Annotated in this window: 110 protein-coding genes, 2 pseudogenes and 1 riboswitch (1 of these 113 only partly in view); of the genes and pseudogenes, 55 read left to right on the top strand and 57 right to left on the bottom strand. The window is 66.6% G+C overall.

Translation table 11 applies throughout. The features are described 5' to 3' along the window. The coding region (locus tag CKJ85_RS03880) for a Rib/alpha-like domain-containing protein (protein ID WP_255395995.1) at positions 1-3,019 on the top strand (3,019 nt) is incomplete at its 5' end. 77 nt (positions 3,020-3,096) lie between these two features. Here the strand turns inward: CKJ85_RS03880 and manA are convergent. Genes manA through CKJ85_RS03860 form a run of 4 tightly spaced genes read right to left on the bottom strand, consistent with a single transcriptional unit; the run spans position 3,097 to position 7,394 of the window. Further along, complete coding sequence (gene manA, locus CKJ85_RS03875; RefSeq protein WP_095553465.1) at positions 3,097-4,326, bottom strand: mannose-6-phosphate isomerase, class I; 1,230 nt, start codon at positions 4,324-4,326, stop codon at positions 3,097-3,099. Between the two features lie 39 nt (positions 4,327-4,365). Continuing rightward, positions 4,366-5,373 carry a hypothetical protein gene (locus CKJ85_RS03870; RefSeq protein ID WP_233126934.1) on the bottom strand — a complete coding sequence of 336 codons (1,008 nt, stop codon included), beginning with the start codon at positions 5,371-5,373 and terminating at the stop codon, positions 4,366-4,368. A 35-nt stretch (positions 5,374-5,408) separates the two neighbouring features. Further along, a complete protein-coding gene (locus tag CKJ85_RS03865) occupies positions 5,409-6,779 on the bottom strand; it encodes a phosphomannomutase/phosphoglucomutase (protein ID WP_095553463.1) in 1,371 nt (456 codons plus the stop codon). A 30-nt stretch (positions 6,780-6,809) separates the two neighbouring features. Further along, positions 6,810-7,394 carry a DUF3499 domain-containing protein gene (locus tag CKJ85_RS03860; RefSeq protein ID WP_095547532.1) on the bottom strand — a complete coding sequence of 195 codons (585 nt, stop codon included), beginning with the start codon at positions 7,392-7,394 and terminating at the stop codon, positions 6,810-6,812. Positions 7,395-7,488: 94 nt separating this feature from the next. Here CKJ85_RS03860 and CKJ85_RS03855 point away from each other — a divergent pair, with 94 nt between their 5' ends. Continuing rightward, entirely contained in the window at positions 7,489-7,989 is a 501-nt protein-coding gene (locus CKJ85_RS03855; protein WP_095537131.1) for a metallopeptidase family protein, read from the top strand. 27 nt (positions 7,990-8,016) lie between these two features. On the opposite strand, the gene CKJ85_RS03850 is transcribed toward CKJ85_RS03855, so the two are convergent. The 3 genes from CKJ85_RS03850 to CKJ85_RS03840 all read right to left on the bottom strand — a co-directional run bounded on the left by CKJ85_RS03850 (position 8,017) and on the right by CKJ85_RS03840 (position 10,687). After that, positions 8,017-8,265: a WhiB family transcriptional regulator gene (locus CKJ85_RS03850; protein WP_095279042.1), complete on the bottom strand. Its 249-nt coding sequence runs from the start codon at positions 8,263-8,265 to the stop codon at positions 8,017-8,019. A gap of 385 nt (positions 8,266-8,650) precedes the next feature. Further along, positions 8,651-9,745: a sugar phosphate nucleotidyltransferase gene (locus tag CKJ85_RS03845; protein WP_095546071.1), complete on the bottom strand. Its 1,095-nt coding sequence runs from the start codon at positions 9,743-9,745 to the stop codon at positions 8,651-8,653. A gap of 6 nt (positions 9,746-9,751) precedes the next feature. Beyond that, a complete protein-coding gene (locus CKJ85_RS03840) occupies positions 9,752-10,687 on the bottom strand; it encodes a glycosyltransferase family 2 protein (protein ID WP_233126932.1) in 936 nt (311 codons plus the stop codon). 99 nt (positions 10,688-10,786) lie between these two features. On the opposite strand from CKJ85_RS03840, the gene CKJ85_RS03835 reads away from it, so the two are divergent. From CKJ85_RS03835 to CKJ85_RS03810, 6 genes are all read left to right on the top strand, one after another. Further along, positions 10,787-12,385 carry an LCP family protein gene (locus CKJ85_RS03835; protein ID WP_095553461.1) on the top strand — a complete coding sequence of 533 codons (1,599 nt, stop codon included), beginning with the start codon at positions 10,787-10,789 and terminating at the stop codon, positions 12,383-12,385. A 19-nt stretch (positions 12,386-12,404) separates the two neighbouring features. Further along, positions 12,405-13,079 (top strand): TIGR03089 family protein, encoded by a 675-nt coding sequence (locus tag CKJ85_RS03830; protein ID WP_095553460.1) that lies wholly within the window; start codon positions 12,405-12,407, stop codon positions 13,077-13,079. 103 nt (positions 13,080-13,182) lie between these two features. After that, a complete protein-coding gene (locus tag CKJ85_RS03825; RefSeq protein WP_095553459.1) occupies positions 13,183-14,451 on the top strand; it encodes an ABC transporter substrate-binding protein in 1,269 nt (422 codons plus the stop codon). Positions 14,452-14,538: 87 nt separating this feature from the next. After that, a complete protein-coding gene (locus tag CKJ85_RS03820; RefSeq protein ID WP_095536412.1) occupies positions 14,539-15,522 on the top strand; it encodes a carbohydrate ABC transporter permease in 984 nt (327 codons plus the stop codon). Next, positions 15,519-16,340 (top strand): carbohydrate ABC transporter permease, encoded by an 822-nt coding sequence (locus tag CKJ85_RS03815; RefSeq protein WP_095537137.1) that lies wholly within the window; start codon positions 15,519-15,521, stop codon positions 16,338-16,340. The genes CKJ85_RS03820 and CKJ85_RS03815 overlap by 4 nt, the downstream gene beginning before the upstream one ends. Before the next feature lies 1 nt (position 16,341). Further along, on the top strand, positions 16,342-16,566 hold the full coding sequence (locus CKJ85_RS03810) for a hypothetical protein (protein WP_095547539.1): 225 nt from the start codon (positions 16,342-16,344) through the stop codon (positions 16,564-16,566). A gap of 18 nt (positions 16,567-16,584) precedes the next feature. On the opposite strand, the gene CKJ85_RS03805 is transcribed toward CKJ85_RS03810, so the two are convergent. Then, the gene (locus tag CKJ85_RS03805; RefSeq protein WP_095553458.1) at positions 16,585-17,673 is read right to left on the bottom strand and encodes an HNH endonuclease; all 1,089 of its coding nucleotides are present in this window, start codon (positions 17,671-17,673) and stop codon (positions 16,585-16,587) included. A 158-nt stretch (positions 17,674-17,831) separates the two neighbouring features. Here CKJ85_RS03805 and CKJ85_RS03800 point away from each other — a divergent pair, with 158 nt between their 5' ends. The 7 genes from CKJ85_RS03800 (at position 17,832) to CKJ85_RS03770 (ending at position 23,714) form a co-directional block, all read left to right on the top strand. Continuing rightward, positions 17,832-18,212, top strand: a complete 381-nt coding sequence (locus CKJ85_RS03800; RefSeq protein WP_095553457.1) for a hypothetical protein — start codon at positions 17,832-17,834, stop codon at positions 18,210-18,212. A 26-nt stretch (positions 18,213-18,238) separates the two neighbouring features. Beyond that, positions 18,239-18,335, top strand: a riboswitch (TPP riboswitch). Continuing rightward, positions 18,326-19,837 (top strand): bifunctional hydroxymethylpyrimidine kinase/phosphomethylpyrimidine kinase, encoded by a 1,512-nt coding sequence (locus CKJ85_RS03795; protein ID WP_095553456.1) that lies wholly within the window; start codon positions 18,326-18,328, stop codon positions 19,835-19,837. Its footprint overlaps the riboswitch before it by 10 nt. Then, positions 19,830-20,495 (top strand): thiamine phosphate synthase, encoded by a 666-nt coding sequence (locus CKJ85_RS03790; protein WP_095553455.1) that lies wholly within the window; start codon positions 19,830-19,832, stop codon positions 20,493-20,495. The genes CKJ85_RS03795 and CKJ85_RS03790 overlap by 8 nt, the downstream gene beginning before the upstream one ends. Continuing rightward, positions 20,492-21,607: a glycine oxidase ThiO gene (gene thiO / locus CKJ85_RS03785; protein ID WP_095553454.1), complete on the top strand. Its 1,116-nt coding sequence runs from the start codon at positions 20,492-20,494 to the stop codon at positions 21,605-21,607. The genes CKJ85_RS03790 and thiO overlap by 4 nt, the downstream gene beginning before the upstream one ends. A 9-nt stretch (positions 21,608-21,616) precedes the next feature. After that, on the top strand, positions 21,617-21,814 hold the full coding sequence (gene thiS, locus CKJ85_RS03780; protein WP_095553453.1) for a sulfur carrier protein ThiS: 198 nt from the start codon (positions 21,617-21,619) through the stop codon (positions 21,812-21,814). Positions 21,815-21,816: 2 nt separating this feature from the next. Further along, positions 21,817-22,611 carry a thiazole synthase gene (locus CKJ85_RS03775; protein ID WP_095553452.1) on the top strand — a complete coding sequence of 265 codons (795 nt, stop codon included), beginning with the start codon at positions 21,817-21,819 and terminating at the stop codon, positions 22,609-22,611. After that, complete coding sequence (locus tag CKJ85_RS03770) at positions 22,608-23,714, top strand: ThiF family adenylyltransferase (RefSeq protein ID WP_095553451.1); 1,107 nt, start codon at positions 22,608-22,610, stop codon at positions 23,712-23,714. The genes CKJ85_RS03775 and CKJ85_RS03770 overlap by 4 nt, the downstream gene beginning before the upstream one ends. Positions 23,715-23,731: 17 nt before the next feature. On the opposite strand, the gene CKJ85_RS03765 is transcribed toward CKJ85_RS03770, so the two are convergent. From CKJ85_RS03765 to CKJ85_RS03750, 4 genes are all read right to left on the bottom strand, one after another. Further along, positions 23,732-24,358 (bottom strand): DUF305 domain-containing protein, encoded by a 627-nt coding sequence (locus tag CKJ85_RS03765; protein ID WP_158221610.1) that lies wholly within the window; start codon positions 24,356-24,358, stop codon positions 23,732-23,734. Positions 24,359-24,466: 108 nt separating this feature from the next. Next, positions 24,467-24,958, bottom strand: coding sequence for a YdcF family protein (locus CKJ85_RS03760; protein ID WP_095553449.1), 492 nt, complete (start codon positions 24,956-24,958; stop codon positions 24,467-24,469). Next, positions 24,951-25,460 (bottom strand): 5-(carboxyamino)imidazole ribonucleotide mutase, encoded by a 510-nt coding sequence (purE, locus tag CKJ85_RS03755; protein WP_095553448.1) that lies wholly within the window; start codon positions 25,458-25,460, stop codon positions 24,951-24,953. Before purE ends, CKJ85_RS03760 begins: the two co-directional genes overlap by 8 nt. 40 nt (positions 25,461-25,500) lie before the next feature. Next, on the bottom strand, positions 25,501-26,661 hold the full coding sequence (locus tag CKJ85_RS03750; RefSeq protein WP_095553447.1) for a 5-(carboxyamino)imidazole ribonucleotide synthase: 1,161 nt from the start codon (positions 26,659-26,661) through the stop codon (positions 25,501-25,503). Positions 26,662-26,702: 41 nt separating this feature from the next. Here CKJ85_RS03750 and budA point away from each other — a divergent pair, with 41 nt between their 5' ends. The 3 genes from budA (at position 26,703) to CKJ85_RS03740 (ending at position 28,284) form a co-directional block, all read left to right on the top strand. Beyond that, entirely contained in the window at positions 26,703-27,455 is a 753-nt protein-coding gene (gene budA, locus CKJ85_RS03745) for an acetolactate decarboxylase (RefSeq protein ID WP_095553446.1), read from the top strand. A gap of 150 nt (positions 27,456-27,605) precedes the next feature. Next, positions 27,606-28,073, top strand: a complete 468-nt coding sequence (locus CKJ85_RS11775) for a hypothetical protein (protein WP_133064911.1) — start codon at positions 27,606-27,608, stop codon at positions 28,071-28,073. A gap of 1 nt (position 28,074) precedes the next feature. After that, a complete protein-coding gene (locus CKJ85_RS03740) occupies positions 28,075-28,284 on the top strand; it encodes a PLDc N-terminal domain-containing protein (protein ID WP_095553445.1) in 210 nt (69 codons plus the stop codon). On the opposite strand, the gene CKJ85_RS03735 is transcribed toward CKJ85_RS03740, so the two are convergent. Next, positions 28,281-28,745: a hypothetical protein gene (locus tag CKJ85_RS03735; RefSeq protein ID WP_095553444.1), complete on the bottom strand. Its 465-nt coding sequence runs from the start codon at positions 28,743-28,745 to the stop codon at positions 28,281-28,283. The two genes, CKJ85_RS03740 and CKJ85_RS03735, sit on opposite strands and share 4 nt — an antisense overlap. A gap of 9 nt (positions 28,746-28,754) precedes the next feature. After that, positions 28,755-29,477: a biotin--[acetyl-CoA-carboxylase] ligase gene (locus CKJ85_RS03730; RefSeq protein WP_095553443.1), complete on the bottom strand. Its 723-nt coding sequence runs from the start codon at positions 29,475-29,477 to the stop codon at positions 28,755-28,757. A 127-nt stretch (positions 29,478-29,604) separates the two neighbouring features. On the opposite strand from CKJ85_RS03730, the gene CKJ85_RS03725 reads away from it, so the two are divergent. Together CKJ85_RS03725 and CKJ85_RS03720 are read left to right on the top strand one after the other, a co-directional pair. After that, entirely contained in the window at positions 29,605-29,775 is a 171-nt protein-coding gene (locus tag CKJ85_RS03725; protein ID WP_095547553.1) for an RNA helicase, read from the top strand. A gap of 40 nt (positions 29,776-29,815) precedes the next feature. Then, positions 29,816-30,181 (top strand): hypothetical protein, encoded by a 366-nt coding sequence (locus CKJ85_RS03720; protein WP_095553441.1) that lies wholly within the window; start codon positions 29,816-29,818, stop codon positions 30,179-30,181. A 17-nt stretch (positions 30,182-30,198) separates the two neighbouring features. Here CKJ85_RS03720 and CKJ85_RS03715 read toward each other — a convergent pair whose 3' ends face one another. Next, positions 30,199-30,864 carry a Fic family protein gene (locus CKJ85_RS03715; protein ID WP_095553440.1) on the bottom strand — a complete coding sequence of 222 codons (666 nt, stop codon included), beginning with the start codon at positions 30,862-30,864 and terminating at the stop codon, positions 30,199-30,201. Between the two features lie 90 nt (positions 30,865-30,954). On the opposite strand from CKJ85_RS03715, the gene CKJ85_RS03710 reads away from it, so the two are divergent. Together CKJ85_RS03710 and CKJ85_RS03705 are read left to right on the top strand one after the other, a co-directional pair. Further along, entirely contained in the window at positions 30,955-33,819 is a 2,865-nt protein-coding gene (locus CKJ85_RS03710) for a PD-(D/E)XK nuclease family protein (RefSeq protein ID WP_095553439.1), read from the top strand. Between the two features lie 19 nt (positions 33,820-33,838). Next, positions 33,839-37,399: an exodeoxyribonuclease V subunit beta gene (locus tag CKJ85_RS03705; protein WP_158221609.1), complete on the top strand. Its 3,561-nt coding sequence runs from the start codon at positions 33,839-33,841 to the stop codon at positions 37,397-37,399. Between the two features lie 73 nt (positions 37,400-37,472). Here CKJ85_RS03705 and CKJ85_RS03700 read toward each other — a convergent pair whose 3' ends face one another. Continuing rightward, positions 37,473-37,859 carry a hypothetical protein gene (locus CKJ85_RS03700; RefSeq protein WP_095553437.1) on the bottom strand — a complete coding sequence of 129 codons (387 nt, stop codon included), beginning with the start codon at positions 37,857-37,859 and terminating at the stop codon, positions 37,473-37,475. 52 nt (positions 37,860-37,911) lie between these two features. Here CKJ85_RS03700 and CKJ85_RS03695 point away from each other — a divergent pair, with 52 nt between their 5' ends. The 3 genes from CKJ85_RS03695 to CKJ85_RS03685 are packed head-to-tail and all read left to right on the top strand — an operon-like array spanning position 37,912 to position 40,309. Then, a complete protein-coding gene (locus tag CKJ85_RS03695) occupies positions 37,912-39,450 on the top strand; it encodes an acyl-CoA carboxylase subunit beta (RefSeq protein ID WP_095536442.1) in 1,539 nt (512 codons plus the stop codon). 48 nt (positions 39,451-39,498) lie between these two features. Further along, the gene (locus CKJ85_RS03690; protein ID WP_095553436.1) at positions 39,499-39,714 is read left to right on the top strand and encodes an acyl-CoA carboxylase subunit epsilon; all 216 of its coding nucleotides are present in this window, start codon (positions 39,499-39,501) and stop codon (positions 39,712-39,714) included. Positions 39,715-39,718: 4 nt separating this feature from the next. Continuing rightward, positions 39,719-40,309 (top strand): nucleoside triphosphate pyrophosphatase, encoded by a 591-nt coding sequence (locus tag CKJ85_RS03685; protein ID WP_095553435.1) that lies wholly within the window; start codon positions 39,719-39,721, stop codon positions 40,307-40,309. Here the strand turns inward: CKJ85_RS03685 and CKJ85_RS03680 are convergent. Both CKJ85_RS03680 and CKJ85_RS03675 read right to left on the bottom strand, forming a co-directional pair. Continuing rightward, positions 40,306-40,827: an ankyrin repeat domain-containing protein gene (locus CKJ85_RS03680; RefSeq protein ID WP_095553434.1), complete on the bottom strand. Its 522-nt coding sequence runs from the start codon at positions 40,825-40,827 to the stop codon at positions 40,306-40,308. The genes CKJ85_RS03685 and CKJ85_RS03680 overlap by 4 nt on opposite strands. A 15-nt stretch (positions 40,828-40,842) precedes the next feature. Beyond that, a complete protein-coding gene (locus tag CKJ85_RS03675; protein ID WP_095546103.1) occupies positions 40,843-41,370 on the bottom strand; it encodes a hypothetical protein in 528 nt (175 codons plus the stop codon). Positions 41,371-41,460: 90 nt separating this feature from the next. Between CKJ85_RS03675 and CKJ85_RS03670 the strand changes: the two genes are divergently transcribed. Together CKJ85_RS03670 and CKJ85_RS03665 are read left to right on the top strand one after the other, a co-directional pair. Next, a complete protein-coding gene (locus CKJ85_RS03670; protein ID WP_095553433.1) occupies positions 41,461-41,856 on the top strand; it encodes a DUF3151 domain-containing protein in 396 nt (131 codons plus the stop codon). An 18-nt stretch (positions 41,857-41,874) separates the two neighbouring features. After that, entirely contained in the window at positions 41,875-42,513 is a 639-nt protein-coding gene (locus CKJ85_RS03665; RefSeq protein WP_095553432.1) for a hypothetical protein, read from the top strand. Between the two features lie 26 nt (positions 42,514-42,539). On the opposite strand, the gene CKJ85_RS03660 is transcribed toward CKJ85_RS03665, so the two are convergent. Continuing rightward, the gene (locus CKJ85_RS03660; RefSeq protein WP_095536447.1) at positions 42,540-43,691 is read right to left on the bottom strand and encodes a nuclease-related domain-containing protein; all 1,152 of its coding nucleotides are present in this window, start codon (positions 43,689-43,691) and stop codon (positions 42,540-42,542) included. 100 nt (positions 43,692-43,791) lie between these two features. After that, positions 43,792-44,853 carry a Cj0069 family protein gene (locus CKJ85_RS03655; RefSeq protein ID WP_095277630.1) on the bottom strand — a complete coding sequence of 354 codons (1,062 nt, stop codon included), beginning with the start codon at positions 44,851-44,853 and terminating at the stop codon, positions 43,792-43,794. Positions 44,854-45,134: 281 nt separating this feature from the next. On the opposite strand from CKJ85_RS03655, the gene CKJ85_RS03650 reads away from it, so the two are divergent. Then, entirely contained in the window at positions 45,135-46,022 is an 888-nt protein-coding gene (locus CKJ85_RS03650) for a sulfurtransferase (protein WP_095537167.1), read from the top strand. 115 nt (positions 46,023-46,137) lie between these two features. Further along, a complete protein-coding gene (locus tag CKJ85_RS03645; protein WP_095553431.1) occupies positions 46,138-47,916 on the top strand; it encodes an acetyl/propionyl/methylcrotonyl-CoA carboxylase subunit alpha in 1,779 nt (592 codons plus the stop codon). 4 nt (positions 47,917-47,920) lie between these two features. Here CKJ85_RS03645 and CKJ85_RS03640 read toward each other — a convergent pair whose 3' ends face one another. Further along, positions 47,921-48,814, bottom strand: a complete 894-nt coding sequence (locus tag CKJ85_RS03640) for a hypothetical protein (RefSeq protein ID WP_095553430.1) — start codon at positions 48,812-48,814, stop codon at positions 47,921-47,923. A 55-nt stretch (positions 48,815-48,869) separates the two neighbouring features. Here CKJ85_RS03640 and CKJ85_RS03635 point away from each other — a divergent pair, with 55 nt between their 5' ends. Continuing rightward, positions 48,870-49,358, top strand: a complete 489-nt coding sequence (locus CKJ85_RS03635; protein ID WP_095553429.1) for a GNAT family N-acetyltransferase — start codon at positions 48,870-48,872, stop codon at positions 49,356-49,358. Positions 49,359-49,402: 44 nt separating this feature from the next. Then, the gene (locus tag CKJ85_RS03630; protein WP_095553428.1) at positions 49,403-50,503 is read left to right on the top strand and encodes an HNH endonuclease signature motif containing protein; all 1,101 of its coding nucleotides are present in this window, start codon (positions 49,403-49,405) and stop codon (positions 50,501-50,503) included. On the opposite strand, the gene CKJ85_RS03625 is transcribed toward CKJ85_RS03630, so the two are convergent. The 6 genes from CKJ85_RS03625 to prpD form a co-directional block, all read right to left on the bottom strand. Next, entirely contained in the window at positions 50,500-50,766 is a 267-nt protein-coding gene (locus CKJ85_RS03625) for a hypothetical protein (protein ID WP_143340135.1), read from the bottom strand. The genes CKJ85_RS03630 and CKJ85_RS03625 overlap by 4 nt on opposite strands. Then, positions 50,730-51,296 carry a hypothetical protein gene (locus CKJ85_RS11770; protein ID WP_143340134.1) on the bottom strand — a complete coding sequence of 189 codons (567 nt, stop codon included), beginning with the start codon at positions 51,294-51,296 and terminating at the stop codon, positions 50,730-50,732. The genes CKJ85_RS03625 and CKJ85_RS11770 overlap by 37 nt, the downstream gene beginning before the upstream one ends. A gap of 37 nt (positions 51,297-51,333) precedes the next feature. After that, a complete protein-coding gene (locus CKJ85_RS03620) occupies positions 51,334-54,762 on the bottom strand; it encodes a pyruvate carboxylase (protein ID WP_233126930.1) in 3,429 nt (1,142 codons plus the stop codon). A 184-nt stretch (positions 54,763-54,946) separates the two neighbouring features. Further along, positions 54,947-56,086 carry a bifunctional 2-methylcitrate synthase/citrate synthase gene (locus CKJ85_RS03615; protein ID WP_095553425.1) on the bottom strand — a complete coding sequence of 380 codons (1,140 nt, stop codon included), beginning with the start codon at positions 56,084-56,086 and terminating at the stop codon, positions 54,947-54,949. A gap of 32 nt (positions 56,087-56,118) precedes the next feature. Then, the gene (gene prpB / locus CKJ85_RS03610; RefSeq protein WP_095553424.1) at positions 56,119-57,039 is read right to left on the bottom strand and encodes a methylisocitrate lyase; all 921 of its coding nucleotides are present in this window, start codon (positions 57,037-57,039) and stop codon (positions 56,119-56,121) included. Further along, positions 57,040-58,551 (bottom strand): 2-methylcitrate dehydratase PrpD, encoded by a 1,512-nt coding sequence (gene prpD, locus CKJ85_RS03605; RefSeq protein ID WP_095553423.1) that lies wholly within the window; start codon positions 58,549-58,551, stop codon positions 57,040-57,042. Positions 58,552-58,740: 189 nt separating this feature from the next. On the opposite strand from prpD, the gene CKJ85_RS03600 reads away from it, so the two are divergent. Next, complete coding sequence (locus CKJ85_RS03600) at positions 58,741-60,003, top strand: short-chain fatty acyl-CoA regulator family protein (protein ID WP_095553422.1); 1,263 nt, start codon at positions 58,741-58,743, stop codon at positions 60,001-60,003. Between the two features lies 1 nt (position 60,004). Here the strand turns inward: CKJ85_RS03600 and CKJ85_RS11765 are convergent, their stop codons facing one another. From CKJ85_RS11765 to upp, 4 genes are all read right to left on the bottom strand, one after another. Then, on the bottom strand, positions 60,005-61,081 hold the full coding sequence (locus tag CKJ85_RS11765; protein WP_143340133.1) for a hypothetical protein: 1,077 nt from the start codon (positions 61,079-61,081) through the stop codon (positions 60,005-60,007). Between the two features lie 113 nt (positions 61,082-61,194). Continuing rightward, complete coding sequence (locus CKJ85_RS03595) at positions 61,195-62,601, bottom strand: NAD(P)H-quinone dehydrogenase (RefSeq protein WP_095277660.1); 1,407 nt, start codon at positions 62,599-62,601, stop codon at positions 61,195-61,197. Between the two features lie 61 nt (positions 62,602-62,662). Then, complete coding sequence (locus tag CKJ85_RS03590) at positions 62,663-63,847, bottom strand: amidohydrolase (protein ID WP_095553421.1); 1,185 nt, start codon at positions 63,845-63,847, stop codon at positions 62,663-62,665. A gap of 70 nt (positions 63,848-63,917) precedes the next feature. Beyond that, on the bottom strand, positions 63,918-64,553 hold the full coding sequence (gene upp, locus CKJ85_RS03585) for a uracil phosphoribosyltransferase (protein WP_095537178.1): 636 nt from the start codon (positions 64,551-64,553) through the stop codon (positions 63,918-63,920). Between the two features lie 129 nt (positions 64,554-64,682). Between upp and CKJ85_RS03580 the strand changes: the two genes are divergently transcribed. From CKJ85_RS03580 to CKJ85_RS03560, 5 genes are all read left to right on the top strand, one after another. Beyond that, positions 64,683-64,964 carry a hypothetical protein gene (locus CKJ85_RS03580; RefSeq protein WP_095547576.1) on the top strand — a complete coding sequence of 94 codons (282 nt, stop codon included), beginning with the start codon at positions 64,683-64,685 and terminating at the stop codon, positions 64,962-64,964. Continuing rightward, positions 64,961-66,049 (top strand): C40 family peptidase, encoded by a 1,089-nt coding sequence (locus tag CKJ85_RS03575; RefSeq protein ID WP_095547577.1) that lies wholly within the window; start codon positions 64,961-64,963, stop codon positions 66,047-66,049. Before CKJ85_RS03580 ends, CKJ85_RS03575 begins: the two co-directional genes overlap by 4 nt. A 60-nt stretch (positions 66,050-66,109) precedes the next feature. Then, positions 66,110-67,348 carry a hypothetical protein gene (locus tag CKJ85_RS03570; RefSeq protein ID WP_095553420.1) on the top strand — a complete coding sequence of 413 codons (1,239 nt, stop codon included), beginning with the start codon at positions 66,110-66,112 and terminating at the stop codon, positions 67,346-67,348. 22 nt (positions 67,349-67,370) lie between these two features. Beyond that, the gene (locus CKJ85_RS03565) at positions 67,371-68,510 is read left to right on the top strand and encodes a trimeric intracellular cation channel family protein (RefSeq protein WP_095277673.1); all 1,140 of its coding nucleotides are present in this window, start codon (positions 67,371-67,373) and stop codon (positions 68,508-68,510) included. Between the two features lie 63 nt (positions 68,511-68,573). Continuing rightward, positions 68,574-69,869 carry a D-alanyl-D-alanine carboxypeptidase family protein gene (locus CKJ85_RS03560; RefSeq protein WP_233126929.1) on the top strand — a complete coding sequence of 432 codons (1,296 nt, stop codon included), beginning with the start codon at positions 68,574-68,576 and terminating at the stop codon, positions 69,867-69,869. On the opposite strand, the gene CKJ85_RS03555 is transcribed toward CKJ85_RS03560, so the two are convergent. Both CKJ85_RS03555 and trpS read right to left on the bottom strand, forming a co-directional pair. Further along, the gene (locus tag CKJ85_RS03555; RefSeq protein WP_095553419.1) at positions 69,820-70,905 is read right to left on the bottom strand and encodes a YhjD/YihY/BrkB family envelope integrity protein; all 1,086 of its coding nucleotides are present in this window, start codon (positions 70,903-70,905) and stop codon (positions 69,820-69,822) included. The genes CKJ85_RS03560 and CKJ85_RS03555 overlap by 50 nt on opposite strands. Positions 70,906-70,996: 91 nt before the next feature. After that, complete coding sequence (gene trpS / locus CKJ85_RS03550; protein ID WP_095547581.1) at positions 70,997-72,004, bottom strand: tryptophan--tRNA ligase; 1,008 nt, start codon at positions 72,002-72,004, stop codon at positions 70,997-70,999. 236 nt (positions 72,005-72,240) lie between these two features. On the opposite strand from trpS, the gene CKJ85_RS03545 reads away from it, so the two are divergent. The 4 genes from CKJ85_RS03545 (at position 72,241) to CKJ85_RS03530 (ending at position 74,610) form a co-directional block, all read left to right on the top strand. Beyond that, positions 72,241-72,717: a type 1 glutamine amidotransferase gene (locus tag CKJ85_RS03545; RefSeq protein WP_095553418.1), complete on the top strand. Its 477-nt coding sequence runs from the start codon at positions 72,241-72,243 to the stop codon at positions 72,715-72,717. A 179-nt stretch (positions 72,718-72,896) separates the two neighbouring features. Beyond that, positions 72,897-73,250 (top strand): GntR family transcriptional regulator, encoded by a 354-nt coding sequence (locus CKJ85_RS03540; RefSeq protein WP_095536466.1) that lies wholly within the window; start codon positions 72,897-72,899, stop codon positions 73,248-73,250. Beyond that, positions 73,247-73,930, top strand: coding sequence for a hypothetical protein (locus CKJ85_RS03535; protein ID WP_095553417.1), 684 nt, complete (start codon positions 73,247-73,249; stop codon positions 73,928-73,930). The genes CKJ85_RS03540 and CKJ85_RS03535 overlap by 4 nt, the downstream gene beginning before the upstream one ends. Then, positions 73,927-74,610: a hypothetical protein gene (locus CKJ85_RS03530; RefSeq protein ID WP_095553416.1), complete on the top strand. Its 684-nt coding sequence runs from the start codon at positions 73,927-73,929 to the stop codon at positions 74,608-74,610. The genes CKJ85_RS03535 and CKJ85_RS03530 overlap by 4 nt, the downstream gene beginning before the upstream one ends. Before the next feature lie 18 nt (positions 74,611-74,628). Here the strand turns inward: CKJ85_RS03530 and CKJ85_RS03525 are convergent, their stop codons facing one another. The 4 genes from CKJ85_RS03525 to CKJ85_RS03510 form a co-directional block, all read right to left on the bottom strand. After that, positions 74,629-74,832, bottom strand: coding sequence for a hypothetical protein (locus CKJ85_RS03525; RefSeq protein WP_095553415.1), 204 nt, complete (start codon positions 74,830-74,832; stop codon positions 74,629-74,631). Further along, a complete protein-coding gene (gene bioB, locus CKJ85_RS03520) occupies positions 74,832-75,878 on the bottom strand; it encodes a biotin synthase BioB (RefSeq protein WP_095553414.1) in 1,047 nt (348 codons plus the stop codon). The genes CKJ85_RS03525 and bioB overlap by 1 nt, the downstream gene beginning before the upstream one ends. A gap of 127 nt (positions 75,879-76,005) precedes the next feature. Continuing rightward, the gene (locus CKJ85_RS03515) at positions 76,006-76,800 is read right to left on the bottom strand and encodes a trimeric intracellular cation channel family protein (protein ID WP_095537188.1); all 795 of its coding nucleotides are present in this window, start codon (positions 76,798-76,800) and stop codon (positions 76,006-76,008) included. Next, a complete protein-coding gene (locus tag CKJ85_RS03510) occupies positions 76,797-77,732 on the bottom strand; it encodes an exodeoxyribonuclease III (protein WP_095553413.1) in 936 nt (311 codons plus the stop codon). Before CKJ85_RS03510 ends, CKJ85_RS03515 begins: the two co-directional genes overlap by 4 nt. 91 nt (positions 77,733-77,823) lie before the next feature. Between CKJ85_RS03510 and CKJ85_RS03505 the strand changes: the two genes are divergently transcribed. Further along, positions 77,824-80,001 (top strand): NADP-dependent isocitrate dehydrogenase, encoded by a 2,178-nt coding sequence (locus CKJ85_RS03505; RefSeq protein ID WP_095553412.1) that lies wholly within the window; start codon positions 77,824-77,826, stop codon positions 79,999-80,001. Positions 80,002-80,251: 250 nt separating this feature from the next. Here CKJ85_RS03505 and CKJ85_RS03500 read toward each other — a convergent pair whose 3' ends face one another. Together CKJ85_RS03500 and ppc are read right to left on the bottom strand one after the other, a co-directional pair. Next, positions 80,252-81,199, bottom strand: a complete 948-nt coding sequence (locus tag CKJ85_RS03500; RefSeq protein ID WP_095277699.1) for a hypothetical protein — start codon at positions 81,197-81,199, stop codon at positions 80,252-80,254. 51 nt (positions 81,200-81,250) lie between these two features. Further along, positions 81,251-83,908, bottom strand: a complete 2,658-nt coding sequence (gene ppc / locus CKJ85_RS03495) for a phosphoenolpyruvate carboxylase (RefSeq protein ID WP_095553411.1) — start codon at positions 83,906-83,908, stop codon at positions 81,251-81,253. Between the two features lie 201 nt (positions 83,909-84,109). Between ppc and CKJ85_RS03490 the strand changes: the two genes are divergently transcribed. Together CKJ85_RS03490 and CKJ85_RS03485 are read left to right on the top strand one after the other, a co-directional pair. Further along, a complete protein-coding gene (locus tag CKJ85_RS03490) occupies positions 84,110-85,432 on the top strand; it encodes an O-acetylhomoserine/O-acetylserine sulfhydrylase (RefSeq protein ID WP_095546126.1) in 1,323 nt (440 codons plus the stop codon). A 9-nt stretch (positions 85,433-85,441) separates the two neighbouring features. After that, the gene (locus tag CKJ85_RS03485; protein ID WP_095553410.1) at positions 85,442-86,587 is read left to right on the top strand and encodes a homoserine O-acetyltransferase; all 1,146 of its coding nucleotides are present in this window, start codon (positions 85,442-85,444) and stop codon (positions 86,585-86,587) included. A 7-nt stretch (positions 86,588-86,594) separates the two neighbouring features. On the opposite strand, the gene CKJ85_RS03480 is transcribed toward CKJ85_RS03485, so the two are convergent. The 7 genes from CKJ85_RS03480 to CKJ85_RS03450 form a co-directional block, all read right to left on the bottom strand. After that, complete coding sequence (locus CKJ85_RS03480; protein ID WP_095546128.1) at positions 86,595-87,248, bottom strand: metallophosphoesterase; 654 nt, start codon at positions 87,246-87,248, stop codon at positions 86,595-86,597. A 9-nt stretch (positions 87,249-87,257) separates the two neighbouring features. Continuing rightward, complete coding sequence (locus tag CKJ85_RS03475; protein WP_233126928.1) at positions 87,258-89,012, bottom strand: iron ABC transporter permease; 1,755 nt, start codon at positions 89,010-89,012, stop codon at positions 87,258-87,260. A gap of 51 nt (positions 89,013-89,063) precedes the next feature. Continuing rightward, a complete protein-coding gene (locus CKJ85_RS03470; RefSeq protein ID WP_095553409.1) occupies positions 89,064-90,134 on the bottom strand; it encodes an ABC transporter substrate-binding protein in 1,071 nt (356 codons plus the stop codon). A gap of 73 nt (positions 90,135-90,207) precedes the next feature. Beyond that, entirely contained in the window at positions 90,208-91,188 is a 981-nt protein-coding gene (locus CKJ85_RS03465; RefSeq protein ID WP_095277843.1) for an ABC transporter ATP-binding protein, read from the bottom strand. Next, positions 91,185-92,042: a hypothetical protein gene (locus tag CKJ85_RS03460; RefSeq protein ID WP_143340132.1), complete on the bottom strand. Its 858-nt coding sequence runs from the start codon at positions 92,040-92,042 to the stop codon at positions 91,185-91,187. The genes CKJ85_RS03465 and CKJ85_RS03460 overlap by 4 nt, the downstream gene beginning before the upstream one ends. A 69-nt stretch (positions 92,043-92,111) precedes the next feature. Then, complete coding sequence (locus CKJ85_RS03455; RefSeq protein WP_095277717.1) at positions 92,112-92,429, bottom strand: DUF3017 domain-containing protein; 318 nt, start codon at positions 92,427-92,429, stop codon at positions 92,112-92,114. A 14-nt stretch (positions 92,430-92,443) separates the two neighbouring features. Next, on the bottom strand, positions 92,444-93,313 hold the full coding sequence (locus CKJ85_RS03450) for a bifunctional methylenetetrahydrofolate dehydrogenase/methenyltetrahydrofolate cyclohydrolase (protein WP_186439346.1): 870 nt from the start codon (positions 93,311-93,313) through the stop codon (positions 92,444-92,446). Between the two features lie 23 nt (positions 93,314-93,336). Between CKJ85_RS03450 and CKJ85_RS03445 the strand changes: the two genes are divergently transcribed. After that, positions 93,337-93,807: a tRNA (cytidine(34)-2'-O)-methyltransferase gene (locus CKJ85_RS03445; RefSeq protein WP_095277722.1), complete on the top strand. Its 471-nt coding sequence runs from the start codon at positions 93,337-93,339 to the stop codon at positions 93,805-93,807. Between the two features lie 18 nt (positions 93,808-93,825). Here CKJ85_RS03445 and CKJ85_RS03440 read toward each other — a convergent pair whose 3' ends face one another. Beyond that, positions 93,826-94,494, bottom strand: a complete 669-nt coding sequence (locus CKJ85_RS03440) for an MOSC domain-containing protein (RefSeq protein ID WP_095277725.1) — start codon at positions 94,492-94,494, stop codon at positions 93,826-93,828. 80 nt (positions 94,495-94,574) lie between these two features. Here CKJ85_RS03440 and CKJ85_RS03435 point away from each other — a divergent pair, with 80 nt between their 5' ends. Next, positions 94,575-95,540, top strand: a complete 966-nt coding sequence (locus CKJ85_RS03435; RefSeq protein WP_095277728.1) for a hypothetical protein — start codon at positions 94,575-94,577, stop codon at positions 95,538-95,540. An 8-nt stretch (positions 95,541-95,548) separates the two neighbouring features. Here the strand turns inward: CKJ85_RS03435 and CKJ85_RS03430 are convergent, their stop codons facing one another. The 4 genes from CKJ85_RS03430 to CKJ85_RS03415 are packed head-to-tail and all read right to left on the bottom strand — an operon-like array spanning position 95,549 to position 101,246. After that, on the bottom strand, positions 95,549-96,976 hold the full coding sequence (locus tag CKJ85_RS03430) for a PH domain-containing protein (protein ID WP_095277730.1): 1,428 nt from the start codon (positions 96,974-96,976) through the stop codon (positions 95,549-95,551). Beyond that, complete coding sequence (locus CKJ85_RS03425; protein ID WP_233125502.1) at positions 96,973-97,485, bottom strand: PH domain-containing protein; 513 nt, start codon at positions 97,483-97,485, stop codon at positions 96,973-96,975. Before CKJ85_RS03425 ends, CKJ85_RS03430 begins: the two co-directional genes overlap by 4 nt. A gap of 32 nt (positions 97,486-97,517) precedes the next feature. Further along, on the bottom strand, positions 97,518-100,655 hold the full coding sequence (locus CKJ85_RS03420; RefSeq protein ID WP_095553407.1) for an error-prone DNA polymerase: 3,138 nt from the start codon (positions 100,653-100,655) through the stop codon (positions 97,518-97,520). Between the two features lie 33 nt (positions 100,656-100,688). Beyond that, positions 100,689-101,246 carry a DUF664 domain-containing protein gene (locus tag CKJ85_RS03415; protein WP_095277736.1) on the bottom strand — a complete coding sequence of 186 codons (558 nt, stop codon included), beginning with the start codon at positions 101,244-101,246 and terminating at the stop codon, positions 100,689-100,691. An 88-nt stretch (positions 101,247-101,334) separates the two neighbouring features. Between CKJ85_RS03415 and CKJ85_RS12350 the strand changes: the two are divergent. Beyond that, positions 101,335-101,508, top strand: a pseudogene (locus CKJ85_RS12350) (HTH domain-containing protein); the annotation flags it as partial. 30 nt (positions 101,509-101,538) lie between these two features. On the opposite strand, the gene CKJ85_RS12190 reads toward CKJ85_RS12350, so the two are convergent. Continuing rightward, positions 101,539-101,697, bottom strand: a complete 159-nt coding sequence (locus CKJ85_RS12190) for a hypothetical protein (RefSeq protein ID WP_233126927.1) — start codon at positions 101,695-101,697, stop codon at positions 101,539-101,541. On the opposite strand from CKJ85_RS12190, the pseudogene CKJ85_RS12345 reads away from it, so the two are divergent. Further along, positions 101,668-102,063, top strand: a pseudogene (locus tag CKJ85_RS12345) (WYL domain-containing protein); the annotation flags it as partial. The gene CKJ85_RS12190 and the pseudogene CKJ85_RS12345 sit on opposite strands and share 30 nt — an antisense overlap. A 54-nt stretch (positions 102,064-102,117) precedes the next feature. Here the strand turns inward: CKJ85_RS12345 and CKJ85_RS12180 are convergent. Next, positions 102,118-102,468 (bottom strand): VOC family protein, encoded by a 351-nt coding sequence (locus tag CKJ85_RS12180; RefSeq protein WP_233126926.1) that lies wholly within the window; start codon positions 102,466-102,468, stop codon positions 102,118-102,120. Positions 102,469-102,536: 68 nt separating this feature from the next. Further along, positions 102,537-103,541, bottom strand: a complete 1,005-nt coding sequence (locus CKJ85_RS03405; protein WP_231699057.1) for an ABC transporter permease — start codon at positions 103,539-103,541, stop codon at positions 102,537-102,539. Positions 103,542-103,630: 89 nt separating this feature from the next. Between CKJ85_RS03405 and CKJ85_RS03400 the strand changes: the two genes are divergently transcribed. Both CKJ85_RS03400 and CKJ85_RS11970 read left to right on the top strand, forming a co-directional pair. Beyond that, entirely contained in the window at positions 103,631-104,233 is a 603-nt protein-coding gene (locus CKJ85_RS03400; protein WP_095536510.1) for a TetR/AcrR family transcriptional regulator, read from the top strand. Positions 104,234-104,254: 21 nt separating this feature from the next. Then, the gene (locus tag CKJ85_RS11970; RefSeq protein ID WP_158221608.1) at positions 104,255-104,410 is read left to right on the top strand and encodes a hypothetical protein; all 156 of its coding nucleotides are present in this window, start codon (positions 104,255-104,257) and stop codon (positions 104,408-104,410) included. 6 nt (positions 104,411-104,416) lie between these two features. Here the strand turns inward: CKJ85_RS11970 and CKJ85_RS03395 are convergent, their stop codons facing one another. Continuing rightward, the gene (locus CKJ85_RS03395; protein ID WP_038589864.1) at positions 104,417-104,824 is read right to left on the bottom strand and encodes a low molecular weight phosphatase family protein; all 408 of its coding nucleotides are present in this window, start codon (positions 104,822-104,824) and stop codon (positions 104,417-104,419) included. A 9-nt stretch (positions 104,825-104,833) separates the two neighbouring features. Further along, the gene (gene arsB, locus CKJ85_RS03390; RefSeq protein WP_038589861.1) at positions 104,834-105,913 is read right to left on the bottom strand and encodes an ACR3 family arsenite efflux transporter; all 1,080 of its coding nucleotides are present in this window, start codon (positions 105,911-105,913) and stop codon (positions 104,834-104,836) included. Positions 105,914-105,995: 82 nt separating this feature from the next. Between arsB and CKJ85_RS03385 the strand changes: the two genes are divergently transcribed. After that, positions 105,996-106,343: a helix-turn-helix transcriptional regulator gene (locus tag CKJ85_RS03385; RefSeq protein WP_095553406.1), complete on the top strand. Its 348-nt coding sequence runs from the start codon at positions 105,996-105,998 to the stop codon at positions 106,341-106,343. Positions 106,344-106,364: 21 nt separating this feature from the next. Here the strand turns inward: CKJ85_RS03385 and CKJ85_RS11760 are convergent, their stop codons facing one another. Continuing rightward, on the bottom strand, positions 106,365-106,595 hold the full coding sequence (locus CKJ85_RS11760; protein ID WP_133064907.1) for a hypothetical protein: 231 nt from the start codon (positions 106,593-106,595) through the stop codon (positions 106,365-106,367). 495 nt (positions 106,596-107,090) lie between these two features. On the opposite strand from CKJ85_RS11760, the gene CKJ85_RS03380 reads away from it, so the two are divergent. The 4 genes in view from CKJ85_RS03380 to CKJ85_RS03365 are tightly spaced (at most 21 nt apart) and all read left to right on the top strand, a layout consistent with a single transcriptional unit that may run on beyond the window. Then, positions 107,091-107,981, top strand: coding sequence for a MetQ/NlpA family ABC transporter substrate-binding protein (locus tag CKJ85_RS03380; RefSeq protein ID WP_095536507.1), 891 nt, complete (start codon positions 107,091-107,093; stop codon positions 107,979-107,981). Between the two features lie 21 nt (positions 107,982-108,002). Continuing rightward, entirely contained in the window at positions 108,003-108,887 is an 885-nt protein-coding gene (locus tag CKJ85_RS03375; protein WP_095277744.1) for a MetQ/NlpA family ABC transporter substrate-binding protein, read from the top strand. Next, positions 108,887-109,918, top strand: a complete 1,032-nt coding sequence (locus CKJ85_RS03370) for a methionine ABC transporter ATP-binding protein (RefSeq protein WP_095553405.1) — start codon at positions 108,887-108,889, stop codon at positions 109,916-109,918. Before CKJ85_RS03375 ends, CKJ85_RS03370 begins: the two co-directional genes overlap by 1 nt. Then, positions 109,915-110,361, top strand: the 5' portion of a protein-coding gene (locus tag CKJ85_RS03365; protein ID WP_095277750.1) for a methionine ABC transporter permease. It continues 234 nt past the right edge of the window; 447 of the gene's 681 nt are visible here — the first part of the coding sequence; its start codon is at positions 109,915-109,917; the stop codon falls past the right edge of the window. Before CKJ85_RS03370 ends, CKJ85_RS03365 begins: the two co-directional genes overlap by 4 nt.

Here is a 110,361-nt window from a genome sequence, read left to right as displayed (position 1 = left end):
ACTACCGAAGGGCATCACTGCGAACTTCAAGGGCAAGGTCGACACCTCTTCCGTGGGCACCAAGAAGGTGACCGTCGAAGTCACCTACCCCGACGGCACCAGCGAAGAGGTCACTACCGACCTCACCATCAAGCGCCGCACAGACGCAGAGGTCAACGACCCGATCGTCGGCGACGGTATCGCTACCAAGGTCGGCGCGAAGGTGACCAACGACGCCGCAAAGAAGGCCATCACCAACCTGGACAAGCTCCCGGTCAAAGACGTCACCTTCAAGAACGCGGTCGATACCTCAAAGCCCGGCGATACCACCGCCACCATCGTCGTTTCCTACACCGACGGAAGCACGGACGAGGTAAAGGTCGACGTCCACGTCAACGACCTCACCGACGCCGAGAAGTACACCCCGGCTCCAACCGGTATCACCATCAAGGAAGGCGAAACCGCCGACCCGCTCGCGGCAATCTCCAACAAGGATGAACTACCGAAGGGCATCACTGCGAACTTCAAGGACAATGTCGACACCGGCTCCGTCGGCACCAAGAAGGTGACCGTCGAAGTCACCTACCCCGACGGCACCAGCGAAGAGATCCAGACCGACCTCACCGTTGAGCGCCGCACGGACGCAGAAAAGAACGAACCGACGGTCGACGAGAACTTCGAAATCATCGCTGGCTCCAAGCTGCGCCAGGAACATGCCGAGAAGATCATTGAAAACATCGGCTCCCTGCCCAGCGGCACCACCGCGGACTTCAAGGACAAGGGCGAGGGCTCGCTGAGCACAGAGAACCCGACTCCGAATGACATCGACAAGGATGTCACCATCGTGGTCACCTACCCGGACGGCTCTACCGAGGAGATCGACACCAAGATCACCATCAAGCCGCGCCCGGACAACTGGGACTTCCAGCCGCAGGTCCGCGAAAAGGTCATCACCGCCGGCGATAAGCTCGAAGCTCGCGACGTCATCGAGAACCTTCACGAGCTGCCGCAGGACATTGAGGTCGAGCTCGACGGCGACGTGGACACCTCCACCCCGGGCGCGTACAACCCGCAGGTCGTGGTCACCTACCCGGACGGTTCCCAGGACCGCGTCGGCTCGACCATCATCGTCAATCCGAAGCCGCTGACCAACAAGCAATTCGACCCCAGCTACGGCGACACCGTGCAGCTCACCGCGGGTGAGTCCAAGAGCGCCGAGAACCCATTCGGCGACGAGGCGGCGCCGGAGGGCACGAAGTACGAGGCCAAGTTCCGCTCGGACGCCACCGACTGGACCTTCGACGAGGACAAAGCCAACGAGACGGGCGTCGTCACCGCTCAGGCACCATCCGCCAGGGATCTGGCGCAGGAGTTCGCCCGCGTGACCAAGTACACGCACCTCGACTGGGACACCCTCGCAGCGGTGCTCAAGCCGATGGTCACTACCTCCGTCGAGGTAGACATCGACTATGCCGACGGCTCCTTCGACGCTGCGACCGCAGCATTCGAGCTTGTCGACGCCGACGGCCACTCCCTCCTCGACCCCGAGGCTGACGCCGACGGCGACGGTCACACCAACCGCGACGAGGTAGAGAAGCGCTCCAACCCGTTCGACGAGGAAAGCGTTCCCGTACCGCCGGCAGACTGGAACACCGCCAACGCCAACACCGTCTACCCCGGCGAGGACGTCACCGTTCCCAACAACGGCGGCCGCGTACAGGTGGGCACCACCGTGAAGGTCGACGGCCCGGGCACCGCCGAGATCAACAAGGACGGCGACCTGGTCATCACCGCCAACGAGGACGCCAAGCCTGGCGACAAGATCGTGGCCACGATGACGGACTCGGACGGCAACCAGATCGACATCGTCCAGGTCTCCGTCAAGGAGGACGAGCGCCTGCAGGGCGACAAGACCAACGCCTCCTTCGGCAGCGACCCGTACGTGCTCATCCCGGGCGAGACCAAGGACACGAACCGCCCATTCGGCCCGTTCGGTATCCCGGATGACACCGAGATCACCGTCCAGGTGCCCGCCGACGCCACCGACTGGAAGTTCGAGGGCAACGAGGACGGCACCGTCACCGCCCAGGCACCATCCGCGGCGCAGCTGGCGGCACAGTTCTCCGCGCTGGACAAGGCAACCCAGAAGGACTGGGACAAGCTCGCCGAGGCCCTCGCGCCGGTCGTCGCACCGACCGTGGGCGTGAACTTCACGTTCACCGACGGCTCCAACGACTTCGCCAACGCCCGCTTCGAGCTCACCGACGCCAACGACAAGTCCATCCTCGACCCGGACGCTGACTTCGACGACGACGGCCGCACCAACAAGCAGGAAGTCGACACCGGCACCAACCCGTTCGAGCGCAACTACTTCGAGCCCCACTGGGATGCCACCGAGGGCGAAGGCAGCGCCGAGCCGGGCGGCAAGCTCACCATCCCGAACAAGGGCGGCAAGATTCCGAAGGGCGCGATTGTCGACGTCGCCGGCCCCGGCGACGCCGTCATCGACGACCGCGGCAACCTGGTTGTCGCAGTCGAGGAGCAGGCCATCCCGGGCGACGAGATCATCGCGACCGTGAAGGACGAGCAGGGCGCTGAGATCCAGAGGATCGTCATCATCGTCAACGCGAAGGTGAACAGCAACACCCACACCGAGGTCGGCGAGCCCGGCAAGGACACGTCCCTGAGCTCCAACATTGACCAGGGCAAGTGCTCCGCAGCTGCGATCGGCTTCGGACTCCCGATGCTGGCGATCGTCCCGCTCGCCATCGCCACCCAGGCAGCCATCCCGGGCCTGGCTGGCTTCCGCGAGCAGGTTGCCGTGCAGATCGAGCAGGTGAACTCCCAGATCCAAAACGGCCTGGGCATCATGAACCCGCAGATCGCCAAGCAGGTCTCTGACATTAACGGCCAGCTCCGCCAGTACGGCACGAACGTGGCCACGATCGGCGGCGGCCTGCTGCTCTTCGCCGCAGGCATCGGCGTCACCGCCCTGATCGTTGATAGCTGCAAGCCGGGCGGCCCGACCAGCTCCAACTAGCCACCCAACGACAACGCCGGCCCCGCTCCTCACTCCAGAGGATGCGGGGCCGGCGTGCTTCGTTACTGCAGCAGACGCTACACGCTGGCGAGGAACAGCTCTGCGCCGTCAGCGCCCTCCGCCGTGAACACTACGCGCGCGTCGCTCGCCGGGACCCACGCCGCTTGGCCCGGGCGCAGGGTGAGCTCCTCCCCAGTCGCGCCGCGTCCCACGGCCTCGCCGCTCGTGCACAGCACGATCGCCGGCCCATCCGACTCCACCGCCAGCTCCGCGCCCTCACCCAGGGCGTAACGGCTCAGCCGGAAGTCTTCCATTGGCAGGACAAACTCCTCCCCCACCGCGCCGCCATCCGCCGCGCGGGTCTTCGCCCGCGGGGACTCTAGCGCCTCGAACTTGAGCACGCGCACCAGCTCCGGCACGTCCACGTGCTTCGACGTGAGCCCGCCGCGGAGCACGTTGTCCGAGTTCGCCATGATCTCCACGCCCAGACCCGACTGGTAGGCGTGCAGCTGGCCGGCGTCCAGGTACAGCGCCTCGCCCGGTTCCAGGGTGAAGTAGTTCAGCAGCAGCGCCGCGAGGGCGCCGATGTCGCCCGGGTAGGCATCCGCAAGCTCGAGGAACATGGTGAGCACCTCGACCATCCACGGCTCCACGCCGGCGCCCCCGGCCTCGTCGGGATTTTCCAGGAGGGTGCGGGCGCGGTTGACGGTTTCGTCGACAAGCAAATTGCTCGCCTTGCGCGGCAGCGAGATGAGGGTGGTAAACAGCGCGCGCAGGCTCGCCTCTTCCTCGCTGGGGTCGACCATGCTGGTGTAGCGGTTGAGCAGTGGCGAGCCCAGAGCGTCGAGCAGGCGGGCGGTGCGCGCGTACGGGCGGAACCCGGCGAGCGCCTTGAACTGCGTCAGCGCGACAATCAGCTCTGGCTTGTGGTTCGGGTCCTTGTAGTTGCGGCGCGGGTCGTGCAGGTCAATGCCCGCCGCCTCCTCGCTGCGGAACCCCTCGACGGCCTGCGCTTTCGACGGGTGCGCTTGCAGCGACAGCGGCGCGCCCGCCGCCAGCAGCTTGAGCAGGAACGGCAGGTGTTCGTCGAACTTGTCGGCCACGCGCTGCCCAAGCGCCGCGCGGGGATCGTCCGCGATGATCGCGTCCAGGCCGCGGGAGCCGATTGTCGACGGCGCAGCCGGGTGCGCACCGAACCACAGCTCCGCCTCCGGGCTGGGGGCGGGCGACGCGGTGCCGCGCAGGTCAGCGAGCATGGTGCGCGAGCCCCACGGGTAGGTGCGCAGGGCAGGTTCGAGGAGCTCCATCGGTGTCTGTGCCTCGTTTCCTTCGGTGATGGGTGTGGGCTACCCGTCGCTGGGGTCGTCGAGCGCAGTCACGGCGTACGCGCGCGCCAGTAGCCGCAGCACCGTGACGGACTCGCCCAAGTGCTGCGACGCGACCGTCTCAGCGCGGGTGTTGGGCGCGACCGGGGCGTGCGCGTCCGGTTGCGCCCAAAGAACGACCTTTAAGGGTACCAGCTCCACCGGGCCGTCAAGGAATGGATCGTGGAAGATGTCGTCGGCCGGGGCGGGCGCACCGCCGCGGGCGAGCTCGAGGGCCTGCGGGAGCCCGTCGGCGTCGACGAAGCCACTCGCCAGGCCGCGGCAGGACCACAGGGTGGCCACGAGCTCCGCAAGCGCGAGGCCGTGGCGGGTGGTGCCGGAGTGCACGACGCGCGCGTCGCGGGCAAAGGCGCGCAGCTGGCGGGCGGCGTTGACGTCCTCCGCGCGTTCCGGGGAGACGGCGGTGAGCTCGGCGTCCAGCTCGTCCGCGAGCATGCGGAACCGCTCTGCCAGCGCCTCCGCCGCCGCGCGGGGGTCGAGCGCGTCGAGCACCGCCGACAGCACCGCGATCGTGCGCGCCGGCGATGGGCCCATCGTGGTGGGCAGGGCCGGGACGACGACGGTTGATGTGGGCGCCTCGTCAACGATCGGGCCGCGGGCTGGCCCCGCCAGCACCGTTTCCGCGCCGCGCTGCGCCGCTGTGAGCAGGGCGCGCACGTCGCGCTCGCGCGCCGCGGCGTCCCCCACTATGACCACGACGTCGAGCGCGCCGACGTAGCCGGGCAGCGTGTCCGTCACCACCACCGGCAGCGGGAGCGGTGCGCGCACCTGCGCCACAGCGCGTGCGGCGGCGCGCGCGACCTGGTCGGTCGCCACCACGACCACGCTACGGGGTTGCATCCCGCGGAGGTTGGCGAGGGACGGCAAAGCGTCGATAATAGCCCTGACCTGCGCCCCCTCGTGGGCGATGTCGAAAAAGCGGACGGTCTCGCGGTCGTAATCGCCGGCGCCCTCGTAGTAGTCGCTCATGACCGCGATCATACGCAGCGCCGACGCGCGCGGGTCTAGGCGCGGATGATTCCCAGGATCTCCTCGACCAATTCCTGGACTTCCTGCTCCGTCTCCGCCTCAACGTTCAGGCGCAGCAGCGGCTCGGTGTTGGACGCGCGCACGTTGAACCACGCCTTCGTGTCCTTGAGCCACACGGTGACGCCGTCGAGGCGGTCGAGCTTCTCGGTGCGCTCCGCAAACGCGTCGAGGACGCGCTGGGTGGTCGCGTCCTGGTCGGCCACCTCGGAGTTGATCTCGCCGGAGGCGGCGTAGCGGTTGTACTCGGCCATGAGCTCGCTCAGCGGCGCGTCCTGCTCGGCCAGCGCGGCGAGCACGTGCAGCGCGGCGACCAGGCCGGAGTCGGCGTTGAAGAAGTCGGCGAAGTAGTAGTGCGCGGAGTGCTCGCCACCGAAGCGGGCGCCGGTGCGCGCCATCTCCGCCTTGATGTAGGAGTGTCCGACGCGCGTGCGCACGGCCTCGCCGCCCTGCTCAGCGATGATTTCCGGCACCGCCTGCGAGGTGATCAGGTTGTGGATGATCGTCGCACCCGGGTGCTGCGCCAGCGTGCGGTGCGCGATCAAAGCGCTAATCGACGACGCGCTCACCGGCTCCCCACGCTCGTCCACCACAAAGCAACGGTCCGCGTCGCCGTCGAAGGCCAGGCCGATGTCCGCGCCCTGCTCCACCGTGAACCTCTGCAGGTCCACCAGGTTCTTCGGGTCCAGCGGGTTCGCCTCGTGGTTGGGGAACGTGCCGTCGAGCTCGAAGTAGAGCGGGCGCACGTCCATGTCATCCAGCACGGCGGGCACGGTCAGCCCCGCCATACCGTTGGCGGCGTCGACGGCCACGACGAGAGTGCGGTCCTCCGGCACCGGCACCAGGTCGCGCAGGAACGTCGCGTAGTCGGCCAGGATGTCCTTCTCAGTCACGGTACCCGCGGCCACGTCAGCGGCGGGCACGCCCTCGAGCACCATCCGCCCGATCTCGCCCAGTCCGGTGTCGGTGGACACCGGGGTGGCGCCGGCGCGGCACAGCTTGATGCCGTTGTACTTGGCCGGGTTGTGCGAGGCGGTGAACATCGCGCCGGCGCACTTGAGCGTGCCGGCGGCGAAGTAGAGCTCGTCGGTGCTGGTCAGGCCCAGCGCAATCACGTCGAGCCCCTGGGAGGTCGCGCCCTCCGCGAAGGCGCCGGCGAGCTCCGGCGAGGAGGGACGCATGTCGTAGCCCACGGCGATGCGGGTCTCGCCCTCGCCGCGCAGGATGTGGGCGAACGCCGCGCCGACGGTGCGGACAAAGTCGGCGTCGATGGTCTCGCCGACCACGCCGCGCACGTCGTACGCCTTGATGACGTTCTTTAACGTTGCTTCAGTGTGTGCAATTGCCATGGCGCCAGTCTAGCGCCGCGCGACACCGTGCTACTCAGTGCCGGAGTCCTTGTCCGCGTCTTCGGACGGGTCCGGGACCACGCGCAGGTGCGCGCGCCGCTGCGCCTTGTGCGCCGCCAGGTGCGCCTCGATCCGCTTCGTGCGGTGTACCGGGTGGTTGGAGGTGGCGGGGTCGTTGAAGTCGTGGGAGGCCGAGTACTCGATGGGGTCGGCGGAGGTGTCCACCAGGCCGGTGGTCACGCGGCCGGCCTCCCCCGCCTCGCGCACTGCCTCCGCGAGCGCCGTCAGCTCGGACTCGTCGAGGTCGTCCAGGCTGGTGTTCAGGCTGCGAGCGAAGAACGCGGCGTGGGCGGCGTCTTCAGTCGCTTCGGGCTGTTCGGACTCCTCAAGGTCGGCGGGGTCTTCGGTGATGTCCACCTGTTCGACGCGCACCATGTCCCAGCCGACGGGGGCGGTGATGTGCGCGGAGTGCCGCTCGCAGAGGTCCCAGGAGTGCGGGTCCTGCTCTGGGGCGAGCGGGCCGACCACTGCCGTGGAATCCGCGTAGGCGTAGATCAAGGTGGCCACGGCGGGGCGGCCACAGCCCGGGCGACAGCAACGACGGAATACACTCACGGCGCACAAGTCTAAACCCCGGCTTGAGGTTTGTGAAGTGCGACGCGGCGCGCCCCGCCGGAATCGCGCGCCGCTGGGCCTAGGATGTGGCCGTATGAGAGGTTCCACTCGGATTGGCGGCACGCCAGAGGATTCGCCGCTCCAGCTGCGCAGTGCGCGCGACCGGCACGGCCGGGGCGCGCGGGGCCCGCTGCTGCCGGTCGGCGTCCCGCGCTACCGCACCCGCTCGACGGCGTTTGACCAGCTGGTGCTCGAGTCTTACGCGCCACTGCACAACGCGTACGCGGTGCAGCTGTCGGGGGTGGACCTCGCCGTTGACACGATCCCGCGGATGCGCCTGCGCGCGGACATGACCGTCCTGCCCGAAGAGATCATCGCGGACGGCCCCGTCCCCCTCGGCCGCGTCCTCCCCGCGGGCGTGGACCGCAACGGCCGTCCGACTCGGGCGCGCCTGGTGGTGTTTCGACGTCCCGTCGAAAAGCGTGCGCGCACAGCAGAAGAGCAGTCGGAGCTCCTCACCTGGATCCTGACTGCTCTGGTCGCGCAGTACCTCAACCTGGATCCGCGCGACATTGACGACACATTCCCCTGGTAGCCAGGGGCGGGTGCTTGCTTGCGCCCCTTAGCCGATCTGCTTCTTCAGACGGCGACGCTCGCGGTCCGAAAGACCGCCCCAAATGCCGAAGCGCTCGTCGTGCTCCAGCGCGTACTCGAGGCACTCGTCGCGCACGGCGCACGCCTTGCAGATCCGCTTCGCCTCACGGGTCGAGCCACCCTTGTCCGGGAAGAAGGCGTCCGGATCGGTTTGCGCGCACAGCGCTTGGTCCTGCCATTCCTTCTCGACAGCGCCAAACAACTCCTCGAGGGTCATGCCACCCGCGACCGCGCCGCGGAGGTGTGCGTTATTCGCCTGATTCGCCGAGTCTTCCACGCTTCCCCCTCCTTCCGTTGTTGTTTTTCTTCTACTCGCTTGCCACGTGAAGCCCCCGCCGCTTCGGGCACTACGGCCAGTGCCTGCGGACGGGTCTCCACTGACGACTCACGTCGATGTGATTACGAAAACGATTACACACCGAAGCCCTAAATAGCCGCAACATAAATCAGTGATTACTTCACGCGTCCGGCGCGTTTCCCACGTCATTCGCCACACAAATCACATGCGTCACACGCCCCGCCCGGAGGGGGTAAAAGGCGGGGGTACTAGATGTAGTGGGGGTGCCGAAATCTGGGAACTAGTTCGCGGTTTTGGCGTGTCGTTACGCGTCCGGCGAGAAGCGCACGCCCGAGTCCGGGATGCTCACGCCCGGCCAGATGCGCATCCCGGCCTGGAGCTCGCAGCGCGCGCCGATCTCCACGCCCTCGCCGATCACGCAGTCGGAGATCCGCGCGTTCGCGCCGATCCGCGCGCCCGACGCGATGATGGAGTTGCGCACGACCGCGCCCGGCTCGATGGTGACGCCGTCGAAGATCACGGAGGCGTCGACACGCGACCCCGCGCCGATCACGCTGCCCCGGCCGACCGCGGTGCCGCCGATAAGAATCACGCCGCCGGACACGCCCGCGGACTCGTCCACAAACGACTCACCCGTCTTGCCCGCCAGCAGCGGCGAGTACGCGATGCCGCGCACCACGTCGGAGGACCCCTCGACAAAGTCGTGCGGGCGGCCCATGTCGCGCCAGTACGAGGAATCGACGTGGCCGACCACCTTCGCCCCCGACTCCAGCAGCCCCGGGAAGGTCTCGCGCTCCACGGAGACCACGCGGCCCGCCGGGATCTGCTCGATCACACTGCGCTTGAACACGTAGCAGCCAGCGTTGATCTGGTCCGTCGGCGGATCCTCCGTCTTCTCCAGGAACGCCTGCACGTTGCCGTCTTTGTCTGTGGGCACCGAGCCGAACGCGCGCGGGTCAGGCACGCGCACCAGGTGCAGCGTCACGTCCGCGTCGTGTTCGACGTGCGTGCCCAGGATCGCGCTCAAGTCCGCGCCGGAGAGGACGTCGCCGTTGAACACCATCGCGTTGTCGTAGCGCAGCTTGTCCGCGACGTTACGGATCGCACCGCCGGTGCCAAGCGCCTCCTCCTCCACGACGTACTCGATCTCCAGACCGAAGTCCGAGCCGTCGCCGAAGTACTCCTCAAACACCTCCGCCTTGTAGGAGGTACCCAGCACCACGTGGTGCATCCCGGCCTCCTTAATGCGGGCGAGCAGGTGGCTCAGGAACGGGTGCCCCGCCGTGGGCAGCATCGGCTTCGGCGTCCCCACGGTCAGCGGGCGCAGTCGCGTGCCACGACCGCCAACGAGGATCACCGCATCCGTTCGCTCCGGATGCGCAACAACGTTTTCAACCATCTCTTCTCACTTCGCTTCCGTATGTCGTGTGGCGTGCACCTTCGCCCGGGTCTGCATCACGCTGCGCAGCTTCAGCCCCGCCCACAGCGCCCATCGCACCGGCGCCTGCCACCAGGCCGGGTGCCTGTCGCGCTGGAACCGGTACGCCGACGCGTGGTGCGCCGGCACCGTCACCAGCGAGAACTTGTCCGCAACGTGGCCTTGGTCGTGCAGGATTATCGACGACGGGCAGTACACATTCAGCCACCCAGCGCGCGTCAACCGATCGCCCAGGTCAATGTCCTCGAGGTACATGAAGTAGCGCTCGTCAAAGCCGCCGATCGCCGCGAACGCCTCCCAGCGCACAAGCAGGCACGCGCCCGAGAGCCAACCCGCTTCGCGCTGCACATCCATCGTGGAGCCCGCCTTATAGACGGTGGTGAAGGGGTTCGTTGGCCAGACGTCGTAAAGCAAGGCGTGCCCGATGCCCACGGTGAGGCCGGGCACGCGCCTGGCGCTGGGGTACGCGGAGCCGTCGGCCTCCTCGATGCGCGGACCGACCGCACCGGCGCGCGGCGCCCCATCGAGGCAGCGCAGCAGCTCGTCGAGACTGCCAGGGCGGAACTCCACGTCGGGGTTCACAATAAGAAAGGCATCGGGGTCGATCTCGCCGGAAGCGCGCAGCGGCTCCAGGTGGCGCACCGCCGCGTTGATCGCGGCGCCGTAGCCGATGTTGCCGCCGGTAGGGAAGAATTCAACGTGCTCGTGCGCGCGTGCCGCCGCCTGCGGCGCACCGTCCGTCGACCCGTTGTCGGCGCACACCAAGCGCACCCTGCGTGCGGTGGCGCGCTCGAGGGAGGCGACCAGCGCCGCCAGGTGCTCGCCCGGCGAATAGGTCACGGTGATGACCGCCAGCGCGGGCTGCGCGTCGGGGCCGCCGTTGAGTCGATCGTCGTTTCTCACAATGCGCTCAGCATACCCACTGGCGCGCCGGATTCCGCGCACGGCGCACGGCGAGGCGCACCGAAAACGCGGATCCGGCGGAGGCATGTCGTATAATGCATGGCCGTGAACGACAACCCTAGGCGCGCCCGCGACATCCAGCCGGCCCCTTCCCGCACGAGGGACCTGAAGCAATCGGGCCACCCGGTGGTGAAGGGCATCCTCGCCGCGTGCTCCGCGGCCGCGCTCGTCGTCTCCGGGGTCGGCTACTTCACCGTGGGCAAGCTGGACAGCCAGCTCAGCGCCTCTGAGCTGAACATCGGGAAGAAGCAGCGTAACGACGACAACGAGGCGCTCGACGGCGCCGTCGACATCCTGCTCGTCGGCTCCGACTCGCGCACCGACGCCCAGGGCAACCCGCTGTCCCCCGACGAGCTCGCGCGCCTCAACGCGGGCGAGGCCGACGGCGAGATTAATACGGACACGATGATGGTCATCCGCGTCCCCGAGGACGGCTCCCGCGCCACCGCCGTCTCCATCCCGCGCGACACCTACGTGCACACCGACGACTACGGCAACATGAAGATCAACGGCGTCTACGGCGCGCACGCGGGCGCGAAGCGTGAGGAGCTGCTTGACGACGGCGAGGCGGAAGGCCCCGAGCTCGAGCAGCGAGTCGCCCGCGCGGGCCAGGAGGGGCTTATCGACGCCGTCGCCGACCTCACCGGCGTCGAGGTCGACCACTTCGCGCAGGTCGGCCTGCTCGGCTTCGTCCTGCTCACCGACGCCGTGGGCGGCGTCGACGTCTGCCTCAACGCCCCCGTCAACGAGCCGCTGTCCGGCGCGAACTTCCCCGCCGGCGAGCAGACGCTCGACGGCACCCAGGCGCTCTCGTTCGTCCGCCAGCGCCACGACCTCCCGCGCGGCGACCTGGACCGCATCGTGCGCCAGCAGGCGTACATGGCGTCGCTGGTCCAGCGCATCCTGTCCGCTGGCACGCTGACCAACCCGTCGAAGCTGCGCGACCTGTCCAACGCGGCGGAGCGCTCCGTCACACTGGACCGCGGCTGGGACGTGGTCCGCTTCGCGCAGCAGATGTCCGGCCTGGGCGGCGGCAACGTCACCTTCACCACCATCCCAGTGACCTCGGTGAACGGCGTCGGCGACTACGGCGAATCCATTATCACGGTCGACCCGCCGCAGGTGCACAGGTTCATGGAGACGGTCGTGGAGCCGCAGGACGAAGCGCAGGATGATGGCACCGGAGAGGACTCGGCGGCGTCGGAAAGCGCGGGCACCGCCGAGGGCTTTGAGAACTACAGTCTTTACGTGCTCAACGCTGGCGCCGGCACCGGGCAGGCGGGCGCGGTGGGCGACTACCTCACCGACGAGGGGATGAACGTCGCCGACGTCTCCAACGCTATGGACGGCGTGTACTGGGAAAGCCAAATCGTCACCGCGGATCCGGCGGACCCGGCCGCCAACCAGCTCGCCGAGCGCCTTGGCAACGTGCCCGTGACCGCCAACGCGAACGTCGAACCGGGCAGCCTCATCGTGGTCATCGCCGCCGACTACGCAGGCCCGGCGATGCTCAGCCCCGAGGAGCGCGAGGAGGTCCCGTCCGAGGCGCCCGTCGGCACCCCGGGCGAGGACTTCGGCGCCGCCGAGACCGGCCCGGAGATCACCGCGGGCGGCAACGGCCCCCGCTGCGTGAACTAGCAACCTATGATGGGCGGGCATGAGCATGCTCACCCCCCTCTTGCGTACTGACCCTGCAAGCCCGCGGCTGACCGTCTACGACGAAGCGCGCGGCACCCGCATGGAGTTCTCCGCCCAAACGCTGGACAACTGGGCGAACAAGGTCGCCAACACGCTCGACGAGGAGTTCGAGCTCCCGCCGGCCGCCGGCGCCATCTGCATCGACCTCCCCGCCTCGTGGCAGTCCGCAGTGATCGCGCTGGGCGCCTACAACTCGTCGCGCGTCCCGCACATCGGACCGTGGGACGGCGGGGCGCCGGAGGTGGTGTTCGTGGGCGTCGATGATGCGGCACGGTGGGCGCACGTTCCGGACTGCGTCGTGGTGTCGGATGACCCCTTCGGCCGCGGCGTCGTCGAAGCGGGCGGCGAGCTCCCCACAGGCACCATCGACTTCGGCCCCACCGTGCGCTTCTACGGCGACCAGTACTTCGGCGCGTCGGCCGACCTCGCCGCGTGGTCCACCCCCGAATTGGGGCCGGAGCGGTACTGGGTCCCGGCGTGGACCTCCGCGGCGGAGTTCGAGCAGTACGTGCTCGCGCCGCTCGCCGCGGGCGGGTCCGTCGTCGCCGCGACAGGGCTCATCTCCGCAGACAGGCAGCAGGAAATTATGGAGATTGAGAAGGTGGGGCGGCGGTTGGGCGTCGATAAGCGATAGCCCGCGCGCACCCCCGTTGGTGGGCAAAAACCAGAAATTTTGTGCGGAAACGGGCACCGGCGGAATACATTGTGAGGGACCAGCGAATACGAAAGGTATTGGTATGAAGCTCACCGCCACCCGCAAGACCGGCGCAGTGCTGTGCGCGATCGCGCTCGCCGCCACCGGACTCACCGCCTGCTCCAACAGCGAATCCGACTCCGAGGCCTCCGGGGGCGCGAGCGGCGCCGCAGCCGAGGGCAACGAGCGCGGCCCCATCACCTTCGCCATGGGGCGCAATGACACGGACAAGCTGATTCCGATCATCGACAAGTGGAACGCCGGGCACCCCGACGAGCAGGTCACGCTCTCCGAGCTCGCCGGCGAGGCCGACGACCAGCGCGACACCCTCGTGCAGTCCCTCCAGGCGGGCGGCGACGACTACGACGTCATGGCGCTCGACGTCGTGTGGACCGCCGACTTCGCCGCGAACCAGTGGCTCCAGCCGCTCGAGGGCGACTTCGCCGTCGACACCTCCGGACTACTGCCGGCCACCGTCGAGTCCGCGACCTACGGCGACAAGCTCGTCGCCCTGCCGCAGAACACCAACGGCCAGCTCCTGTTCCGCAACGCTGACGTGATCGAGGAAGCGCCGGACACTTTCGAGGACATCCGAAGCGCCTGCGCCGCCCTCGAGGGCGACACCGACTGCCTGACCACCCAGCTCAAGCAGTACGAGGGCCTCACCGTCAACTCCCTCGGCTTCATCAACGGCTGGGGCGGCGAGGTCCTCGATGATTCCGGCCAGCCCGCCGTCGAGTCCGACGAGGCCAAGGCGGGGCTCCAGGCGCTTGTCGACGCCTACGCGGACGGCACCATCTCTCAGTCCTCCACCGCCGCAACGGAGGAGGAAACCAACCTGGCGTTCACCGAGGGCAAGACCGCCTTTGCCATCAACTGGCCGTACATGTACACCAACGCCGAGGAAGCCGGTCTGACCTTCGAGGTCCAGCCGCTGGTGGGCAAGGACGGCGTCGGCGTGTCCACACTCGGCGGCTACAACAACGGCATCAACGTGAACTCGAAGCACAAGGCGACCGCGCTGGACTTCATCAAGTTCGTGATCAACGAGGAAAACCAGCTCTCGCTCGCCGAGAACTCCTTCCCGCCGGTGCTCGCCTCGATTTACGACGACCCCGAGCTGGTCAAGGAGCACCCGTACCTGCCGGCACTCAAGGAGTCCCTGGAGAACGCGAAGCCGCGCCCGGTCTCCCCGTTCTACCCGGCGATCTCCAAGGCCATCCAGGACAACGCGTACGCCGCGCTGACCTCCGGAAAGAGCGTTGACGACGCGACGAAGGACATGGCCAGCGCCATCCAGCAGGCCTCCTAGTAGCCCACGCCTCACGCCCGCCACCGTTTACACTGCGGTCGCGGGCGTTTTGCCCGTTTACGCACCAAAAGAAATGGAGTGTGGTGTATGACAACCGCTTCCCCCAAACGGCGAAGGCACCGCAGCGACGCCGGCAAGGCCGCCGCGCTCGTCGCCCCGGCGCTCGCCGTGCTGGCCGTCGTGATCGGCTACCCGATCGTGCGCGCCATCTGGCTCTCGTTCCAGTCCGACAAACACCTCGACCCCGCCACCGGCCTGTTCACCGAGGGCGGCTTCGCGGGCGTCGAGCACTACCTGTACTGGCTGACCAACCGGTGCATGACCGCCTCCGGCGAGGTCGGCGCGTGTCCGCCGGGTGTGCTGGCGACCGACTTCTGGCCGTCGGTAAGCGTGACCCTCTTCTTCACCGTCGTGACGGTCGCGCTTGAGACGGTGCTGGGCATCGGCATGGCGCTGGTGATGAACCACCCGTCGCGCGTCCGCGCCCTCATCCGCGCCGCCGTGCTCATCCCGTGGGCCATCCCCACCGCCGTGACGGCGAAGCTGTGGCAGTTCATGTTCGCGCCCAGCGGCATCGTCAACTCGCTGCTCGGCCACAATATCGCCTGGACCACCGACCCGTGGGCCGCGCGCTTCGCCGTCATCATCGCCGACGTGTGGAAGACCACCCCGTTCATGGCGCTGCTCATCCTCGCCGGCCTCCAGATGATCCCGCGCGACGTCTACGAGGCAGCGCGTGTCGACGGCGCGTCGTCCCTCCAAACCTTCACCCGCATCACCCTGCCGCTGGTGCGCCCCGCGCTCATGGTCGCCATCCTGTTCCGCACCCTCGACGCGCTGCGCATGTACGACCTGCCCGTGATCATGATCTCCGGGTCCTCCAACTCCCCCACCGCCACGATTTCCCAGCTCGTGGTCGAGGACATGCGCCAAGGCAACTTCAACAGCGCCTCCGCCCTGTCCACGCTCATCTTCCTGCTCATCTTCGCCGTCGCATTCGTCATGATCCGGTTCCTGGGCGCTGATGTGGGTGGCAGGCAGGCGTCGAAAAGCATGAAAGGCACGCGATGAAAAAGTTCTGGCACTACGCAGGCGTCATCTTCATCATGTTCTGGGGGCTCGCTCCCTTCTACTGGATGCTCGTGACCGCGCTGCGCGACCAAGCGCACACCTTCGACACCACACCGTGGCCGACGCACGTGACGCTGGACAACTTCCGCGACGCGCTCGCCACCGACAAGGGCAACGACTTCCTCGGGGCGATCGGCAACTCGCTGCTCATCTCGCTGACTACCACCGCGCTCGCCGTGCTCGTCGGCGTGTTCACCGCGTACGCGCTCGCGCGCCTCGACTTCCCCGGCAAGGGCATCGTCACCGGCATCATCCTCGCCGCGTCGATGTTCCCCGGCATCGCACTGGTCACGCCGCTGTTCCAGCTGTTTGGCGACCTCGGGTGGATCGGCACCTACCGCGCGATGATCATCCCGAACATCTCGTTCGCGCTGCCGCTGACCGTGTACACGCTCATCTCGTTCTTCCAGCAGCTGCCCTGGGAGCTCGAGGAGGCAGCGCGTGTCGACGGCGCAACCCGCGGCCAGGCCTTCCGCCTCGTGCTGCTGCCGCTAGCCACGCCCGCGATCTTCACCACCGCCATCATCGCGTTCATCACGACGTGGAACGAGTTCATGCTGGCCAGGCAGCTGTCCAACACCTCGACGGAGCCGGTGACGGTGGCGATCGCGCGCTTCTCTGGGCCGAGCGCGTTTGAGTACCCGTACGCGGCGATCATGGCGGCGGGGTCGCTGGTGACCGTGCCGCTGATCATCATGGTGCTCATCTTCCAGCGGCGCATCGTCGCAGGCCTGACCGCCGGCGGCGTGAAGGGTTAGCATGGACCAGCGCACAGACCTGATGTGGCAGGCGATCGTCGGGTTCGTCGGCTTCTTCGCCCTCCTCGCCCTCGTGCAGGGGCTGGTCAACGTGTTCCGCGACCAGCCCGCGATCTGGCCCGGCCTGCTCGCCGGCGCGCTCGCGCTCGCGGAGTGGTGGCTCGTTCGCCGCTGGCTGGCGTGGCGCAGCACCGAGCTTGACGACGACACCCAGACACCCCAATAGGCGCCAGGGGTACTGGCGCTACGTGGTTGCTGGGGTGTGGGCGAGGCGTTGTTCGCGTCTGTCGGGGTCGGCGTGATCGACCCCGCCGGGTATTCGAAACCCACTCGGGCTCTGCCACGTGACGCGCCCGCGGTGCCGGTGCATCCTGCCGCGGGAGGGCCTGCCGTTTTGCCGATTATGGTAGGTGCACAACCAACACAAGTTCCCAATCTCGGTCCCACCCCCGCTGGCCCACTCAGTGAGATGGTGTGCCTCGGAGACATCCGCCGGCTGGTGGCAATCCGCCCAGGCGCATGTCGGCCCGTCGGCACTCATTAACAGCCGCAGCTCCCGGGTCGCCCGCCGCGGGTTGGCCGGGTCATCACCAGCAAGGGTGGTCGCATACAGGTTGACCGGCCCGTCAGTCGGCGAGATCAGGGCGATGTAGCCCGCCTTGTTGAGTTTCCGGTTCACTAGCTCGGCACCGTTGAGCCACTCGCCGTTGGTCAGCTGCACCTGGATCTCGGCGGCGTTGTTGGAGTGGGTGCGCCAGGCGGCGAACTCGCCGATGTCCATGTTGAGCACCGTGGTGATCGCAGGTGCGGCAGCACGGGCGGTGGCATTACCGGTCAGCCAGGCTGCCGGGTCGGGGTGTGCTGCGTGGTAGGCGGCGAGCACGTCGCTGGTGCGCCCCGTCACGTGCAGGGTGGACAGTCCCTTGTCGTGGTAGGTGATGCTTGCTTTCGGCGCCCGCGGAGTAGGCGGGGCGAGCTTCTTTTTCAGTTTCTTCGCCTCGCGCATGATGGTGCGCAAATCGCCGTCGGTCTCGCACAGGGCGCGGCGGTATTTCCAGCGATCCGCATCCTTGGTCAGGCTGCGCGACGAGCGGGCGATAAAGGCGAGGGTGTCGATCCGGTGGCCGCGGTCGCGTGCGGCGTCGATGCAGGCGGTCTGCGCCCGACGGTTGCGCACCGGGGCGAAGAAGACCTCGGCGGCGGTGGCAAGTTGGGCGGCGCGGTCGGGGTCCATGCCGCGGGAGATGAGCGTGTCGGCGCTTGACGACGCGGCCGCGGCAACAAGGTCGATGCCGCGGTTGTCGAGGGTGATCAGGTCGTCGAGAAGCGTCATGCCACACAGCATATACCTGCTTGACCTGCGGTTTCAATGGTGTGTGAGAAGGATTCCACTTTCGGCCAACCAGGGAACCGGCGGGGTGTTTCCAACGTCTAATAAGGTTTCGGGATTTCAACGCAGCACGCGCACAGGAAAGTGCTACAACTGATGCTATGAAACGAGCAACCAGGGCGTTTATCGCCGCAGCAACTTCCACCGCCATGATCGCCGCCGCGCAGCCGGCCCTCGCACAGGAGGGCGCCGGCGAGATGGGCGTGACCGTCAACGGCGAGCCGGTGAGCGTGGAGCAGGGCGAGGGCGACGAGGTCGTCGTCAACGTCGACGTCGCCGCCGATTCAGGCGAGCAAGATGCGCAAGAGCAGCCGGCCGCGGAGGAAACCCAGGACACCGACGTCACCGTGGGCAAGGAGCTCGACGTCGCCGCGATGCTGCTCGGTCTCGTCGCGCTCGTCGCTGCGCTGGCCGCCGGCTGGCTGTACTTCGCCGCGCCGGTCCTGGGCATCGAGCTGCCCACGTTCAACCTGCCGTTCTAGCGGCGCGGGGGCTGTGCTAGCGTCGCCAGTGTGACACGGGGTGCCCCGAGCGAGGGGCTGAGATCAGACCCGTCGAACCTGCACTAGCTCGAACTAGCGAAGGGATTGTCCCCATGCACGCTGCGCCCGCACTGCCCCGCATCCTCACTATCGCCGGCACCGATCCGACCGGCGGCGCCGGAGTCCAGGCCGACATCAAGTCGATCCAGGCCGCCGGCGGGTACTCGTATAGCGTCGTGACCTCGCTGGTCGCGCAGAACACGACCGGCGTGCAGGAGATTTTCGCCCCGCCGGTCGAGTTCCTGCGCTCACAGCTGCGCTCCGTCGCGGACGACGTGGAGATCGACGCCATCAAGATCGGCATGCTGGGCACCACCGAAATCATCGACGTGGTCCGGGACTTCCTCACCGCACACGCGCGAACGTGCAGGGTGGTGTTGGATCCGGTGATGGTGGCGTCGTCAAGCGATCGGCTCCTTACGCGCGAGGCTGAAGCGGCTCTGCGCGAGCTGGCGCGGCTCGCCGACGTGATCACCCCGAACCTGCCTGAGCTGGCCGTGCTCGCCGGCGCGGAGACCGCCACCGAATTCGACGCCGCGATCGCGCAGGCGCGGGGGCTGGCGCGCGAGCTGGGCACGACCGTCATTGTCAAGGGCGGCCACCTGGGCGGCGCGCACGCGGATAACGCCGTGGTCACCGCCGAGAGCGTGCACCGCGTGCCCGTGCAGCGCGTGGACACGAAGAATACGCACGGCACCGGCTGTTCGTTCTCTTCGGCGCTGGCCACGCGGCTGGGCGCCGGCTTTGACACGCCCGCGGCGACCGAGTGGGCGTCGCGCTGGCTGCACGAGGCGATCGCGCACGCCGATGCGCTCGGCGTCGGCCGCGGGCACGGCCCCGTCGATCACGGGCACATGAACCGTCGCATGCAGCGCGCGGCCGATACGCGCCCCGAACACTTTTTGCTTATCGACGCCCCACCAACCCCTCCCCTCGCCGCCCCGGCAGGCCCCCACACCCAGGCACTGTGGGACGCCTCGGCGCCGTACCTCACCGCCATCATGGAGCTGCCGTTCATCCGCGCGCTCGGCGACGGCACCCTGCGCCGCGCGGACTTCCTCTTCTACCTCGAGCAGGACGCGTACTACCTGGTCAGGTACGCGCGTTCGCTGCGCGCGCTCGGCGGCGCGTGGGCTTCGGATGCCGACGAGGCGATCGCCGACGAGCAGGAGATGCAGCGCACGTGGCTCGCTGACCTGGACCGCGAGACGCTGCCGTCGCCGATCGCGCGCGCCTACACCGACTTCCTGCTGGCCTCCACGCTCGGCGAACCCGCGGCGATCGGCCAGGCCGCGGTGCTGCCCTGCTACTGGCTCTACTACGAGGTCGGCGCGCGCCTGGCCAAGCGCAACCACGACGCGCACCCCTACCGCGACTGGCTGGCCACCTACGCCGGCGACGAGTTCCTGGCGTCGGTGCGCGGCGCGATCGACCGCTGCGAGCGCACGCTTGCCGACGACCCGGACTCGCTCGACGCCGCGGTGCGCGCGTGCGCCGTCGCCTCGCGCTACGAGCTCGACTTCTTCGACCAGGCCGACCGCGCGTGGGTGATCCGCGATGTCTAGGCCGCTCGACCTGCGCTGCTACTTCGTCACCGGGCAGCCCGCCGAGGAGGTCCCGCGCATCGCTGCGCTGGCGGCCGCGGGCGGCGCGGGCGTGATCCAGGTGCGCAGCAAGCCGATCGAAGAGTCCGCGCTCGAGTCGCTGGCCTGCGCGGTCGCCGACGCCGTCGCTAAAGCCAACCCCGCCACGCGCGTGCTTATCGACGACAACGTGCACCTCGCCGCCCGCCTCATGCCTACCCACCACATCCACGGCGTACACATCGGCCAGGACGACATGGACCCGCGCGACGCCCGCGCGCTGCTCGGCCCCGACGCCATCATCGGCCTGACCACTGGGACCCTCGACCTGGTGCAGGAGGCCAACGAGTACGCGGGCGTGATCGACTACATCGGCGCGGGCCCGTTCCGCCCCACGCCCACGAAGGACTCGGGCCGCGCCCCGATCGGGCTTGACGGCTACCCGACGCTGGTGGAGGCGTCGCGGCTGCCGGTCGTGGCAATCGGCGACGTCCACGCTTCCGACGCCGCCGACCTCGCCGCCACCGGCGTGGCGGGCGTGGCGATCGTGCGCGGTTTCATGCGCGCCGAGGACCCGCGGACGATGGCGGCGGGTATCGCGGCCGACTTCGACCGCGTGGCTGCGGGCGGCGCGCTGTGAGCACCTACGAACACGTCATCGTCGGCGCCGGCATCATCGGCCTGACCACCGCCTTCGAGCTCGTGCGACGCGGGGTGGACCCGCAACGCATCGCGCTCGTGGACCCGGCGCCCGCCAGCGGCGCGACCAACGTTGCTGGCGGCATGCTCGCCCCGGCCGCGGAGGTGCAGTACCGGCAGGAGCCGCTCTACCCGCTCATGCTGCAGTCGGCGGAGTTGTACCCGTCGCTGGTCGCGGACCTCGTCGCGGCCATCCCCGGCACCGACGTGGGGTACCGCACCGAGTCGACGTTCGTCGTCGCCGCCGACCGCGCCGACGCCACCCACCTGCGCGAGCTCACCGAGCACCAGCACACACACGGGATGGACGTCGACAGGCTGACGCTGCGCCAGGCCCGCACCCAGGAGCCGGGCCTTAGTCCGCAGCTCGCGGGCGTGGTGGAGATCCCCGGCGACCACCAGGTCAACCCGCGGATGTTCGCCGCTGCCCTGCTGCGCGTGCTGGAGGACAAGGGCGTCCGGCTTGTCCGCGAGAAGGCGGGCGCGCTGCTGTGGGAGGGGGCGGCGTGTGTGGGGGTTGAGGTGGGCGTCGAGAAGCGAAAAGTGCTCGGCGCGACGACCTATGTGTGCAACGGGCTTGGGGCGCGCGCACTCGGCTTGCCGCTGAACCTGCGGCCGGTGCGCGGCGACATGCTGCGGCTCGGGGCCGCCAACGCGCCGGTGGGCCGCGTGATCCGCGCGTTTGTGGAGGATCGGCCGGTCTACATCATTCCGCGCACCGACGGCACGATCGCCGTGGGCGCGACCAGCCGCGAGGACGCGCGCGAGCGGCCCGCCGTCGACGGGGTGTACACGCTGCTGCGCGACGCGATCCGCATCGTGCCCGGGCTCGAGGACTGCGAACTCATCGAGGCGCTCGTGGGCAACCGCCCCGGCACCCCCGACGACCTGCCCTACCTGGGGCTGCGCGGCGAGAACCTCGTCGTTTCCACCGGCTATTTCCGGCACGGCATTCTGCTGGCGGCGCTCGGTGCGTGCGTCGGCGCTGACCTTGGGCTTCGGCGCACCACGGCGGTGGACATCGCCGCGTGCGACCCCGCCCGCCACGAGTAAAGGAGCATCATGCGCATTATTGTCAATGATCAACCCCGCACCTTCGACGCCGCGCCCACCGTCGCGCAGCTCGTCGACGAGGTGGTGGGCCGTTCCGAGGGTGTCGCCGTGGCCGTCAACGGCAAGGTGGTGCCCGCGAGCCAGTGGGGCCGGGTGCTTAACGACGCCGACGTGGCCGACATCCTCACCGCCGTCCAAGGAGGCTAACCGTGCTGCAGATCGCGGATAAGGAATTCGACTCGCACCTGATCATGGGCACGGGCGGGGCGACGAGCCAGCAGCTGCTGGAAGACGCGCTCGTGGCTAGTGGGACGCAGTTGACGACGGTGGCGATGCGTCGGCACGCGGCGCGCGCGGACGGCGGCGGCGAGAGCGTCTTCGACCTGCTCACCCGCCTGGGGATCGACCCGCTGCCGAATACCGCGGGCTGCCGCACGGCGCGCGACGCGGTGCTCACCGCGCAGCTGGCGCGCGAGGCGCTCGGCACGAACTGGGTGAAGGTGGAGGTCATCGCCGACGATCACACACTCCTGCCAGATGTGGTCGAGCTCGTCGACGCCTGCGAACTCCTCGTCGCCGACGGCTTCACCGTCCTCGCGTATACCTCCGACGACCCGGTGGTGGCGGCGCGCCTCGAGCAGGTCGGCGTCCACGCGGTCATGCCGCTGGGGTCCCCGATCGGCACCGGGCTCGGCATCCTCAACCCGCACAACATTGAGCTGATCTGCTCGCGCGCGCAAGTGCCAGTGCTTCTCGACGCCGGCGTGGGCACCGCCTCCGACGCCGCCCTTGCCATGGAACTCGGCTGCGACGGGGTGCTGCTGGCCAGCGCCGTGAACCGCTGCCAGGACCCCGTCGCCATGGCGCAGGCGATGCGCCACGCGGTGGAGGCGGGCCGCCTGGCCCGCGGCGCGGGCCGGATTCCGCGGCGGACACATGCGGAGGGGGCGTTGGCGTCGTCAAGCTTTGAAGGCCTGGCGAGCTGGGAGGACCAGGTGCTATGAGCCTCCCCCACGCTGAGCTGCGCCGCACCGCGCGCCAGACGCTGCTCCCGGGATTCGGGCTGCGCGGCCAGGAGGCGCTCAACCGCGCGCACGTGCTGGTCATCGGCGCGGGCGGGCTCGGGTGTCCGGTGATGCAGGCGCTGGTGGCCACGGGGGTCGGCACGATCACGGTCATCGACGACGATGTCGTGGACGACACCAACATCCACCGCCAGATCCTGTTCAGCGCCGCCGACGTGGGCCGGCCGAAGGTCGAGGTGGCGGCCGAGCAGCTGCGACGGCACCGCGACGACGTGCGCATCATCGCGCGCAACGAGCACCTCGACGCGTCCAACGCCGTCGAGTACTTCCGCGACGCGGACCTGGTCATCGACGGCTCCGACACGTTCACCACGAAGTTCCTCGCAGCCGACGCCGCCGAACTCACCGGCACCCCGCTGGTGTGGGGCTCGGTGCTGCGCTTCCACGGCGAGGTCGCGGTCTGGCACTCCGGCCCGGGCTCGCGTGGCGTGGGCCTGCGCGACCTCTACCCCACCCACCCCGCGCCCGAGGACACCCCGGACTGCGCCACCGCGGGCGTGCTCGGCGTGACTACGTCCGTCGTCGGCGGGCTCATGGCCACCGAGGCGGTCAAGCTCCTCGCCGGGATGGACGAGGCGGAGATCGGCGTGCTCACCGTCTACGAGGCGCTCGCCGGCACGCTCAAGCGCTTCCAGGTCACGGCCGACCCGGAGCGCGAGCTGGTGACGAGCCTGGACGCCCACGCCGCGCCGGCCGCCTCGTGCGCGGTGCCACAGCACGGCGACGGCGAGAAAGCGCGGCTACTCGCGCAGATCGCGGACGGCGAAGCGACCGCGCTCGACGTGCGCGAACTCGGCGAGAAGGCGATCAAGGACCTGCCGCAGGAATCCGCGCACCTGCCCACGTCCGCGTGGCGCGAGGACCCGGACGCGGCGATCGCGCTGCTCGACGAGCTGCGCGGTGCGGGCGACGTCGTGGTGTACTGCGCCTCCGGGAAGCGGTCCGCGGACTTTGTGGAGCGCTTCGGCGAGGCCGCCGCGGAGCGCGGAGTCACGCTGCGCAGCCTGCCGGGCGGGCTCTAGCCGCCGCGCCGTGCAGGTTACTCAGTCAGAGTGCTTTCGCCTCGGGCCTCGAGGAGCTGTTCCATCTCGTCCATCTCGGCGGTTTGGACGTCGAGCATTTGCTGGGCCAGGTCCACGAGGGGCTGGTAGCCGCCGTTGTCGATCTGGTCTTGGGTCATGGCAACGGCACCTGCGTGGTGGGAGTGCATCAGCTGGAGGAACAGGGTGTCTGCGTCCTCGCCATCAAGTTTTTCCAGCTGCTCCATCTGTTCCGGCGTAATCATGCCGTTGGCAATGTGCGGGGAATGCTGTTCCATCAGGTCGCCTTGGTCCCATTGCTCGGCCCAGTCGACCATGGTGTCGATCTCTTCCTCTTGCCCGACTTTAATCCGTTCAGCTAAGTCCGCTGTGGCTTCGCTGGTGCCGTCCGCGGCCAGGATGATGTCGCTCATGTCCACGGCTTGCTGGTGGTGCGGTGTCATCATCCCGAGAAAGTGCAGGTCCACCCCGTTGACTTCTGCAGGTTGGTTGGCCCCGGATGTCACCTCGACACCGTCCTTGTCGGTCTGGGTGGCGTTTTCTCCGGCGCATGAGACTGCACTGACCCCCAGTAGTGCAACGGCAGCCAGGCCGATGATGCGTCGTCGTAGTGGTGTGTGTGTCATGAAAGGGCCCTCCTCAGACCGAAGTATCTGCGCCATACCCAGAATGGGTATACCCCCTTAGGGTATCGCAGAGCGCTCACACCACGCCGAAGGGGGCCAGCGCTCGCCCTATTTAGGCGGGATTCCCAGGGTGTGCGCGAGGCGTCGCCAAGCAACGCGCGCCGCCGAGTGCGGCAGCGCGATGAGTTCGCGCGCGTAGTTCTTCGCCCGCGAGCGCCGCGGGGTGCGCGCCGGCACCATCTCCACCGGAATGCCCAGGTGCCAGGCCCACACGCGCGTGCGGCGGACGTGGAAGTTGCTCGTCACCACGATCAGGCGCGGCGCGTGCGGGAAGAGCGCGCGGGAGTTCTCCAGGTTCTCGTTCGTCGACGTCGCGTGAGGCTCCTCGACGATCAGCTCGCGGGGCACGCCGCGCTCGGCGAGCCAGCGCGCCATCACGCCCGATTCGCCGCGTCCGGTGACGACGATGGTGCGCTCTACCCCGGCGCGGGCGTCGATACGCCAGCGAACGAGCGCGGCGATGAGGCGGGCGTGGAGCATGCGGGAGGGGCGACCGTCGACAATGCGCGCCCCGAGCACCACGATGGGGCTGCTACTCACCCAGCAACCGGCTGCGCAGCGCCTCGTCCTTCTTCTCCACGGCGGCGGCCATGTCCTCCTGGTAGCGCACCATCTTCGCCTGCAGCTCGGCGTCGGCCGCGCCGAGGATGCGCGCGGCGAGCAGGCCGGCATTCTTCGCCCCGCCGATGGAGACGGTGGCCACCGGCACGCCCGCCGGCATCTGCACGATGGACAGCAGCGAATCCATGCCGTCGAGCGTGTCCAGCGCGCGCGGGATACCAATGACCGGCAGCGGTGTCGCGGCCGCGACCATGCCGGGCAGGTGGGCGGCGCCGCCAGCGCAGGCGATGATCGCGCGCAGGCCCCGCTCGTGGGCCGACTTCGCGTACGCGAGCATCTTGTCGGGCGTACGGTGCGCGGACACCACGCCAGCTTCGAAGGGCACGCCGAACTCGGCGAGCACCTCGGCGGCGGGTGCGACGGTGTCCCAGTCGGAATCGGAGCCCATGATCAGGCCAACGAGGGGTTGCTGTGCGGTCATCGGTTCAACCTTTCTTATCGCTGCGCTTTTCGACGCCAGCCTACGTCCAGCTCGCCGTCACCAGGAATTGGGCGGCGTGCTCGGCGAGCTTGCGCGTGCTCGCGACGTCGTAGCCGGTGACGTTGACGTGCCCGATTTTGCGGCCCGGGCGCCAGTCCTTGCCGTAGAGGTGGACCTTCGCCTCCGGGTAGCGCAGCATGACTTCCTTGACGCGGCGCTCCATGGGCATCTCCGGGTCTTCCTCGCCGCCGAGCACGTTGACCATGACGGTGACGGGGGCGACCATTTCGGTCTCGCCGAGCGGCCAGTCGAGCACGGCGCGCATGTGTTGCTCAAACTGGGAGGTCAGGCAGCCGTCCTGCGTCCAGTGGCCCGTGTTGTGGGGGCGCATGGCCAGCTCGTTGACGGACACGGCGGTGCCGGTCTCGGTCTTGTACTCGAACAGTTCCACCGCCATCACACCGGTGACGTCGAGCTTGCGGGCGATGAGCTTGGCCAGGTTCTGGCACTCGCGCGCCAGCTGCGTCGACAGGTCCGGGGCCGGGGCGATCGCGACGTGGCAGATGCCGTCGGTCTGGCGCGACTCCACGACCGGCCACACGCGCATCTCGCCGGAGCGGGTGCGCGCCACCATTGCGGACAGCTCGCGGACAAAGTCGACCTTCTCCTCGGCGTAAAGCACGATGTCTTGGCCCAGCATGTCGTCCACCAGCTCCACGAACTCATCGAGCGAGTCGGGGAACCACACGCCCTTGCCGTCGTAGCCGCCGCGGGTGGTCTTCAGGCATACGCGGTGCTCGTGGCGCTCCCAGAACGATTTCGCCGCATCCACCGAGTCGATCGGCGCGTAGTCCGGCACCGGCACCCCGAGCGATTCCAGCTTGCGGCGCTGCTCCAGCTTGTCCTGGGCGTAGATGAGGGCTTCGGGGCGTGGTTCGACGGCCACGTTGGCGTCGATAAGCTGCTCCAAATGCTCATTGGGCACATGCTCGTGGTCGAAGGTGACCGCGGCCGCACCGTGCGCGACCTCCCGAAGATCCTCAAGGTTGGTGTAATCGCCGATGCGCACATCGCCGAAGACCTGTGCGGCCGACGAGTCCTCACTTCCCGCGAGCAGGCGCGTGTGCAGGCCGAGCTCGATGGCCTCGGTGTGCATCATGCGGGCGAGTTGGCCGTCACCGACGACCACGACAGTTGGCATAAGTTGTGCGTCCTTCACGCACTTCACCTTACCCTGGTGCTATGGCTTCGAAATATCAGGCGCTTTCCCGCCACACCATCTTCCAGAACTCGCTTATGACCGCTCTCCTCGACGGCATTTACGACGGCGAGCTGACCATCAGCGACATCCTGTCTAAAGGCAACTTCGGCCTCGGCACCTTCGATGCGCTCGACGGCGAGATGATTATCCTCGACGGAGTCTGCTACCAGCTCACCAGCGACGGCAAGGCGCGCGTCGCGGACCTGGACCAGCGCACGCCGTTTACGGTGGTGACGAACTTCGTACCGCGCATCGCCGTCGACGCGCCGCAGGGCATGCGCCGCGGCGAACTGTCCACGTTCATCGACTCGCTCGAGCCCAGCCGCAACTTCTTCTACGCCGTGCGCATCACCGGCACCTTCGACAAGGTGGTCACCCGCACCGTGAGCAAGCAGGAAAAGCCCTACCGCCCCATGACCGAAGCAATTAACGACGACGCCGAGCACCACTTCGAAAACGTCACCGGCATCATCGGCGGCTTCCGCACCCCCGCCTACGCCAAAGGCATCAGCGTGCCGGGCTGCCACGTCCACTTCATCGACGACGAGCGCACCTCCGGCGGCCACGTCCTCGACTACACCGTGCGCGAGGCCCGCATCGAGCTGTGCCCCGGCACCGACATGGACCTCCACCTGCCTGTCACCGCCGAGTTCCAGCAGAGCGACCTCACGCCGGAGGACCTGGACAGCCAGCTGCACGACACCGAGATCAAGGGCGCGCAGATTAATGGGTAGTGGAGCGTGAAAAGCAGGGAACAAATCTGACGAAAGCTTGAGTTTGTAAATCAACTCCGAAAACAGACTTCTCCGCTTCGCAAAAAACCATAAAAGGCCTATCACTATCTCCTCAAACACACACTGATCCCGAGATCCTGTGACGTCCTGGTGCTAAAAACAAAAGCGGTCATTTACGTCAAGTCGAAAGGATTTTTTGATGGCCACCAGCAAGAAAGTTGTTTTTTTACAGCGGGAGCACTGGCGTTGACGGCCCTACACCCGTCGACGGCAAACGCTGAGCAGCGCCATATTGAGTCTACTGACTCGTTCTCTGTCGCGGGCGTGACGATTTCCGAAACTCGCGTAACAGGCACCTACGAAGTGGAGAATGGAGCAGCGACCGCCATTAATGCGCACTCTTGCGATGTCACCCGAAACTACGACCCTCTCGCGAAAATTTCCTCCGAGAAATCAGACGCTTACGTGAGCAATGGTGAAGCAACCTTTCTGTGCAGCGTGAATGTACAGCGAGGAGTACCGACCCCTTGGGAACACGTCAACTGGTCCGACAAGACTCAGATTCAGGGCGTCGTAGGAAACGGTAACGGCGATGTCGTAAACCAGGGGTGGATGTGAAATGGGTAGTGCGTCCTCGCCACTGGAACCGGAACCGGTCGACTACGCATTGTGGGGGCTGACGGCGCTGGCGTTTGTGCTGGCAGTCGCGGCGCTCGTGTGCATTGCGCGTGACGAGCACACGACGAAATCAGGCGTCGTTTCGCTTCTCGTTGTGCTGCTGGTCCCGCTGTTGGGACCGATCATGTATTTCGTGTACCGGAGGCGCTAACGCAGCTGGCCCGCGAGCGCCTTCTGCAGCGTCTTGTCCACGGCGCGCGCCTTGCCCACCTGCTCGAAGACGAGCGGACGGTCGTAGCCATAGACCGCCACCGAGATCCCGCCCTTGACGCGGCGGGCGGAGTGGATCTGCTCCAGGGGGATCGAGTCGACCGCGCCGCGGCGCCCGCGGGCGAGGATACGGCGGTCCGTGAGGATGAAGCGGCGGCGACGGGAGCTGACCAGCGGGGCCACGAAGCGCCACAGCGCCAAAAGCGCCCACACAAGCACGACGACGTTGCGCAGTGCCGGGTCCACGCCCGGGGTCACGTCCATCCAGCCGATCGCGATCCAGGCCACGCCTGTAATCACGATGAGTTCCATGAGGGGGAAGGTGAGGGTGGAAAGGGGGGCGCAGACGTCGGCAAGCACTTGCTCGCCGCCGTTCGTCTGAAACCGCACCTTTCTTGACATGCGACCAGGCTACTGTTTCGGGCGCAGGTGATGCACATCGCCGACGGAGTACGCGGCGCCGTCGATGATCACTTCACCATTGTCGTTGATGCCGTCGACCACGCCGTGGACGTCGCGGTCGTGCAGCTCCATGCGCACCGTCTGGCCGATAGTGGAGCAGACCTTGCGGTAGTCGGCGAGCAGCTGCGGGTCGCGGTCCTGCCACTGGCCGAGGCGGTGGCCCATGGCGCGCAGGATCTCGATGGTGAAGTCGTCGAAGTCGACGTCGATGCCCTCGAGGTTGAGCGCGGTCGCGGTGTCGACGGGCAGCTGCTCGGGCCGGAAGTTGACGTTGATGCCGATGCCCACGACCACGTTCGGCAGCGCAAGGTTGGACAGGATACCCGCGATCTTCTTGCCGCCGATCTGCACGTCGTTCGGCCACTTGAGAGCCGCCTGCGGAATGACGTCGGTCACCGCCACGCCCGGCGCGATGGAAAGCAGGCCGAAGTGGTTGGGGTCCGTGCCTGCGTCGATGACCATACTCATGGCCAGCTGCGCGCCCTTCGGCGTGACCCACGTGCGATTCAGACGGCCCTTGGAGGCGGTCTGCTCGTCGGCGATGAGCACCATCCCGGCCTCGCCGTTTTTCACCATGTCGGCGTTGGTGGAGCCAGTGGTCTCGACGTAGCGCACCTTCGGCCAGTAGTCGGCGACGGCGGTTTGGATGCGGGCGAGGTCCTTTACTGTCATGCCCACGATTCTATGCGGTGTGGGGTGTGGTGTGGCGTGGTGTGTGTGGGGTGACGGGGACGCAAGTAACGACGCGGGCGTGTAGCTATAATTTTTGGAGTTGGGATCCGGAAGGTAGGTGACCCACGTGGAAAGGCGTCACATCTCAGAGGACGAGGTCTACGTCCCCAAGACCGACGTGCCGCCTCACGCCGGCCACATCGCAGCGGCCAAGCTCATCATGAAACGCCACCGCGAGGGCAAGAGTCGCTTGGAAATCACCCCGAAGATCCGCTACCTCGCCAACTACGATTCCTAGGGTTTCCTTTGCCGTATCACCCCGGCGTAGCGTGGCAGGCATGAATACATTGCAAAAAGCGCTCATCCCCGTCTTCGGTGGCGCGGGCGTACTCCACTTCATCAAGCCGGAGCCTTTCGACGGCATCGTCCCCGAGCAGCTTCCCGGCAGCGCGCGGACCTACACCTACGTCTCCGGCGCGGCCGAACTCGCCACCGCTGCCCTGCTTGCCAACGCGAAGACGCGCGCGACCGGCGGTGCCGTCGCGGCGGCGCTCCTGCTCGCTGTGTGGCCGGCCAACTTCAATATGGCGTGGCAGTGGCGCAACAAGCCCTGGTATCTGCAGGCCGGTGCCATCGCGCGTCTCCCGCTGCAGATCCCGATGATCCGTGCTGGGTGGGACCTCTATAAGCAGGGCGCGAAATAACACGTGCCAGTTCGCTGCTAGTTCCCCTCGGCTGCTTGGTGGGCCAACATAAATTCGACGACGGCATCGATCGCGCGGCCGTCCTCGTCACCACAGACGTAGGCACGAGCCAGGAGGTCGTGGAATTGCGCCTCTACGGCCCCGCTCCCCTCCCGATCGTGCGGGACCACCAACACGATGCCGTCAGGCAGGAGCGCGTTCGCAGCCAAAATCGCGGTCCGCTTGTTACCGTCCTCGAACGGCTGAGCCCTGGCCAATACGACGAAAAGCCGTGCTGCGTCAGCAGGCGTCGGGCTTGGTCCGGTCACGGTGTCGTCGATAAGCAATTGCAGCGCGTCCATATCCAAAGCCGGGGGCACATGGTCGCCGTGGACCGTGCGCACACCAATGCGCTGCTCCTCGCGGCGCAGCTCACCCGGATGCAAGGCCGCCGAGCGCGTCATTGCGGCATTAATCTCACAGACATGCGCCGCGGCGATTGTCTCGCGGCCACGTTTTATCCGCAACGCCACTCGCGCAGCAGCCTGCAAATCTTGTAACAGCTGCAGGTCGGCACGCGAGGAAATCCCGTCGGTTGTGCCGTTTTCCAAAAAAGCCGCGGTCGCGAGCCGCCCTGACCGCAAATTTTCAAATACCTTGCCAGCAGAGTAAATGACTGCGACAAGCTTGTCCGTACGCAACATGCCTCATAGGATAGCGCCTCGCAGCCACTTTCGCCCATACGTTCGACGATCCCTCTGCCGATGTTCGGCTGCCCAATTACTGTGGGTCGCATGACAGTTACGCCCCACCCGCCCTCGTCCCCCTACGCCACCGCGCTGCTCGCGGCCGTCGATACTGCGCAAGCCGACGACCCCCTCGCCCCGGTCACTGTACTGTGCCCCACCCCTGCCTTCGACGATGTGGTTGCCGCCATCGCCACCGGCGGCCCGCGCCTCGGGGTGGACGTGGTCACGCTCGACATGTTGCTGCAGCGCGCTGCGCGTAATCAGGAGTCCCGCACGCTGCTGCAGCGCGCCGATGTCACCGCCTTCGTCGCCCGCACCCTCGCCGACGGCGCCGAGCCGACCCCCTTCCATGAGGCCAAGCTGCATACTTCCGCGGCCACGCATGCAGCGCTTATCGACGCCCTGTTCACCCTCCTCAACTCCCCCGCCGAATGGCGCGCGGACCACGGTGGCGCACAGCTACCCAGCATCGTGGCCGAGATCGCCCAGCGCGCCGCCGAAGAGTTCCGCGACACTCGCTTCACCTTCCCGGACGCGGTCCGTGCCGCCGCCGAAGGCCACCGCGGGGCGCTCATCACCGTCGGCGCACTGGCCCACGACGCGCGCACCGAATGGGCGCTGGCCCAGTTCCAGCAGGCCACGCCCGTCGATCTGCCAGACCTGCGTGAGCGCACCGAACGCGTCTCGCTGATCGCCGAGCCGGACGAGGCCACCTACGTCACCGGTCGCATCCTCGACGCCGTCGCCCAAGGCACCCCGCTGCACGCAATCGCCGTGGCCTACTGCGACGACGCGGAGCTTCCTTTCCTCACCCACGCCCTCGACGAGGCGGGCATCCCCTACCACGCACCCGCGCGCGACGTGTGGGCTCAGCACAACGTGTTCCGTGCCCTGACCGCCCTGCTCACGCTGCGCCCTGCCGAGATGCACCGCCACCAGCTCGTGGAGCTGCTCTCCACCGGCAAGGTGGCGGATAGCCCGGGCCTGCGCGCTTTTGACGCCGGCTCGCGCGACCGCCTCGGCACAGCGCTTACCGGTGGCGACTGGGACGCGGTCATAGACACCGCCACACGCCAGGCCGAAGATGGCACCCCAGAGCGCGAGCGCGTGCCCGAACGCAGCGTGACCGCCGCCCGTTGGGTCGTGGACCTGCGCGCCACACTCGCACCGCTGACCGAAGCGGAGAGCTGGGAGGGCTTCGCCTCCGCGTTCCGGAAGATCGCGTTGGACGTCCTGAGCATCGGGAAGCCGCAACAAGCGATCTACCTGGACCCGCTGGTAGATCAGCTCGCCGCCCAGCAGGGCGCGCCCCAACGTGAGCGCGCCCTCGAGATCGCTCGTGAACTCGCCGCCCGCCCGGCGCGCGCCACCAACACCGGTGTGCTCTCGGTCGGGCCGCTGGAAAGCCTGGACGGGCGCAACCTCCAGCTCGCGTTCATCACCGGTACCACCGACGCTGCCCTGCCCGGCTCACTGACCCCGAGCGCGACGATGACGCAGGCGCAGCAGCACACCACTCCAGAGCAGTTCTTGGAACGGCGGGAGCGGACGCTTTCGGCGGCGCTTCAGGCGTCGAAAAGCATTGTGCTCACACGCGCCCGATCTGGGATCGCCGGCGGCGGGCTGACCGAGCCCTCCACCTGGCTTGAGCAGGAAGAAACCCGCGTGGGCGCCCTCTACCCGGGGCTAGTAAGCGGCGAGCGCACGCCGACGAGCCAGGCCGAGCTTGCGCTCGCAAACGCGCTGACCGGCGCCCCGAGCGGGCGGGCGGCGCGCTACGCGGAGATCATGCGGGCGCGACACGCGGGCGTCGCCGGCGAATTCACCGGCTACACCGGCACCGACTTTGGCCTACACACGCTGCAGAAACCGATTTCCAGCTCGGCGCTGGAGGGCTTTACCAAGTCGCCGCTGGAGTACTTTATCCAGCGCGTGACCGGCAACTGGGTGCTTGAGGACGACGCGGAGGATATGCACGTCGCCTCCGCCGACACCGGCACGATCCTGCACGCAGTGCTGGAGCACTGGACCAACGAAATGTGGCTGGACAATCCCAACCGCCCCGAGCACTACGCCGACCTGGATTGGGAGGGCGAGGCCGTCGAGGTGATGGATCACATCCTAGAGCGGGAACTGGCGCAGCACCGCAGTGACCGGATCAACGCGCTGGTGTGGGACACGTTTGCCGAGCAGGCGCGCAAGGACGTACACGGCTGGCTCGCCCAGGAGCGCAACGAGGCAGAAGAAGGCTGGACGCCACTTGCCACCGAGTTCGCATTCGGCAACACCGCGGAAGAGCCCGCCGCGTCGCTTCCGCTTCCCGAGCTCGGCGTGGACCTGCCGGTGAAGGGCTACGCCGACCGCGTGGACTACCGCATCGAGCACAACGAGGAGGACGGCAGCGAACGGTTCGTCCTGCGCGTGACCGACTTCAAATCGGGCAAGGGCGACCGCACCAAAAAGGCGGTCACGCAAAAAACACCGACCGGCAAGCTTGATCCAAAGGACGGGCCGAAGTACTACTTCCAACTCGCGCTCTACGGCCACGTCATCGGCATGCTCGCCAACACCGGCGATCCCGCCACGCTCTTCTCCGGCGGCCCTGCCGTGTGGCCCGGCGAGGTGGACGCGGTCGAGGCCCGCTACTGGTACTTCCGCGACCCCAAAACCCCCTACGTAGGCATCACCGTCGACGATGCGGCCGTGGCCACGCTCCAAACCAACCTGAGCAACATGTACCGCCACATCGAGCGTGGCCACTTCCCGCCCCACCCGCTCCCCGAGTGGTGGTCCAACAGCGCGCGCCTGCGCCTCGGTACCGCTAATTACAACGCGCTGACCGACATCCTCGCCCCGCTGGATTTCGACACCCCGCTCGAGTCCGATACTGCAGACGCCGCCGATGCTTAAGCCCCAAGGAGAACTACCAGTGACTACCGCACACCCCACCGACCCGACTCTCCACGCGCGGCTTACCGAGGACGAAGCCAACCGCGAGTTCATCCAAAACCAGGTCGAGCTGTCCTGCTTCGTCGAGGCTGGCGCCGGTTCCGGCAAAACGGTCATGCTCATTCAGCGCCTGCTCACGCTTATTATCGAGCACGACACGCGCATCGACCAGATCGCCGCCATCACCTTCAACGAGGCCGCCGCCGCGGAGCTCACCGCCCGTCTGCGCCGCGCGCTCATCCAGGTCCGCGACACCGGGGCATACACGCTCGGCAATGGTCAGCCCCGCACGTTCGCCAACCCCGAGCAGGCCAAAGACCGCGCCGCCGCGGCACTCGAGGGCCTGCCCGGCGCCGCGCTCGGCACGCTTCACTCCTTCTGCCTGCGCGTGCTCAAGCAGTACCCGCTGGAGGCCGGCCTGCCGCCCAAGGTCGACGCCGTCGACGAGCTCGCCGAGTACGTCTCCCCCGCGCAGCACGGCGATGCCGTTATCGAGGTCATCACCGCCCTTGTCGCCGGCGACGAGGACGCCATCACGCTTATCGACGCCCTGCCCACCTCCATCACCTCAGCCGAATTCCTCGAACAGCTTCAATTCCTCCTGGCAGAGGAAGTCAAACTCGACGACCTACGCGAACTGGTTGTCTGGATGGACGCCCACTGGGGCGAACTTGGCCCCACCGTGAGCGCGTCGGTGTTCGTGCGTCCCTCTGACGACGAGATCCGCGACTTTCTCACGAGAAATCTCACCGAGATTCGCGACCTCGCAGACACAGATGAGGAAGCCCCCACCAGAAAGCTGAACAACTTGGTCAAGTTCTTTAACACAAAGATCGACCAGGTCGCCACCGCGGAAGATCTCAGCGAACTCGAGTTGAAAGAAACGAAGGCGGGTGGCGAAACATCGGTGGTCATGCAGGCAAAGAAGAGATACGACACAGTCCGCGCCATTGCAGACTCGATGCTCGATCCGGACTGCTACGCACTCACCGTCGCGACCACCACCGTGCGTCCAATCCTCGCCGCACTCGTGCAACACTTCGCGCACGCGCGACACCGCACGGGATCCCTTGAGTTCCACGACATGGTCTACCTCACCCAGCAGCTGGTGAAGAACCCGTCGGTGCGCGCCAAGCTGCACGATCAGTACCGCGTGATCTTCGTTGACGAGTTCCAAGACACCGACCCCGCCCAGCTGGACATCGTTACCGCCATTGCCCGTGGCAGTGGCGACACCCCGCGCTCCGGTCACCTGTTTATGGTCGGCGACCCGAAGCAGTCGATCTACAAGTTCCGAAACGCCGACATCGACACCTACGTCGCCGCCCGCACCAGCGCCGCCGCCCGCGACGCGGAGCACGGCGTGAAGCAACTCTCGCGCAACTTCCGCTCCTCGCAATCCGTCGTCGCCGCCGTCAACGAGCTCTATGGGCAGCTTTTCGACGCTCACGAGCACTCCGAAACCGACGGCCCCGCCCAAGCCGAATACGCCCCGATGGTGGCTCAAGAGTCCACTGACGGTCGCGACGGCGCATTCATCGTGCTGCAGGACACCGACCTCACCGGGTTGAACTCCGACGAGGTCCGGGAACGCGAAGGCGCGGACGTTGTGGCCCTCATCCGCTCCGCAACCACCAGCGGCGCCCCACTGTTTGTCCACCACAAAGACACACACGCTGGCGAGGCATTGCGCTACTCCGACATTGCCATCGTCGTGCCCACACACAACGACGCGAAGCGACTGATGCAGGTTCTCGACGACGCAGGCATCCCCTGGGTATCCGAAGGCTCCGGCGCGCTCTTTGCCACCCCGGAGCTGAACGACCTGTTCACTGTGCTGCGCGCAGTCGCCGACCCCGCCGACGACTTCACCCGCGTCGCCGCGCTACGCACCGCACTTGTCGGCTGCTCCGATGCGGACATCGCGCGGTGGGCGCAGGTGCGCCGCGAACATCGCCACGACGCCCCGGAGGTGCGCGACGCCGCGATTGCGCAGGACGAGGTTGCCGCGGGCGTCGACACTTGCGTCGAGCAGCTTCGCCGCCTTTCCGCGGAAGCACAGCGCACCGATGCTGCGACGATGGTGCGTCGCGTCGTCGCGGAGTTCGGACTCGCCGAGGGATACGCTGCAAGCGGCCACCCCGACAACCTGCCACGCGTGCACACCACGCTCGCGCTCGCTGACCGCTTCGCTGCCTCCACCGGTCGAGGCTTGCGCGAGTTCGTCGCCTGGGCCGACACCCAGGCCGAATCGAACCAGGGTGTTTCCGAACCACTGCTAGACACCGGCGTCGACGCGGTGCGCTTCATGACGATCCACAAATCCAAGGGCCGCGAATTCCCCATGGTCATCGCGGCCGGCATGTCCGGCAGGCAAAACAAGAGCCGGCCCGTCCGCAGCTTTGCACAAGGCGACAAGACCGCGGAGTTCAAGCTCAAAGATGCGCAAACGCCCGGGTACCTGAGCGCCAAAGGCTTCGACGACCTGGCCGAGGCGAACGAGCTCATCCGCCTGCTCTACGTCGCCATGACCCGTGCCAAGTCCGTACTCGCAATCCCGCTGCAGTTGTGTCGAAATAAGCCAACAAAAGACCACCCCGCCGGAAAATACTCCGCTCTGCAGCGCGGTGGGGCACTCGCCACCGCTATCGACGAGTCCTCGCAATACTCCCCCATCACTCGTGAAGAGCTGCCCGGATACGGTGTGACCTTCGGGACCGACGCCGAACCTGCTTCGGATTCGCCTATGGCAGCGCCGTCCGGTTCTGTCTCCACGGACCAGTTTGAGGCCAACGCCACGGCACTCGAGGCTGCGGCCGGAGTGACACAGCGCATGGGCGTCACCGCCATCGCTCACGCCGAGGACCAGACCAACCCCGAGCCCACCGCCGACCCGACCGGCGTGCAGCGGGCGCAGTCCCGCCCAGCGGACGACGCGGTGCCGCGCCACACGCAGGTCACTGGCACCCGCCTGCGCCGCTCCCTCGACGAGCGGGTGGCAGCGTCCGGCTTCCCGGCCCGCCAGATCAACAGCGGTCTGTACCGGGACAACGCCGGGACCGACTTCGGCACCGCAGTCCACGACGTGATGGAGCACCTACCCCAAGGTGGTGACCTCGAGCAGGTCGCTGCGACCGTCTCCTCGCTCTACGAACTGCCAGCATCGGCCGTGGAGGATGTGGTGCGCGTCGCTGCCTGCTTCGCCGAATCCGCCCCGTACACGCGCAGCCTCGAGGCTGACGCCAGGGCGCAGCGGGAGCTACCGGTTATCGGTACAGTCGACGGCACCGCTGTCAACGGCTACATCGACCTGCTCTACCGAGACACCAGCAGCGATACCGGCGGGTGGGTCATCGCCGACTGGAAGACCGACGTCACCGCACGCGCAGAGACGGTGACCAGCTACTTCCTGCAGCTAGACATCTACGCCACCCTCCTCGAGGAAGCGCTTGGCGAACCGGTCACTCGCCTTGAACTGATCTTCGCCGGAGTTAAAAAACCGCAGGTGGTGGTGCATGAGCGTGGCGTCGATAAGCGATAAGCCCTAACACGACAAAGCGGGTGCCTCGAATAACTCGAGGCACCCGCTCAGTGTTTGGGTGGGCCGGAAGTGACTAGAAGAACTTCGGCAGGCCCGGGATGTTCGGCAGCAAACCAGCCTGGTACGCGCCCGCGATCAGCGCGAGCACCAGCGCCAGGCCACCGGCGACACCGGCAGCGATCTTAGCGCCCTGGGAAGAACCCTCTTCCTGCTTGCCCTGGTCCTGTGCGACGTCGTTCTTGTCGTCATCGATGTCGTCGCCCTCGCCTTCGTTGACGTCGTCGGCGTTGTCGTCGAGCTCAGAGCCGAGGCGAGTGGAAATTGCGCTAATGAGATTCTTGGCGTCATCGGAATCGTCCGCATCAGCGACGCCCGGGACGACACTCAGCGCCAGAGCGGAGGCGGCAAGCGCCGCGACGGTGCGCGGGGCGAAACGCTTATGCCCGACCGGACGATACAACGTGTGGTTTTATCTTTGGTGCACAACAGATAGGGGCATAGACTGAGGGCTTATGGGCGACAAGACTGCAAAACCCGATTTGAAGACCACCGCGGGCCGCATCCAGGACCTGCGCAACCGCCTGGACGAGGCGCGCACGCCGGCCGCTGATCGCGCGGAGGCGCCGACCGAAGGCGCGATGACGGCACGCGCGCGCGTGGAGGCGCTGCTCGACGACGGTTCGTTCGTGGAAACCGACGCGCTCGCGCGCCACCGCGTCGAGGCGTACAAGATGGATCGCACGAAGCCCGCCACCGATGGCGTCATCACGGGCTATGGGCTTATCGACGGCCGCCGGGTCTGCATCTTCAGCCAGGATCCCGACATCTTCGACGGGGCCATCGGCGAGGTCTACGCCGAGAAAATGCTCAAACTCTTTGATCTGGCAACCAAGACCGGCGTACCGGTCATCGGCATCTACGACTCGGTCGGTCCGCGCTGGCAAGAAGGCATTGTCACCGCCCACATGCAGGCCAAACTGCTGCGCGCCGCCACCCACGCCTCCGGCCTCGTGCCGCAGATTGCGCTGGTGGCCGGCGAGGTCGCCACCCTCGCGGCGACCACAGTGCCGCTTGCCGACGTCACCGTGATGGTCGAAGGCGCGAGCCTCCACCTGTCCGACACCGGAATTGTCAGCCAGGTCTCCGGCACCGCGACGACCGCAGACGCGCTCGGCGGGGCGAGCGTCCATGCCGCCACCACCGGTCTGGCACACGTCGCCGCCGCGGACATGGCGGGAGCGCTCGATGCGGTGAAGCGCATCGTAAGCTACCTGCCGCTGAACAACCTGGCTGCCTCCCCGCTCGGCGCGGACGCAGAACGCGCTACCGCAGAGGGCACAGAGGGCGCCGACACCGATCTGGACACCATAATCCCCGACGACGACGCGCAGCCCTACGAGGTCGCCGAGATCGTTGCCGCGGTCACCGACGGCGACTTCTACGAGCTCGGCGCCGACTTCGCCGGCAACGTACTCACCGGGTTCGCGCACATCCACGGCCGCGCCGTCGGCGTTGTGGCCACCCAGCCAAGCGTGCTCGCCGGCTGCCTCACCGAGGCCGGCGCACGCAAGGCTGCCCGCTTCATCCGCACCTGCGACGCGTTCAACCTACCGATCGTGCAGTTCGTGGACTCCCCAGGCTTCGTCCCCTCCACCGAGGAGGAGCACGCCGGCGCGCCCGCCGGTGCCGCCGCGCTCGCCTACGCTTTCGCCGAGGCGCAGGTCGGCACGATCACCGTGGTTACCCGCAAGGCGCTCGGCACCGCCTACACGGTGCTCGGCTCCAAGGGCCTGGGCGCCGACTTGGTGTTCGCGTGGCCTACTGCGCAGATCGCGCTTGCCGACGCCCCCACCGCCGCCGGCCACCTCAACGTCGATGCCGAGAAGTACGCCGAGGAGAACCTCAACCCGTACGCGGCCACCGAGCGTGGGCTCGTCGACGCGGTCATCCCGCCGTCGGCAACTCGCCGCCACGTCCTGGAGGGCCTGCGCCTGTTGGAGCGCAAGGTTGCATATCCGGCGCAGAAAAAGCACGGCAACATCCCGCTGTAGCCGATATACTTTCGCTACACTAAATTCTTTCTCGCTGAAAGGAATGCTATGACTGCACCAACTACCACCCGGTTCACGGTGACCAAGGGCAACCCCACCGAGGACGAGCTCGCCGCGCTCGCAACCGTCCTTACGGACCTCCAGGCAGCCGCGAAGGCGAAGCAGCAGCCTGCAGACCAGAACCGCTGGGGCGCCCCCGCCCTGGCACACCACGGGGAGCAGCTGTTCAACCCGCACGCATTCGCCAACGTCACCTACTTCTAACCCCATGCGCCTCGTTCTCGCCTCCCAGTCCCCCTCGCGCCGCATGCTCCTCGAGCAGGGCGGCGTCACGCCCGTGCTGCGGCCCGCCCACGTCGACGAGGACGCGATCATCGCCGAGCTCGGTGAGGCTGAGCCGCGTGTGATCGTCGAAAAGCTTGCACGGGAGAAGGCCGCGACCGTGGCGGGCGACTTCCCCAACGACGTAGTCGTCGGCTGCGACTCAATGCTGCTTCTCGACGGCCAACTGCTGGGCAAACCCCACACCCCAGAGCGCACCATCGCGCGGTGGAAAGCCCAACGCGGCAAGGAAGCCCACCTGCTGACCGGCCACGCCGTCGCGCACCAGGGCGAATGGGTCGTGGACACGATCGCCACCGCAATCCGCTTCGGGGACGTCTCCGACGCAGACATCGAGGCCTACGCCGCCTCCGGCCAGCCACTCAAATGCGCCGGCGCGTTCACGCTCGAGGCGCTTGGCAGCTGGTTCATCGACTCCATCGACGGCGACCCCACCAGCGTCATCGGCCTGTCCATGCCGCTTTTGCGCCGCTGCCTCTACCGCTTCGGGCTCAACACCTCCGACTTCTGGGACTAGTACCCGCGGGCAGAAAGGAACTCGTCGAGCACGGCGAGGCCTTCGGGGTTCGCGTCCACGCACATGCGTAGCCAACCACCGATCGTGTTTTTCGGGTTGCGCACGCTCGACGGCAGGCTCAGGTCGAGCTCCTCGGCGCCGAACAGCGCCTCGTAGACGGGGCGGCGCTGTGCATCATCCATCCCCATGTCAATGGCCAGCTTGATGGGCACGTCCCCGCTACGGTTACGGAAATTCACGTCCGCGCCGCCGTCGATAAGCCTTTGCACCAGCGCGGCGTCGCCTGCGCCCAGCGCTTCGTGCGAGCACACCAGGGTCAGTGCGTTCTGGCCAGTGTCGACCCGCGCAGCGTCAGCGCCACCGCCCAACATGTCGTTGCTGATCTTCGCGCGCGCCTCCGGGTCACCGTTGGTCAGTGCCGCGAATAGCATGTCGGTCACGTCGTTTTCTTCCGCGTCGAAGACCTCGCAGAACTCCTCGTAGGTGCCATTCTGGGCAACATAGAGCGGGCTTGCCATGGGGGCCTCCTTCACTCACTCGCCACGGGCCTGGAGGAACTCGTCGAGCACATCCAGCTTGCCGGGACGCCCATCCACGTTCATGCGCAGCCACCCGCCGATGGTATTGACCGGGTTGCGCACGCTCGACGGCAGACTCAGGTCGAGCTCGCCCGTCCCAAACAGCGCCTCGTAGACTTCGCGGCGCTGCTCGTCATCAGCTACACGCACCGTGATCGCCAACCGTATCGGCAGGTCCCCGCTACGGTTGCGGAAATTCACGTCTGCGCCGCCGTCGATAAGCCTTTGCACCAGCGCAGCGTCGCCGTCCCCGAGGTCGCGATGCCGACCGAGCAGGATCGTCAGCGCGTTCTGCCCGTATTCCTCGCGCGACGCATCCGCGCCACGATCCAACATGTCGTTGCAGATCTTCGCGCGCGCCTCCGGGTCACCGTTGGTCAGCGCCCCGAACAACATGTCAGTCACATCGTTTTTCGCGGGATCGAAGACCTCGCAGAACTCTTCGTACGTTCCCTTCTTCGCAACGTAGAGCGGGCTTGCCATGGGGCCTCCTTCGCATGGGGTTGCGTACTACTGTAAAACACCTGGTGCGCGCTGTCTCGTCGAAAAGCGCAAACTGCTAGCCTGGCCCGCATGGAAATCAACGACATGCTCGCACCCCCGCCGCTCCACCTGCCCGATGATCCCGCGAGGGGCGAGGACCCCCTGGCCCGCGAGACCGCGCTCGCGCACCCCGACTCCCCCGCCGTGTGGGCCGCCCGCGCCGAAAAGGAGCTCGACGGCGGCGACGAGCTGATCGCCTACGCGTACGCGCGCACCGGCTACCACCGCTCGCTCGACCGCCTGCGCGCCAACGGGTGGAAGGGCTGGGGCCCGGTCCCGGCCTCGCACGAGGCGAACGTGCCGGTGCTGAAGGCTATCGCCATGCTCGCGCTCGTCTCCAAGGCGATTGGCGACGACGCCGAGTACGACCGCTGCCGCCAGATGCTTTCCGACGCCGACCCGGCAAGCGTCGACACCCTGCTCTAATCCGCGCGAGGAGCCACGATGACACGCCCCGCGCTAATCGTCGCACTCGCAGCGTTGCTCGCGCTCGCAGCGTGCGACGGCGACGAGCCAGCCCCCACCCCCAGCACCGTCACTGAAACGCAGACCGTGCGTGACAGCCCCGCCGAACAACCCGTCGCGCAATCCGACGCCCCCGCGCCGTCGTGCGGCACCCCTCCCAACGACCCCCGCGAGGCCTACCCCTCCGGCTCCGCCCCTGGCCGCATGCCGGCAGACGACGGCAGCGACTTCAACTACTGGATCGAGGACATCGACAACGCCTACGACCCGTGCGCGCCGCTGAGCTGGATCGTCTTCCGTGGCTCGCTTGGCGACGAGCACCGCCCTGCCGGCACCGGCGCCTCCATCGCCGACGGTCTCGCCCTCTACGTCAACGGCGCGCCCGCCCAGGACATGGCGGCGGTGGACAAGATCGAGTCCGTCACCCCCACCCCCGACGGCGGCGTGGACCTGGCCTGGGGCGAGCGCACCGGCGCCACCGCCGAGGGCATCACCGCGCACTACACGGTGCATTTGCGCAACGACGGCGGCGCGGTCGTCCCCGTCTCTGGCAACATCGACGAGTTCAACAGGTGGTGGAACTACCCCGTCCACTATCTGCTCGGCACCTACGACTAACTGCGCCTAACTGTGCCTAGCTGTGCCTAGCTCTGCGGGTACCACTCGGTGCCCGGGGAGTTCGCCGCCACCGAGCTCATCGGGATCGGCTCGCGCAGGCGGCCGGCGTTGTGGAGCTCCGTGACGACGCGCGGCACGTCCTCCGCAGGAACGGCGATGATGGGGATCTGGCCATCCTCGTGCTGCTCAATCCTGCCGCCCCGCACGGTGCCGCCGACCACGGCAAGGATGATCATGGCGACGTCGCCGCGGTTGAGGCGCGATGCCTCGAAGCGCGTCGTCCTGGCCGCCTTCTCGCGGTACTGGCTGCCCGCGTGGTTCGGGCCTGCGGTGAACTGGCCGTTCTCATCCAGGCTGAGCTCGCCGGTCCAGTGCTTCGTGTCCACCATGATCACGCCCGCCGCGGTGGACAGGACGTGGTCCGCGTTGGCGGTCACCGCGCTCTTGCGGGACAGCTCGCCGAGCATGCCGATCACGCCCATCGCGAGGCCGAACTTACGGGTCTCCGGCGTCGTGCCGTAGAACATCTCGGACGTTGCGTCGTCGAAGCCGTCGACGGCCTTGGCCAGCCCGGAGCGGGAGTCGGTGCGGATCGTCACGTCGTGGGCAACCTCGATGGAGTCCGGCAGCTGTTGCTCGAGCATCTCACCGATCCGTTCCTCCGCCAGGTAACCGCGGGAGACGCGCTGCAGCGGCTCCGGCAGCCCGGTTTCCTCCGGGCGGCCCTGGCGCGCCAGCCCGACGAGGCGCTCGACCTCGGCGCGGCGTTTCTCATTGACCTGCTTCTCCAGGCCCTTGTTCACATACGCCTTGTTTTCCTTATCCTTGTTGAGGCGGCGGTCCATGGAGCGGAAACCGCTCAGGCCCAGGTAGACCAGTGCGAGCACGCCCGCGAACATCATGATGCCGCCGAGGCCCTTGTTGAAGAGGGAGACGATGATGCCCAGGACAAACAGGACCGGGAAGAGGACGATGGCGATAAGCCGTCTCTGGGTGCGCTTCCGCGCCTTCTTCGCACGGTCGTCGTTTTCGCCCAGCCCGTACTTTTCGGCGTGCTCGCGCATCGCGAAGGTCACGGCGTAGCCGTCGACCTCGCTTTCCAAGTACTTGTCCACCTCGGACGCAAAGTCGGCCCATCCGCCTTGGCCGGGGCGGGTCTTCCCGTACACAGTTGCCATTCGCTACGTCTTCCTTCCGGTTGAGCCTCACTGATTAATAAGGCCAATTGCATTAAAGCATTACCTTTTCTGCAATGTACCGGAAACGCGTCAGGCCGCGTCAGGCTTGCTTGGCCTCCACGCGGCCAATGGCTTCCTTGGCCACCAGCTCCTGGATGCCCATGTCCAGCTCGGAGGTGAAGCCGACGCAGGAGCAGTTGATTTCGCCGAGGACGTAGGTGTCCTGGCCGGTCTCGTCGTCGTCGGCAAGCATGAAGTCCGCGGTCCAGATCAGCGGAATGTTGTCGCCGCCGAGCTTCTCCGCTATCACCGGGCGGGCCGCGGCGAACATGTCCACCAGCTCCTGCCACTCCTCCGGCTTCTGATAGGTGTACGTCGCGCCCGAGAACAGGGTCGCGGAGAACGCATCGCCGCCGGCCGCCGGCTTCTTGTGCACCACGAAGACGGGGTGCGGGCCGACGAGCAGGATGCGGATCTCGCCCTCGGTGATGCGCGGCATGAAGCGCATATCCACGAGCATGCCGTTGTCGCCGATGATGTACTGGTCGCAGAAATCCATGAACTCGCCCAGCTCGCGCTCCTCGGTGTGGTTGTCCACCGCCTCGGTGCACTTGAGCTTGGTGTCCAGCGGCAGGGCGGTGCCCGGCTCCAACGCCTCAGCCTGCGCCTTATCAGCCAGCCGGACGCGCCAGATGCCGGAGCCGGTGGAGCCGCGGTTCTGCTTGAGCACGCGCTCGCCGTAGGACAGGGAGGTCGGGAACGTGTCGTGGAAAGAAGCGACGTCGTAGTAGGCGGCCGTGTCGGCGGGCACGAGGTCGGTCTGGTTGAGCTTGACTAGCGCGTCCTTCGCCCCGTACGCCATCATTTCGGCCGGGGTGGACATGCCGACCAGGCCGGCGTCGGCAAGCTTGGTCAGCAGCTCGAAGTACCCCTTCTCCCCGCCCGGGATGTTGCCAGGGTTGACGCGGGAGATGTAGGCGTCGAAGTGCTCGGTGACGTACTCGAACAGCTTTTCCGACCACTCGGGGCGGTAGAAGACGACCTCGGCGTGCCAGCCGGCCGCCTTGATCGCGTCGACGATGGGCATGGTGTCTTTCCGGTGGCCGTTGAACTGCTTGTCAGATCCGCCCTCGACTTCGAAGACGACGATTGCTTTGTGCACGGGATGCCCTTTCTTTTAGGCCTGGTTGGCAAGAGTCTCGGTCGCAGGCGCTGCCGAGCAGGTGTTACACACGGAATTTTAAGGCCAGCGCTGCGGTTCCACCGCGCGAGCGGGCGCGAGGTGTGCAACCTCACAACGGGCGGGGTGCGCGCAGCGCAGCGACCAGTTCAAATGGGCGTCCAATCCACCGTTTTACCCCGGCGGCGCGCGGCACGCGGTAGGGTGAGCGGTGAATACGAGGCGAAGAAGCGTCGATAAGCATGCACCGAAGGGGAACCACTATGAGCATTGAGCTCGACGACAACCCGAAATTCAAAGACTTCGCGCACCCCGAGAAGTTCGTCTCCGCCGCGTGGCTCTCCGCGCGCCTGGGCAAGCCGGGGCTGCGCGTCGTGGAGAGCGACGAGGACGCTTACCTCTACGACATCGGGCACATCCCGGGCGCGGTGCGCATTGACTGGCACCGCGACCTCAACGACCCGGTCACGCGCGATTTCATCGACGGAGAGGCGTTTGCCAAGCTGATGAGCGAGCGCGGCATTACCCGCGACGACACGATCGTGGTCTACGGCGACAAGTCCAACTGGTGGGCTGCCTACACCGCCTGGGTCTTCGAGCTGTTCGGCCACCCGGACGTGCGCCTGCTCGACGGCGGCCGCGACGCCTGGATGGGCGAGGAGCGCGACACCTCCTTCGCCGTGCCGGAGTTCCCGGCCTCCGACTACCCCGTGGTCGAGCGCAACGACGCGCCGTACCGCACCTTCGCCGCCGATTTGCTCGCGGAGACGCCCGCGCAGCTTATCGACGCCCGCCCGGCCGACCAATACGACGGCACCGCCGAGGACCCGACCGCGGACCGCGCCCCCGGCAAGTCCCCGAGCACGCTGCGCCACGGCCACATCCCGGGCGCGGTCAACGTGACGTGGGGCCGCTCCCTGTTCCCGAACGCCCTGTTCAAGGATCTGCCGAACATCGCCGCGATCTACGAGGACTTCGACCCGAAGGCCCGCACCGTGGTCTACTGCCAGCTCGGCGAGAGCAGCGCACACACCTGGTACGTGCTCAACCACATCCTCGGCTTTGAAAACATCTCGCTGTACGACGGCTCCTGGGCCGAGTGGGGCAACATGGTGCGCGTGCCGGTGGAGCAGGGCTCCGGCGCCTCCTAGAATCTTGCGCTCGGGCGCGGAACTTCCGCCCCACGACCTCCGGGTTGTAACATTGGGCACCGAAAACCGATATAGTTTGGCAACACTAATCGATTGCGAGAAAGACGGGATTTTCGTGCGTACTGAACCGAGCACCAGCCAGAACCCAGTCACCAAAGTCCTGGTGGCCAACCGCGGCGAAATCGCCGTGCGCGTGATCCGCGCCGCGAAGGACGCGGGCATCGCCTCCGTCGCCGTGTACGCCGACCCGGACCGGGGCGCGCCGTTCGCAGCGCTTGCCGACGAAGCCTTCTCCCTCGGCGGCGCCACCGCCGCAGAGTCCTACCTGGACATGGACAAGATCCTCGACGCCGCCGCGAAGGCCGGCGCGGACGCCATCCACCCCGGCTACGGCTTCCTGTCCGAGAACGCTGAGTTTGCCCGCCGCGTGATCGACGCGGGGCTGACCTGGATCGGCCCGTCGCCGGAGTCCATCGCCGCGCTGGGTGACAAAGTCACCGCCCGCCACATCGCCGAGGCGGCCAACGCCCCCATGGCGCCGGGCACCACGGACCCGGTCGCCGACGCGGACGAAGTCGTAGCGTTCGCGGACCAGCACGGGCTGCCGGTGGCCATCAAGGCGGCGTTCGGCGGCGGCGGCCGCGGCATGAAGGTGGCGTACACCCGCGAGGAGATTCCGGAGCTGTTCGAGTCCGCCACCCGCGAGGCGACGGCCGCGTTCGGCCGCGGCGAGTGCTTCGTCGAGCGCTACCTGGACAAGGCCCGCCACGTGGAGGCCCAGGTGCTGGCGGACATGCACGGCAACGTCGTCGTGATGGGCACGCGCGACTGCTCACTGCAGCGCCGCTTTCAGAAGCTCGTGGAGGAGGCGCCCGCGCCGTTCCTCACCGACGAGCAGCGCGAGCGCATCCACTCCTCGGCCAAGGCCATCTGCCGCGAGGCAGGCTACTACGGCGCCGGCACCGTGGAGTACCTCGTCGGCTCCGACGGGCTGATCTCGTTCCTGGAGGTCAACACGCGCCTGCAGGTGGAGCACCCCGTCACGGAGGCCACCACCGGCGTGGACCTGGTGCGCGAGCAGTTCCGCATCGCGCGTGGCGAGCAGCTGCGCTTCACCGAGGACCCGACCCCGCGCGGCCACGCTTTCGAGTTCCGCATCAACGGCGAGGACGCCACCGCCAACTTCATGCCCGCCCCGGGCACGGTCACCGAGTACGTCGAGCCGGCCGGCCCGGGCGTGCGCGTCGACTCCGGCGTGCGCGCGGGTTCCGTCATCGGCGGGCAGTTCGACTCCATGCTGGCCAAACTCATCGTCTACGGCGAGGACCGCACCGAGGCGCTGCAGCGCGCCCGCCGCGCCCTCGACGAGTACGTGGTCACCGGCTTCCCCACCGTCATCCCCTTCCACAAAGCGATTGTGAACGACCCCGCGTTCGTGGGCACCGAGGACTCCTTCGACGTGTACACACGCTGGATTGAGGAGGAGTGGGTCAACGAGCTCACCAGCGACGACAACACCGACGACGCCGACGCTACAGACGACGCCGAGACGCGCACGTTCGCCGTCGAGGTCAACGGCCGCCGCATCGAAGTCGCGCTCCCCGCCTCCCTCGTCTTCGGCGGCGCCCAGCGCAAGAAGCCGAAGAAGCGCCGCTCCGGCGGGTCCAAGGCGGCCGTCTCCGGCGACGCCGTGGCCTCCCCGATGCAGGGCACCGTGATCAAGCTCAACGTCGCCGAGGGAGACGCCGTGGAGGAGGGGGACGTCCTCCTGGTCCTCGAGGCCATGAAGATGGAGAACCCGGTCAGGGCCCACAAGGCCGGCACCGTCACCGGCCTCGCCGCCGAGGAAGGCGCCCAGGTGAACAAGGCCGCCGTGCTGATGGAGCTGAAGTAGCGGGCTACCCGAGGATCCCCTCGCCCCTCCACTCCACCACGGTCTGCAGGATCTGCCCGATGACCGGGGCGGATGCCGCGAGCACGCCGACAACGATGATCGCGATCACCGGCAGCGTGCCCTCTTCCAAACCGGTGCTGCCCTCGATGCGCTTGGCGGAGCCCGCGGCGGCGCCGCTGAGCGCGTCATCAGGCAGCTCCGCCTTGTGCACAGTCGGCTGCTGCACGCTGTAGTACTTCGAGATCAGCGCGATCTCGTCGGCCGACTCGACCGGCCCGCCGTTCTTCGCCGCCGACGCGCGCGACAGCTGGTGCTCCCCCTCGCTCTTCGACTCAATCACGCTCACCCCCGAGTACACGCCGAGGAACCCGTGCCCGGGCGCCCACACCGGCCCGCCAGAATCGCCGTGCTGCCCCGTCTCGCCGTCGAAGTACACGTTTTTGTTCACGCTCCCCGCGTACTTCCCGCAGATCACGCGCCGCGAGGCCGCGCCATAGGTGCACACTTGCTGCCCCGGACGCATGTCGCTTATCGACGCCACCTCGTCCCCACTCCTCCCATTCCCCGCAAGGCGCACCCCGTCGTCCCAGCGGATCGCCGCCCAGTCGTTGCCCGTGACGCTGTCGCCCCAGCGCGAGGAGGGGTACAGGGTGCCGATTTCTGGGGTGAGCGTGCCGTCGACAAGCTTGACCCTCACCCTGTCCCCCGAAAGGCCGCAGTGCGCGGAAGTGTAGCTGATGCGCTCGGCGTGGTCGTTGAACGCGACGGCGCAGCTGGAACTGTCGGCGACGACGATCTGCGCGCCCTGCGCCACCGCGGTCGCCGCGTGCGCGGGCGGGGCCATGGCGGCGGTGGCGGCGATCGTGGCGGTGAAGGCGGCGGCGACTCGGTTACGCATACGGCAGATCCTACAACCAGCAGCGTCCCTGCTCCGAGTTGCTATCGTGGGGCGCATGACATTTCAATTCCGACGCGCCGTCGAAGCCGATCGCACCTACCTCCAGCGCTTGAACTACCTCACCGAGGTGTTCGGCGACGAGGACGCGCCGATGCACGAGCAGCACCGCGACAGCATCGTCTCCGGCGTCGACGACTACGTCTACGGCTGGGACCCGGATTCCGACGGCGGCATCATCGCCACCGACGAGTTCCACACCCCCGCCGGCGGCCTCTGGTTCCGCTACTGGGACGACCCGTCCAAGGGCCACGCCAACCTCGGCCCCGACATCCCCGAGCTGGCCATCGCGATCGAGGGCCGCTTCGCCGGGCAGCGCCTCGGCGCGCTCCTCCTCGAGCAGGCCGTGCAGCTGGGGCGCGAGCAGGGCACCGAGCGCCTCGCCCTCTGGGTCGACCCGGACAACCCGCGGGCGCGCCACCGCTACGAGCAGTTCGGCTTTGACGACGTCAAGGGCCTCGACAACGTCATGGCCCTCGACCTCTAACGTTCCTGTTGCGGGGTAGACGCGCCTGGGTTAGCGTCGTGCGCATGGGGGAAGCACAACTGAAGGCCTTTTTCGCCTTCAAATCCGGGGGTATCGCGGCGCTCGAGCACGTCTACGACGCCGGCTACTCCGCCAAAGCGCTGACCGGCCTCGGCGCGGCCGATGACTACGCCGAGACGCTGTGCCAGCTGGCGTCGAAATTTTTCGCGCCCACCACGCACTCCCGCTATCAACAGCGCGCCCGCGACGCCGCGCGGCGCAACAGCCACTGCGTCGAAACGCTCGACATGATCGTGCGCACGGGCCGCGCCATCGCCGACCCCACCGACCGCTGGGACTACACCGAGCAGCTCTGCGCCACCCGCGGCGACACCGCGACGCTGACCAAGCGCGCCGCCACGCTGCGCAAGAAGTTCCTCGCGCCCCGCGTTCCCAAGGACGGCGCCACCATCCGGCGCAGCACGGCGCACGACAAGATCAGCGTGACGTTCACGGCGTCATCAAACGAGATGCAGGACGTCATCACCACCCTGGAGACGCGCGACGAGCACGGCGCGACGATCGACGCGATCGATTGGCTGGTGAACAACCGCTCGCTATCCCAGGCCCCGGCGGCCGTCCACCTCATTGTCACCGACGACCAGATCGACCACATCCTCGCCGGCACCGACGACCAGCCGGACACCGAGCCGGTCGTGGTGACCAACACCGGGATCCGCATGACCACCAGCCAGGTGCTCGACCGGCACATCCTCCCCGACGGATACATCACCCTCGCCTCCGGGCACCTCGGCCCCATTAACACGCACCGCATGCGCCTGGCCTCGCCAGTGCAGCGGCTCGCGCTAGAAGCGGACTCCCCGACCTGCTGCTGGCCCGACTGCAATACGCCAATCAGCGGGTGCCAGGCCCACCACCTCACCGAATACATCCAGGGCGGCGAGACCACCCCGGCGAACATGTGCTGGCTCTGCCCGCACCACAACGCCGTCAACGGCCAGCCGGGCCGCGGCCGCATGACCCGCATCGACGGCCGCATCGCCTGGGTCGGGCCGAACAACAGCCCGCCCAAATTCACCGGCCGGAGCTACACCCCGCACCGCGCCCCCGTCGGCGGCCCGGCCCAAGGCCGACCACCCGACTAACCGTTGAAGATCAGGGATAGGACCGCGAGGAGCAGCTGCAACGCGCCGCTGAACACCGCGCGCAGCCAGGAATCACTGCTGCCCGCCGGCTTGGGCGGCGGCGGTTTCGGCGCGCCCGCCTGCGCGTCGTCGCTGAAGTAGCTGACGAACACGTCGATGATCGCGTCGCGGATCGGCCCGCCGTCGGCCGTCGTTGCGCCGAGCGTGAACGTTTTCGTGCGCCCCGTCAGGTTGTCGCGCCCGTCGAGCGACGCCGAGTGCACGCCGACGAAGCCGCGGCCCGGGATCCACATCGGCCCGCCGGAGTCGCCCGGGGCGCCGGGCTCGACGTCCACGAGGAACGAGTTGCCCACCCGCGCGTAGTAGTACCGCAGGTCGCGGCGCCGGTGGCCCAGCCGTAGTAGCAGACGGTTTCGCCGCGCCGAATGTCGTCCAGCGGGACCTGCGCGTCGCCGGTGTACTCGTTCGGCCCGAGCTCGACGCCCGCGTCCCACCGGATGCGGGCCCAGTCGTTGGTCGTCTCCTCGCTGCGCGGCGAGGTGTCGAGGGTGCCGATTGCGGGGGACCACGTGCCGTCGTCAAGCACTTTGCGCACCCTGTCGCCGCTGGTGCCGCAGTGCGCGGCGGTGAAGCTTTCGCGCTCGCCGTTGAAGCCGACGGTGCACTCGGAGCCATTGACGACGACAGCGTCCCCCTGCCCCACCGTCACCGCCCCCGCCGCGGGCGCAGCCAGGAAAAGGGCCGCAGCCGCTGTCGCGACGCTGCGGCCCATCGGCACGGGAAGCATTCTCACCCGGGCAATTGTACCCAACTGCTCAGGTGGGCAAAACTTACTTTTCGGAGATGACAACCACCAGGTCGCCGCCCTCAACCTTGGTCGGCTGCGAGAACGCGAGACGCTCGATCGTGCCGTCCTGGGTGGCGGAGATGCCGGCCTCCATCTTCATGGCCTCGATGGTGGCGACCTGGTCGCCGGCCTTGACCTCGTCGCCGACCTTGGCGGTGATGTTCACCACGCCCGCGAACGGCGCGGCGACGTGGCCCGGGTTCGAGGCGTCCGCCTTCTCGGCCTCCGCGACCGTGGACTCGGCGTGCTCGTCGCGCACCAGCATCGGGCGGACCTGGCCGTTGACGGTAAGGATGACCTGGCGCATGCCCTTCTCGTCCGGCTCGCCGATGGCGTCCAGGCGCACGGACAGCGGCGGGCGCTGCTCGTCGATCTCGCCGTACCAGATCATGGTCTCCTCGCCCTCGACGAGGCCGTAGAAGAAGGTGCGGTCCGACAGCTGGTCGGTCACGCCGTAGGTGCGGCGGTGCTCCTGGAACTCGCCGTACTGCTTCGGGAACAGCAGCTTGTCCAGGGCCACGCGGCGGACGTCGTGGTCGTCGGACGCCAGGTCGCCCTCGAGCTCAGCAGGGACCTCGACGGTGTGGTCGACGGGGCTGCGGTCGGCCAGGGCGGCGTCGCGAAGCAGCGGCCAGCCGCCCGGGGGCGTACCGAGCTCGCCCTGCAGGAAGCCGATGACGGACTCCGGGATGTCGTACTTGCGCGGGTTCTCCGCGAAGTCCTTCGGGTCCACGCCCGCGCCCACGAGGTGCAGCGCCAGGTCGCCGACGACCTTGGAGGACGGGGTGACCTTGGTCGGGCGGCCCAGGATCTCGTTGACCGCGGCGTAGTAGTCCTCGATGAGCTCGAAGCGGTCGCCCAGGCCCAGCGCGTTCGCCTGCGTGCGCAGGTTGGACAGCTGGCCGCCCGGGATCTCGTGCTTGTACACGCGGCCGGTCGGGCCGGGGATGCCGGACTCGAACGGGGCGTAGACCTGGCGCACGGCCTCCCAGTACGGCTCCATGTCGGAGACGGCCTGCAGGGAGATGCCGGTGTCGCGCTCCGTGTTGGCAAACGCGGCGACGAGCGCGGACATCGACGGCTGCGAGGTCGTGCCGGCCAGCGGCGCGGACGCAACGTCGACGACGTCGGCGCCGGCGTTGGCGGCTGCGAGGTAGGTGGCCAGTTGGCCGCCCGCGGTGTCGTGGGTGTGCACGTGGACCGGCAGGTCGAAGCGCTCGCGCAGCGCGGATACCAGCTTCGCGGCGGCGGCCGGGCGCATGAGGCCCGCCATGTCCTTGATGGCCAGGACGTGGGCGCCGGCGTCGACAATCTGCTCCGCGAGGCGCAGGTAGTAGTCCAGCGTGTAGAGGTCCTCGTTCGGGTCCATGAGGTTGCCCGAGTACGCCATCGCGACCTCGGCGACGGTGGTGTTGGTCTCCAGGACCGCCTCGATCGCCGGGCGCATCTGGGAGACGTCGTTGAGCGCGTCGAAGATGCGGAAGATGTCGATGCCGGAGGTGGCCGCCTCCTGCACGAACGCCTTGGTCACCGAGTCCGGGTACGGCGTGTAGCCGACGGTGTTGCGGCCGCGCAGCAGCATCTGAATGTTCACGTTCGGCATCGCCTCACGCAGCTCATCCAGGCGCATCCACGGCGACTCGTGCAGGAAGCGCATGCCCACGTCGTAGGTCGCGCCGCCCCACGCCTCCACAGAGGTCAGCTCCGGGGTGAGGTGGCCGACGTGCTTCGCGGCCGCGACGAGCGTGTTCGTACGGATGCGGGTGGCCAGCAAGGACTGGTGCGCGTCGCGGAACGTCGTCTCAGTGACGCCGAGCGCGGTCTGGTTGCGCAGCTTCTCTGCCCACTTCTTCGGGCCGAGCTCGAGCAGCTCGTCGCGGGAGCCGCGCGGCGTGTCGGAGTACTCGGTGGTGGGCAGCTTTTTCGACGGCCGGATCGTGGTCGGTCGCGGACCGTTCGGCTTATTCACCGTGACGTTGGCCAGGTAGTCGAGGATGCGGCCGGCGTCGTCAGCTGCCGGCGGGGCCTCGAGCAGGAACGGGTGCGCGGCGATGTAGCCGGTGTTGATGCGCTCGTGCTGGAAGTCGTCCTGGGAGAGCAGCACGCGCAGGAAGCCGATGTTGGTGGAGACGCCGTTGACGGTGAACTCGTTGAGCGCGCGCAGGGCGCGGTCCACGGCGACCTGGAAGTTGCGGCCGCGGCAGGTCATCTTGACCAGCAGCGAGTCGAAGTTCGGGGTGATCTCCGTGCCGACGGACACCGAGCCGTCCAGGCGCACGCCCGCGCCGCCCGGCGAGCGGTAGCCGGTGACGGTGCCGGAGTCGGGGCGGAAGCCGTTGTTCGGGTCCTCGGTGGTGATGCGGCACTGCAGGGCGGCGCCGTTGACCTCGATGAGGTCCTGCTCCAGGTGGACGTCCTCCAGCTTGGCGCCGGCGGCGATGTACATCTGGTTCTTCACGATGTCCACGCCCGTGACCTCCTCGGTCACGGTGTGCTCGACCTGCACGCGCGGGTTCATCTCGATGAAGACGTGGTTGCCCTTTTCGTCCACGAGGAACTCGACCGTGCCGGCGCCCTCGTAGTTGATCTCCTTGCAGAACCTCACCGCGTCCTCGCAGATGCGCTGGCGCTGCTCCTCGGTGATGTGCTGTGCAGGCGCGATTTCTACGACCTTCTGGTGGCGGCGCTGCAGGGAGCAGTCGCGCTCGTAGAGGTGGACCACGTTGCCGTAGGAGTCCGCCATGACCTGGACCTCGATGTGCTGCGGGTTGATCACGGCGCGCTCGACGTAGACGTTCGGGTCACCGAAGGCGGCCTCCGCCTCGCGCGACGCCTCGGCGGCGAGCGCCTCCAGGTCTTCCGGCTTTTCCACGAAGCGCATGCCGCGCCCGCCGCCGCCCGCGACGGCCTTGATGAAGACGGGGAACTCGAATTCCTTCGCGTACTCGGCAAGCTGCGCGACGTCCGAGGACGGCTCGGAGTCCTTCAGCGTGGGCAGCCCGGCGCGCTCGGCGGCCTGGACGGCGGCGGACTTGTCGCCGGTCAGGTCCAGGGTGTCCGCGGAGGGGCCGATGAATTTAATGCCGTTGGCGTCGCAGGCACGGGCCAGGTCGGCGCGCTCGGAGAGGAAGCCGTAGCCCGGGTAGATCGCGTCCGCGCCGGTTTCCTTGGCGGCGCGGATGATCTCGTCTATGTCCAGGTACGCCTTGACGGGCTGGCCCTCCGTGCCGATCTGCACGGCCTCGTTTGCAAAGGGGCGGTGGAAGGAGTTGCGGTCCTCCCTCGGGTAGACCGCCACGGTTTTCGCACCGGTCTCAAACGCTGCGCGGAACGCGCGCACCGCGATCTCGCCGCGGTTGGCAACGAGGATCTTCTTGAAGGCGGGGAGGTCATTAAGTGGGAGTTGTTCCACGAGAACTTTGTCCTTTCGCTGTGTGCAAGGCACGGTTCGCATATCGAACGGAGCACCTCGACTCTACCGCGTCCGACGACGCCAGATGTACATTTTATGAACTCATTTGGGGCAGGCAGCGCGCGCAACAGCCCGCCGAGCGCGTTGTGTGCGACGGGGCGGGCTGGCGTCGATAAGCAAATTGTTAGAGATGGCGCTCCTCCGGGCTGTTGTAGGCGGACAGCGGGCGAATGAGCGAGTTGTTCGCGTACTGCTCGATGATGTGGGCGATCCAGCCGGTGATGCGGGCCATGACGAACAGCGGGGTGAAAAACTCGATGTCAAAGCCCAGGATGTAGTAGGCCGGGCCCGACGGGAAGTCCAGGTTGGGCTTGATGTGGATGGAGGTGTTCTCGTACATCGTCTTTTCCATGATGTCGTAGATGTCCACCCACTTCTGGGAGTCCTTCTCCGGGTGCTCGGAGGCGAGCTTCTTAAACGCGGCCTCCATCGTGGGCACGCGCGAGTCGCCCTTCTTGTACACGCGGTGGCCGAAGCCCATGACGAGCTCCTTGTTTTTCAGCTTGTTCAGCGTCCAAGCCTCCGCGTTGTCCGGCGAGCCGACCTCGACCATGTTGTGCATGACAAACTCGTTCGCGCCGCCGTGCAGCGGCCCCTTGAGCGCGCCGATCGCCGCGGTGATGGCGGACCACGCGTCGGACTGCGTGGAGGTCACCGTGCGGGCGGTGAAGGTGGAGGCGTTGAAGGAGTGCTCCGCGTACAGGATGAGCGACTTCTCAAAGGCCTCGATGTCGGACGGAATCGTGGCCGGCGAGCCCTCCTCGTCGCCGAAGACCATCCAGAGGAAGTTCTCGGCAAAGCTCTTGTCGTGCGACGGCGCGAGGTAGTCCTTGCCCTGGCGGCGGCGGATGTCGGTGGCCACGACGGTGGGCAGCTTGGCCAGCAGCTGGGTGCCGATCTTGCGGATGTGGTCCGCGTCCGGCGTGAACTTGTGCTCGTCGCGGGTGCCCAGGAAGGACACGGCAGTGCGCAGCACGTCCATCGGGTGGCAGTCCTTGGGCAGGAAGTTGATGACCTGGATGAGGTCCTCGTCGATGTCGCGGTTGGCCATGCAGCCGTTGCGGAACTCCTCGCGGCCCTGCTCGTCCGGCAGCTCGCCGTGCCACAGCAGGTACGCGACTTCCTCGAAGCTGCAGTTCTCGGCGAGCTCCTGCACGGGGTAGCCCTGGTACAACAGCGAGTTGGTCTCCGGGTTGACTTTGGAGATGGCCGTGTAGTCGGCGACGACGCCGGCGAGGCCCTTGCGAATTTCCTGATCAGACATGATGTGCTCCTTTGGGGGGATGGGGATGGGGTCTACTCGAACGTGGACGAGTAGCTGTCCTTGGAGTAGGTGAAGACGGACTGGTCGAACTGGTTGTACTCGTCGTAGCGGACGAGCTCGTAGAGGCGCGAGCGGTGCTGCATCTTGTCCAGCCACGGCGTTTGGATGCCGGTGTCGGCGATGTCGCGCAGCATCGCCTCGGTCTGACCCATGGCGATGCGGAACGTGGTCACCGGCCAGATCACCGCGTTGTAGCCGAGGTTCTCCAGCGTGCCGGCGGACAGCAGCTCGGTTTTGCCGAACTCCGTCATGTTGGCCAGCAGCGGGGTGTCCACGGCGGCGCGGAATTTGGCAAAGTCCTCCTCCGAGTACAGCGCCTCGGTGAAGATAAGGTCCGCGCCCGCGCCGGCGTACGCCTTCGCGCGCTCGATGGCCTCGTCGATGCCTTCGATGCCGGCGGCGTCGGTGCGCGCGCAGATGACAAAATTGTCGTCCTGCCGCTCGCGCACCGCCGCGGTGATGCGGCGCACCATGAGGTCGCGGGGCACGACCTCCTTGCCGTCGAGGTGGCCGCAGCGCTTCGGGTTCACCTGGTCTTCCAGGTGGAGCGCCGCAAGTCCTGCGGCTTCGAATTCGGCGACGGTGCGGGCCGCGGACATGGGTTCGCCGAAGCCGGTGTCGGCGTCGATAAGCACTGGCAGGTTGGTGGCGCGGGCGATCTGGCCGCCGCGGTTGGCTACCTCGGACAGGGTGGTCAGGCCGATGTCGGGCAGGCCGAGGTCGTTGGCCACCACGGCGCCGGAGACGTACACGCCCTCGAAGGCGCCGATGTCCTCGATCAACCGCGCCGTGAGCGGGTTGAACGCGCCCGGCAGCTTGGTGATGGTCTCCGAGGTGAGCGAGTCGCGCAGTGCTTGCCGACGCTCACGCGGTGTCTTCTCTGGTGCAAACATTTAGAAAATGCCTCCTGGGATCTCGGGCGCGTTCGCCTTCGCGTCGTCGTTGACCGCGATGTTGAGCGCGGACAGGTCGGTGAGGTGTTCCAGGTCCTGCACCGCGGCGAGGAAGCGGTCCTGCTCCTCCGGGGCGACGATGCCCTCGGCGAGGGTGCGGAATTTCTGGATGTAGTTGTCGCGCTCGAAGGGGCGGGCGCCGAACGGGTGGGCGTCGGCGACAGCCATCTCGTCCTCGATGACGGTGCCGTCGGCGAAGGTGATCACGGCGCGCGCGCCGAAGGCCTTCTCGTTCGGGTCCTGCGAGTGGTAGCGGCGGGTCCACTCCTTGTCCTCCACCGTGGAGATTTTGTGCCACAGTGCGACGGTCTCGGGGCGGCCGGCGCGCTCCGGGGTGTAGGAGTTGACGTGGTGCCAGGTGCCGTCCTCGAGCGCGACGGCGAACATGTACATGATCGAGTGGTCAAGGGTTTCGCGGGATGCGGTGGGGTCCATCTTCTGCGGGTCGTTCGCGCCGGTGCCGATGACGTAGTGGGTGTGGTGCGAGGTGTGCAGGACGATGGATTCGATGTCGGCGGTGGACTTGCCGGCGTCCGCGATGGTCTGCTTCATGCGGCGCGCCAGGTCGATCGGGGCCTGGGCCTGGTACTCGGCGGAGTGCTCCTTGGTGTAGGTCTCCAGGATGGCGCGCTTGGCCTCGCCGTCGGCCGGCAGCGGGACGGTGTAGGTGCGCTCCGGGGAGTGCAGCATCCAGGCGATAAAGCCGTCCTCGCCCTCCCAGATCGGGGCCGGCGCGCCCTCGCCGCGCATGGTGCGGTCGACGGCCTCGATGCCCATCTTGCCGGCAAACGCCGGGGCGGACGCCTTCCACGAGGAGATCAAGCCCTTGCGGGACTGGCGGGTGGCGGTGGTGGTGTGCAGCGCCTGGCCGACGGCCTGGTAGATGGTGTCCACGTCCAAGTCCAGCATGGTGCCGATGCCCGCCGCCACCGACGGTCCGAGGTGCGCGACGTGGTCGATCTTCCACTCGTGCAGGCAGATGCCCTTGACCAGGTTGACCTGGATCTCGTAGCCGGTGGCGATACCGCGGATAAGCGCCTTGCCGTCGAGCCCCTTGTGCTGGGCGACGGCCAGGATCGGCGGGATGTTGTCGCCCGGGTGCGAGTATTCGGCGGCGAGGAAGGTGTCGTGGAAGTCCAGCTCGCGCACGGCCGTGCCGTTGGCAAACGCGGCCCACTCGGCGGAGTAGGCGCCGTCCGCGCCGAAGACCTGCGCGCCGCCCTCGGCGACCGGGTGTGCCAGGGCCATCTCGCGCGCCGTGGCGACGGGGCGGCGGCCGTAGGAGGCGACGGCGACGGACGCGTTGTCGATGATGCGGTTGATAATCATCTCGCGCGTGTCTTCCGGCACCTCGACCGGGTCGGCGGCGACCTTGGCCACCTTGTAGGCAAGGTGTTCCTCGATGGGGAAATCCTCGGCGGACTTCCTGGTGCGGACTTCGTGGTTGATCATTCGGTGTGCAACTCCTCGGCTGGTGTGGGGACGAGTGGGCGTCGATAAGCGACTTGGTGAACCTCATAGTAAGCGGGCGAATGTGTCGCACGACATATTTTGCTGTGTGAAAAGGAGTGTCACGGGTGCGCGGTTTTTGTAAACTTTGTAAAACCACAGTTCAACGCACCGAAGCGGCGGGGAGGCCCAATGACCAAGCACTACGCGGGGGCAAGAATCCACACGCTGCGCGCCAACGAGGGGCTCACGCAGGTGGACATGGCGCGCAAGCTCGGCATCTCCACCAGCTACCTCAACCAGCTGGAAAACGACCAGCGGCCCCTCACCGTCACCGTGCTCCTGCAGCTCACGCAGGTCTTCGGGCTGGACGCGACGTTCTTCTCCCCCGACGCCGAGCAGCGCGTCGCCGGCGAACTCGCGGAGCTACTGCCCGGCGCGCCCGAGTCGGAGCTCGCGGAGATCGCGCTGCGCTACCCCGCCGTCGCGCAGGGCATCAAAGACCTTCCCGGGATGCTCGCCGGCGCCGCCAGCAACCCGCACATCGTCGTGCGCGACTTCTTCCAGCAGCACAACAACTACTTCCACGACCTGGACACGGCCGCAGAGGACTTCGCCACCCCGCTCCACGCGCGCCAGCTGCGGCTCACCCGCATCGCCGCCGTGCTAGACCGCGACTTCGGCTACACCGTCCGCTTCAACCAGTACACCGGCGGCGAGCGCTCGGCCGCCAGCGCCGACGCGCGCGAGATCCGCCTGCGCACTGGCCTTTCCGAGGCCCAGCAGTGCTTCGAGCTGTCGTACCACTACGCGCGCATCGCGCACGGGCAGCTTCTCGACGCCCACGCCTCCCCCATCGCCAACCCCCGCGCCCGCCAACTCGCGCGCCACGGCCTGGCGCAGTACTTCGCCGCGGCCGCCACCATGCCGTATTCGCTCATCCTTGAGGCGGCGGAGGAAACCCGCTACGACGTGGACGTGATCTCCGCGCGCTTCGGCACCGGCTTCGAATCCACCTGCCAGCGGCTGGGCACCCTGCAGCGGCCCGGCGCGACCGCCATCCCCTTCGTGTTCATCCGCACCGACCGGGCTGGCAACATCTCGAAGCGGCAGTCCACCACCTCGTTCCACTTCTCCCAGCGCGGCGGGACCTGCCCGCTGTGGGTGGTGCACCGGGCGTTTGAGACCTCCAACCGCGTCACCCGGCAGGTCTCCGTCATGCCCGACGGGCGCACCTACATGTGGGTGGCGCGGATGGTGCAGGGCCCGGCGGTGGAGTTTGGGAAGCCGCGCAAGGAAAGCGCCGTGGCGCTGGGGTGCGACGCCGCCCACGCGGACCGGATGGTCTACGCGGACGGGCTCGACCTGTCGCCGGACTCCGCCACCCCGATCGGGCCGGGGTGCGAGACGTGCCCGCGCCACGGGTGCCCGCAGCGGGCGTTCCCCGCGCTGTGAGTTAGAAAGGAAGGTTAGGCAGGTACTGAGCAGCGAATCCCGCAGCCCCACCAAGCCCGAGCGCGAGAAGCAAGCCGATGATCCAACCGATCGTCGAACCGGCAGAGGAACCTTTACCCTCGTGAGGCGCAGCCACAGTCTTAGTCACTGTTGCGACTGATGCTTGAGGCTGAGCAGTCTCGGTCACTGTCGAAGTAACTTTCGTCGTTTCCGGTGCGACCGGCGGAGCGGTCACGGTCTGGGTCGCAGTTACAGTCTCCTTTGCGGGTGTAGCAGTCTCAGTCCGGGTCGCAGTAACCGTCGAAGCCTCCGGGACTACGGTCTTAGTCACTGTCGAAGTAACTTTCGTCGTTTCCGGTGCGACCGGCGGAGCGGTCACGGTCTGGGTCGCAGTTACAGTCTCCTTTGCGGGTGTAGCAGTCTCAGTCCGGGTCGCAGTAACCGTCGAAACTTCCGGGACTACGGTTTTCGTCACCGTCGACGTGACGGTTGAAGTCTCTGCCGGAGTTGTCGGTGGAGATGGAATCTTGTAGTTACCATCAGGAACGGACGATTTAAGGGAATAATCGTCCTGTACTTCGCCGTAACCAACCAAAACTGTTCCTAGCGCACTACTCGTAGGTCGGCAGGTCAGTAGCGTTCCCCATCCAGGCTGCATACCAAAGCTGAGGTCAATCTCTACCTCTTCACCTGGTGCAATATATCTCTCTCCGCCGTTCGTGTGGCCCCCAACTTGATTAGCTGTGGTGCGCCGAAGCTGGGACTCGAGACGGTCGGTCACCTCTTCAGCCTGCTCACGGGTCGTGCCCTCCTGGAGCCAAACATCAAAGGCTGGCTTCACCAGTTGCGCTGGACCGCCAAAGGCATAGCAATGCAGCTCAAAATCGGTGGGGTTCACAAAAGTGATTGATTCGCCGGGCTTTCCTGCGTCAATGCCACGGCCTTCCGTGGAATCGTCGGAGATATCCACGAACCCCCAGCCGGTCTCATTCTGCGCGGCGACAGCCACGCAATTTACATTTCCGGCCATCAAAGAGGTACCTACGACAACGGCTACCAAGGTTTTAGACAGATTCATGCCAACATTGTGCCATGAAAAGACCAACTATCTAGGAGAAACCGCAGCGCTCTTCATAAAATGCGTTGAAGTGTTTCGCCGGGGCTCAAGACAGAGAACCCCGGCCCTGTGAACTAGTCCAGGTCGGACTTCTTCACCAGGCGGCGCGCTGCCTCCGTGACGGAGCCGGACAGCGACGGGTAGACCGCCATGGAGTTGGCCAGCTGCGCGACGGTGAGGTTGTTGGCCACCGCGATGGTGAGCGAGTGAATGAGCTCGGAGGCGGTCGGCGCAACGATCACGCCGCCGATGACCTGGCCGGAGCCCTTGCGGGCGAAGATCTTGACAAAGCCGTGCTGCAGGGAGCGCATCTTGGCGCGTGCGTTGGTGGCCAGGGGCAGCTTGTACACCTCGGCGGCCACCTCCCCGTCCTTGATCTGCTGCTCGGTCACGCCCACCGCGGCGATCTCGGGGCGGGTGAACACGGCGTTGCCCACGGTCTTAATGCGCAGGGGGGTCACGCCCTCGCCGAGCGCGTGGTCCACGGCGATGCGGCCCTGCTGCGCAGCCACGGATGCCAGCGGCATGAGGTCGGAGCAGTCGCCCGCAGCGTAGATGCCGGAGACGTTGGTGCGGGAGACGCGGTCGACGTGGATGTGGCCCGACGGGGTGGTCTCTACGCCGGCGGCCTCCAGGTTCAGGTCGGCGGTGTTGGGGATGGAGCCGATGGACATCATCACGTGCGAGCCTTCGATGGCGCGCCCGTCGGTGGTGTGGACGACCACGCCGTCGCCGGTGTTTTCCACGCGCTCGACGCGCGCGTCCTTCTCCAGCTGCACGCCGAGGTTGCCCAGGACGGTCTCGAGCACGTCGGCGGCGTCCGCGTCGTCGTGCGGCAGGATGCGGTTGCGCGACGCCACCATGGTCACCTTCACGCCCAGCTCGGCGAAGGCGGAGACGAACTCCGCGCCGGTGACGCCGGAGCCGACGACGATGAGGTGGGTGGGCATCTCGATCAGGTCGTACATCTGGCGCCAGTTGAGGATGCGCTCCCCGTCCGGCTCGGCGCCCTTGAGCACGCGCGGACTCGCGCCGGTGCAGACGAGCACCATGTCGCAGTCGATATGCTCGGTGGTGCCGTCGGCGCACTCGACTTCGAGGCTGTGCGTGGTGTGGCCGTGCTGTTCGTCGGTGAAGTGCGCGCGGCCGTCGATAAAGCGCACGCCCACGCGGTCCAGCTGGGCGCGGATGTCGCGCGACTGCTCGGCCGCCAGCGCCACCACGCGGTTGTTCAACGCGCTCAGCGCCAGGTGCGCCTCGCCCAGGCCGTGGTTGAGGCCCATGTCGTCGGCGCGGCGCAAGTCCGTCTTAATGTTGGCGCCCGCAATGAAGCTTTTCGACGGCACCACGTCCTTCCGGATCGCCGATCCGCCAGCCCCCTGGTCCTCCACCACGATGATCTCCGCGCCGTAGTTCGACGCGACCAGCGCGGCCTCGTACCCTGCCGGACCTCCACCAACAATGACGATCTTCTTCGACACCGAGTTTCTCTCCCCTTTTATTTGCGAGCGGAATTTTTCGTGCGCCAGTGTACAGGCCCGCCTAAGGCTTCGATGCGTTGAAGTACTGCTCCACCACGGAGCCGAAGAAGCGCACGCCGACAGCGATGGCGCGCTCGTCAATGTTCAGGTTGCCCTGGTGCAGGTCGTACTGCTCCCCGCTCCCGCTCCACGCGCCGAGGCGGACCATCGCGCCGGGGACGTGCTCGAGGTACCAGGAGAAGTCCTCCCCGCCCGAGGACTGCGGGGCAGTGACGATCCCGTGCCGGTCCACGGCGCGGCCGGCGGCGGCCGCAAGGGCGGTGGCGGCGTCGTCGTTCAGCACCGGCGGCACGCCGCGCACGTAGTCCAGGTGGTAGGTGCAGCCGGTCGGCGCGACGACCAGGTCGATCAGGTCCGTGAGCAAGTCCTCCAGCCCGCGCCAGGTGGTGATGTCCGCGGTGCGGATCGTCCCGTCCAGCACGCCGACCTTTGGGATCGCGTTCGGGGCGTCGCCGGCCTCCACGTGGCCGAACACCAGCACGGTGCCGGTGCGCGGGTCCACGCGGCGCGACAGCAGCGCCGGCAGCTGCGTCACCAGCGCGCCGAGGGCGTAGACCACGTCCGTGGTCAGCTGCGGCCGCGAGGTGTGGCCGCCCGGCCCCTCCACCCGCACGCTCAGCACGTCTGAGGCAGACGTGATCGCCCCGGCGCGCACGCCGACCTGCCCCACCCGCAGCTTCGGCTCGGTGTGCAGCGCGTAAATCGTGCTCACGTCTTCGAGCGCGCCCCACTTGATCACGTCGAGCGCGCCGCCGCCCATGACCTCTTCGGCCGGTTGGAAGATGACGCGTACGCCGTGGGGCAAGGGTGCTTTGGCAAGCGCACATGCGAGTGCCAGCGCAACGGTGGTGTGGACATCGTGGCCGCACGCGTGGGAGACCCCCGGCTCGGTGGAGGCAAACGAGAGGCCGGTCTGCTCGGTGACCTTCAGGGCGTCAATGTCGGCGCGGAACGCGAGGCGCTCCCCGCCCTCCGGCCCGATGTCCACGTACAGCCCGGTGCCCGGGAACGGGACGGGCTGCAGCCCGTGCGCAACGAGGACGTCGTGGATGAACCTGGTCGTCTGGACCTCTTCGTTGGAAAGCTCGGGGTGGGAGTGCAGATGTCGGCGCCACTCGATGATCTCGTCGTGGTGCTGCGTGACCCATGTGTCCACGGCTGCCGCGATTGATGCCGTGTCTGCCATTGTCCCTCCGGCTCTCTCGATGTGGCGTGTGTTTAGCCTGACAGTCTACGCGCGCACGCCCAGCGCAGAGCTAAAAGTCAATATTGCGCGGCCCGTAGAGGCGATCGCCGGCGTCGCCAAGCCCGGGCACGATGTACGCCTGCTCGTTCAAGCTCGGGTCGATCGCCGCAGTGATGAGCCGGATCGGACCGCCGTGAGCTTGCAGCTTATCGACGCCCGGCTGCGCACTCACCATGCACACACAGGTAATATCGTCCGCCCCGCGGTCAACCAACAGGTCGATCGCGTGGATGAGCGAGCCGCCCGTGGCCAGCATCGGGTCGACGAGGAAGACGGGCTGGCCGGACAGGTCGTCCGGCAGCGCCTCCAGGTACGGCACCGGCTCGTGCGTCTCCTCATTGCGGGCCATGCCGATGAAGCCGACTTGCGCATCCGGGATCATGGACAGCGCGGGATCGATCATGCCGAGGCCGGCGCGGATGATGGGGACGATGATCGGCGGCGTCTTCAACCGGGACCCCTGGGCGGTATCCACCGGGGTGACGGTGTCGAAGGTTTCGACCTCGAGGTCGCGGGAGGCCTCGTAGATCAGCATGGCGCCGAGGTCCGCGAGTGCCGCGCGGAAGGCTGCGTTGTTGCTGCGCTCGTCGCGCATGATGGTCAGGCGGGAGGCGGCAAGGGGATGATTCACAACGGTGATGTCCATGACTCTCCATGCTAACCCACTGGCGCGAAACGACCGCGAAACAACGAGGTCCAGCGGGCGCGACAAAAAATCTGCCACTTTTTTGGCTCTCGATGGAACCGGGGGCGCCTTCGCTGCGTCTAATACTGCATGAACGTATTTGAACTCGACGCCACATATGTCCGCTCCCACACCGATGCGCTGCGCAATGACGCAGCATCGCTTGCGCCCCTGTCCGAACTGCCCATCCCCGCCACCGGCCCGCTCGCCAACTTCGCCCGCGCCACCGCTGGCGCCATCCGCTGCTCCAACGGCAAGGCCGAAGAGCTGCAGGAGGCCGCCCGCCGGATCGCGGGCAACATGGACCTCACGCTGCAGGCAGCCCACTGCGTAGACGAGACCACGGGGCTCACCCTGGAGGGCGCGCTATGAGCACAGCAACGCCATCGCCCCTGACCGCGTTCGCCCAACATCCCACCTTCACCGCGGTGCGCGATACCGCGCGGGGCTCGTGCATCGACCCGCTTTACGCGGCCACGAAGATCTTCGCGTCCTGCCCGGAGATCTTCCCGACGCTCCCGCCGTTTTCCACCCCGCAGTTCGCCGCGTTCGACCCGCTCGCCAGCGTCGTCGGCGCCGATGCGGGCCGCTACCGCGACGCCGTCACCGCGCTGACCGAGCAGCGCGACGAGATCAGCGACATCGTCGTCACCGGGACCACGCTCGTTGCCACGGCGGTGGGCGAGCTCGTGGACACCGCCATCTCGATGGTCCGCAACGCGTCCGCCGCTGCCGCCGCAGCTGCCGTCGGCGGTCCGCTCGCGCAGCTCTCCGCCGCCGCGCCCGTGGTGATCACCGGCCTGCTCAAGGCTGGCGCGATCCTGGAAACCCTGGGCAATGACCTCGACGGCCTCGCCGACCGGCTGAACCAGACGACGCTGGCGATGCACGCCCGGGAGGCGCTGGTGGCGTCGCCGGTCGCGCAGGAAGCGCAGCGCACGCTCGGCGAGCTGGTCGATCGCTCTCCCCTGGCCGCGATCCGTCCCACCGCCACCCCGGTGCCGGAAACCCGCCCGGCGGCGCAGCCGATGGCGGCGAGCGTGGGCGGCGGCGAACCCGGCCCCGCGGGCGATGCGACCCCGCCGGAGCTCGGCGAGCCGGTGAGCCCTGCGAGTACGGCCGGGTCCGCTGCGGTGCAGGCGGCGAAGTCGCAGATCGGCACCCCGTACACCTGGGGCGGCAGCCAGCCCGGCGGCTTCGACTGCTCCGGTCTCACCTCCTGGGCGTACGGGCAGGCCGGGGTGGACATCCCGCGCACCGCAGCGGAGCAGGCCGTCGGCCAGCAGGTGGCGTACGAGGACCTGCAGGAGGGCGACCTGGTGGTGTGGGACGGCCACGTCGCCATGTACGCCGGCGACGGGATGATGATCGAGGCGGGCGACCCCGTCCAGCTCAATCCGGTGCGCACCGAGAACATCGGCATGCCGTTCCGCGGCTTCTGGCGTCCGACGGCGTAGCCGGGAGGGGTAGCGGGTTGGGTGCGTCGCGCGCGGCGACCTTTAGTAAAGTTTGCGTTCATGAGCACGCGCGCGATCCTCCCCGTCAAGATTTCACTGACCCAGGGCGATTTCTACACCCTGTGGGCCCCGACCTGGAAGGAGCACGGCTCCGAGTGGCAGGCGTTCCTCGGAGACGACCAGTCCATCCTGGTGTTTAATTCACCGGCCGAGCTGCTGGCGTACATCAATACCCACGCCGAGCACGACCTGACGGACCACCCGAAGTGGGCGCACTTTAGCGGCCAGGGCGACGACCGCGTCGTGCCGGACGAGAAGCACACGTTCGACATCATCGGCGCGCCCGAGTACTTGGCGGGGCGCCCGAGCCACGTCAACGTCTCGTCGCTGGGCGGCGTGCTGCAGATTGCGCGCTCGCTGGCCGACGTGGCCAGCGCGGAGCACGCGCAGATCTTCTTCGCCTCGCACTCGGTGCTGGGCAACGTGGCGCGCGGCGCCGACCACTACGCGGGCGAGAACGGCATGGACGAGTGGACCGGGCTCGGCCACGTCATCCTGGCCAACTGGAAGGAGGTCGTGGAGTCGCTCGATGGCGCTGTGCGCTTGGTGTCGGCGGATGAGCTGGATGCTGCGGCCGTCGATAATGCGACTGCATCGATCGAGTCCGCCCAGGCGACGCGCGCCGCGAACAAGGAGCGCGAGGAGGCGGCGGAGAAGGAGCAGGCCGCCGCGGCGGACCCGTACGACGCCACGGTGTGGGCCAACGCCGGCATCGACCCGGTCAAGATCTCCATCCAGGGCAAGAGCGTGTACACCCTGCGCACCTACCTCGGCTCCGCCCCGGTGTTCATGGGCAAGTACGGCGAGATCATGACGTTCCCGTCCACGAAGCACCTCGGCCGCTGGATCCTGCAGAACGACGAGCACGACCTGGCCTCCCTGTCCACCTGGCCGGACTTGGTCAACGCCGCCAACGCTGGCGACCTGAAGGTGGAGGTCCACCCGGACAACTCCTACTCGTTCAACGGGCTTGCGCAGGACATCGCGAAGGGGGTCGACACCGTGGACACCCAGCAGATGGCGAAGGCGTACGAGCTGCTTGCCGACGCCGCCGACTGGGCCAAGGACGACTCCCTCAACTCCTTCCTGCTGGCCAACCCGCGCTTCCAGGACTACCTGGCCTACATGCTCGGTTCCACCGAGGCCGCAGGCTACGTCCCGTCCGCCCCATTCACGGATAAGGCGGAATCGTGGACCGAGATGGAAAACCAGCTGATCAAGCGCTTCTCCAAGTTCTAGAAAGCTTCAGGCATCCCACGCCATGACCCCAGATCAGGTCGATCCCCTTATCACCACTATCTACCGTTGGTTCGACGTCTCCGGTGTGCTGCTCATGGGCATCATCGGAGGAACCCTAGCCCGCCACCGCGGCTACGACATCATCGGTTTCTTCTTCATCGCCATGCTGTCCGCCCTCGGCGGGGGCATGCTTCGCGACGTCCTGATCAACCAGGGCACCGTCGCCGCCATGAACCAACCCGAGTACCTCATCTTGGCGTTCACGGGCGCGCTCATCGCCCGCTTCACCTACTTCAAGGGCAAGGCCTGGGAGCTCTTACAAAGCCACGGCGACGCGTTCGTCTCCGCGCTGTGGGCCGCCACGGGCGCGGGCAAGGCGATCACGTACGGCCTGCCCATCCTGCCCACGATCATGATGGGCGTGTTCACGGCGACGGGCGGCGGCATGATCCGCGACGTGGTCACCGGGCGCGAGCCGTCCATTTTCGGCGACAACCAGCCGACGGTCATCCCGGCGGTCGCCTGCGCGCTGATCATGCTGCTGGGCAACGCGACCGGGTTCCTCGCCGTGGGCATGGTGCTGGGGCCGATCGTCAGCTTCGCGCTGTTCCTCGCCGGCTACTGGGGGAATTGGCGCGTGTCCACCAACCCGGAGTACGCCCCGGTGAATGAGACCGCGGTACAGGTGGCGCACCTGGCCAAGAAGGCGGAGCACCGCTCGCGCGCCGTCGCCCGCGAGCTGGAGCCGACCCGCGTGCGCTCGTGGCGCCACCGCCAGATGGAGAAGGCGCTGCAGCGACGCATCGAAAGCGAGGTGCGCAAGGGCAAGCGCCGCGCCACCGCGCAGACGGAGGCGGACGATTTCCTGCAGGAGTTCACCCACGAGTTCTCCGCCATCGACCCGACGATGCTGGACAAGGCCGAGCAATCGCCTCGCGACGCCACTGAGCCCGCCGAGCCCGAGAGCCTCCTCGACGGCCTGGGCGTGGACCTCGCCGGCGACTCGTACGACGACGACCCAGCCCCCGAGGACCGCCGCCCCGCCGACGCCGACACAATTGCAATGCACAACGACATGCTCGATACGATCCTCGCTGACGACAAGCTCACCGACGAGCTCATCGAGCGCCTCGCCGCCCGCTACGCCCAGAACGACGAGTAGCGCCGCCCGCGCGTCCGTCCGCGGGCCCGTGGCAGGCAGCGCGTACGATCATGCGATGTGTTTGTGCAACGGAGAAGTGTCGCTGCCGTGGCGGTGGCGTCGATAGCCATCGCGGTGCCTGCCGCCCCGAACCTGGCGGTCGCGCAGGAGACGTCCACGACTGCGCTCACCCCAGGCCCCGGCCACTTTGACGAGTTTGGCAACTGGGTCCCACCGGTGCGCGACCGCGCCCCGGACACCGACAGCTGCCCGAACGCGCAGCGGCCGTCGGCAGCAATGTCCACCTCCGAGCGGCTCGCGCCGGGCCAGCCCACGCCGACGCCGCCGCCGCAGGTCTACGACGGCCCCTGCGGCGTGATCGTCCCGCCCGGTTATGCGGTGCCGAGCGACGTGTACGCCTCCGCCTGGGCCGTGTTCGACGCCGACTCCGGCGAGGTCCTCGCGATGAAGGACCCGCACGGGCGGTACCGGCCGGCCTCGATTATCAAGGTCCTGCTCGCGCTCGTGGTGATCAACGAGCTCCCGCTGGACCAACAGGTCCCGGTCTCGGAAGCGTCCGCGAACCAGGAGGGCTCGCGCGCCGGCATCGGGGCGGGCGGCACCTACACCGTCAACGACCTCCTGCACGGCCTGCTCATGGCGTCTGGCAACGATACCGCCCACGCCCTCGCCCAGGCGATCGGCGGCGACGACGCGGCGCTGCGCAAGGTCAACGCGCTCGCCCAGGACCTCGGCATGCGCGATACCTACGTCGCGTCCTACTCCGGGCTCGACGCCCCCGGCATGTCTACCTCCGCCTGGGACCTGTCGCTGGCCTACCGCGCCGCGTTCCAGAACCAGACCTTTGCCGGCATCGTGGACACGGATTCCTACGAGTTCCCCGGCTTCGACGACCTGCCCGGCTTCCAGCTCTGGAACGACAACCAGCTCTACCTCAACGACCCCGAAGGCATCGGCGGCAAAACCGGCTACACCGACGACGCCAACCACACCTTCGTCGGCGGCGTGCACCACGACGGTCGCCGCCTCGTTGCGGTGCTCCTGGACACCACCGTCGGCGAGCACCGGGCGTGGGGCCAGGCCCAGGAGCTCCTCGCCGCCGCCTACCCCGTCGCCGCGGGCCAGGGCGTCGCATCGCTTGACGACGCCACCGCCCCCTCCACCTCGCCCTCCACCACTCCCCTCGCTCCGGGTCCGGACGAGGGGGCGTCGACAAGCACTGATGCGCAAAAAGCGCCGGCGACCACCCCGTGGAAGTCCATCGGGATCGTCGCCGGCGTGGCCGTGCTGGCGCTGGTGGCGCTGGCGCTTAGCCTCGGGTCAAGAGGGACACCACCCCGACACCGACGGCGCCGATAGCCGCGCCGACACCGAGCGCCTTGCCGGTGTTGGAATTCTGGCGGGCGGCGCCGGAGCGCACGTTGATCACGGCGGGCTCCGGCACCTCCGCGGGCGCACGCTTCAGGCTCTCCTGGGTTGTCGCGGTCCACGCGGACATGTACAGGACGACGCGCCAGATCAGATAGAGCACAACCATCAGGGAGATCAGCGGGCCGAAGATGGCGCCCGCCGGGTTGCCGGTCATCGAGCCGATGATGAGGCCGGCGAACTGCTTGATCACCTCGAAGACGATCGCGCCGAGCAGCGCGCCCTGCATGCCGGACTTCACCGGCACCTTCGTGCGCGGCAGGAACATCACGACCCACAGCATGACGAGGAAGTTCGCCAGGATGCCCACGAGCAGCCCGACGACCCACACCAGCACGCGCGCGCCCGGGACCTGGTCCAGGCCGATGTACTCGAGCAGTTGGTCCGTCCAGCCCGACACACCGAGCGCGGTGACGGCGAACGCGACGACGAACAGCACAATGAGGCCGATCAGGCCAACGAGGTCCCACAGCTTCTTGGACACGAAGCCGCCGCCCTCGTTGGCGTCCAGGTTCCACATCGCGGAGACGCCGACGCGCAGGTTGTTCATCCAGCCCAGTCCGGACCACAGGGTGGTGAGCAGGCCGATGCCGGCGACCGCGCCGCGCTGATCAATCGCGGACTGGATGAGGTCATTGACCATGCTGCCCATGTCGCCCTCCAGGCTCTCGCTGACCTGGTTCTGGATGTCCTGCATGAGGTCCGGGCGGGCGTTGAGGAAGAAACCGAGGCCGGCGAAAACCAGCATCAAAAGCGGGAAGAGCGAGAGCACGGAAAAGTACGTGATGCCCGCGGCGTAGTGGTTGCCGCCCTGGGCGCCGAAGCGGTCGTTCATGCGCAACAGGTGGCCAACGGCGGGCGCCTTCTTCTGCACCCCGCCCATGGCGCCGTCCTGCTGCTGCTTCGTGGCACGCTCAATGCCGTGCTCGTCGGTGTACGCCTTGGACGGCGACGTCGATGTTGCCATGCGGCAATCCTTCCTCACTCAGTGGACTGTTGTCAGCACCACAATCGTAGAGGAAGCGTTGGGGCGTCGATACTTGATGCCCCGTGTGGTGCTAGGCGCGCTTGAGAAAACCGGTCTTCTCGTAGACATCGGCGAGCAGCGGCGCGGCGACCTCGCGGGCGCGCTCCGCACCGCGGGCGAGGATGGCCTCGAGCTCCGCCTGGTCCGACATGAGCTCGTCGTAGCGGGCGCGCAGCGGGGTGGTGAACGCCTCGAGCGCGTCCGCCGTGTCCACCTTGAGCGCGCCGTACCCCTGGCCCTCGTAGCCGGCGACCAGGTCATCGATGGACTTGCCCGTCAGCGCCGACTGGATGACCAGCAGGTTGGACACGCCCGGCTTGTTCTCCTTGTCGTAGGCGATGACGCCGTCCGCGTCGGTCACGGCCGAGCGGATGCGCTTTGCCGACGTCTTCGGCGCGTCCAGCAAATTGATCAGGCCCTTCGGGTTCTGGCCCGACTTGCTCATCTTGGAGGTCGGATCCTGCAGGTCATAGATCTTCGCCGCGCCCTCCGGGATGAAGCCCTCCGGCACCACGAAAGTCTCGCCGCGCTTGGCGTTGAAGCGCTCCGCCAGGTTGCGTGTCAGCTCGAGGTGCTGGCGCTGGTCCTCGCCCACCGGCACGAGCTGCGGGGAGTACAGCAGGATGTCCGCGGCCATCAAGACGGGATAAGTAAACAGGCCCACCGAGGTGCGGTCCTGCCCCTGCTTCTGGCTCTTGTCCTTGAACTGGGTCATGCGGCTGGCCTCGCCAAAGCCGGTCAGGCACTGCAGCACCCAGGTCAGCTCCGCGTGCTCCGGCACGTGCGACTGCACGAACAGGGTGGACTTCTCCGGGTCGATGCCCAGCGCAATCAGCTGCGCGCAGCCGGCGATCGTGCGCTGGCGCAGCTCCTCCGGGTCCTGCTCCACCGTGATCGCATGCAGGTCCGGGATGAAGTAGAACGCCTCGTAGTCGTCCTGCAGGTCAATCCACTGCTTCAGCGCACCGAGGTAGTTCCCCAGGTGATAGGAGTCGGCGGTGGGCTGGATTCCGGAAAGGACGCGTTTCATACACCACATATTAACCCGATACGTAATCGAGGGAACCGGGGGTTCTTTATCGCTACGATGAAGCCCACGAAAAGAGCAGCGATGACTGTAAGTAACCGCCCTGAGACAGTTCAGGATGCCAAGGGAGAACATCCGCACCGTGGCTAGACTTCATTCGAGAAGCTGATCCTCAAGAGAACGCGAGGGCAACGGCAGATCCGCGTCACTGATGAAATGCGTCGCATCGTCTCGTTTGATTCCTCAACGTGCGTATCACTGCCCTCCAGCTCGACCCGATCAGCCCGCTCCAGAGCTTCGGCCACCAGATCATCGCCGACTGCTTCGGCGGTGACGTCTCCGTTGGCCTGGCCAGCCAGAACAAAAAGGGCACCGTACGGCTGTCGCTGACCGAAGCCGGTCGCACAGACCCTCTCCTCGGCCCCCTCATCCTCGAGCCGGTTGTCGTCGAATCCCACCACGACGCAGTAGTGTCACTCCCGCCCGGCGCGCAACTACTCGGTTCGAGTGCTCACTGCCCTATCCAGGCAATGCGGCTCGGCCCCATCGTTTCGGTGCAGTTCTACCCCGAATGCGCCCCTGATGTCGCAGGTCAATGGGCTGCACGCAGCAATTACGACGCCACCACCGTCGCCCAAGATCTCTCGCGTCACGTCGACCGCCTCACCCATACCGGCGACACCCTCGCCACCGGCTCCGTCCATGCCGCCCAGGTGTGGCGGTAGTTGCGGTAGGTATTTCAGATTTCGCCTACCACTTGCTCGACCCGACTAGTAGTACAGGGACGCAGCACTGCTAGAAATCAGCGCTGACAAGCAGCTTTCGCGATCTAACCTGCCATACCCGGCGCGTTGGAAAAATTGGGGGTTGACACGCCAGCCTTTCCGGTTCTATGGTTACCCACATGAGTGGTAAACCCATATACCAACAGATTGCCGATGAGTTACGTGACCTCATCGGCGCTGGCACCCTCGCCCCCGGCGACCGGGTGCCGTCCACCAACGAGTTGTCCGCCTATCACTCCGTCAACCCAACAACCTCCGCCAAGGCGCTCACCGAACTATTCGACGAGGGCCTGCTGGAAAAGCGTCGCGGGCTCGGCATGTTTGTTCTAGAGAGTGCGCGTGACCAGGTATTAGGTACGCGTCGCGAGGCATTTGCCCGCAACTTTGTCCAACCGCTTGTCCATGAGGCCAACCAGCTCGGCATCACCACCGAGGAGCTGGCCGCAATGATTAAAAAGGAGCGCCCCCAATGAACCCCGGCTTCTACGCGCTGGTCGGTCCAAACGCCGCCGGCAAAACCCACTTCCTACACACACTCATGGGCCCGCACGCCGCGTTTGTCCCGGCTGGTGCGGACGCGAAGTTTGCGGGCACGACCGTAGACGACCACCTGCGCGCGGTCGCGGCCATCCACCCACATGCAGAGCTCGACTTCCCCAACACCCGTATCAGGGACCTCTCCGTTGGGCAGCGCCGACTCCTCACCATCGAGGTAGCCCTAGCCATCGGCGAGGACCTGTTACTCCTCGACGAGCCGTTTGACGGCATCGACACCACCACCCGCAAACAGGTCCGCCAGCGGCTGATTGACTACATCGCGGAGAACCCGCAGCGCAGCGTAGTGATGGCGTCGCATCGCGCCGAGGACTTCGCCGGTTTGGCCACCCATGTCATGCAGACATTCGATCACGAGGTCTCGCGCCCTGTCCCACTCGACGACGCCCGCCTGCGTTTTCCGACGGTCACCGGCCCCACCGCCGAGATCAAAGAACTTATCGCCCGCTTCCCTGTTGCGGAGTCAGCGAGCCTCGGGCCGACGACACGCGCCACTTTCACCGAACCCATCAGTGAGAACGATGTCCACCTACCCATCGAGTACCCGGACGATGCCGAACTCATCGACCTCCTTGCGACAGAAAGGCCCGCACGATGAAACTCTTCCTCAGCCCCTTCAAGCCGCTGTCCTACCTGGTGGCGTTGGCCGTATTACTGATCCTGGCCCCTCTGGGCCGTTTCTACAGTGGAGACGGTTCCTTCTGGACCATCTTCGGAGGCTTCGCCCTGACCGCCCTATTTTTCCACGCTGGCACGCAGTGGAGCGCGTTAAACCAGCTCGGCGCGAGCTTTTCCGCGTGGATGAACTCTGCAACAATCACCGCCGTCATTGCGGCGGTGATACTTGGAGTGCCCACCGCGGCATCCTCGATCTACAACCAGTTCAAGAACCCGTACTACCAGCCCTATGACCTGTTCCTCTTCACCAACGGCGCAGACGTACCCTGGACGGACACGAACGGCGATGCCTACATCATGGCGAACGCCGGGCAAGACACCACATCTATGACCCTGACGATGCTGCTCCACATCGCGTTCTTCTTCGTGGCTGCCATCGTGGGGGTTGCGCTCGGTTTGGTCTACGCCTCCTACGGCACCGGGCGCGGCCTCATCACCGCATTTTCCACGTTCCTCATGGCGGTGGCGCTGTACTGGGCAATAGAGTTCCCTGTACGCGATTGGGACACCGCCGCTGCCAGTGGCATATACGCCGCATGCCTGGTCACACTCGCCGTCAGCGCGATAGCGTTTCGTAGCACAAAGCGCTTCGTGCCCTAGCAACCACTCGCACCTCCGCTACCGCTCTAGCCACTCCGAGCGCAGGATGCCGTGGCGGGAACAGCACGCCTCCCAGCCGAACGGGCTGATCTTGACCACCATGCGGCGCTCGCACACCGGGCAGATGCGCGGCGCGTCATAGGGGCGGTTCGGGTTCACGGGCAGCTGAATCTCGCCGGACAGGACAGCGTCGGCGAGCTCAGTGCTGTCGGGAACGCGCATTAGAGGGCCTTGATGGTGTCGTAGACCGCGCCGTGGCCGGACTTCATCTTCTGGCCGACCGGGGTGATGCCCAGGTCAAGCACGCGGTCGACGGCCTCGCGGTCCTGCTCGATCGGGCGGCCCAGGGTGGTCAGGTAGTTGCCGCCGATGATGGCGTTGGCGCCGCCGAGGAGGCCGGCTTCGGTGCCGTCGTCGCCGAGCGCGAGCTCGGTGCCGCCAGCGAAACGCAGCTGGGCGGTCGGCATGGCCAGGCGGAACGCCGCGACGGCGCGCAGCGCCTCGCCCTGCGGAACCAGCGGGCGGTCCTCAAACGGGGTGCCCGGGCGCGGGTCGAGGAAGTTCATCGGGACCTCGTGCGGCTGAATCTCCGCGAGCTGGGTGGCAAACTCGGCGCGCTGCTCCAGGGACTCGCCCAGGCCGATGATGCCGCCGCAGCAGGTTTCCATGCCCTCGGCCAGCACGTACTCGAGCGTGTTTTTGCGCTCCTCCCAGGTGTGGGTGGTCACCACGTTGGGGAAGTAAGACTTCGCGGTCTCAAAGTTGTGGTTGTAGCGCGACACGCCCATCTCCTTGAGCTGGCGCGCCTGGTCCTGGGTGAGGATGCCCAGGGATGCGGAGATGGAGATGTCCACCTCGTCCTGGATGGCCTTGACCGCGGCGGCAACCTGGTCGAGCAGCTGCTGGGTCGGGCCCTTCACTGCGGCGACGATGCAGAACTCGCCCGCACCCATCTTCTCGGACTGCTTGGCAGCCTCGACGAGCTCGTTGATGTCCAGGGTCACGGCGCGGACCGGGGACTCGAACAGGCCGGACTGGGAGCAGAAGTGGCAGTCCTCGGGGCAGCCACCGGTTTTCAGGGAGATGATGCCTTCCAGCGACACGTCAACGCCGCAGTGCTTGATGCGGGTCTCGTGCGCGATCTCCAGCAGCTCCTGGAGGTCCTCGTCCGGAACCTGGAGGACCTGCAGGATCTCCTCCTGGTTCAGGCCCTCGCCCTTCTCCAGGGCCTTTTCGCGTGCAATATCAAGAATAGGTGCGTGTGACATTGGTTAAACTCCGTTCTCAATGTAATGACTGACAAAAGGCTACCGCATCCGCTGAACAGTGTTCAGTTGTTGCCCCAAAAATCCCCCGCGTCCCCGAATCTGGGGGCGGGGGTGCGCGATGTCAGGATCACTCGCCGTCGGAGCGCTTCCGCTCGCTCCTGGGCGGCAGCTTCATCTTCTTCAAGCCCCGGTACGCAGTGCGCGCGCCCGGAATGTGGCGAGCGCGGTGATACATGAAGGTGGTCAGGGCGTATCGCGGGTCGTACGCCGCGGCGGCCTCCTCGTCGTACTCGTAGACCGGCAGGCTCCAGCCCCGCTTGAGCGAGAACAGGCGCACCCCGAGCACCGCGACGAGCGTCACGAGGATGACCGCCCACTCGTGGACGCCCAGCCAGGACAGGACCCACCACACCACAACACCGATGACGGCAGCCGAGGCGTACATCTCCTTGTGGAAGACGAGCGGGACGCGGTCGGAGAGGACGTCGCGAAGCACACCGCCCGACACGCCCGTGGTCACCGCCGCAACGCACGCGATGATGAAGCCGTGCCCGTTCTCCACAGCAGTTTGGATACCCAGCACGGCGAACGCCGCCAGGCCGATCGCATCGGCGACGAGGAAGCTGCGCCGCAGCCGCACGAGCAACCAGCTCACCCGCACCGTCACCGCAGCCGCGACGATCACGGTGACCAGGTACAGCGGCTGCTCCACCCACGTCAGCGGGTACGTGCCGAGCAGCACGTCGCGCACCGTGCCGCCGCCCAGCGCGGTCAGCGCGCCGAGCGTGATCACGCCGAACAGGTCCATGCGCATCCGGCCCGCCGCCACCGCCGCCGTCATCGCCTCGGCCACGATGCCGATGACGTAAAGGATGGAGACCAGGTTCGCGGTACTGAAGTTGGCAACATAGGAAGCGATCATGCTCCACCCCCGTCGGCGTACTCGACCAGAAGCGGAGAGTGGTCCGACCAGCGCAGCTCCACCGCGCCCGCCTTCTCCACCCAGCTGCGCCGCGCCCGCGCGAGCATGTCGGCGGTCGCCGCCTGGTAGTCGATGCGCCACCCCGCGTCGTTGTTAAACGCCTGTCCGCGGTAGGTCCACCACGTGTAAGGCGCAGCCTCCGGCGACAGGCGACGGGCCACGTCGAACCACGCCGGCTCCGCCGCAGCCGTGCGCGGCGCTGGATCCCCAGCATCCCCGGCACCGTATTCCACCGCGCCGGCCCAGCCCGCGTTCGCCTTGTCCTCTACATCCTGCGCCTCATCGTCGGGGAATGCGCCGAACACCGAGTCCATAAACGCGCGCTCCGGCGGCAGGAAGCCGGACTTTTTGCGGTTCGTCTTCCAATTTTTCAGGTCCTCGCGGCGGTGGCAGATGTTCCAGTCGCCGCCGATCACCATCTGCGGGTACTGCGTGGCCCACTCGGCAAGCAGCGGCTCGAACTGGTCGAGGAACTCGTACTTCTCATCCTGCTTCGCAGTCTCCGCTGCGCCCGACGGCAGATAGAGGGAGGCGACGCGCGTCCCGCACGGCAGGGTCCCCGCCAGGAACCTGCCGGCGGTTTCGAATCCGGGGATGCCCGTGTGGACGTCGATAAGCGAATGCTTCGACAAAATGCCAACCCCGGCCCTCCCCTTCGCCTCAGCGGGCGCAACTACCAGCTGCCAACCCTCATCGAGGGCGGGGGCAAGCGCCGCGTGCGCCTGCTCCTCCGTCGCGCGGACTTCCTGCATCAGTACCACGTCGGCGCTGGTGCGCTGCAGCCACTCAAGCATGCCCAGGTTGTCCTCGTTGCGGACCTTCGTCGCGGCCCGAATCCCGTTGACATTCACAGAAGCGATAGTGAGACTCATGCCCCCGAGACTACCTATTACAGGACAAACGGTATGCAAAACCTGTACGCTGTGAGTCTGAATACTGCACACCAGAATTATGAGGAGCACAATGGCTAAGATCATCTGGACCCGCACCGACGAGGCGCCGCTGCTGGCGACCTACTCGCTCAAGCCGATCGTGGAGGCGTTCGCTTCCCAGGCAGGGATCGATGTGGATACCGCCGACATCTCGCTCGCCGGCCGCATTATCTCGCAGTTCCCGGAGCGCCTCACCGATGAGCAGAAGCTTGACGACGCATTGGCGCAGCTCGGCCAGCTGGCCAAGACGCCCGAGGCGAACATTATTAAGCTGCCGAACATCTCCGCATCTCTGGTGCAGCTGAAGAAGGCCATCGCCGAGCTGCAGGCCGCGGGCTTCGACCTGCCGGAGTACGAGGAGGCGCAGGAGAAGTACGACGCCGTCAAGGGCTCCGCTGTGAACCCGGTGCTGCGCGAGGGCAACTCCGATCGCCGCGCGCCGGAGGCTGTGAAGAACTACACCAAGAAGCACCCGCACTCCATGGGCGAATGGTCGAAGGACTCCAAGACGAACGTCGCCACCATGGATGCCGGCGACTTCCGCCACAACGAGAAGTCCGTCATTATCCCGTCCGAGGACACCCTGACCATCAAGATGGCCGACAGCACCGTGCTCAAGGAGGGCCTGAAGGTCCAGGCCGGCGAGGTCATCGACGCGACCTACATGTCCGCCGCTGCGCTCGACGCATTCCTGCTCGACGCTGTGAAGAAGGCCGAGGAAGAGGGCGTGCTCTTCTCCGCTCACCTCAAGGCCACCATGATGAAGGTCTCCGACCCGATCATCTTCGGCCACGTCGTGCGCGCATACTTCAAGCCCGTCTTTGACAAGTACGGCGAAGAGCTGCTCGAGGCCGGCCTCAACGGCGAGAACGGCCTCGGCGCCATCCTCGACGGCCTGTCCGAGCTGGAGAACGGCGAGGAGATCCGCAAGGCGTTCGAGCAGCAGCTTGTCGACGGCCCGTCGCTGGCCATGGTGAACTCCCACAAGGGCATCACCAACCTGCACGTGCCGTCGGACGTGATCATCGACGCCTCCATGCCGGCCATGATCCGCACCTCCGGCCACATGTGGAACGCCGACGACCAGGAGCAGGACACCCTGGCCGTGATCCCGGACTCCTCCTACGCCGGTGTGTACCAGGCCGTGATCGACGACTGCCGCGCCAACGGCGCCTACGACCCGACCACCATGGGTACCGTCCCGAACGTCGGCCTCATGGCGCAGAAGGCCGAGGAGTATGGCTCCCACGACAAGACCTTCAAGATCCCGGCAGACGGCACCGTCCAGGTGGTCAACTCCGCAGGCGACGTGCTCATCGAGCACGACGTCCAGGCGGGCGACATCTGGCGCGCCACCCAGACCAAGGACGCCCCGATCCAGGACTGGGTCAAGCTGGCCGTCAACCGCGCACGCCTCTCCGGCATGAAGACCATCTTCTGGCTCGACGAGGAGCGCGCACACGACCGCAACCTGATTGAGCTGGTGAACAAGTACCTGGCCGACCACGACACCGAGGGCCTGGACATCTCCATCCAGTCCCCGGTCGAGGCCACCAAGACCTCCATCGAGCGCATCCGTCGCGGCGAGGACACCATCTCCGTCACCGGCAACGTGCTGCGTGACTACAACACGGACCTCTTCCCCATCCTCGAGCTGGGCACCTCCGCGAAGATGCTCTCCGTGGTCCCGCTGATGGCAGGCGGCGGCCTGTTCGAGACCGGTGCCGGCGGCTCCGCCCCGAAGCACGTCCAGCAGGTCCAGGAAGAAAACCACCTGCGCTGGGACTCCCTCGGCGAGTACCTCGCACTGGCTGAGTCCTTCCGCCACGAGAAGAACACCAACGGCAACGAGCGCGCCGGCGTCCTGGCCGCCGCGCTGGACAAGGCCACCGAGCAGCTTCTCGACGAAGGCAAGTCCCCCTCCCGCAAGGTCAATGAGATCGACGACCGCGGTTCCCACTTCTGGCTGTCACTGTTCTGGGCCGAGGCGCTCGCCGCCCAGACCGACGACGCCGAGCTGGCCTCCGCGTTCGAGCCGATTGCCGAGGAGCTGCGCGCCAACGCCGAGCAGATCGACTCCGAGCTGCTCGCCGCACAGGGTTCCGCCGCTGACCTGGGTGGCTACTACTGGCCGGACGAGGCAAAGACCACCGCGGTCATGCGTCCGTCCGCGACCTTCAACAAGGTCATCGACGCGCTGAAGAAATAAGCGCTCGGTCGTTCCGGCCCCGGTTGCTGCGTTTTCGCGGTGGCCGGGGTTTTGGTTTGCGGCTCTTGACCTGGCCTGTCGATGTCGCACTACGTAGCCTCAGAAGCGTAGCCCCTAATGCGTAGCCTCTAGAACGTAGCCTTTCGAGTAAATCATGTTTGAGTTGGCCAAAGTTTTTCCGTTTACTCGAAAGGCTACGTTTTAGGGGCTACGCTTCTCCCGCTACGTTTTAGCTTTCGTGTCAGCCGCATCAACGTAGCCTCCGCCGCACCGCTTTCTGCTGCCCCACCAGAGTGTCGCGCACTTCTTGCACAAACGTCTCCGGATTTCTGCGCAGGAAGCCCGGCGAGTACCGCAGGAACACATACCCCTGGTTCGCTATCCGCTTTTGCCGGCGAAATTCCTTCTGCCTCACCTGTTCTGCGTCTGGGCCTTGGTATTTCACCTCACCATCGATCTCGATGAGCAGCCAGCCATCGATGCACAGATCGGCATACCGCCCAGCCACCTCATACTGCGTTGTCACCGGACCAATTCCTGCTTGGATGAGCAGCCCACGCGCGAGGGATTCGTACGGTGAATCGGAGTTGGCTACCGCGTGGTCCAAACATTTTCTTACCGTACCGATTCCCTTGGCTCTTCCGAGCAAGGCAGCATGTGTATGCAGCATCTCCAGATCGAACCCTCTCCGGAGTAGGTAGTCGGCCGCCACGAGTCCCTCGACGAATCCGTGGTAGCGGGCGATGTCAGCGAAAGTGCGGAAACCGGTTGTCAGTCGGTGCCCGTCAACGTCGCCAATGTCCATCGGGAGCAGTTTCGATCGACGAAACACCAGGCCCTGACTACGATCTCTGTTGGTAGAGACACCCCCGGATGGCAAGGCGAGCTCAATGTGTTCCGCTGACGTGCTAATGACCCACATACCGTGCATCCGCGCAGCCGAACGTCCAACTAGGATCGCGCTGTTACTTGTCCTGCCAGCGGCTTCGACGCGCAGCCATTGCCGCTCATGGTATCGCAACTCCTCCCACGCGCTACGCGGGTAGTAGATCACTGAGCTCAGCGCCAAATAGTGCTCAGCGAGATACACGAGTGCCTCCCGCGACAGCGCGCGCTTATCGACGATCCCCCGCCGCAGCTCCCCCTTCCGTGCTTCCCACCGCCGCAGTTCGACCTGGTTTTCTCTGTCAATCCCCATACCTAGTTTGACGAAGAAAACCAGGTCCAGGTTCCCTCACTTCGCGGAAACCTACCCCGCGTTGCGCAGCGCTGTGGCGAGACCGTTCATGGTGACCTGGATGGTCTTGGAGACCAGGAAGGTCTCGTCGCCGGCGCGGTAGCGGCGCAGCAGCTCGAGCTGGACGGCGTTGAGCGGCAGCAGGTAGGGGTAGCGGCGCTTGAGCGAGCGGGCTTGCCGCTGATTCTCGGCAACCAGGTCCGTGTGCCCGGTGATACGGAAGTACACCTGGCGAGTGCGCTCGAATTCGTCGGAGATGAGCCCGAAAATCCGCTCAGCGACATCAGCGTCTTCGACCAGGTCGGCGTAGAGGCGAGCCAGCGACATCTCCGCTTTCGCCATCACCTGCGCCATGTTTGCCAGCACGGAGCGGAAGAAGGGCCAGTCGCGGTAGAGCTCGCGCAGGTCCTCCCAGCGCTCTTCGCTTTCGCCTGCCCAGCGCTCGACGGCGGTGCCGACGCCGAACCAACCGGGCACGTTGGTGCGCGATTGCGCCCAGGACAGGACCCAGGGGATGGCGCGAAGATCGGAAATCGCCGTGGTCTGCTTACGGGAAGCGGGGCGGGAACCGAGGTTGAGCTCGCCGATCTCGTGCAACGGCGTGGACTGCGTGAAGTAGTCGATGAAGCCGGGGTCACGGACGAGCTCGTAATACTTCTCGCCGGAATACGATGACAGCGCGCGCATGATGTCGTAGGCACGCGTGGGATTGGCAATCGGCTCGGTGTCCAGCAGGGAGGCCTCGAGGGCGCCGGCGACGAAGGCCTCGAGGTGGCGGCGCGCGGTCTCTGGCGAGCCGTACTTGGCCGAGATGATTTCGCCTTGCTCGGTGATGCGAATGGAGCCGTCGACCGCGCCCTTGGGTTGGGCGAGGATGGCGTCGTAGGTGGGCCCGCCGCCGCGTCCGACCGCCCCGCCACGGCCGTGCGCGAGCCGGAGGCGGATGCCGTGGCGGTTGCAGAGTTCGACGAGGGCGAGTTCGGCGTCGTACAGCGCCCAGTTGGCCTGCAGGTAGCCGCCGTCCTTGTTGGAGTCGGAGTAGCCGAGCATGACCTCCTGCACGTCGCCACGTTCGCGCAGGTAGTCGCGGTAGAAAGGCAGCGACCACAGGTCCTCGAGGATACGGGCGCCGTGCGCGAGGTCGTCGATCGTTTCAAACAGCGGCACAACGTTGACCGCGTCGAGCCCGACCTCTTTGAGCAGCACCATGGGTTCGAGGATGTCGGAGACCGCCCCCGTCATGGCGATGATGCACTGTGTGACCGCGCCCTGCCCCAGGTCGCGGACGGCGCGTGCGGCTGCGGTGAGGATACCCATTTCCTTGCGCGTGGCGTCGCTAAGCTGCGCCTCGGCGCGCAGCAATGGCCGCGGTGTGCGCAGCTCCTCGACGAGCACCTCCACTCGGTCCTCCTCCACGAGCTCCGCGTAGTTTTCGCAGACACCGGCTGTCGCGAGCACCTCCGCCACGACCGCCTCGAAGGACTCGGAATTCTGCCGCAGATCCAGCGTGTACAGGTGGAAGCCGAAGGTGGTCACGGCCGAGCGCAGACGCGCGAGACGGTCATCGGCGATAATCGCGCCGCCGTGCTCGCGCAGCGAGGCGTCGATGCAGTCCAGGTCCGCGAGCAGCTCGGCCGGGTCAGCGTAGGGCGCATGCTTATCGACGCCCACCTGCTCCCCCGCCAACGCCGCGCGCGTCGCCGCAACGCGGTGCCGGATCCCGTACACGGCGCGGCGGTAGGGCTCGTCCACGCGGGACTCGGCGGTGTTGTCGGCGGCGTCGGCGAGCTGGGAAAGCTCTGCCGAGCAGGTGGAATAGCGGTCCGACAGGGAAAGTTCGCGCTCCAGGGCGGCCAGTTCGTCCAGGTAGTGTGCCAACGCTGTGTCGGCGGCCTGGCGGGTGGCGTAGGTCAGCGTTTCGGCGTTGACGTACGGGTTGCCGTCGTGGTCGCCGCCGATCCAGGAGCCCGGGCGAAGGACCGGGGTGAGTGCAGGGACGGTCCCGGTGGCGTCGGCAAGCAACTGCTGGATGGCGCGGTTGAGCTCCGGGATCTGCTCGAGCAGCGAGAGCTTGTAGTAGCGCAGGCCGACGTCAATCTCGTCTTCGAGGCGCGGGCGCGCGATGCGGATGAGGGCGGTCTGCCACAGCAGGGTCATGCGCAGCTCCATCTCGCGCTCGATCGCCTCGGGGTCCGCACCGGCGTGAAGCTCGCTGAGCAGGCGTTTGATGCGTGTCTGGGTGTCGAAGACGGTGCGCCGGCGCGTCTCGGTGGGGTGCGCGGTGAGCACCGGCGAGACCTGCGCGCCGGCGACCAGTTCGGCGACCCGATCTGCGCCCACCCCACTGTCGTGCAGGTGCGCGAACGTGTTGCGCAGCGACACCGGGGCGGGGACCTTCTCGTCGTCCAGGTCCTCGACGAGGTTGGTCAGCAGCGCGAAGTGGCTAAACGCGCGGGCGACCAGGTTCACGTTCGTGATGTCCAGCTCGCGGAGCACGGCGAGCAGGTCATCCGGGGTGGCGTCGCCGTGCGCGATGTCGAAGGCGGTGCGGCGGGTGGATTCAACCAGGTCGAAGACTTCCTGGCCCTCCTGTTCGGCGATCACCCGGCCAAGCACCCGCCCGAGCAGTCGGATGTCTTCACGGACGTGGTCTGCGGGTTGGGTTGGCACGTGGTGTCTCCTTACAGCTTCGAATTCTTAAGCGGTGTCCAGCACACCACCTAATGTAACCCAGATCACATCCCCGCTCACCACAACGCACATCACACTCTCACGAGCTGGGCAAACCACCCCAATTTTATTCAGCCGTTTAACACGCAAAATAGACAGCTTGGTACACAACGGACCGACCGCGCGTTACGGTCAGGGGCCATGAGCAACTACGACAACTCCAACGCCAACGAGTGGGCCTTCGCCACCCGCTCCATCCACGCAGGCCAGCCCGTCGACTCCGATACCGGCGCGCGCAACCAGCCGATTTACATGACCACCAGCTACGTCTTCGACGACGCGCAGCACGCGGAGAACCGCTTTAACCTCTCGGACGCGGGCCCGATTTACACACGCCTGACAAACCCCACCCAGCAGGCGCTGGAGGATCGCCTCGCTTCCCTGGAGGGCGGCGTCGCCGCCGTCGCTTTCGCCTCCGGCATGGCCGCGGAGACCGCCGCGATCCTCAACCTCGCCTCGGCCGGCGACCACATCGTTACCTCCCCGCGCCTCTACGGCGGCACCGAGACGCTTTTCCAGGTCACGCTGCCGCGCCTGGGCATCAATGTCACCTTCGTGGACAACCCGGATGACCCGGCCAGCTGGCAAGCCGCCGTCACCCCCAACACCAAGGCCTTCTACGGCGAGACCTTCGGCAACCCGATCGCGGACATCCTGGACATCCCGGCGGTGGCCGAGGTTGCGCACGCCAACCAGGTCCCGCTGATCGTGGACAACACCATGGCCACCGCCGCGCTCGTGCGCCCGATCGAGCTGGGCGCGGACGTCGTCGTGGTCTCAACCACCAAGTTCTACACGGGCAACGGCGCGGCCATCGGCGGCGCGATCATCGACGGCGGCTCCTTCGACTGGACCGTCCAGCGCGACGGCGAGGACGTCTTCCCCTACTTCACCACCCCGGACCCGGCCTACCACGGCCTGAAGTACGCCGACCTGGGCGCGCCCGCGTTCGCACTCAAGGCCCGCGCTGGTCTGCTGCGCGACACGGGCGCCGCGATCTCCCCGTTCAACGCGTGGGTCGCGCTGCAGGGCCTGGACACCCTCCAGTTGCGCGTGAACAAGCACAACGAGAACGCTGCTGCGGTCGCCGAGTTCCTGGCCAACCACGACAAGGTGGCGAAGGTCAACTACGCCGGCCTGCCGGATTCCCCGTACAGGGCTGTCAAGGACAAGCTCGGCCTCGCTCACACTGGCTCCGTGCTCTCGTTTGAGGTCGCGGGCGACCCGGACGATCGCATCAAGGCCTGGGCGTTTATCGACGCCCTCAAGCTCCACTCCAACCTGGCCAACATCGGCGACGTGCGCTCCCTGGTGGTCCACCCGGCCTCCACCACCCACTCGCAGTCCAACGCGGAGGGGCTCAAGCGCGCCGGCATCAGCCAGGCCACGGTCCGCCTGTCCGTAGGTATCGAGGACATCAACGACATCATCGACGACCTCAAGCGCGGATTCGCGGCGATCTAGGCGGACCCCATGCTCACACTCGCCCCCGAGGGCCAGCTCGCCACCGTCGACATCAGCACCCTCCGCACCGAGGCAGGCGCCCAGATCGACGAGGCGCAAATTGCTTACCGACGATGGGGCGAGCCGGCCGGTGACCCCCACGGCACCAACAACATCCTGCTTGTCGAGCACGCACTGACCGGCGACCCGGACGCCTCCGACTGGTGGTGCGAAGCGATCGGCCCCGGCAAGGCGCTGGACACCGACGAGTGGTGCGTGATCTGCACCAACGCCCTCGGCTCCTGTTACGGGTCGACGGGTCCGGCGTCCCCCTACCCGGGCGGCACCGGAGTGTGGGGCTCCCGCTTCCCTGCCGTCTCCATCCGCGACATGGTGCTGGCCGAGCACCGCTTCCTCGAAGCCCTGGGTATCTCGCGCGTGCACGCGATCCTGGGCGGCTCGATGGGCGGCGCCCGCGCGCTGGAATGGACGCTGCTTTACCCGGAGCAGGTGGACTACGCGCTGGTGATTGCCGTCTCCGCGCGCGCAAGCGCGTGGCAGATTGGGATCCAGACGGCGCAGATCACCTCGATCACGCAGGACCCGGACTGGCAGGGCGGGAACTACCACGGCACGGGTCGCGCACCTGATGCGGGCCTGGCAGCCGCCCGCCGCCTGGCACACCTCACCTACCGCGGCGAGCTGGAGATCGACGAGCGCTTCGGCACCTCCGCCCAGCCTGGCGAAAATCCGCTCGGCACCTACCGCGAGGACGGCGAGCGCTTCGCCGTCCAGTCGTACCTGGAGCACCAGGGCCGCAAGCTCACCGAGCGTTTCGACGCCGCCTCCTACGTCACCCTCACCGAGGCCCTCAACCGCCACGACGTGGGCCGCGGGCGCGGCGGACTGAACAAGGCGCTGGCCTCATCAACCGTGCCCACAATGATCGTGGGCGTTGACACCGACATTCTCTACCCCTACCACCAGCAGGAACACCTCTCCCGCAACCTGGGCAACCTGCTCGCGATGTCGAAGCTGTCCTCGCCCGTCGGCCACGACGCGTTCCTCGTCGAGGCGCGCCAGATGGACCGCGTCCTGCGCAACTTCATCGCGCTGACCCGCGAGGCCCCGTCCGCGCACGACATCGCGGCCGCCCGCGGCGACTACGACATCTAGGAAAAACTCAGAGGTCGCGGAGGGTCACGTGGGCGTCGTCAAGCGTGGCGATGAGCCCGCGCCCCATACCCACCCAGCCGACGGGCACGGCCGCGTCCAGCTCGATCCGCTGGTGCACGTGGCCGAGCGCCCAAGCGTCGTAGCCTCGCGTCTCGAGCTCCTCAACGTCGCAGGGCAAGCAGGCGTTGTTGGAGTATTCGCCGGTGACGGAGGTGTGGAGGAGGCCGAGGTTGGGCGCGCCGCTGATACGCGAAGGAAACGACGGCACCAATCGGCGCGGGTCGCGGTCCACCTCAACGGCGGCGGTGTGCAGCGCCCACCCGCCCGCGCGGATCGTCTGCGGCCGCGTGCCCGCCACAGCGACACCTGGCGGGATCACTGCGGAGAGGTCGTGGTGGACGTCGTGGTTGCCGGCGATGAAGACGGTGGTGTCGAACAGCTCGAGGGCGCGGGCGAAGAAGCGCGTGACCTCGCCGAAGGTGGCGCTGGTGAAGCGGGAGCGGTCGATGACGTCGCCGAGCATCACAAAGTGCGCAGCCCCTGCCTGCGCCCCGCGCTGCAGCGCTTCGAGCGCCCACTCGATGCCGGGACCAGTTTTCTTCGCGCCGGATTGCGGGCGGCCAAGGTGGATGTCTGCCAGGACGAGGATCGGAGCGGTCATTGGACCAGGTTAACGCGCGTGGCGGGACTGCCACCAGCGCACGAGCACGAGCACGAGTGTCGAGGTGCCGACGCCGATGAGCGTCATCGCCATCGCTTCGGCGCGGTGGCCCTGGTCGTACTGGTTCATGATCCACGGCGCGAGCAGGTTGATGTTGCTCGGTCGAATCAGTGAGGACATGACCAGCTCGCGGATGCCCACGAAAAAGGCGAGCAGCCAGCCGGCGAACAGGCCTGGCGCCAGCAGCGGCACGGTGACGCGGGTGAAGGTTTGCGCCGGGGTGGCGCCGCAGATCGCGGCGGCCTCCAACATCGTCGGCGACATGGATGCCGCGGACGTCTTCACGTTCTGCACCGCCATCGGCGTAAACAGTACGGTAAACGCCATGACCAGGATGATCTGGGTGCCGTAGGGTGTCCACGGCAGGTTGGGGGAGTTCCACAGGAGGATAAAGCCGATGGCCAGGACGATGCCGGGCACGGTGTCGGGGGCGACGGCGAGGAAGTCGGTGAGCTTTGCCACGATAGTGGAGCGCCGCATGGTCAGCAGCGTGATCGCGAGGGCGACCAGCACCGCGGTCGTCGCGCCGATCGCGCCGAGCAGAATCGAGCGGGTGAGCGCCTCCTGCGCAGACGGCATGGACAGCACGATGGCGAAGTAGTCGAAGGTGAGGTTGTTCGGCGTCGGCGCCTTGGACCGCAGGATCGTCATCGCCGCCAGGACGATGGAGATGTACGGGATGAATACGGACAGGGCAAACACCACCATGCTGTACACCCAAGCGAGGGCCATTGCGCTTTTCGACGCCCGCAGTCGCACCGGCCGCGACGCCCTTCCCCCTCCGGTGAGGTCTTTCCGGCTCGCCCACTGCTGGATGGCCCACGCTGTGACGCCGAGGGCGAACAGCACGGACGAGGTCGCGGCCGCGCTGCTGAAGCTGAGGGGGTCGATGGTCACGTCCTCGTAGATCGAGGACACGAGCACCTTGTAGCCGATTGCGTTACCCAGCGTCACCGGCGTGCCGAACTCGCCGGCCGCCTTGATAAAGACGATGAGCGCGCCCAACGAGTACGGGCCGACCACCATCGGCGCGATGATGCGGGTGAACTGCTGCCAGCGGGACGCGCCCGCCACCTGCGCCATCTCCAGCTGCGAGGCGGGGATGCCCTCGAAGCAGTTGCGCAGGATGAGGTAGAGGAACGGGAAGAGCTCCGCCGCCATGATGAAGCCCATGCCCCAGACGGAGTAGATGGCGTCGTGGGCGAACCCGCCGAGCGTCTCGCCGAGCAGCATGTCGGCCACGCCGCGCACGCGGGTGAAGTCCATCCACGCCATCGCCGCGGCGAACGGCGGGGTCATGAACGGCACCATGATGAGCACCTCCACCCAGCCCGCCTTGCGCATGGGGGTCCAGGCGCGGAACAGGGCGAGTGGGGCGGCGAAGAGCGTGGCGAAGAGGACGACGATGAGCGAGAGCACAATCGTGTTACCCAGGACCTTGAGCATGCCGGGCTCGACCAGCTCGCCTAGCGCGGACGGCTCATCGCGGTAGCCGGTCACCGCGGTGACCAGCACGGAGAGCAGCGGGGCAGCGACGAGGACGAGGAGAAGGAGCAGCACCACGTAGATGCCGGGGCCGTTGCCCCGCCTGGTGTTACGCCCCGGGCGCCGCCCCGCCCGCGCGTTGTTGCTTCCTGGCTCGGCCGACAGCGTTCCCGGCTCGGCCAGCGGCGTTCCCGGCGTTCCCGTGTTCAAGGTCGTCACGTACTTCCTCGCTCCTCGCGCAGGCGGCGCCAGTCGCGCCGCGGGTGGGTGTTACAGGTAACGCTCGGCGAACTGCTCGCGAACGTTCTTGGACTCAGCGGAGATGGCCTCCCAGTCGTCCGAGATCTGCGTGATCTCGTCCAGCTTCGGGCTTTCCTTCGGCTCGACCTCCGGGTTCGCCGGGATCATGTACTTGGACGCGGAGATCTGCTGCGCTTCCTCGGAGAACATGAAGTCGACGAAGGCCTGTGCTGCCTCCTTGTTGTCGGAGGTCTTCATGATCATCACCGGGCGCGGGGAGACCGTGGTGCCGGACAGCGGCAGGCTGATCTCCAACGCCTCGCCCTTGTCCTTCTTGGAGTACGCGGAGTAGTCCACGCCGCCGAGCACGATGCCCTTGGAGCCGGAGGTGACCTTGTCCAGCGCCGGGCCGTTGGTGCCCTCGACGATCATGCCGTTGTCAAACAGCTTGTCAAAGAGCTCCCAGGTCTTGTCCTCGCCCCACTCTGCAACCATGGCGGCGAGCAGGTCGGCGGCGGTGCCGGACTCACGCGGGTCAGGCATGATGACCATGTCCTTGTACTTCGGGTCGGCCAGGTCCTCCCAGTCGGTCGGGGCCTCGTCGATGACGTCGGTGTTGGCCACCAGGGTCAGCGCGGAGCCGTCGCGGCCGTGGAAGGTGTCGTCCTGCGCGTTCCACTTCGGGTTGGAGTTCTCAATGTTGGCGGGCTTGTACGCCTCGAGCGCGCCGGCCTCTGCCTGCTTCGCGGCCGCCTTCCAGGACGCCAGGTAGACCACGTCGGCCTGCGGGTTCGCTTCCTCCGCCTTGAGCTTGGCGGTGATCTTGCCGGTGGTGTCGGCGAATACGTTGACCTTCACATCGGTGCGTTCCTCGAAGGCTTCGACGAGGGCGTCGGTAAGCCCCTGCGGGTTCGCGGAGTAGTAGTCCAGCTCACCGGAGAGGCCTTCCGGGGCCTCCCACTTCTCGGCGGATACGGCCTGGCTCTCGGAGGCGCCTTCGGAGCCGGTGGATTCCGCGTTGTCGGCGGACTCGACGGAACCGCAGGCGGTCATGGTGAGCGCTGCGGTCAGGCCGACGATGGCGGCAGCAATCTTCTTCATTGTTGTCTCCTAAAAGTTCTTGTTCAGTGCTCGCAGGCCGGTCGGCCCAGGAGGAGGACGTGATGACGGGTGGTTACGGTGTGGTCACCGTCAGCAGGACGGTATCCCCGCGCCCGATCGGCGCGCGGGTGTAGGCGAGCCACGGCTCGGGGGCGCCGTCCACCAGGCAGCGGATCTCGTACCGCCCGCCGGTGTACTGCCGCTCGACGACCTCGCCAATGACGGAGTTCTCCGGAAGCGATTCCGGGCGCTTTCCATCATCCAGCACCGTGACCTGCACGTTTTCGGGTCGGTTGTCCGGTAGCGTGTCGTGCGTGTTGGTCACGCCGACGAACCCGGCGACGAACGAGTCCGCCGGGTGGTCGTAGAGTTCCACCGGCGCGGCGAACTGACGGACCTCGCCCTCGTTCATCACGGCGACGCGGTCCGACATGGCCAGCGCCTCGGCCTGGTCGTGCGTGACGTAAATGACGGTGAGGTCCAGGTCGTACGCCAGCCGGGTGAGTTCGCTGCGGATCTGGGTGCGCAGCGCCGCGTCCAGCGCGGACAGCGGCTCGTCCATGAGCAGCAGGTCGGGCTGCGACACCAGCGCACGCGCGATCGCCACGCGCTGCTGCTGCCCGCCGGACAGCTCGTTCGGCCGCTGGTCCGCCTTCGAGGCAATATTGACCATCTCCATGGCCTCCGCCACGCGGCGCTCGCGCTCCTTCGCGTCCACCTTCGCGGCCCCCGTGGTCAGCGGGAACTCCACGTTCTTCGCCACGGTCATGTGCGGCCACAGCGCCAGGTCCTGGAACACCATCGACAGGTTGCGCTTGTTCACCGGGGTGTTCGTCTTCGGCCCGAACACCTCGCGCCCGGCAAACGTGATCGTGCCGGCATCCGGCGTCTCCAGCCCCGCGATGCAGCGCAGCATCGTGGACTTGCCGCAGCCAGAGGGCCCGAGGATGGAGACGAACTCGCCCTTCGCAATGCTTATCGACGTCGCGTGCAACCCCGTCCCGTCAGGAAACTCCCGCCGCACGCTGTCCAATTCGACCTGCGCCGTCGTCACTGCTGCCACCCGCTTTCAATCACGTTGCCGGTCTTAAATGCGTCCTCGTGCACGAGCAGGCCTGCCCGGTCCAGCTCCGCAACTAGTGTGTCGCGTTTGCGCACCGCGTCCTTGCGGGAGGTCTCCTCCTCGGAGATCTCGGCCCACACCTGGCCGCCGAATGTGGCGATCTCCAGATCCGTCTTCACGCCGCCGATCTCGACGCGCCACGTACACTGCTCGACGGTCTGCGTCATCTTGAGGTCCGACGCCGCCAGCGTAGTGCCGGTCGCCTTTGCAAACTTCCCGGGTTCCAGGTCCTTCACAATTGCCACGGCCTTATCGGCAGACGGAATCTCGCACTGCGCAGTCACGCACGCCGCGCTCTTCTTGGTGCTGAAGTCCAGCGTCGACGTCGCGTAGCTCGCGTTCACTTGCGCCGCGTAGTTGGTGTCCGACGCGTCAAAGTTCTGCTTGCGGGCCTCCTCCAGCCCGGCACCGACGCTTTCGGAGGACACCGAATTGCCCTCGAGTGGCAGGCGATATTTATACGTCACGTCGTATCCCTGCGCGCCGTCCTTGTATCGCAGGCGCGCCGTCCACCCGTGGTTGGCCAGGAGTCCGTCGGCGGTGTCGAAGTACACTGACTGCTCCGCCCCAGAGGATTCACGGACGTCGAAGAAGGAGCGGAATTGCGCGGACGGTGCGCCGTCCGCGCCGACGGCGGTATCACTCAGGCGGAGTTTTACCTGGTAGTCGGGGGCCGCAACCGCCGCGGCACCCGCGTGCGGAAAGGGCGCGAGCGCTGCGGCAACGCAAAGCGCAAGCGCGGGAAGTGACCGTTTCTTTACAAACACCCGGTAGACGGTAGGCATTCAATGTTACTTCCGGGAAAATCCCGTATGAAGTTTGTGTGAACACGGTCCGCCGGTGGCCGCCACAAATCATGACCCCAGCGAGTCGACGGTACCCGCGAGTAGCACCATGGCCAGCCCGCAGCACACACAGAAGACGGCGTCCGCCCGGCGCGAGCGCACGGCGAGCAAGCCGACGATGCGCGAGTCGCAGGCGTAGCGCATCACCGCGAGCCACATCATCGACGCCCCCAGCACAAACGTCGCGCGGCGCCAGTGCTCCGTGGCCGCGAACAGTGCGGAGGCGACAAACCCCACGACAAAGAGGGCAACCATCGCCCACTGTGCCCAATCGGGGAGGCGCGAGGGAGGGTTGCCGATGTCGTGGGGGTTATCGAGTGAGAGCACGAATGCCCCAACCTTTACGCGTCGGACGCGATGCCGGCGGCGCGCTCAGCGCTTTCCACGATGTTGCGCACCAGGAAGGTGCGCGTCATCGGGCCGACGCCGCCCGGGTTCGGGGAGACCCAGCCGGCCTTGTCCCACACATCCGGGTGCAGGTCGCCGACGGTCTTGCCGTCGACGCGGGACACGCCGACGTCGAGAAGCGCTGCCCCCTCCTTAATCATGTCGGCCGTAATCATGTGCGGCTTGCCTGCGGCGGCGATGATAACGTCGGCGCGGCGCGTTTCTGCGGCGAGGTCCTTCGTGCCGGTGTGGCACAGGACGGCGGTGGCGTTGACGTCGCGGGAGGTGAGCATCAGCGAGATCGGCCGGCCGACGGTCACCCCGCGCCCGATGACGCAGACGATCGCGCCGTCCAGGTCGACGCCGAAGCGCTCGAGCAGCTTGATCGAGCCGTTCGGGGTACACGGCAGCGGGGCGGGCTCGTTGAGGACGAGCTTGCCCAGGTTCACCGGGTGCAGGCCGTCGGCGTCCTTGGCCGGATCAATGAGCCCGAGGATGCGATTCTCGTCCAGGTGCTTGGGCAGCGGGAGCTGGACGATGTAGCCGGTGACGGCATCGTCCTCGTTCAGCTCCGTGATCACCTGCTCGAGCTGCTCCTGCGTAGTGTCGCCTGGCAGCTCCTTCATAATGGAGGCGATGCCGAGTTCCTCGCAGTCGCGGTGCTTCATACGCACGTAGTTCTGGCTCGCCGGGTCCTCCCCCACCAGCACGGTGGCCAGGCCCGGGGTCACGCCGTGTTCCTCCTTGAGACGAGCAACGCGAGCCTCAAGGTCCGCGAAAATCTCCTCGCGGTAGAGTTTTCCGTCCAATTTGATCGCAGTCACGCACCCCATCCTAGACTGTCGGTGTGTGCGCACTTCACGTCATCTTTGATAACCCAGTCATCCCCGGCAACACCGGCAACGCGATCCGACTGTGCGCCAATACTGGTGCCGTCCTGCACTTGGTCGAGCCCCTCGGCTTCAACTTCGACGACAAGCACCTCAAGCGCGCGGGCCTGGACTACCACGACCTCGCGGACGTGCAGATCCACCCAGATATAGAGGCCTGCTTTGCCGCGCTGGACGGAGCGCGCATCTTCGCGTTCACCACCAAGGCCACCACGTACTACCACGACGTTGCCTACCGGGACGGCGACGCGCTCCTGTTTGGCACCGAACCCACCGGGCTGTCCGAGGCACACAGCCACCACCCAAAGGTCACTGACCAGGTGCGGATTCCCATGCTGCCCAGCCGGCGGTCAATGAACCTGTCTAATTCGGCGGCCGTCGCAGTATTTGAGGCGTGGCGGCAGCTGGGGTTCCCCGGTGGGGTGTAGGCCTGTCTAGGCCAAGCCTCACCCGAACCGGGCGTCCAACCGCTGCTGATACATCGGTGGCATGATGCGTAGCTCCCACAAGCGCCGCGACAACTCCGCGTCGCCCATCTTCGCACGGAACGCCTCGCCCATGGTGAACCCGTGCGAAGGCTCGTCCAGCACCTCGATGGCATCGCCCGGCGTGATCGCGCCCTCCTTGTTCACGCGAAAGTAGCAGCCACAGTCCCCGCTTAAGGTAAACGCCTTCACCCACTGCGGCTCCCCCATCCACGCCGCGAACGTGCGGCACGGCGAGCGCGGCACGCTCACCTCCAGCTCCACCTCGCCGATGCGGAAGCGCTGGTTGATCAGCACTGCGGTCCAGTCGATGCCCAGGGTCGTAAGGTTCTCACCAAACATGCCGTTGTCCAGTGGGTACCCCAGCTGGTTGCCCCACCAGTCGAGGCGCTCGCGGCTAAACACGTAGACCGCCTTCTGCAGCCCGCCGTGGTGAGCGGTGTCCCCCACCGTGTCGCCGACCACGCCGCTGCCGTCGCCGTAGTGCGGCCCCGGAATGATCACGTCGAGCCGCTCGGCAGGCTGCTTATGAATGCCACTCTGCCGCGCCGCCCCGCCCGGGTCGCGCTGCGGGCGGGCGACGTTTGCACTCAGCACTGTCGCACGTTCGTGCGACTCAGATCCGCTCATAGTGATGTAGCGTACACCCCGACTGTTAGGATTTGCCCCTGTTCCCCCGTTTACACACAACGCTTTGAAAAGAGGCGCACATGTTTCCCACTCTGACGGCACAGCGTCGTCGCAGCCTCGCCGCAGTCGCGGCCGCGCTCAGCACCGCGGCGCTGTTGGCCGGCTGCGGCGACTCGGGCGACCCGGGCGATTCAGAGCCCACGACCTCCTCCCAGAATTCCGCCGCCGCCGAGATCTCGGAGATGCTCAATGCGCCCGTCGAGGCGGATACCTCGACCTCATCCAAGCCGACCACGTCCAGATCGACCGCGTCCTCCGCGCAGCGCTCGGCCGAGCCACCCATCGATCGGCGCGCGATCGACCCGGACAACGACGCGTCCGGCCAGCGCGGACGCGACGATAACCTGGGCATTTACTACCACAACTCCACGGACTGGCAATGGCTCCAGGCGCCGGGCGGGGTCGTTCCAGGCGGCATGATCCACAACGCCACGACGGACACTGAGTGCTCAACGGGCTTCCTCGCATCCAAGGGCGACCGCCTCTTTATCATCACCGCGGGCCACTGTGGCCTGGTTGGCGACGACTTCTACGTCAAGGATTCCAACGGCAATTGGACGCGCGCGGGCACGATGGTGGAGTCGCTGTGGCAGCAGGACCAGCGGACCACCGAATTCGGCGCGGACATCGGGCTCATCGAGCTTTCTGGCGAATCCCAGTACTCGTCCTCGCTGCCGTTGGACCGCCCGCTGCAAGGCTGGATCACCCCGCAGGAGGCGCAGCGCCAGGGCATGGCGATTTGCCGCCTCGGCGCGACCACCGGCTACTCCTGCGGCGAGTTCACCGAGATCGGCCACGACGGGCAGTTCTACTTCCGCAACATCTCGGACCGCGGCGATTCGGGCGGCGCGATCTTCGCTGTCAACAACCAGGGCGCGTGGGCGCTCGGCGTGACCTCCAACGGCTCGGACACCAACAAGACCATGCTGGGTGGGATGGAGATCGCCGGGGCCATCGAGCACTGGGGCCTCACCCTCCACACCTAGCTCACCGCTTATCGACGCCCCTCTGCCACCCCATCAACCGCATCCTCACCTATCACGTCCGTGGGCTCCAGGGCGGGCAGGGTGCGGGCGCGGAGGGCGTCGACAAGCGTGCGCGCCTGCGCGTCGTCTAGGTCGCGGGCGGTGACCTTCACCGCGCCTGGGACGAGGTCGAAGCGCACGTGCGCCAGGCCGAGCCGGCGCTGCCACGGGCCCTGCCTGTAGGTGAGCTCCTGGATGTGCGGGATCTTGACTGCCTGGAAGCGGCGGGTCAGCCGCCCGAAGGTCACACGCGCAACGCCTCGGCCGCTATCCACCGCGACGCTCTGCTGCCGCCAATCCACCGGGGAGACCCAGCGTGCCTGGCGCGGGCTGCGCGCTGAGACGGTAACAGTAGGCACAGTAGGCACAGTGGGCACGGCCGGCCCTGTGAGTTCGGCGGCGGTGAGCGGGCCGATCGCGTTGACCACGCGGGCGGCCTGCTCGTAGGTGCCCACCGGGAGCAGCTTCGAGGTGCCCGAGGCCTTGTTCATTTCAGAGCCGTACCCCGCCACCGTCACCGTGACCTGCCACCACCCGAACGGGCGCCACAGCATGGACTGTTTCAGCTGCACCGCGTGGATCCGGTCCAGGGGCACCGCCTGGCGGCGGCGGTTGGCCAGCCCGAAGGTCAGGTTGACCACGTCGCCGTCGAGGGAGGAGTTGAAGCGCCACGACTGGTCGATCGTGCGCCAGATCTGCGGCAGGAAGCTCACCACCACCGGCACGACCGCGGCGATGGTCAGGCCGGACCAGATCGGAATACTTGCCCACGCAAGCGTGAACAGCGTGGAAAACTGCAGCGCCGCCGCGGCGAGCGAGCGCTTGATGGGGATCGGCGCGACGAGGTCGGGGGATGCGGTGGGGACGGTAAATGTGGCGTCGTCAAGCGGGGCCTGCCCGTGCATGCGCGCGAGGATCTCTTTGCGCAGCGACTCGGCCTCGCCGCGCGGGAGGAAGGCGATTTCGATGTTGGCCTGCGCGCCGCCGGCGGCCTCGATGCGCACACCGGCCAGGCCGAACAGGCGCGGGGCGAACGGCTCGACAATGTCTACGGCCTGGACTCGGTCATAGCGCGCCGTGCGGATCTGCGTGGTGAGCACGCCGCGGCGCATCTCAATCTCCTCGTCGTCGACGCGAAAACCCGTGCGCGCCCACCACAGCTGCGACACCCCGAAGATGACGATCAGGGCGAGCACCGCGGCACCGAGCGCCCACGCGGCGTCGGTGAGCCCGACGTCTTCCTCTTCCAGCCAGTGATAGATCGGCATGGTGAAGTTGAAAACGGCGATGGCGAGCAGGGCAAGCAGCGTCGTCCACACGCGCAGCAGCGGGGTGAGGCGGTGGACCCTGCGGTACTGGGGCTGGTGCTGTTTCTGGTCTTGCGCAGGCTGAGTCACAGGCCACTCATCCGTTCGCGAGCCTTGGCGGCCAGGCGATCACGCAGCGCATCCGCGTCCGCCTCCGGCAGGCCGGGCAGGCTGGCATCCGAGGTGGTGGACGCGGTGTTGACCACCAGCTTTTTCAATCCGAGGGCGCGGGCGACGGGGCCGGAGGTGACGTCGACAAACTGCACGCGGCCGTACGGGATGACCGTCATGGTGTGCCACATCTTGCCCTTGCTCAGCACCAGGTCATCCTCGGTTTCCAGCCACCCCATGTTGCGCACCTGGAACGGGATGAGGAAGTACTGCCAGACGAAGTAGACCGCGCACACCCCGAGCGGGATGGCCCAGCCCCAGCCCCACTTCCACCAGGCGAAGCCGAGAAAGCCCAGGACGATCAGCGCCCAGATCGTGTTGGAGACCAGTTTCGGCACCATCAGCTTCGGCGAGACGCGGTGCATCTGCTCCACGGACGTCGGCAGCTGCGGAACCGCGGGTTCTTGCGGAATCGGGGTGGTTGACATGGTGGTCAACCTACCAAAGACTCAGCGCATGCCTACCGGAAGTCGCGCGAGCCACGCGAGAGCCACTCCCCTACCTCGAGCGGCTCGAACTTGTCCGCCACCACGCTGACCGCGCCGGTGGCGTTTTGCACGATGCCGCGCACAATCAACGCCCGCGACGTGCGCGCGAGCACCCGCTGCCTGCCCCACAGGCCAGGCGAGACCATCACGTTAAGCAAGCCCGTCTCATCCTCCATCCCCAAAAACGTCAGGCCCTGGGCAGTGTGCGGGCGCTGCCGGTGCGTCACCACCCCGGCGATGCGCACACGGGTGCCGTCCTCCACGCGCTTCAGGTCCACCGCGCGCAGGATCCCCGCAGCCTGGAGCTGGTCGCGCAGTACCTCCATCGGTTGCGCATCCGGCGTTACCCCGGTGGCGGCGACATCGGCGGCGAGCAGTTCGAACGCGTTCATCCCCGGCAGCGCGGGCGCGTCGATGGCGGAGAGCCCGGGCAGCATGCCTTCGCGCTCGGTGGCGGCCACGCCCGCCTGCCACAGTGCCTGCCTGCGGTCCACGTCGAAGCAGTCGAGCGCCCCGGCGCGCGCGAGCGCCTCGACCTGCTCCACCTTCAGTTCCGCCCGGCGCGACAGGTCCGGGATCCCGCTAAACGGCTGGGCAGCCTCGACGCGGTCGGCGGCCGCGTCGCCAAGCCCGCGCACCAGGTTCAGCCCTACCCGGATCGTCTCGTTGTCCAGGCAGCGCGCCTCGCGGCCCGACTCGTTCACGCTCACCGGCAGCACGGTCACGCCGTGGCGCCGCGCGTCCTGGATGAGCGACTGCGGCGAGTAGAACCCCATCGGCTGCGCGCGCAGCAGGCCCACGCAGAACTGCGCCGGGTAGTAGCGCTTGAACCAGGCGGAGAAGTACACCAGGGACGCGAACGACTGCGAGTGCGACTCCGGGAACCCGTAGGCAGCGAAGGCAACGATCTTGGTCCACAGCTTCTCCGCCACCTCCTCCCCGATCTGGTTGGTCTCCCAGCAGCCGCGGAAGAAGCGGGCTTTCAGCGCGGCCATTTTGGCGGGTGAGCGCTTGGAGCCCATGGCGCGCCGCAACGCGTCCGCCTCGCGGCCGGAAAAGCCCGCGGCGTCGACGGCGATCTGCATGAGCTGCTCCTGGAACAGCGGGATGCCGAGCGTCTTGCCCAGCGACTTCTCCAGCACCGGGTGGTCGTACACCACCGGCTCGAGGCCATCGCGCCTGCGCAGGTAGGGGTGGACGGAGCCGCCCTGGATCGGTCCGGGGCGGATGAGCGCGACCTCCACGACCAGGTCGAAGAACACTCGCGGTTTGAGCCTGGGCAGGGTGCCCAGCTGCGCGCGCGACTCCACCTGGAACACGCCGACGGCATCTGCGCGGCAGAGCATGTCGTAGACGTGGGCGTCGTCAAGCGAAAGCTCCCACAGGTGCACCTCTCGGCCGGTGGTGTCGCGCACCAGGTCGATCATGTGGTGCAGCGCCTCGAGCATGCCCAGGCCCAGCATGTCAAACTTGACCAAGCCTGCCGACGCGCAGTCGTCCTTGTCCCACTGCACCACCGAACGCTCCTCCATGCGTGCCCACTCCACGGGCACCACATCGGCGATCGGGCGGTCACAGATCACCATGCCTCCCGAATGAATGCCCAGGTGGCGGGGTTGTCCTTCGAACTGTGCAGCAAGCTTATCGACGCCACCAGGCACCTCCTCAACGCCCTTGGCCCACCCATCCGCGGTCCCCTGCGCGTACCCCAGCGCGCGAGCCGCGTCCCGCACCGCGCCCTTGCGGCGGTACGTAATCACGTTGGCCACCTGCGCGGCGTTGTCGCGCCCGTACTTGGCATAAACGTACTGGATGACCTCCTCGCGGCGGCCGGACTCGATGTCGATGTCAATGTCGGGCGGGCCCTCCCGGTCCGGGGACAAGAAACGCTCGAAAAGCAGCCCGGCAGAGATCGGCTCCGCATTCGTGATGCCAAGGGCGAAGCACACCGCCGAGTTGGCCGCCGACCCCCTGCCCTGGCAGAGGATATTCTCGCGGCGGCAGAACTCCACGAAGTCGTGGACGATGAGGAAGTAGCCGGGGAAGTTCAGCTCCTGGATCACGTCCAGCTCGTAGCAGATCTGCGCCAGCGCCTTGGCGCGGACCTCCTCCGACCAGGAGGCGTAGCGCAGCTTCGCGCTGGCGAGGGTGAGCGCGCGCAGGTGCTCCATCTCGCTGCGCCCGTCCGGGGTATCAAAGCGCGGCAGTTCCGGGGCGACCAGGTTGAGCGTAAACGCGCACTGCTTCGCCAGCTCCACCGTGTAAGCCAGTTTGTCCTCGCAGCCCGGGAGCATGCGGGCGAGCTGTTCGCCGGAACGCAGCCAATTCGCACCCATCGGATGCAGGTGGCCGTTGGCCTGGGCGAGCGAGTCGCGCCTGGCCAGCGCGCGCTTCGCCTGCGCGAGGCGCGCGTGTTCCCGCGTGGCTGCGCCGGGAGCGGCAGTAACAATGGCGGGCAGTGTGTCGTGACGGTCCAAAAGCTCGTGGTGCTCCGCGTCTTGCGGGGTCATGGACGCCTCATACTCGCGCACGACGTTTCCGGGCCCGAACGCATCGACCAGACGATCGATGGCACCCTTTTCCTCTGCCCACTGCCAGCCCGCCAGCACCACGCAGGTCCCGCCGAGTTCCTCGCCGATCAGCTCCAACGGCGGGTAGGCCACCTTATCCTTCTCGCGCGTTGCCATGTGCGCCTCCGCCATGAGGTGCGACAGGCGCTTGTAGCCCTCGGGCCCGCGTGCGATGACGGGGAGGACGCGCCCGTCCAGGGTCAGCTCCGCACCGAAGACGGTACCCACTCCTGCAGCCGCGGCGGCCTCCGCGAACTTTACCGCCCCGTAAAAACCGTCCCTGTCCAGCAGCGCGAGCGTCTCGACGCCCAGTGCCGCGGCTCGCGCGACCATCTCCTCCGGCTCGCTCGCACCCGAGAGGAAGTTGTAGGCGCTCACGGCGTGGAGCTCGGCGAACGGGACGCGCGAGGTGCTCGACACGCGCTGCGGGCTCTGAGCAGGCGCGGTGTGCTGCACCGGCACGGGTGCAGCCGTCTCCGCGCCGGAGAGGATCCGCTCCAGCTTGGACCACGAAAGTGGCGCGCCTCCATTGAATCGCATGTTCGAAACGCTAACAGGTTTCGAACCTCCGTGCTACCTCGCCCAGGGGGTGACGTACTCGTTAGGCTCCCACCCCTCGGTTGCGGCAAGAAGCTCAGCCGCCTGCGCGCCATCAAGTTCCTCGCGCATGATGTCCGCATGTCCCGCATGCCGCGCGAACTCTTCCACATAGTGCACATAGAGGTAACGCAGCTTCGCCGGACGCGCCTCATCCATGCCATACCAGGGGAAGGGGCCGACAGGCAGCTCCGCCTCCAAGTCGCCGCCACGACTCATCTGCATAAAGTCAGCACGAACCACATCGAAGCGCTCCAACAAAACCTCCAGCACTTCTTCCTCGGTCGGCACAAAGCTCGAGGCAAAGTCCACAGCCGCATCCTTGTAACCTTCGTTTCCGGCTCGGGAGAGCGACTGTGCCATCACAAACGTGACGTGCTTGAGAATGCCACTGACACTCAGATCACTACGCAGTGGTGTGCGGCGCGCAGCGGCATCATCAAGCCCGTAGGCGCTGGCACGGACCGCATCGAGTTGCGCATCGAGGTAGTTGCACAGAGTATCCAGCTCATTGTCCTTGCGTGGGAAGTACATCAGGTTTCCTTTCTGTCGAACGATGACACCGATACCCTAAAATGCCTTCCGGACAGCTCTTGTCCGCAGTGTGAAGCGCAATAGAGCAATGGCGGATACAACACAGCGAGTCCTCCAACTCCTCGGACTCTTGCAAGCGCGCGCCACTTGGCAGGCACACGAGCTCGCAGCGAAACTCGGCGTCACGGAACGCACGGTTCGCAGAGACATCACTCGCTTGAGAGACCTCGGTTATCCAGTCCATTCGAGCCGCGGTCTTGACGGCGGCTATCAGCTCGGCGCAGGCCGACATCTACCGCCACTCCTGCTCGACGATTCCGAAGCCATCGCACTCGTGGCCAGTCTGCGTATGAACGCCCTTTCCGGCACCGACGAATTCGGCGAGGCCGCATTCCGAGCCCTTACCAAACTCGACCACGTCATGCCGCCACGCCTGCGAGCCATCACGCATACGCTCACAGGCGCCTCGACCACACTCAATCACGAGGGTTCCGCTACCCAGCAACAACAAAAAAGCAATCTAAAGCTGCTCCAGCAGCTCACCAACGCTCTCCGAGATCACGTACTGGTGCGCTTTACGTACCACAAACCGTCCGCCACCCCTACGGAGCGCGAGGTTGAGCCAGCCAAGCTCTTAACCCAAGGAGAGTACTGGTACCTCCAAGCCTTCGACAGAGGCCGCAACGACTGGCGAACGTTCCGACTCGACCGGATAGCAGAGCCCCACGTCACTACATGGACGTTTAGCCCTCACGCAGCCCCACCTCCAGCTTTAAGCACCAATATCGCGCAACGTTTCAGCTGCGTGGCTCGCGTCCAACTCACAGCGGCACCGGAAGAGGTCGCCGCCCGAATCCCCTCCTCGTACCGCTCAGAGATCGAAGCTACTGATCACGGCGTTGCCGCCGTCGTCGGCAAGCGTTGCGTAGAGCGCCTCACCTTCCTCCGGCGTCTCCACGTACGCGGTGAAGCCGAAGTCGCCCCGGTTGAGGCTGGTTTCATTGCGCTCGAGGTCGTCTCCGCCCGAAATGGAAAACGGACCGGTAAGCGTGGCGTGGGCGATAGCCTCGCACGGCGGGTCGAAGGGGAACTTCACCCCTTGATCCAGCTGTTCGCCGTAGGTGAGCAGCTCAAGATCGCCGCCGAAGACGGATTGGTAGAACTCCAGCACCTCGCGTGCGTTGCCGGGGAAAGAAACATAGAGCTGTGTCGTCGTTGCCATGTGCGCCGAATCTAACAGGACATGAGAAACACCCGCCGACGCTCGACGGGTGTTTGGGTGGAGACAACCTACGCGGTCTTCTCCTTCGAACGGTCGAAGGCCAGCAGAATCAGGCCAACGACGATCCAGCTGCACAGGACGATCCAGGAACCCTGCGCGTCCGCGCCGTCGAAGAAGCTCAGCGAGCGCACGAGGTAGCCGGTCGCACCAATCGGCATGAGCTGGCCCAGTGCGGACCAGCCGGCCGGCAGCAGCCATGGGCCTGTGGCCAGGCCGGCCAGCGGGTTAGCCACAAAGATGGTCAGCACCGCGCCGAGGCCAGCACCCGGCACGCCAAGAAGTGCGCCAAGACCGGCGGTGACCGACGAGGTTGCGGCGATGCCGGCAGCGATAGCCAGCCACTCCATGCCCACGCTGCCGCTGAGCGAGCCGTAGATGCCGTGCAGCATCCAAACCGCAACACCCGCGCCGAGGATGGACACACCCGTGATGACTGCGACCTTCGACCACTTGCGGCCACGAAGCAGCACGGTTGCAAGCATTCCGGAGATCACGCCACCGAACGCGAGCGGCAGGCCGAGCAACGCGAGGCCCTGGGCCTGCGGGTCATCCTCGGTCGTGGGGGCGAGATCCTCGGTCTCCACCGGCATGCCGGAGGACTGCATGTTCTGGGCAAGGCCATTGAGCATCTGCACGTACGGTGCACCGTTACCGGAAGCGGTGTAGACCGTGGCGCTGCCCTGCCCGATTGCGATCGCGCCGACCGCGTCGCGGTTTCGCACCATATCTTCAGCCTCGTCCTGTGAGCTCACCACGACGAAGTCCGGGTGCTCCTCCTGCTGCTCCGCCTGAGCACGCAGCTTCTCAACGACCGGCTCCGGCCCCGCCACTGCCACCGGCACCCCGTCCGGGCCGGAGGCGAAGGTGGGCGCAAGAAACGCCCACAGCATGAGGCCGAGGATTATCGGCAGGCCCAAAATCAGGGCGATGGTCTTTTTCACGGTGCTGTTGGTGTTGTTGATGCGGCTGCCATCGGTGGTGGCGGTTTCCTGTTGCACCACGGTTGTGCTCATCGTTTCCTCCAAGTGGAACAGACTGTTTCGCTTTTACGAAGTGGATCATATTGTTTCATTTTTCGGTTGTCAAGGGTAAAGTGCCGGATATGCGAAAAGATGCTGCTGAAAACCACAAAGCGCTTGTAGAGGCGGCCACGACGCTCATTGCCCAGATGGGGCCGAAGGTCTCGCTGCGCACCATTGCGAAGGAAGCAGAGGTGGGTGTTGCCACCGCGAGCCGCCACTTCCCTACCAAGGATGACCTCTACCGCGCGGTGCTGGAAAACATCATCGACAAGATGCGCGCGATCGTAGACAAGCACGTTCCCCGCCTCCCCGGCGCCCCCGAGGCGACGTGGCGCTGCGCCATCACTGAGATGGTGGACAACGGCTTCCCTGCCGTCGGCCAAGAATTCCTGCCCGTGTTCGCACCCCACATGGGCCAAGAGGAACGAAACATACTGATAGAAAAGGTAAAAGCCCTCTACCGTCCCCTCCTCACGGAGGCGAAAAAGTACGGGCTGTGCCCCGGCGACCTCGACGTCCTAGACTTCCATTTCGGCATCATCACACTGTCGCGGCCGCTGCCAACCATCGCAGAAGAGGTGTTCGCCCGTAGCAGGGGGTGGCTCGTAGACGTGTTTATCGACGGGCTGCGGGCGCAGGCCGAAGGGTCACAAAGCAACCACTCACAAAGCACAATCGTGTAATTCGTGCCACAATGCGGCGGTGTGAGGATCGAGAAGCAACGCTCCCGAAAACCGTCCAGCAATCCGAAGTACGCAACCTCCCCCTCCACCACCCACTACCGCGGCACGTCGCCGGCACGCATGCAGGCGTCACGGTTCCGCAATAAGCAGCGCATCCCGATGACTCCGGCGTATTAAAGGCCGTTACAGGAGTTCGTCGATAAGCGAGCGCACACGGGCGTCAATGTCGTCGCGTACGAGGCGCATGCGCTGCATGCCTTCGATGCCGCGGAGCGAGGGTTCGTCGGTACGCCAGCGCTCCAGCGTGCCGCGTGCGTCGTCGGGCATGTCCACCTGCGCGTCTTCGCCGAGCACCACAACGCGATCAACGCTGCGCAGCAGTTCCGGATCGATGGGTTTGGGCGTGCCGCGCGACATGTCGGCGCCGGCCTCTGCGATCGCCTCGACCGATTCCTGGTTCAGCGACGTGCCAGGTTTGGTGCCCGCGGAGTGGATGCCGAGCTGGCTACCCGCGTGCTTCTCGGCGAGCGCCGCCGCCATCTGGGACTTTCCGCCGTTGCCGACGCACACAAACAAGACTGAGGGCTTCATAACGTCTCCTTAGGACAATTTGGGCAGGGTTGGGTCACCCGGGAACAGTTTCGGGCCGATCCCACGCATGAGGTAGACGAGGCCGACGAGGATAGGGATCTCGATAAGCGGCCCGATGGTGCCCGCCAGCGCCTGGGCGGAGGTGGCGCCGAACGTGCCGATCGCCACTGCGATGGCCAACTCGAAGTTGTTGCCGGCAGCCGTGAACGCCACCGAGGCCGACTGGGCGTAGTCCATGCCGGACAGTTTGGCTACCAAGAGTGCAATAGCGAACATGCCGACGAAGTAGCACAGCAGCGGGATCGCCACCCGTGCCACCGTCCACGGCTGGGAGAGGATCTGGTCGCCTTGCAACGAGAAAAGCAGGACGATTGTGTACAGCAGGCCGATCAGCGCGAGTGGGGAGATCCGGGGCAGGAAGGTGTTTTCGTACCAGTCGCGGCCCTTGGTGCGCTCGCCGATAATGCGAGACAGCAGCCCGGCCAACAGCGGGATACCCAAAAAGACCAGCACGGAGGACACGATCGCCCAGAACGAGAACTTCACCGAGGTGGTTTCCAGCCCCAGCCAGGCAGGCAGGATTTGCAGGTAGAACCAGCCGAGTACGCCGAACATGACCACCTGGAACACCGAGTTGATAGCTACCAGCACTGCGGTGGCTTCCCGGTCAGCGCAGGCGAGGTCGGACCACACCAACACCATGGCGATGCAGCGGGCGAGACCGACGATGATCAAACCGGTGCGCAGCTCCGGGGCATCTGGCAGGAAGATCCAGGCGAGCGCGAACATGAACGCGGGGCCGACAATCCAGTTCAAGATGATGGACACGGTCATGAGACGTTTGTCGGTGGCAATCTCGCGGGTCTTGTCGTAGCGCACCTTGGCCAAAGGCGGGTACATCATGACCAGGAGGCCGAGCGCGATCGGAAGCGAGATGCTTCCGACTTCGAGACTCTCAAGTGCGCCCGAAAGCCCCGGCACCGCTCGGCCGAGGGCGAGGCCCGCCGCCATGGCGAGCATGATCCACACCGGCAGGAAGCGGTCAAGAAACGACATACGCTCTACCGGCTGAGAGGTTGTGTCTTCCATCTGGAATCCTTATCTATTGACAGCATTCAAAACGAACACTAAACAGCATATTTATCACTGTCAATATGACGAGGTAGGAAGAATGAACGATTACGTCGCCACCACAGAAAACACCGGCCTCGACTGCTGCTCGCTGGGCTCCGGCTTGCTCTCCGAAGACGACGCGACGCGTTACGCGGACCTGTTCAAAGTTTTAGCGGACCCCGGCCGACTACAACTTCTCTCCAGAATCGCCGAAGAGGGCTGCGAGCCGATGAGCGTGGGCGAACTCACGCAACGCTCCGGGCTAAGCCAACCGACAGTTTCCCACCACCTCAAAATGCTTACCGAGGCCGGCCTCCTAGAAAAGAGCCGCCAGGGCAGGACAGTCATACACCGGCTGCGCCCGGAGCTGTTCGAGGAACTTCGCACCGTGCTACAGATGGACTGAGACTAACGGGCGCAAACCCCGTTACTCCGTGGCGCGTAGCTTGGCCACGTCCTCAGCTGAATACGTCGCCGCAATCTGGGTGTCATTGCCGCCGGAGAGGTTCACTTGCGACAGACGTACCCGGCGCGCAGCGCGCAGTGGTTGAGCCAGACGTCGTCTGCGCGCGGTGCAACGACCAGAAAATCGGTGCCGCTCGACGAGACGAATGGCCATGCCAGGCGGGCAGAGCACGCCATCGACGCCGGTGATCACGCTGTGGCCGGGGAACTTGCGGCAGGTTTAACCCTCGCGCAGCCCCATTCCCAGCATTAAGCACCAATATCGCGCAACGTTTCAGTTGCGCGGCTCGCGTCCACCCCACAGCGACACCGGAAGAGGTCGCCGCCCGAATCCCCTCCACGTATCGCTCAGAGATTGAGGCTACTGATCACGGCTCTAGTTTCATCACCGGTGCGCCGGACTGGGACGATCTTGCATGGCATTTGCTCTGGGTATGTCGCGATTTAGACACTCAACTACTCATGGATTCCAGCCCCGAAACCGACCATCTGCGCGACGCGCTGCGCCGCATCGCAACGGACGCGCAAAATGCCGAAGCAAACACAGCTCGCAGAGATACGCATGGGCCAATTCCAAAGACAAGATAGACAGCTTAGTAAGCAATATCCCGCAAAAATAGACTAAGCGGTACATTGGGTGCTAGATTTCTATCCGTCAACAATTCCCGAACTCAACAAAGGAGCCAACATGCGTATCTCGCGCACTCTCGCCACGATCGCGGCCTCCACCCTTCTTGCCACCAGCCTCGTCGCCTGCTCGAACGAGTCCGACGACACGGCCGGCCAGAACACCGACGGCGACGGCAACGTCACCGTCAAGATCGGCACCACGGATGCGGACCAGAAGGCGTGGTCCGTCTTCTCGGACCTAGCCGCCGACGAGGGCATCGACCTGGACATCGTCCAGTTCTCCGACTACGCCCCGGTCAACGAGGCGCTCGCGCAGGGCGAGCTGGACCTGAACAAGTTCCAGCACATCCTCTACCTGTCCTCCTATAACAAGGACTCCGGCAACGACCTCAAGGTCGTTGGCTCCTCCGAGATTTACCCGCTCGCCCTGTTCTGGAAGGATCACGACTCCCTCGACGGCATTGAGGGCGAAGAGGTGGCCATCCCCAACGACGACACCAACCAGGGCCGCGCCATCAACGTGCTGGTCCAGGCAGGCCTGCTGGAGTTGAAGGACGGCGCTGACGAGTACGCGCCGGCTCCGGTCGATGTAGACACCGAGGCGTCCAAGGTCTCCGTGGTCCCGGTGGACGCATCCCAGACCCCGTCTGCGTACGGCGAGGGCCGCCCGGCAATTATCAACAACTCCTGGCTGGACCGCGCCGGCATCGAGCCGGATCAGGCCATCTTCCAGGACGACCCGGGCTCCGAGCAGGGCGAGCCGTACATCAACGTGTTCGCCTCCCGCGCCGAGGACGTGGAAAACCCGACCTACGTCAAGCTCGCCGAGCTGTGGCACGACCCGGCCGTGACCGAGGCGGTCCAGGAGGACTCCCGCGGCACCGCCGTTGAGGTCAGCCGCCCGGCCAACGAGCTCAACGACATCCTCGACCGCCTGCAGAGCAAGTAGTTAGCAAAGGAATTTACCGTCATGCGTACCAACCGTTTCCTCGCCGCAGCAGCGGCCTCCGTTATCGCCGCGACGAGCCTTGTGGCGTGCGGCTCCGAGTCGGATTCGTCGAATAGCTCCGGCGATACCACCACGGTAAAGATCGGCACCACCGACGCCGATCTGAAAGCGTGGTCCGTGTTTGAGGAGCAGGCCAAGGAGCAGGGCATCAAGCTGGACATCGTCCGCTTCTCCGAGTACCCGCAGGTCAACCCGGCGCACACCGAGGGCCAGATGGATGTGTCGAAGTTCCAGACCATCAACTACCAGGCGCAGTACAACGCCACCTCCGACGAGGATCTCCGCATCGTCGGCTCCGGCGAGATCAACGTGCTGGGCCTGTTCTGGAAGGATCACGATTCCGTCGACGGCATCGAGGGCCAGGAGGTCGCGATCCCGAACGACCCGTCCAACCAGGGCCGCGCGATCAACGTGCTCGTCCAGGCCGACCTGCTGAAGCTGAAGGAGGGCGCGCCGAAGCTCACGCCGACCCCGGCAGACATCGACGAGGCCGCCTCCAAGGTGAAGGTCGTCGCCGTCGACGCCTCCCAGACGCCGAACGCGTACCACGAGGGCCGCCCGGCGATCATCAACAACAACTGGCTGCAGCGCGCCAGCATCGACCCGGCTTCCTCCGTCGCCGCGGACGACCCGAACTCCGAGCTGGCCGAGCCGTACATCAACGTCTTCACCGTGAAGGCGGACGAGGTGGACAACCCGACCTACGAGAAGCTCGTGGAGATCTGGCAGTCCGCCGAGGTCACCGAGGCGCTCAACGAGGACTCTAACGGCACCGCCGTGCAGGTCCAGCGCTCCAAGGAGGACCTGAACAAGATCCTCGATGAGCTTGTGGAGGAGTACAAGTAATGCCCAACACCGGCACCCGGATCGAGTTCCGGGACGTTTCCAAGGTCTTCAAAACCGGCAACCGCGAAGTCACCGCCGTCGACGGCGTCACGCTCACTGTCGAGCCGGGTGAAATCCTCGGCGTCATCGGCTACTCGGGTGCCGGCAAATCCACGCTGGTCCGCCTCATCAACGGCCTCGATTCCCCCACGGGTGGGCAGTTGCTTCTCGACGGCACCGACGTCGTCGGCAAGTCCGAGCGCCAGCTCCGCAACATTCGCCGCAATGTTGGCATGATCTTCCAGCAGTTCAACCTCTTCAATTCCCGTACCGCCGCTGGCAACATTGAGTACCCCTTGAAGCTCGCGGGCGTCGATAAGCAAGAGCGCACACGCCGCGTGAACGAACTGCTCGACTTTGTGGGCCTGGCCGAGCGCGGCAAGAACTACCCCGAGCAACTCTCGGGCGGCCAGAAGCAGCGCGTCGGCATCGCGCGCGCCCTGGCCACCAACCCCTCGCTGCTGCTCGCCGACGAGGCGACCTCCGCGCTCGACCCCGAGACCACGCACGAGGTCCTCGAGGTGCTGCGCCGCGTGAACGAAGAGCTCGGCATCACCATCGTGGTGATCACTCACGAGATGGACGTGATCCGCTCCATCGCCGACAAGGTCGCCGTCATGGAGGCCGGCCAGGTCGTCGAGTACGGCAGCGTCTACGACGTCTTCTCCGACCCGCAAACCGCGGTGGCCAAGCGCTTCGTCTCCACCAGCCTGCGCAACACCCCCAACGAGGTAGAGGCACAAGAGCTTCTCGACGCCGAACCCGGCCGCCTCTTCACCGTCGACCTCTCCGAGGACTCCGGCTTCTTCGGCGCAGCCTCCAAGGCCCGCGAACGCGGCGTGAGCGTCCAGCCCGTGCACGCGGGCATTGCCACCCTGCAGTCGCACTCCTTCGGCAAGATGACGGTGCGTCTCAACGGCGACGACGACGCCATCAACGAGTTCCTCCACACCCTGCAGTCCACCACCGACATTGAGGAGATCACCCGATGAACGAAATGATCCTCGCCGAACCCGACTGGGACCGCCTCGGTCCCACCTTCATCGAATCCATCGGCGACACCATGTGGATGGTGGGCATCACCATGGTCGTCGGCGGCTTCTTCGGCCTGCTTCTGGGTATCTTCCTCTACACCACCCGGCCGGGCGGCATTCTGCAGAACGCGGTGGTGTACTGGATCATCAACATCGCCGTGAACTTCTTCCGGCCGATCCCGTTCATCATCATGATCGCCATGCTCTACCCCATCACGCTCGGTGTGGTGGGCACGACCATCGGCCGCGGCGCCGCCACGTTCGTCATGTGCTTCTCCGCCACATTCACCGTGGCCCGCATCGTGGAGCAGAACCTGGTGGCCATCGACCCGGGCGTGATCGAGGCGGCCCGCTCCATGGGCGCCGGCCCGTGGAAGATCATCCAGTCCGTGATCCTGCCC

Source organism: Corynebacterium sp. NML 150383, assembly GCF_002285085.1.
In the GTDB taxonomy this organism is placed as follows: domain Bacteria; phylum Actinomycetota; class Actinomycetes; order Mycobacteriales; family Mycobacteriaceae; genus Corynebacterium; species Corynebacterium gottingense.
Note: the sequence above shows the minus strand (reverse complement) of the source record. Positions and strands in the feature narration are given on the sequence as shown.

Coding starts and splice junctions, on each gene's coding strand:
- manA (WP_095553465.1), bottom strand. CDS start 4,326: ATGGAGCTCCTCGAACCTGCCCTGCGCACCTACCCGTGGGGCTCGCGC.
- CKJ85_RS03870 (WP_233126934.1), bottom strand. CDS start 5,373: ATGAGCGACTACTACGAGGGCGCCGGCGATTACGACCGCGAGACCGTC.
- CKJ85_RS03865 (WP_095553463.1), bottom strand. CDS start 6,779: ATGGCAATTGCACACACTGAAGCAACGTTAAAGAACGTCATCAAGGCG.
- CKJ85_RS03855 (WP_095537131.1), top strand. CDS start 7,489: ATGAGAGGTTCCACTCGGATTGGCGGCACGCCAGAGGATTCGCCGCTC.
- CKJ85_RS03850 (WP_095279042.1), bottom strand. CDS start 8,265: ATGACCCTCGAGGAGTTGTTTGGCGCTGTCGAGAAGGAATGGCAGGAC.
- CKJ85_RS03845 (WP_095546071.1), bottom strand. CDS start 9,745: ATGGTTGAAAACGTTGTTGCGCATCCGGAGCGAACGGATGCGGTGATC.
- CKJ85_RS03835 (WP_095553461.1), top strand. CDS start 10,787: ATGGCCGTGAACGACAACCCTAGGCGCGCCCGCGACATCCAGCCGGCC.
- CKJ85_RS03830 (WP_095553460.1), top strand. CDS start 12,405: ATGAGCATGCTCACCCCCCTCTTGCGTACTGACCCTGCAAGCCCGCGG.
- CKJ85_RS03825 (WP_095553459.1), top strand. CDS start 13,183: ATGAAGCTCACCGCCACCCGCAAGACCGGCGCAGTGCTGTGCGCGATC.
- CKJ85_RS03820 (WP_095536412.1), top strand. CDS start 14,539: ATGACAACCGCTTCCCCCAAACGGCGAAGGCACCGCAGCGACGCCGGC.
- CKJ85_RS03815 (WP_095537137.1), top strand. CDS start 15,519: ATGAAAAAGTTCTGGCACTACGCAGGCGTCATCTTCATCATGTTCTGG.
- CKJ85_RS03810 (WP_095547539.1), top strand. CDS start 16,342: ATGGACCAGCGCACAGACCTGATGTGGCAGGCGATCGTCGGGTTCGTC.
- CKJ85_RS03805 (WP_095553458.1), bottom strand. CDS start 17,673: ATGACGCTTCTCGACGACCTGATCACCCTCGACAACCGCGGCATCGAC.
- CKJ85_RS03800 (WP_095553457.1), top strand. CDS start 17,832: ATGAAACGAGCAACCAGGGCGTTTATCGCCGCAGCAACTTCCACCGCC.
- CKJ85_RS03795 (WP_095553456.1), top strand. CDS start 18,326: ATGCACGCTGCGCCCGCACTGCCCCGCATCCTCACTATCGCCGGCACC.
- CKJ85_RS03790 (WP_095553455.1), top strand. CDS start 19,830: ATGTCTAGGCCGCTCGACCTGCGCTGCTACTTCGTCACCGGGCAGCCC.
- thiS (WP_095553453.1), top strand. CDS start 21,617: ATGCGCATTATTGTCAATGATCAACCCCGCACCTTCGACGCCGCGCCC.
- CKJ85_RS03770 (WP_095553451.1), top strand. CDS start 22,608: ATGAGCCTCCCCCACGCTGAGCTGCGCCGCACCGCGCGCCAGACGCTG.
- CKJ85_RS03765 (WP_158221610.1), bottom strand. CDS start 24,358: ATGACACACACACCACTACGACGACGCATCATCGGCCTGGCTGCCGTT.
- purE (WP_095553448.1), bottom strand. CDS start 25,460: ATGACCGCACAGCAACCCCTCGTTGGCCTGATCATGGGCTCCGATTCC.
- CKJ85_RS03750 (WP_095553447.1), bottom strand. CDS start 26,661: ATGCCAACTGTCGTGGTCGTCGGTGACGGCCAACTCGCCCGCATGATG.
- budA (WP_095553446.1), top strand. CDS start 26,703: ATGGCTTCGAAATATCAGGCGCTTTCCCGCCACACCATCTTCCAGAAC.
- CKJ85_RS03740 (WP_095553445.1), top strand. CDS start 28,075: ATGGGTAGTGCGTCCTCGCCACTGGAACCGGAACCGGTCGACTACGCA.
- CKJ85_RS03735 (WP_095553444.1), bottom strand. CDS start 28,745: ATGTCAAGAAAGGTGCGGTTTCAGACGAACGGCGGCGAGCAAGTGCTT.
- CKJ85_RS03730 (WP_095553443.1), bottom strand. CDS start 29,477: ATGACAGTAAAGGACCTCGCCCGCATCCAAACCGCCGTCGCCGACTAC.
- CKJ85_RS03720 (WP_095553441.1), top strand. CDS start 29,816: ATGAATACATTGCAAAAAGCGCTCATCCCCGTCTTCGGTGGCGCGGGC.
- CKJ85_RS03715 (WP_095553440.1), bottom strand. CDS start 30,864: ATGTTGCGTACGGACAAGCTTGTCGCAGTCATTTACTCTGCTGGCAAG.
- CKJ85_RS03710 (WP_095553439.1), top strand. CDS start 30,955: ATGACAGTTACGCCCCACCCGCCCTCGTCCCCCTACGCCACCGCGCTG.
- CKJ85_RS03695 (WP_095536442.1), top strand. CDS start 37,912: ATGGGCGACAAGACTGCAAAACCCGATTTGAAGACCACCGCGGGCCGC.
- CKJ85_RS03690 (WP_095553436.1), top strand. CDS start 39,499: ATGACTGCACCAACTACCACCCGGTTCACGGTGACCAAGGGCAACCCC.
- CKJ85_RS03685 (WP_095553435.1), top strand. CDS start 39,719: ATGCGCCTCGTTCTCGCCTCCCAGTCCCCCTCGCGCCGCATGCTCCTC.
- CKJ85_RS03680 (WP_095553434.1), bottom strand. CDS start 40,827: ATGGCAAGCCCGCTCTATGTTGCCCAGAATGGCACCTACGAGGAGTTC.
- CKJ85_RS03675 (WP_095546103.1), bottom strand. CDS start 41,370: ATGGCAAGCCCGCTCTACGTTGCGAAGAAGGGAACGTACGAAGAGTTC.
- CKJ85_RS03670 (WP_095553433.1), top strand. CDS start 41,461: ATGGAAATCAACGACATGCTCGCACCCCCGCCGCTCCACCTGCCCGAT.
- CKJ85_RS03665 (WP_095553432.1), top strand. CDS start 41,875: ATGACACGCCCCGCGCTAATCGTCGCACTCGCAGCGTTGCTCGCGCTC.
- CKJ85_RS03660 (WP_095536447.1), bottom strand. CDS start 43,691: ATGGCAACTGTGTACGGGAAGACCCGCCCCGGCCAAGGCGGATGGGCC.
- CKJ85_RS03650 (WP_095537167.1), top strand. CDS start 45,135: ATGAGCATTGAGCTCGACGACAACCCGAAATTCAAAGACTTCGCGCAC.
- CKJ85_RS03640 (WP_095553430.1), bottom strand. CDS start 48,814: ATGCGTAACCGAGTCGCCGCCGCCTTCACCGCCACGATCGCCGCCACC.
- CKJ85_RS03635 (WP_095553429.1), top strand. CDS start 48,870: ATGACATTTCAATTCCGACGCGCCGTCGAAGCCGATCGCACCTACCTC.
- CKJ85_RS03630 (WP_095553428.1), top strand. CDS start 49,403: ATGGGGGAAGCACAACTGAAGGCCTTTTTCGCCTTCAAATCCGGGGGT.
- CKJ85_RS03615 (WP_095553425.1), bottom strand. CDS start 56,086: ATGTCTGATCAGGAAATTCGCAAGGGCCTCGCCGGCGTCGTCGCCGAC.
- prpB (WP_095553424.1), bottom strand. CDS start 57,039: ATGTTTGCACCAGAGAAGACACCGCGTGAGCGTCGGCAAGCACTGCGC.
- prpD (WP_095553423.1), bottom strand. CDS start 58,551: ATGATCAACCACGAAGTCCGCACCAGGAAGTCCGCCGAGGATTTCCCC.
- CKJ85_RS03600 (WP_095553422.1), top strand. CDS start 58,741: ATGACCAAGCACTACGCGGGGGCAAGAATCCACACGCTGCGCGCCAAC.
- CKJ85_RS11765 (WP_143340133.1), bottom strand. CDS start 61,081: ATGAATCTGTCTAAAACCTTGGTAGCCGTTGTCGTAGGTACCTCTTTG.
- CKJ85_RS03590 (WP_095553421.1), bottom strand. CDS start 63,847: ATGGCAGACACGGCATCAATCGCGGCAGCCGTGGACACATGGGTCACG.
- upp (WP_095537178.1), bottom strand. CDS start 64,553: ATGGACATCACCGTTGTGAATCATCCCCTTGCCGCCTCCCGCCTGACC.
- CKJ85_RS03580 (WP_095547576.1), top strand. CDS start 64,683: ATGAACGTATTTGAACTCGACGCCACATATGTCCGCTCCCACACCGAT.
- CKJ85_RS03575 (WP_095547577.1), top strand. CDS start 64,961: ATGAGCACAGCAACGCCATCGCCCCTGACCGCGTTCGCCCAACATCCC.
- CKJ85_RS03570 (WP_095553420.1), top strand. CDS start 66,110: ATGAGCACGCGCGCGATCCTCCCCGTCAAGATTTCACTGACCCAGGGC.
- CKJ85_RS03565 (WP_095277673.1), top strand. CDS start 67,371: ATGACCCCAGATCAGGTCGATCCCCTTATCACCACTATCTACCGTTGG.
- CKJ85_RS03555 (WP_095553419.1), bottom strand. CDS start 70,905: ATGGCAACATCGACGTCGCCGTCCAAGGCGTACACCGACGAGCACGGC.
- trpS (WP_095547581.1), bottom strand. CDS start 72,004: ATGTGGTGTATGAAACGCGTCCTTTCCGGAATCCAGCCCACCGCCGAC.
- CKJ85_RS03540 (WP_095536466.1), top strand. CDS start 72,897: ATGAGTGGTAAACCCATATACCAACAGATTGCCGATGAGTTACGTGAC.
- CKJ85_RS03535 (WP_095553417.1), top strand. CDS start 73,247: ATGAACCCCGGCTTCTACGCGCTGGTCGGTCCAAACGCCGCCGGCAAA.
- CKJ85_RS03530 (WP_095553416.1), top strand. CDS start 73,927: ATGAAACTCTTCCTCAGCCCCTTCAAGCCGCTGTCCTACCTGGTGGCG.
- CKJ85_RS03525 (WP_095553415.1), bottom strand. CDS start 74,832: ATGCGCGTTCCCGACAGCACTGAGCTCGCCGACGCTGTCCTGTCCGGC.
- bioB (WP_095553414.1), bottom strand. CDS start 75,878: ATGTCACACGCACCTATTCTTGATATTGCACGCGAAAAGGCCCTGGAG.
- CKJ85_RS03515 (WP_095537188.1), bottom strand. CDS start 76,800: ATGATCGCTTCCTATGTTGCCAACTTCAGTACCGCGAACCTGGTCTCC.
- CKJ85_RS03510 (WP_095553413.1), bottom strand. CDS start 77,732: ATGAGTCTCACTATCGCTTCTGTGAATGTCAACGGGATTCGGGCCGCG.
- CKJ85_RS03505 (WP_095553412.1), top strand. CDS start 77,824: ATGGCTAAGATCATCTGGACCCGCACCGACGAGGCGCCGCTGCTGGCG.
- CKJ85_RS03500 (WP_095277699.1), bottom strand. CDS start 81,199: ATGGGGATTGACAGAGAAAACCAGGTCGAACTGCGGCGGTGGGAAGCA.
- CKJ85_RS03490 (WP_095546126.1), top strand. CDS start 84,110: ATGAGCAACTACGACAACTCCAACGCCAACGAGTGGGCCTTCGCCACC.
- CKJ85_RS03485 (WP_095553410.1), top strand. CDS start 85,442: ATGCTCACACTCGCCCCCGAGGGCCAGCTCGCCACCGTCGACATCAGC.
- CKJ85_RS03480 (WP_095546128.1), bottom strand. CDS start 87,248: ATGACCGCTCCGATCCTCGTCCTGGCAGACATCCACCTTGGCCGCCCG.
- CKJ85_RS03470 (WP_095553409.1), bottom strand. CDS start 90,134: ATGAAGAAGATTGCTGCCGCCATCGTCGGCCTGACCGCAGCGCTCACC.
- CKJ85_RS03460 (WP_143340132.1), bottom strand. CDS start 92,042: ATGCCTACCGTCTACCGGGTGTTTGTAAAGAAACGGTCACTTCCCGCG.
- CKJ85_RS03440 (WP_095277725.1), bottom strand. CDS start 94,494: ATGAGCGGATCTGAGTCGCACGAACGTGCGACAGTGCTGAGTGCAAAC.
- CKJ85_RS03435 (WP_095277728.1), top strand. CDS start 94,575: ATGTTTCCCACTCTGACGGCACAGCGTCGTCGCAGCCTCGCCGCAGTC.
- CKJ85_RS03425 (WP_233125502.1), bottom strand. CDS start 97,485: ATGTCAACCACCCCGATTCCGCAAGAACCCGCGGTTCCGCAGCTGCCG.
- CKJ85_RS03420 (WP_095553407.1), bottom strand. CDS start 100,655: ATGCGATTCAATGGAGGCGCGCCACTTTCGTGGTCCAAGCTGGAGCGG.
- CKJ85_RS03415 (WP_095277736.1), bottom strand. CDS start 101,246: ATGTACTTCCCACGCAAGGACAATGAGCTGGATACTCTGTGCAACTAC.
- CKJ85_RS12190 (WP_233126927.1), bottom strand. CDS start 101,697: ATGCGTGATGGCTCGCAGGCGTGGCGGCATGACGTGGTCGAGTTTGGT.
- CKJ85_RS12180 (WP_233126926.1), bottom strand. CDS start 102,468: ATGGCAACGACGACACAGCTCTATGTTTCTTTCCCCGGCAACGCACGC.
- CKJ85_RS03405 (WP_231699057.1), bottom strand. CDS start 103,541: ATGAGCACAACCGTGGTGCAACAGGAAACCGCCACCACCGATGGCAGC.
- CKJ85_RS03400 (WP_095536510.1), top strand. CDS start 103,631: ATGCGAAAAGATGCTGCTGAAAACCACAAAGCGCTTGTAGAGGCGGCC.
- CKJ85_RS03395 (WP_038589864.1), bottom strand. CDS start 104,824: ATGAAGCCCTCAGTCTTGTTTGTGTGCGTCGGCAACGGCGGAAAGTCC.
- arsB (WP_038589861.1), bottom strand. CDS start 105,913: ATGGAAGACACAACCTCTCAGCCGGTAGAGCGTATGTCGTTTCTTGAC.
- CKJ85_RS03385 (WP_095553406.1), top strand. CDS start 105,996: ATGAACGATTACGTCGCCACCACAGAAAACACCGGCCTCGACTGCTGC.
- CKJ85_RS03380 (WP_095536507.1), top strand. CDS start 107,091: ATGCGTATCTCGCGCACTCTCGCCACGATCGCGGCCTCCACCCTTCTT.
- CKJ85_RS03375 (WP_095277744.1), top strand. CDS start 108,003: ATGCGTACCAACCGTTTCCTCGCCGCAGCAGCGGCCTCCGTTATCGCC.
- CKJ85_RS03370 (WP_095553405.1), top strand. CDS start 108,887: ATGCCCAACACCGGCACCCGGATCGAGTTCCGGGACGTTTCCAAGGTC.